Origin of the sequence: Pseudomonas sp. PsB (assembly GCF_043658375.1) — a bacterium.
Lineage (GTDB): Bacteria > Pseudomonadota > Gammaproteobacteria > Pseudomonadales > Pseudomonadaceae > Aquipseudomonas > Aquipseudomonas putida_Z.
On the sequence record NZ_JBIGLU010000006.1, the window covers coordinates 1 to 113,398 of the forward strand.

The following is a 113,398-nucleotide window of genomic DNA, read 5'->3' on the forward strand; positions in this document are numbered from 1 at the left end:
GCCCTCGCTGCCGTTGGCTTCTTAGAACGCCACCGTGGCACTGTGATGCCTCGGCGGGGGCGAGTCCATCGATTACAAGGGACCGCGTAGTGGTCAGGTACGCGACTCCACGCCCAGCTCATCCCACACCGACTCAGCCATGTGGAAGGTGGCATTGGCCGCCGGAATGCCGCAATAGATCGCGCTCTGCATCAGCACTTCCTTGATCTCGTCACGGGTCACGCCGTTGTTGGCCGCCGCGCGCAGGTGCAGCTTCAGCTCGTCGTTACGGTTCATGCCAATCAGCATGGCGATGGTGATCAGGCTACGGGTATGGCGCGGCAGGCCCGGGCGAGTCCAGATGTCACCCCAGGCGTGGCGGGTGATCATCTCCTGGAACTCGCCGTTGAAGTCGTTGAGCTTCTCCAGGCTGCGGTCCACGTGGGCATCGCCAAGCACTGCGCGGCGTACCTGCATGCCGGCGTCGTAACGTTGTTTCTCGTCCATGGCGGTATCCCTCAGTGAGCCAGCAGGAAGTCGAGCACGCGGCGGCTGAACGCCTCGCCGATCTCGACGTTGGACAGGTGCGCCGCCGGGAAGTCGACGTACTCGGCACCCGCGATACCGGCCTGCATGAAGCGGCCGTGCTCCGGAGTGGTCACCACGTCCTCGGTACCGGCAACGATCAGCGCCGGCACCTGGATGCGGCCCAACTGCTCGCGGTAGTCGGCATCGCGCACCGCGGCGCAGTTGCCGGCGTAGCCTTGCGGGCTGGTTTGCGCCAGCATCTGGCAGATACGCTGGGCTTGCGCTGGCTGGGCCTGGGCGAAGCCCGGGGTGAACCAGCGGGCGATGGAGGCATCGCGCAGGTCGACCATGGCCTGCTGGCCGCCCTTGAGCACGGTGTCGATACGGGTGTTCCACACCTCGTCGTTGGCGATCTTGGCGGCGGTATTGCACAGGGTCAGGCTGTGCAGGCGCTCGCCGGCATTGATGCCCAGCCACTGGCCGATCAGGCCACCCATCGACAGGCCGACGAAGTGCGCCTTGGCAATATCCAGCCCATCGAGCAGGGCCAGCACGTCACGGCCCAGCTGTTCGATGCTGTAAGGGCCTTCAGTGACCAGCGACCCACCGTGGCCACGGGTGTCGTAGCGCAGCACGCGCAAGTGCTGGCTCCACAGTGGAATCTGCGTGTCCCACATGCCCAGGTCGGTACCGAGCGAGTTGGACAGGACCAGCACCGGGGCGTTTTCCGGGCCATCGATCTGGTAATTCAAAACGCCATCGGCCAGTTGCAAGTGCGCCACAGCGGTCTCCTTCAGGCAGTGAAACGTTGATGTTCGGACACGGCGCGCGCCACCCAGACGCGGGCCTGGCCCAGGTAATGGGCAGGGTCGAGCAAGCGATCGAGTTCTTCGGCGGACAGTTCGGCGCTGACCTGCGGCTCTTCACCCAGCACGGTACGCAGGTGGCGCTGTTCGGCCACGGCGCGCTGGCAGCACTGCTCCAGCAGGTGGTGGGCGTGGTCGCGGCCCAGGCGCTGGGCAAGGACGATGCTCACCGCTTCGGCCAGCACCAGGCCCTGGGTCAGGTCGAGGTTACGGCGCATGCGCGCGGCATCCACTTCCATGCCCTCGGCAATCACCTGGGCCTGGCGCAGCGCACCAGATACCAGGCAGCAGATGTCCGGCAGGGTTTCCCATTCGGCATGCCACAGGCCGAGGCTGCGCTCATGCTCCTGGGGCATGGCGGCGAACAGCGTCGAAACCAGCCCCGGCACGCGGGTCGCGGCGCCGATCAGCACCGCGGCGCCCACAGGGTTGCGCTTGTGCGGCATGGTCGAAGACCCACCCTTGCCCGGCGCGGAAGGTTCGAACAGTTCCCCCGCCTCGGTCTGCATCAGCAGGCTGACATCACGGCCGAACTTGCCCAGGCTACCGGCGACCAGGCCCAGCACCGAGGCAAATTCCACCAGGCGGTCGCGCTGGGTGTGCCAGGGCTGCTCGGGCAGGGTCAGCTTGAGCTGCTCGGCCAGGGCTTCGGCCACCGGCATCGCCTTGCTGCCCAAAGCCGCCAGGCTGCCCGAGGCGCCGCCGAACTGCAGCACCAGCAAGCGTGGGCGCAGCTCCTGCAGGCGCTGGCGGTGACGGGTCAAGGCGCCCAGCACACCGGCCAGTTTCATGCCCAGGGTCACCGGGGTGGCATGCTGCAGCCAGGTGCGCCCCACCAGCGGCGTGTCGGCGTGCTGCAAGGCCTGGCGCGACAAGGTATCGGCCAGCTTGCCTAGGTCGGCTTCGATCAGGTCGAGGGCAGCGCGCAGCTGCAGGACCAGCCCGGTGTCCATCGCGTCCTGGCTGGTGGCGCCCAGGTGCACATAGCGCTCGGCTTCGGGCACGCCACTGGCAATCACCTTGCCCAACGCCTTCACCAGCGGGATCGCCGAGTTGCCAGCAGTGGCGATGGCATTGGCCAGCGCGCCAACGTCATAGCGCTCGGCGTGGCACGCCGCCTCGATGGCCGCTACCGCGCTATGCGGGACCAGCCCGGCAGCCGCCTCGGCCCGCGCCAGCGCCGCTTCGAAATCGAGCATGCCCTGCAGGCGGCCACGGTCGGAGAAGATCTCGCGCATGGCCGGTGCGGTGAAGTAGGCGTCGAACAGTTGGTTGGTCATGCCACGTCCTTAATCATCGTGGTGCAGGTACGCGGCCTGCTTCGGCAAGCGCAGGCTGAACAGGAAGGCAATCGCCATCATCGCTGTCACGTACCAGTAGAAAGTGTTTTCCATGCCCAAGGTCTTCAGGCCCAGGGCAACGTATTCGGCCGAACCGCCGAACGCCGCGTTGGCCACTGCATAGGCCAGGCCCACGCCCAGCGCACGCACCTGCGGCGGGAACATCTCGGCCTTCACCAGGCCGCTGATCGAGGTGTAGAAACTGACGATACACAACGCCAGGGTAATCAGCACGAAGGCCATGAACGGGCTGCTCACGGTTTTCAGCGCCATCAGCAGTGGCACGGTGAACAGCGTACCCAGGGCGCCGAACAGCATCATCGAATTACGCCGGCCGATGCGGTCGGAGAGCATGCCGAAGAACGGCTGCAGCACCATGAACAGGAACAGCGCGCCGGTCATCACGTAGCTGGCGTTTTTTGCGGTCATGCCGGCGGTGTTGACCAGGTACTTCTGCATGTAGGTGGTGAAGGTGTAGAAGATCAGCGAACCGCCCGCGGTATAGCCGAGCACGGTGATGAAAGCCGCCGCGTGGTTGCGGAACAGGCCCTTGATGGTGCCGGCGTCCTTGTCCTGGCGGGTTTCGGCGCTGCTGGTCTCATGCAGCGAGCGGCGCAGCATCAGCGAGATCAGCGCGGCAATGGCGCCGACCACGAACGGAATGCGCCAGCCCCAGGCGCGCAGTTCATCTTCAGTGAGCAGCTGCTGCAGAATCACCACCACCAGCACCGCCAGCAACTGGCCGCCGATCAGGGTCACGTACTGGAACGAGGCGAAGAAGCCGCGCTGGCCGCGCAGGGCCACTTCACTCATGTAGGTGGCAGTGGTGCCGTATTCGCCGCCTACCGACAGGCCCTGGATCAGCCGGGCCAGCAACAGCAGTGCCGGGGCCCAGGTGCCGATGCTGGCATAGGTGGGCAGGCAGGCGATCATCAGGGAGCCGAAGCACATCATCAGCACCGAGATCATCAGGGAATTCTTGCGACCATGGCGGTCAGCGAGGCGGCCGAAGATCCAGCCACCGATGGGGCGCATCAGAAAGCCCGCGGCGAACACGCCTGCCGTGTTCAACAACTGCACGGTGGGGTCGTCGGAGGGGAAGAAAGCCGGGGCAAAGTAGATCGCGCAGAAGGCATAGACGTAGAAGTCGAACCATTCCACCAGGTTGCCTGAAGAGGCACCAACGATAGCGAAGATGCGTTTGCTGCGTTCTTCGCCGGTGTAATAGGCTGAGGTCATGGTGAGTTTACTCCTGGAGGGTCGCAGGTAATTCTAGACACACCTGGTAACACACTCGTTCCGCTATCTGGCTGGCAATTAGCCTTGAGTCGCATGTGCCGGCCTCTTCGCGGGTAAACCCGCTCCCACAGGGGATGCGTGGTTCCCTGTGGGAGCGGGTTTACCCGCGAAGAGGCCGGTACAGGTCAAACCCGCTCGATGGCCAGCGCCAAACCTTGGCCTACGCCCACACACATGGTCGCCAGGCCTTTACGCCCACCGCTCTTCTCCAGCTGGTGAAGCGCAGTCAGCACCAGGCGCGCACCGCTCATGCCCAGCGGGTGGCCCAGGGCGATGGCACCGCCGTTGGGGTTCACCTGCGGTGCATCGTCGGCCACACCCAGCTCACGCAGCACCGCCAGACCTTGGCTGGCAAAGGCTTCGTTGAGCTCGATCACATCGAAATCATTCACCGCCACACCCAGGCGCTCGGTCAGCTTGCGCACTGCCGGCACCGGGCCAATGCCCATCACCCGCGGTGCAACACCGGCACTGGCCATGCCCAGTACCCGGGCACGTGGGGTCAGGCCGTGTTTCTTCACCGCCTCGGCCGAGGCCAGGATCAACGCCGCGGCACCGTCGTTCACGCCCGAGGCGTTGCCGGCGGTCACGGTCTTGTCCGGGCCGTTGACCGGCTTGAGCTTGGTCAGGGCTTCCAGTGTGGTTTCCGGGCGCAGGTGCTCGTCATGCTCGACGATGGTCTCGCCCTTCTTGTGCGCGATACGCACCGGCACGATTTCTTCGGCGAAGAAACCGGCGGCCTGGGCGGCAGCTGCCTTCTGCTGGCTGCGCAGGGCGAAGGCGTCCTGGTCAGCACGCGAAACCTGGTAATCGTCGGCCACGTTGTCGGCGGTTTCCGGCATGGAATCCACACCGTACTGGCTCTTCATCAGTGGGTTGATGAAACGCCAGCCGATGGTCGTGTCTTCGAGCTTCATGTTGCGCGAATAGCCGCTTTCGGCCTTGCCCATGACGAACGGGGCACGCGACATCGACTCGACGCCGCCGGCAATCGCCAGCTCCATTTCGCCGCTGGCAATGGCGCGGAAGGCAGTGCCGATGGCATCCATGCCCGACGCGCACAGGCGGTTCAGGGTAACGCCCGGGATGCTCTGCGGCAGGCCGGCCAGCAGCAGCGCCATGCGCGCCACGTTGCGGTTGTCTTCACCGGCCTGGTTGGCGCAACCGAAGAACACTTCGTCAACCTGATCCCACTGCACGCTCGGGTTGCGCTCGATCAGCGCCTTCAGCGGCACGGCGGCCAGGTCGTCGGCCCGCACGCCGGCCAGGGCGCCGCCGAAGCGGCCGATCGGGGTACGGATGGCGTCACAGATGAATACGTCGCGCATCAGGCTTCTCCTGCCACCTGGCCATGGGCCGCGGCGGTACGGGCTTCGAGGTCACGCAGGGCGGACAGCTCGACTTCGGTAGGTTCGGCAGTGGTCTGCACATCGTCGGCAAAGCGGATCGCCCAGCCAGTGGCGGCGATGATCTGCTCACGGGTCACACCCGGGTGGATCGCGGTGACGACGAATTCATGGGTGCCGGCTTCCGGCTCCATGATGCACAGGTCGGTGATGATGCCGACCGGGCCGTCGCCTGGCAGGCCAAGGCGTTTGCGCGAGTCGCCGCCTTCACCGTGGCCAACCGAGGTGATGAAGTCCAGCTTGTCGACGAAGGCACGCGGCGACTGCTTGAGGATGATCAGCACCTGCTTGGCGGAACCGGCGATTTCCGGTGCGCCACCGGCACCCGGCAGGCGGGTTTTCGGGGCGTGGTAGTCACCGACCACAGTCGTGTTGATGTTGCCGAAGCGGTCGACCTGGGCGGCGCCGAGGAAGCCGACGTCGATGCGCCCACCTTGCAGCCAGTAGCGGAAGATCTCGCCGGTCGGCACCACGGTGTCAGCGGTTTCGGCCAGCTCGCCGTCGCCGATCGACAGCGGCAGCACGCTTGGTTTGGCGCCGATCGGGCCGGATTCGTAGATCAGCACCACGTCTGGCGACGAGGTCAGGCGCGCCAGGTTGGCAGCCTTGGATGGCAGGCCGATGCCGACGAAGCACACAGCACCGTTGCGCAGGCGACGGGCTGCGGCGACGGTCATCATTTCGGAAGTGGAGTAGCTCATTGTGCGGCCTCCGCAGTGCTGGCCAGCTTGGCCTTGAATTCGTTGAAATCGGCAGTGCCACGGATGTAGGTGTCGATCCAGGCGGTGAACGATTCGCGGCTACGCGCGATCGGGTCCCAGGCCTGGTAGAAGCGGTTGTCACGCTCGTAGTAGCCGTGGGCATAGGACGGGTGCGCACCACCAGGTACCAGGCATACCGCGCTCAGCGCCCAGGTCGGCAGCACGCAGGCGTTCATCGGGGCCTGCAGGTCGTCGACGATTTCCTCGACGGTGACGATGCAGCGCTTGGCGGCCAGGGCGGCTTCCTTCTGCACACCGAGGATGCCCCACAGCAGCACGTTGCCTTTACGGTCGGCCTTTTGCGCGTGGATCACGGTCACGTCCGGGCGCACCGACGGCACGGCTGCCAGCACTTCTCCGGTGAACGGGCAGGTGACGCTCTTGATCAGTGGGTTGACCTTCGGCAGGTCGGAGCCGGCGTAGGCACGCAGCACGGCGAACGGCAGGCCAGAAGCACCGGCGACATAGGCGTTGGCCAGGTCGGCGTGGCTGTGTTCTTCGATTTCGATGGCGTGTGGCCACTGCTTCTCGACGGCATCACGCAGGCGGTGCAGCGAACCGACACCCGGGTTACCACCCCAGGAGAAGATCAGCTTGCTGGCGCAACCGGCGCCGATCAGCTGGTCGTAGATCAGGTCCGGAGTCATGCGCACCAGGGTCAGGTCGCGCTTGCCCTGACGGATGATCTCGTGGCCGGCGGCAGTCGGGATCAGGTGGGTGAAACCTTCGAGGGCGACGGTATCGCCATCCTGGATGAACTGCTTCACGGCTTCGTGAAGCGGGAGAATTGCAGCCATTTGGAGACTCCTGGTCAGGGTGCTTCGGTGAGCTCAGATTAAGGAGACTGGTGGGTGGCTTACAATCCGATAATCGACTATTTGTGCGATTATCGAACCATTTGTTGCCCTGCTACTCATCTTGATTCTGGGGCTGCTGCGCAGCCCTTTCGCGACACAAGGCCGCTCCTACAGGGGATCGCGTTTCCCTGTAGGAGCAGCCTTGTGCTGCGAAGGGCCGCAAACTTCAGGTTGCGTCAGCGTGGCTCACCAGCCCTTTCACGATCACACCCACGGTCGCCAGCCCCGCCGGCACCAGCAACGCCGTCAGCACCTGTTCGAAGTTCCAGCCCAGCCCCAGCAGCGTCGCGCCACTCCATGCCCCGAGAATCGCCCCGAAGCGGCCGATACCCAACATCCACGATACCCCTGTGGCGCGGCCCTGTGTCGGATAGAAGCGCGCCGCCAGCGAAGGCATCGCCGACTGGGCGCCGTTCACGCACATGCCGGCAACCAGCACCAGGGTGGCCAATACGGTGATGTTGCCCAGGCTCTGCCCCACGGCGTAGGCGAACACCCCGGCCAGCAGGTAGAAAATGCCGATCACCTTGTGCGGATTGAAGCGGTCCATGGCCCAGCCCACACCGACGGCACTCAGCACGCCACCGAACTGGAACAGCGCGCCGATGAAGGCAGCCTGCTCCATGCTCGCGCCGCTGTCGCGCATCAAGGTTGGCAGCCAGCTGGTCAGCAGATAAACGATCACCAGGCCCATGAAGTAGGTCAGCCACAACAGCATGGTGCCCATGCCGTAGGTACCGGAGAAGATCAGCGCGAACACGTTGCGCGCGGCCACCGCCTTCTGCTCCGGCACGCTGAAGCTGCCCGCCTCGGCTACCACCTGCGGCGCGATGGGCGACAAGGTCTGGCGCACCTTGTCGGTGCCCCGATTGCGCACCACCAGGAACCGCGCCGACTCCGGTAGCCATACCATCAGCACCAGCGCCAGCAGCAACGGCAGCACGCCACCGATCACCAGCAGGCTGTGCCAGCCGTAAGCCGGGATCATCTTGGCGGAAATGAAACCACCACCGGCCATGCCCAGGTTGAAGCCGCAGAACATGCTGGTCACCAGCAGCGACTTGAGGCGCTCGGGGGTGTATTCAGACAACAGCGTGGTGGCGTTGGGCATGCCTGCGCCAAGGCCCAGGCCGGTCAGGAAGCGCAACACCAGCAACTGGTCGACGTTGGTGGCATAGGCCGAGGCCAGGCTGAAGCCGCCAAATACCAGCACCGCCCCCACCAGCACGCCCTTGCGGCCAAACCGGTCCGCCAGCGGGCCGGAGCCGAGGGCACCGAAAACCATGCCGATCAATGCAGCACTCATGACCGGGCCGAGGCTGGCGCGGTCAATCCCCCACTCCTGTGACAGGGCCGGGGCGATGAAGCCCATGGCGGCGGTGTCCAGGCCATCGAGGAAGACGATCAGGAAGCACAGCAACACCACCCGCCATTGGTAGCGGGACAGCGGCTGCTGATTGATGAACGACTGGACGTCGAGGCTTTTGCCGACGTTGGTTTGCGCTTGGTTCATTGTTGTTATCCAGAATGAGGGGCACAGCCAGGCCACTGCACGCGATAAACCGGTACAGAGGACAATAGTTTGAGGGAATGCGGCCGGCGTCAGCCTGGATATAACGGTACTGCGCGCGGGTGCGGCCGCGACAGCGAGGGGACAGTATTCATGTAAGTGCCTCTTATTATGTTTTTCTTGTTCGGTCGGCACAGCCGACCGGTGCGAGAGACATTAATCAGCGGGCGGTGGTGGCGCAATTGACCGCGAACGACACTGTGCGTTTATCGCACAGGAAACGGTTTTGCCTGTTCTAAATTTGAACGGGGGCGCTGTACGTCCCAATCGCGACACAAGGCCGCTCCCACAGGTATCGCACAATATTTGATATATGCGAGGCCCTTGTGGGAGCGGCCTTGTGTCGCGATTGGGCCGCAAAGCGGCCCCCTGCAGGCTCAGCCAAACAACTGATGGCAAAGGTCCCGGCTGGCCGCCAGCAGGATCGGCAAGAACCGCTGCTCCAGTTCACTGCGCGTCACCCGCCCGACATGGGTACTCACATTCAACGCCGCCAACACCTGCCCCGAGGCGTCATACACCGGCACCGCAATCGAACGCAGCCCCTGCTCCAGCTCCTGGTCTACCACGCACCAGCCCTGGGCGCGCACCTGCTGGATACAGGCAAACAGCGACTCGGGGTCATGCAAGGTACGGCTGGTACGCGCCTTCAGGTCGGCACGTTCCAGGTATTCCCGCAGGCTGGTGTCGTCCATGGCCGCCAACAGAATACGCCCCATCGATGTGCAATAGGCCGGCAGGCGCCCGCCCACCGACAGGTCGACCGAAATCAGCCGCTCCACGGTGGCCGAACGGGCTATATAAAGAATGTCGTCACCTTCGAGCGTGGCCATGTTGGCCGCCTCGTGCAGCTGGTCGCTGATGCGGTCCAGGTAAGGCTGGGCGGAAATCGCCAGCGGCGTCGACGACAGGTACGCATGCCCCAGTGTCAGCACTTTGGGCAACAGCGAATAGGTGCGCCCGTCGGTGGTGGCGTAACCCAGCTTGATCAACGTGTGCAGGCAACGGCGTACCGCCGCACGGGGGATTTCGGTGCGGTGGCTGATCTGGGCGATGGTCAGGTGACGCTTGCGTTCCTGGAAAGCCTGGATCACAGCCAGGCCTCGCGCCAGGGAGGTCATGAAGTCCGGGTCGCCAGTAAAGGCCTGGATGCGCTTTGCCGGGGAAGCCACGATCGGCGGTGCCAGGGCTGCCGAGGCAGATCGCCCCTGCTCCGGGTTGCCCGACTCTGGATTGACGGAATCGTTGGCCAGGGTTTCGTCACTCATCGCACACCTCAAAAAAAACGCCCACTCGTGCGATTATCGAACAAACGGCCGATAATCGCAATTGACCGCTGACACTTTTACTTATACCTTTCTCATGCCACTTGTGGCTTCTTTGGAGAGACTGGTCAGGTACCCACCGTAGAAGTCCCCAGGCAACGGCCTCGCCTTTTGGCGAGGCCGTTTTTCATTACCCTCCCGGTCGACGGGCCCGCTGCTGCATTGCAACGAACTTTTGTCCGTCTTGCCTTTCAAACTTGTACGAAAGGCCCAAACTGTTGTCGGATGCATTGCGTTACTTGCGTCTGGTGATGTCAGGGTTGGGTAAATAACGATGTTCGGCGAAATATCGGTTGCTATAATCGATTGCGCGGGCCTCGACGATGCCGTGGCAATGGAACCTTCCGCTGTATCAAACCGTTGCGGCCAGCAAGGCATGTGCACGCTGCACAGCGCATAACAACACTCATCAAACTTAATTCAGGTACTACTGTGACGAAAGATGAACTGCGCGCGGAACTCGAGCGCCAGGCTGAACGTTACAAGGATGTTTACGGTGGCGAAGTCACCACTTACGCCGCACAACCGGATCCGGAACGCAAACCTTGGCGCAAGCGCGCAAGCGTGCGCGACCAGGCCTTCAGCCAGGAACTGGAACGTATGGAAAAGGAACTGCGCAGCGACACTCCCTGACCCCGGGACCACGCCAGCGCGTCGTCGCCCGGCCAGCCCGGGCGCGGTCGATCTTTACTGTCTGGCCGAAGGTGAAATGGAATTACACAAATTTCATACGGCCGTTTGAACAGAAGCGAAGCGGCTTTTTCTCCAGCTTTTTGCCGGTTTTCGCCAGGTTTTGCGCGTTTTAGCGGACATTTCCCTTCCTGCACGCCCCTCCGTGCACATCACGCTCCCGACAGGAAGATTGCCGTCGGTCTGTCGCGGATGCATCGATTGCCAAGGTTTTCTGGCATAATCCCGCCCCCCTAAGACCGCCAGACAACCTTCATGATCGAATTATTCAGCGGACTGGATGCCTGGGTGTTGGTGAGCCTGCTGCTCGCCTTGACCTTCGTGCTCGCCTTCGAGTTCATCAATGGCTTTCATGACACCGCCAACGCGGTAGCTACCGTCATCTATACCAAAGCCATGCCGCCGCACCTCGCCGTGTTCTTCTCCGGCGTGTTCAACTTCCTTGGCGTTCTGCTCGGCGGTGTCGGGGTGGCCTATGCCATCGTGCACCTGCTGCCGGTAGAGCTGCTGATCAATGTGAACACCGGACACGGCCTGGCCATGGTCTTCTCGCTGCTGGCTGCGGCCATCACCTGGAACCTGGGCACCTGGTACTTCGGTATCCCCGCCTCCAGCTCGCACACGCTGATCGGCTCCATCCTCGGCGTCGGCCTGGCCAACGCCCTGATCAACGACATCCCGCTGGGAGACGGCGTCAACTGGCAGAAGGCGATCGACATCGCCATGTCGCTGGTGGTCTCGCCGATGGCCGGCTTCGCCGTTGCCGCTCTGGTACTGATCGGCCTGAAGTGGTGGCGCCCGCTGTCGAAGATGCACAAGACCCCCGAGCAGCGCCGCAAGCTCGACGACAAGAAGCACCCGCCGTTCTGGAACCGCCTGGTACTGGTGGTTTCGGCCATGGGCGTAAGCTTCGTGCACGGCTCCAACGACGGCCAGAAAGGCATCGGCCTGATCATGCTGGTGCTGATCGGTATCGTTCCGGCCAAGTTCGTCCTCGACCTGAACAGCACCACCTATCAGATCGAGCGTACCCGCGACGCCACCCTGCACATGAGCCAGTTCTACCAGCGCAACGCCGCCACCCTGGGCGAGTTCCTGGCACTGGGCAAGGCCAAGGCCAGCGACCTGCCGGAGCAGTTCAGCTGCAACCCGCAGCAGACCGAGCCGACCATTGCCGCGCTGCAGTCCTCGCTGCAGGGCGTGACCGACTACCACAGCCTGAGTGCCGACAAGCGTGTCGAAGTGCGCCGCTACCTGCTGTGCCTGGACGACACGGCGAAGAAGGTCGGCAAGCTGCCAGGCCTGGAAGCCCGTGAAAAGGCCGACCTGGAAAAACTGCGCAAAGACCTGACTGCCACCACCGAGTACGCCCCGTTCTGGGTGATCGTGGCCGTCGCCCTGGCCCTGGGCCTGGGTACCATGGTCGGCTGGAAGCGTGTGGTACTGACCGTTGGCGAGAAGATCGGCAAGCAGGGCATGACCTATGCCCAGGGCATGTCGGCGCAGATCACCGCGGCTTGCGCCATCGGCATGGCCAACATCTTCGCCCTGCCGGTATCGACCACCCACGTGCTGTCGTCCGGTGTGGCCGGCACCATGGTCGCCAACAAGAGCGGCCTGCAAGGCGGCACCGTGAAGACCATCCTGCTGGCCTGGGTACTGACCCTGCCTGCGTCGATGGGTCTGGCGGCCGGCCTGTTCTGGCTGGCGTCCAAAGCCATTGGCTGAGTGATACGGTTCTGAAAGAGGCGGCCTTCGGGTCGCCTTTTTTCTGTACCGGCCTCTTCGCGGGTAAACCCGCTCCCACAGGTAATGCACAGCTCTTGATATCTGTGATGAACCTGTGGGAGCGGGTTTACCCGCGAAGGGGCCGGTACAGGCAAACTACCTTTTCTTGCCCCCCAGCAACGACCCCATCAACCCACGCACCAACTGCCGCCCCAACTGGTTGGCCGCCTGGCGCACCGCCGACTTGATGGCCTGCCCTGCCGCACTCTGCAAGAACTCACCGGCCTTGTCGGCAAAGCTTTCTTCATCTGCCTTGGGTTGCGGCGCGGGCTCCACCGGCTCACCCTTGCGCTGCGTCAGCATCTCATACGCCGACTCACGGTCCACCGGCTTGTCGTAACGCCCCGCCAGCGGCGAATCGGCAATCAGCGCACTGCGCTCAGCCGCACTCAACGGCCCGATACGCGACTGCGGCGGTGCAATCAGCACCCGTTGCACCATCGCAGGCGTGCCCTTCTCTTCCAACGTCCCCACCAGTGCCTCGCCAATGCCCAGTTCAGTCAGCACCGCCAGGGTGTCGAACGCCGGGTTGGGGCGGAAGCCATCAGCCACCGCCCGCAGCGACTTCTGCTCCTTGGCGGTAAACGCCCGCAAGCCATGCTGAATGCGCAAGCCCAACTGGGCCAGCACCGCATCCGGCAAATCCCCCGGCGACTGGGTAACGAAGTACACCCCCACACCCTTGGAACGAATCAGCCGCACCACCTGCTCCAGGCGATCCTGCAATGCCTTGGGCGTATCGTTGAACAACAAGTGTGCTTCATCGAAGAACAACGCCAGCACCGGCTTGTCGGCATCACCGCGCTCGGGCAGCTGCTCGAACAACTCGGCCAGCAGCCACAACAGGAAGGTCGCGTACACCTTGGGGGCATCGTGAACCAACCGGCTGGCGTCCAGCAGGTGGATACGCCCACGGCCATCCGGGTCTGGCCGCAGGAGGTCCTCGAGCTGCAGCCCCGGCTCACCGAACAACGCTTCGGCGCCCTGCTGCTCCAGGGTCGCCAACCGGCGCAACAGCGCCTGAGTGGAGGCCGTGGTCATCAGCGCGCTGTCTTCGCCCAGCAATTGCGGGTTGTCCTTCAGGTGCGCGAGCAGCGCCTTGAGGTCCTTGAGGTCGAGCAGCAGCAGGCCTTCACGGTCGGCCACCTTGAACGCCGCGTACAGCGCCGCCTGTTGGCTGTCGGTCAGTTCCAGCAGGTTGCCCAGCAGCAGCGGCCCCATTTCACTGAGGGTGGTGCGCAGCGGGTGGCCGGACTGCCCGGCAATGTCCCACAGGGTCACCGGGTAAGCCTGGGGCCTGTGCCCCAGCCAGGGCATGCCGGCGATGCGCTCGGCCACCTTGCCCTGCGGTGCACCAGCAGCGCCCAGGCCGCACAGGTCACCTTTGACATCGGCAGCGAACACCGCAACCCCCGCGTCACTGAACGCTTCCGCCAGATGCTGCAGGGTGACGGTCTTGCCAGTACCCGTCGCGCCCGCCACCAGGCCATGGCGGTTAGCCAGCCTCATCGCTTGCCCAACTGGCTGGCCATCCGGGCCAGCACCTACAACGATGGTCGAAATTTCCGACATCTCTTTAATCCTCTGCTCAAGCTTTACCGTAATTCGGCCGATACCTGTGGGTGATATTCGCCTTAATAGAGAGGAACAACCGAAAAGGGACTTTTTCGGGATGTTGCACTGCTTTGCGACTCCACGCGTGCAAACGCCTGATATGAAACCTTAGCGGAACCGATTACGCCATGAACAAAAGCCTTCGTTTCAGCCACAAGATTCTTTTGGCAGCGTCACTGATCGTGATACTCGCCTTCAGCCTTTTCACGCTCTACAACGATTACCTCCAGCGTAATGCGATCCGCGAGGACCTCGAAAACTATCTGGCTGAAATGGGCGCTTCCACTTCGACCAATATCCGCAACCTGTTCGAAGGCCGTATCAAGCTGGTGGAAAACCTGGCACAGAACATAGCCCAGGACCCGACCAACGCCGAAACCCTGATGGGCCAGAATGCGCTGGTTTCCAGCTTCCTCACCGTCTACCTGGGCAAGGTCGACGGTGGCTTCAGCGTGCGCCCTGATTCGAAAATGCCCGACGGCTACGACCCACGCACCCGCCCCTGGTACAAGGACGGCATGAATGCCGCCGGCGCGACCCTGACCGAGCCGTACATCGACATGACCACCAACAAGATGGTCATCGGCATCCTCAGCAAGGTTTCCGCCAGTGTCGGCGTGGTCGGTGGCGACCTGGCCCTGGACGGCCTGGTGCAGATCATCAACTCACTGAACTTCGGCGGCATGGGCTACGCCTTCCTGGTCAACGACCAGGGCAAGATCCTGGTGCACCCGGACAAAGACCTGGTGATGAAGTCGCTGTCGGACCTGTTCCCGCAGCACACGCCGAAACTGACCGGTGAGCTGACCGAAGTGCAGAGCGAAGGCCAGGCCCGCCTGCTGACCTTCACCCCGATCACCGGCCTGCCTTCGGCCAACTGGTACATCGGCCTGTCGGTGGACAAGGACAAGGCCTTCTCGATGCTCAGCACCTTCCGCACCTCGGCGGTGATCGCCACGCTGGTGGCGGTGGTGATCATCATCGGCCTGCTCGGCCTGCTGATCCGTGTGCTGATGCAGCCGCTGCACACCATGACCCGCGCCATGGAAGACATCGCCGAAGGTGAAGGCGACCTGACCAAGCGCCTGCGTATCCACAACCACGACGAATTCGGCATCCTGGGCAGCGCCTTCAACCGTTTCGTCGAGCGTATTCACAGCTCGATCCGCGAAGTGTCCTCGGCCACCGAGCAGGTCAACGAAGTAGCCCTGCGGGTCATCAGTGCCTCGAACTCGTCGATGACCAACTCCGACGAACAGTCCAACCGCACCAACAGCGTGGCCGCCGCCATCAACGAACTGGGTGCCGCCGCCCAGGAAATCGCCGGCAACGCCGCCCAGGCTTCGCAGCACGCCAGTTCGGCGCGGTTGCTGGCCGAAGAAGGGCAGCAGGTGGTGGAACGCAACATTGCGGCAATGAACCGCCTGTCCGACCTGATCGTCACTTCCAGCGCGCACATCGAGACGCTGAACAGCAAGACCGTCAACATCGGCCAGATCCTCGAGGTGATCACCAGCATTTCCCAGCAGACCAACCTGCTGGCGCTGAACGCGGCCATCGAAGCGGCCCGCGCCGGTGAAGCCGGGCGTGGTTTTGCGGTTGTCGCCGATGAAGTACGCAACCTGGCGCACCGCACCCAGGAGTCGGCGCAACAGGTGCAGACCATGATCGAAGAACTGCAGGTCGGCGCGCGCGAATCGGTCGAGACCATGGACCAGAGCCAGCGCCACAGCCAGGACAGCATGCAGATCGCCAACCAGGCCGGTGAGCGGCTGGACAGCGTTACCGTGCGCATCGGCGAGATCGACGGCATGAACCAGTCGGTGGCCACCGCCACCGAAGAGCAGACCGCCGTGGTCGAGGCGATCAACATGGACATCAACGAGATCAACATGCTCAACCAGGAAGGCGTGGAAAACCTGCAGGCCACCCTGCGCGCCTGCTCTGACCTGGAGCAGCAGGCCGGCCGCCTGAAGCACCTGGTGGGCAGCTTCCGTATCTGATCGCAAACCGCGTCGCCTGCTTCGCGGGTAAACCCGCTCCCACAGGATCTCCGCCGCTCTTGAATGCGTGGTGATCCCTGTGGGAGCGGGCAAGCCCGCGAAGAAGCCCACACCGATCCCCCGCCTTCCCCCGCCCCGCCCAACCCCGATCGAACAAACTATCCTTCTGATAGGTCAACCTTTAGGCGCGTCATCGCCGGCCCGTTAGCGCCGGATGACAGACCCGAAGACGATCCCGGAGGGATGCTGATCGTGCACATCGCCGACATCACCATGTTCTACGCCCCCGCCAGCGGCGGCGTACGTACCTATCTTGATGCCAAACACCACCGCCTCGACGCCATCCAGGGCGTCCGCCACAGCTTGCTGATACCCGGTGCCAGCGCCCAGCACGCCGATGGCATCTACCAGGTGCCCGCACCGCCGCTGCCGTTCGGCAATGGCTACCGCTTCCCGGTACGCCTGGCCCCCTGGTGCAATGTACTGCGCAGGCTCAAGCCCGATCTGATCGAAGTCGGCGACCCCTACCTGACCGCCTGGGCTGCGCTGGAAGCGCGGCGCAAGCTCGATGTGCCGGTGATCGGCTTCTACCATTCCGACCTGCCGCTGCTGGTCAGCAACCGCATGGGCAACTGGTTCACCCCCAATGTAGAGGCCTATGTCAGCAAGCTGTACGGCAATTTCGACCGGGTCCTGGCCCCCAGCCAGGTCATGGCCGACAAGTTGCGCCGCCTGGGGGTGCGCGATGTGCACGTGCAGCGCCTGGGCGTCGACCTGGCCACCTTCCACCCCAGCCAGCGCGACCCGCAGCTGCGTGCCGAACTGGGCATTGCCGACACCAGTCGCCTGCTGATCTACGCCGGCCGTGGCTCGCGGGAAAAGAACCTGCCGGTGCTGCTCGAGTGCATGCAGCACCTGGGCCACCCCTACCACTTGCTGCTGGTGGGTTCGAACATGCCGGCCAACGTGCCGCAGAACGTCAGTGTCATCGATCACTTCTGCCCGGCTCCGGAAGTCGCCCGGCTGATGGCCAGCGCCGACCTGCTGGTGCACGCCGGCGACCAGGAAACCTTCGGCCTGGTCATTCTCGAAGCGATGGCCAGCGCCACGCCGGTGGTGGCCGTGCGCGCCGGTGCTTTCGGCGAAATCGTCAACGAACAGTGCGGGCGCCTGTGCCGCCCCAACGATAGCCAGGCCATGGCGACCGCCGTGCAGGAGGCGTTCGAGGCCGGCGTGCGCAAGCTCGGGGCTCAGGCCCGTCGCCATGCCGAGCAGCAGTATTCGTGGGACCACGTGGTCGCCGGCCTGCTGCAGCACTACCAGGCCGTGCTTGGCCACCAGCCGCAGGTCCGTGCCCATGGCTGAGCCACTGCCGACTGCGCGCAGCCTGATGCTGGTGCTGCACGATGTCGCGCCCGAGACCTGGCCCGACTATCAACCCTTCGTCCAGGCCGTCGACGCCATCGGCGGCATCCCCATGACCTGGCTGGTGGTGCCGGACTTTCACCACCGCAACCCGCTGCAGCGCTCGCCCATCTTCTGCCGCTTGCTCGAACGGCGCCTGGCCCAGGGCGACGAGCTTGCCCTGCACGGCTTCTACCATGCCGACAACGGCCCGCCACCACGCACGCCCGGCGAATACTTCATGCGCCGCATCTATACCCACGAAGGCGAGTTCTACGCCCTGGACCAGCAGCAGGCCCTGCAACGCCTGGAGCACGGCCTGGCCCTGTTCGCCCAGCAGGGCTGGCCGGTGGCCGGCTTCGTCGCGCCTGCCTGGTTGATGAGCGAAGGCACCCGCCAGGCACTGCGCCGCCTGCCGCTGCGCTACACCAGCACGCCACAGCACTTGTACCATTTACCAGACTTCACCGCGATCAAGGCTCCGGGGCTGGTCTGGAGTGCCCGCAGCGCCTGGCGTCGCGGCCTGTCACGGGTGCTGTGCGACTGGCAATGCCGGCGCTGGCGTGACGCCCAGACCCTGCGCCTGGGCCTGCACCCGGTGGACATGCGCCATCGCGCGTCCCGCGACTATTGGCTGAACACCTTGCACACGCTACTGGCACAGGGCCGCGAGCCCCTGACCAAGTCCACCTGGCTCGACCGCCAGGCCAACGCATGAACCGCCTGGCCTGGCTGGCCCTGGCACTGCTCGGTGCCGTGCTGGTGCCGGCCCTGCTCGGTGGCAGCGAGCTGCTACCGAGGCTGCAGCGCTTCGCCCCCAGCCTGATGCTGACCCTGCTGGGCATGATCCTGCTGTGCTGGGTCATCAACGCCATCCGCTTGCGCCTGTTGCTCGGCCAGCAAGGAGCAAGGCTTGGGCGCCTGCGCAGCCTGGGTGTGGTGATGGCTACCGAGTTCGCCATCTGTACCACCCCCGGCGGCAGCGGCGGCCCCTTGACTCTGATGGCCCTGCTGGCACGCGACCGGATCGGCCCGGCGCGCAGCGGCGCGGTGTTTGCCATGGACCAGCTGAACGACCTGGTGTTCTTTTTCTGCGCGATGCTGGCGATTGCCGGCTATGCACTGTTCCACAGCCTGGGCCGCAGCCAGGAAAGCATGTTGCTGGGCAGCGCGTTGCTGCTGTGCACGGCACTGGCCGGGGTGATCGGCCTGCTGCGCTACCGGCGCACGGTGATGCGCGTGAACGGCAGGTTGCTGCGCCGCCTGGGCATGAGCCGCCAGCGCAAGCGGCGCTGGGCGCGCAAGCTGCTGCGCTTCATCGATGCACTGGCGCAGACCTGGCGCCTGCCCAAGCGCACGCTGACCCTGGTGTTCACCCTGACCTGCGCCCACTGGGGCCTGCGCTACAGCGTGTTGTATCTGGTATTGAGGGGGTTGGGGGTAGACCTGGCGTGGATCCCCAGCTTTTTGGTGCAGATGCTCTCGCTCAGTGCCGGCCAGTTCAGCCTGCTGCCTGGCGGTGCAGGTGCCGCCGAGCTGACCTCGGCCAGCTTGCTAACGCCACTGGTGGGCAGTTCGACCGCGGCTGCGGCGATCCTGATATGGCGGGCGGTCACTTACTACTTTTATCTGCTGGCGGGTGGGCCGGTGTTTGTGTGCCTGCTGGCGCGCCCGCTGCTGGAGCGTTGGCGGCGTCAGGCGGGTTGAGCTGCTGCCAAAGTTCGGCGGCGCCGGGGAAATCGGTGCCATCGGTGTCGGCCAGGGCTTCGGGGTCGTAGCGGGCCAGGCAGCCTTCACCGAGTGTGGGTGGGGGTGAGGCGGTGGGTTGGTTGCGCTGCTTGGCCATCGGCTTATCCCTCAGATTGCTGGGGGCGCTTCGCGCCCCTTTCGCGACACAAGGCCGCTCCTACAGGAGTTACGCGACGCAGTGCCGGTACGCGATCCCTTGTAGGAGCGGCCTTGTGTCGCGATGGGCTGCAAAGCAGCCCCAGAACCTCACAGGCAACCAGTCTGTATCAGTCAAACACCACAGTCTTGTTGCCATGCACCAGCACCCGGTCTTCCAGGTGATAACGCAGGCCACGGGCCAGCACCATCTTCTCCACATCACGGCCAAAACGGACCATGTCGTCGATGCTGTCGGCATGGCTGACACGCACCACGTCCTGCTCGATGATCGGGCCGGCGTCCAGTTCTTCGGTGACGTAGTGGCAGGTCGCGCCGATCAGCTTCACACCACGCAGGGCGGCCTGGTGATACGGCTTGGCGCCGACGAACGACGGCAGGAAGCTGTGGTGGATGTTGATCACCTTTTCAGCATAGTCCTGGCACAGTTGCGGCGGCAGGATCTGCATGTAGCGGGCCAGCACCACCACATCGGCGGCGTGCTCCTGCACCAGGCGCGACACTTCGGCAAAGGCCGGGGCCTTGTCCTTGGGGTCGACCGGTACATGGAAGAACGGAATACCGTGCCACTCGACCATGCTGCGCAGGTCGTTGTGGTTGGAGATCACGCAAGGGATCTCGCAGTCCAGTTCATCGGTGTGCCAGCGGTGCAGCAGGTCGGCCAGGCAGTGCGACTCGCGGCTGGCCATCAGCACCACGCGCTTTTTCTGCGCCGAGTCGGTAATGCGCCAGGTCATGGAGAACTCTTCGGCGATCGGCGCAAACGCCTCGCGGAAGGCTTCGATACCGAATGGCAGCGATTCGGCGCGGATTTCATGGCGCATGAAGAACCAACCGCTCTGCTCATCGGAGTGGTGGCTGGCTTCGTTGATCCAGCCATTGTACAAGGCCAGGAAATTACTGACTTTCGCCACGATGCCAACACGGTCGGGGCAGGCGATCACCAGACGATAGGTGCGCATGAATGAGACTCCAGAACTTCGCAAAGGCGCTCATTCTAGCGGCCCGCCAGCAAAAACGCAGTATTGATCGCAGCGGCCGTGGCCTGTGTTCCTGACGAAATGCCCTGCCAGCATTCTCTGACAGACATGACGAAATGCAGGGTTAATTGTAAATTTTTGTTCACATAGAAAACGGTTGTCACAGCTTAGTTAACAGTTAATTGCCCAACAATATGTTTACTTGCGAGTATTGCCTGTCTATTATTGCCCCACACATTTCTGAACACGCATTAAGGAACACTCCATGTCCCTGATCAACGAGTACCGCGCTACCGAAGAAGCCATCAAGGAACTTCAGGCCCGCCTGGCCAACCTGTCGCAGGATGACAAGCTGAAGAAAGAACTGGAGTTCGAAGGCAAACTGCGCACACTGATGGGCGAGTACTCCAAGTCGCTGCGCGACGTGATTGCCCTGCTCGACCCAGAGTCGAAACTGAGCAAGGCACCTCGTGGTGCGGTCAAGACTACCGCCACCAAGCGTGCGCGCAAGGTCAAGCAATACAAGAACCCGCACAACAATGAAGTGATCGAAACCAAAGGCGGCAACCACAAGACCCTGAAAGAATGGAAAGCCAAGTGGGGTGGCGATGTGGTTGAAAGCTGGGCGACCCTGCTGGACTGATTGTCCGCACACGCCTGCTGCTTATCGCAACAAGAACGCCGGCATATTGCCGGCGTTTTTGTTTGTCCGCGTTTTGTGTCAGCGCTCAGCCAATTGCAAACTGTGCCTGCAATTGCCGGGCATGTACCTGCCACGCGTCCAGCACACGCCGCCCCGCCTCGTCGGCGCCCTCCCAGGCCTGCTGCCGCGCCTGTTCGAAGTCGCCCAGCGTATTCGGCGCGCCCCAATGCGGGTCGCTCAGGCGCTGCTGGCAGAAGCTGAACCAGCGTTGCCGCTCTTCGCCGGTCAGGGTCTCGGGGAAGTTGCGCGCCCGATAGCGGAACAACAGTTCAGGCAGGCGCAAGTCATCGAACATCCACTGCCCAAGGCCCAACTGCGCCGGTTCCAGTGCACGAACTTGCTCACATAAGCGGCGGTCACGGTCCCCCAGAAAACCGTCATACAACTGTTGTTCCGGGTCTTCACTCGGGGTGAAGTCTTCCTTGCCGTAGATGTGTTCCAGCTTGTCTTGCCATTGCGCCTGTTGCTTGGCCAATTCTTCGCCGCGCAATTGTAACAACGTCAAGTCCAGGCCCAACCGTTGTTGATCAGCCGGGCGCAATACCGAAAGTGGCGCCAGTACCGGGCAGCGATTGATCTGCACCAGTTTGAGCGGCACGGGTAATTCGCCTTCGGCCAGTTCTTCATGGCGGGTATACAAACGCTGGCGTAGAACTTCAGCACTTTCCCGTAGTAACGGTAGGGTTTCCTGATGCAGGTCGCACACAATCAGTGCATTGCGATTACGCGGGTGCCAGGCCAGTGGCAATACGACACCAAGGTAATTGCGTGCCGCCGAGAAGCGCCCGGATATATGCACCAGTGGCTGCAACAAACGGATCTGCTCCATCACTTTATGCTTGCCGCGCAACTGGAACAGCCAGTCATACAACTTGGGTTGTTTCTGCCGGATCAGGCGGGCCAGGGCGATGGTTGCCCGCACGTCGGAAAGCGCTTCGTGGGCATGCCCATGGTCGATGCCATTGGCCTTGCTCAGCAGCTCCAGGCGCAGGCTGGTGCGCCCGTCCTGCTGCGGCCACTCGATGCCGTCCGGGCGCAATGCATAGGCCGTGCGTACGATGTCGATCAGGTCCCAGCGGCTGTTGCCACCCTGCCACTCTCGGGCATAAGGGTCAAAAAAGTTGCGGTACAGACTGTAGCGGGTCACTTCGTCGTCGAAGCGCAGGGTGTTGTAGCCGGCGCCACAGGTACCAGGGTGCGCCAGCTGCGCATGCACCCGGGTCATGAACTCGGCTTCGCACAGGCCCTGCTCGGCCAGCAGTTGCGGGGTGATGCCGGTCACCAGGCAGGCGGCCGGGTGCGGCAGGATATCGTCGGAGGGCCGGCAATAAAGGCTGATCGGCTCGTCGATTTCGTTGAGGTCGAAGTCGGTGCGCACGCCGGCCACCTGCAGTGGCCGGTCGCAGCGCGGGTTGATGCCGGTGGTTTCGTAGTCGTGCCAGAAAATGCTGGAGGTCACGGGGTCGTCCTGTATCGAGGTCGACCCGATTCTAGCGCGATTCTGGCGCGACTCCAGCGAGCCTGGGCCCGAGGCTCAGGCAGAGGCGTTGGCGGGGTGGAAACTGAAATAGTCGCGCAACGAGCGGACGAATTCGTCGTACTCGCGGGGCGCCTGCAGCAGCATGAAGCCCGAATCGTAGTGCCCGGGCGTCTGGTCTTCGCGGCACCACAGGCAGCTGGCGGTAAGGTTGACGAATTGATGCCCGCCACCAACCAGCGGCAGGCGTAATTGCAGATCGTAGTCGGGCCCGACCAGCACAGGTAGCTGGCTTATCAGCATCAGCCCGTCTTCGGAGGCGTTGCCCAGCTGGCCGATGGCCTGGCCGGTAATGCGGTTGAACACCTTGAGAACACAAGGCAGCTGATGGCGTTCGATGTGGCGCTTGTTGAACATGATCGCAAGTGCAGTCCGTATCCGATGCCAGGAATACGTGGAACTGGCGGTTGTTGTAACAGCTGAGTTACAGATTAGCGCAGCACGCGCGGCAAATCCCGTGAAATAAATCACACCTTGGTGTTAACGCCAAGGTGCGGCGGTCACCGGGTTTGCCACGGCGGCTTCGGCGCCGCGCAAATGGCCGAGTTTCTCCAGGGTCTGCAGGCGTGCCTGGGCGCGATAGGCGTATTCATTGCCCGGGTACTGCTGAATCAGGTACTGGTAGGTCTGCGCCGCATCCACGTACAAGGCCTGGCGCTCCAGGCACTGGCCGCGCAGCAGCGACACCTCGGGGTGGATGAACGGTCGCGCACGGCTGGTGCGGTCGACCTGCGACAGCTCGAGCATGACCCGTGCGCAATCGCCACGGTCGTAGGCGCGGTAGGCATTGTTCAGGTGGTGGTCCATGGACCAGCGGGTGCAGCCGACGGCGCTGGCCGCCAGGGCTAAAACGATCAGGGCTCGCATGGGGGTCTCCTTTGATGCCAGTGTATCGGCCTTTGCCGGCAAATCTTCACACCCTTTTGCAAGGATACCCTGCCCGTTCAAATGCCACCCTGCCTTGGTCGCAGGTAGTGCAACGGAACAATGACTACAGCGAGATTCAGGAGTAGCCTTTCGCTGCGCTTCACTATAGGAGTCTGTGCATGAGCATCCGCCGTACCAAAATCGTCGCCACCCTTGGCCCCGCCAGCAACTCGCCGGAAGTGATCGAACAGCTGATCCTCGCCGGCCTGGACGTGGCACGCCTGAACTTCTCCCACGGCACTCCGGACGAGCACAAGGCCCGCGCGCGCCTGATCCGTGACATCGCCGCCAAGAACGGCCGCCATGTTGCACTGCTGGGCGACCTGCAGGGTCCGAAGATCCGCATCGCCAAGTTCGCCAACAAGCGCATCGAATTGAAGATCGGTGACAAGTTCACCTTCTCCACCGCCCACCCGCTGACCGAAGGCAACCAGGACATCGTCGGTATCGACTACCCCGACCTGGTCAAGGACTGCGGCGTTGGTGACGAGTTGCTGCTCGACGATGGCCGCGTGGTGATGCGCGTCGAGACCGCCACCGCAGATGCCCTGCACTGCGTGGTGATCATCGGTGGCCCGCTGTCGGACCACAAAGGCATCAACCGTAAAGGTGGCGGCCTGACCGCACCGGCCCTGACCGAGAAAGACAAGGCCGACATCAAGCTGGCCGCGGAAATGGACCTGGACTACCTGGCCGTGTCCTTCCCGCGTGACGCCAGCGACATGGAATACGCACGCAAGCTGCGTGACGAAGCCGGCGGCAGCGCCTGGCTGGTGGCCAAGATCGAACGCGCCGAAGCGGTGGCCGACGACGAAACCCTCGACAAGCTGATCCTCGCTTCCGACGCCGTCATGGTCGCCCGTGGCGACCTGGGCGTGGAAATCGGCGACGCCGAGCTGATCGCCATCCAGAAGAAGATCATCCAGCACGCCCGCCGCAACAACAAGGCGGTGATCGTGGCGACCCAGATGATGGAGTCGATGATCCAGAACCCGATGCCGACCCGTGCCGAAGTGTCCGACGTGGCCAACGCCGTGCTGGACAACACCGACGCGGTGATGCTGTCGGCCGAGAGTGCCGCCGGTGCCTACCCGATCGAAGCCGTCCAGGCCATGGCCCGCATCTGCCTGGGTGCCGAAAAGCACCCGACCAGCCAGAAGTCCAGCCACCGCCTGCACACCACCTTCGAGCGCTGCGACGAGAGCATCGCCCTGGCGGCCATGTACACCGCCAACCACTTCCCGGGCGTGAAGGCGATCATCGCCCTGACCGAGAGTGGCTACACCCCGTTGATCATGTCGCGCCTGCGTTCGCACGTGCCGATCTTCGCCCTGTCGCCGCACCGCGCTACCCAGGCCCGTGCCAACATGTTCCGCGGCGTGTACCCGATCGCCTTCGACCCGGCCTCGCTGCCGGCCGACAAGGTGAGCCAGGCAGCGGTCGACGAACTGCTCAAGCGTGGCCTGGTGGAGCAAGGTGACTGGGTAATCCTGACCAAGGGTGACAGCTACCACACCATCGGTGGCACCAATGGCATGAAGATCCTGCATGTCGGTGATCCGCTGGTCGGTTGATCCTGCTTGAAAGGGGGCCGCTTTGCGGCCCTTCGCGACACAAGGCCGCTCCTACAAGGGATACGCATTCCCCTGTAGGAGCGGCCTTGTGTCGCGAAAGGAGGGCAAAGCCCTCCCCTGCTCACTCAGGCATGCTCGACAAACACATCGGCAAACACCTGCCCCCGCGGCACCCCGGCAATGAACAGCCGCCGGGCAAACCGCTCGACACTCCCTGGCGCCCCGCACACCAGCGCCACCGTCTGCCGCGATGACGGCCGCAACCCGGCCAACGCCTCATCCAGCTGCTCTGCCAGCACCAGCTCGACATTCACATCCGCCATCTCCCGCAACGGCTCGGCCAGATAATGCCCAACGCCCTCGCGCGCCACATGCATGACCCTGATTTCCCCTTGGTGCCCCTGCCGCAGAGCCTCGCGCAAGATGCCCCACAACGGCGCCAGCCCGGTCCCCGCCGCCAGCAACCACAGCGGCCGCTGCTGCCAGTCCGGGTCGTAATGCAATGCCCCACCCCTTAGCTCGCCCAGGCGCAACACATCACCCAGCTGCAAACCACGGGCCTTGTCACAAAAGGCGCCGGGGCGCTGGCAGTCGATATGAAACTCGAGGAAATCATCTTCGCCCGGCAGGCTGGCCAAGGAGTAAGGCCGCGCTACCGCGCCATTCCACAGCACCACATGCTGCCCCGCCTGGTAACGCATTGCCCGTTCGGGCCGCAGCCGCACGCGCAGCACATCGCCGAACCAGTCCAGGGCACAGACCTGCGCCGGCACGCCATCCTGCTGCGGGTCGAACAACGCCACGCGCAGGTCCTCGACTACCCGGCACTGGCAGGCCAGGCGCCAGCCCTGGGCGTGCTTGTCCTGCGCCAGGGCCTCGGGCATGGCATCCAGCGGTTGCCCGCCCAGGCAGTGCACCAGGCAGGCATGGCAACTGCCGGCGCGGCAACTGTAGGGCACATTCAGCCCGGCCTCGTTCAAGGCATCGAGCAGGTTGCTGCCGGTCGGCACCGCCCAGCGGCGCTCGCCCACGCAAAGTTCGGGCATGTTCTGGTTTCTCTTCCCGCTTTGGATTGTTGGGGGCGCTTTGCGCCCCTTTCGCGACGCAAGACCGCTCCCACAAAGGCACGGCGTACACCGGCCCATCATGTGGGAGCGGCCTTGTGTCGCGAAAGGGCTGCGCAGCAGCCCCAATCGATTTTACGGCCAGCCGCGCAACCCAGCAGCAAAAAGAATGCCTGCCACCTGCCGACCATGGTCCAGACCGGCCGCAGGTGTGCCCGGCACGGATGCGCGCTATACTGCCGCGCCTTTTTCCGTCGGCCTGACCTGCCGGCGCCTTGCAAGGCGCTTCGACACGCTGGTCGGCACCGTCGAGCGCCGTAATGAATGTTCCCGTCTTTAAGAGGAGCGCGCTGCATGACCGTGATCAAGCAAGACGACCTGATTCAGAGCGTCGCCGACGCCCTGCAATTCATCTCGTACTACCACCCCGTCGATTTCATCCAGGCCATGCACGAGGCCTATCTGCGTGAAGAGTCGCCTGCTGCGCGCGATTCCATCGCCCAGATCCTGATCAACTCGCGCATGTGCGCCACCGGCCACCGCCCGATCTGCCAGGACACCGGTATCGTCACCGTGTTCGTGCGCGTGGGCATGGACGTGCGCTGGGACGGCGCCACCCTGAGCGTCGACGACATGATCAACGAAGGTGTGCGTCGCGCCTACAACCTGCCTGAAAACGTCCTGCGCGCTTCGATCCTGGCCGACCCGGCCGGTGCCCGCAAGAACACCAAGGACAACACCCCGGCAGTGATCCACTACTCCATCGTCCCCGGCGACAAGGTCGAGGTCGATGTCGCAGCCAAGGGCGGCGGCTCGGAGAACAAGTCGAAGATGGCCATGCTCAACCCGTCCGACTCGATCGTCGACTGGGTACTGAAGACCGTCCCGACCATGGGCGCTGGCTGGTGCCCGCCTGGCATGCTCGGCATCGGCATCGGCGGTACCGCCGAGAAGGCCGCCGTGATGGCCAAGGAAGTGTTGATGGAGTCCATCGACATCCACGAACTGAAAGCCCGTGGCCCGCAGAACCGCCTGGAAGAAATCCGCCTGGAGCTGTTCGAGAAGGTCAACCAGCTGGGCATTGGCGCCCAGGGCCTGGGTGGCCTGACCACCGTGCTCGACGTCAAGATCATGGACTACCCGACTCACGCCGCTTCGCTGCCGGTGTGCATGATCCCCAACTGCGCCGCCACCCGCCACGCCCACTTCGTGCTCGATGGCTCCGGCCCGGCCGAGCTGGAAGCGCCGTCGCTGGACGCCTACCCGGAAATCGTCTGGGAAGCCGGCCCGAGCGCCCGTCGCGTCAACCTCGACGCCATCACCCCGGAAGAGGTCGCCAGCTGGAAGCCGGGCGAAACCATCCTGCTCAACGGCAAGATGCTGACCGGCCGCGATGCCGCGCACAAGCGCATGGTCGAAATGCTCAACCGTGGCGAAGAGCTGCCGGTGGACCTGAAAGGCCGCTTCATCTACTACGTTGGCCCGGTCGACCCGGTCGGTGACGAAGTGGTAGGCCCAGCCGGCCCGACCACCGCCACCCGCATGGACAAGTTCACCCGCCAGATCCTCGAGCAGACCGGTCTGCTGGGCATGATCGGCAAGTCCGAGCGCGGCCCTGCCGCCATCGAAGCGATCAAGGACAACAAGGCCGTGTACCTGATGGCCGTCGGCGGCGCTGCCTACCTGGTGGCCCAGGCCATCCGCAAGTCGAAGGTCCTGGCCTTCGCCGAGCTGGGCATGGAAGCGATCTACGAGTTCGAGGTCAAGGACATGCCGGTGACTGTCGCCGTGGACAGCAACGGTGAGTCGGTACACATCACTGGCCCTGCCCTGTGGCAGAGCAAGATTGCCCAGAGCCTGGCAGTCGAAGTGAAGTAAGCCTCATGTAACAGTGTCGCCTTCTTCGCGGGTAAACCCGCTCCCACAGGGACAGCGCAAGCCTGGGGCTACGCGCTACCTGTGGGAGCGGGTTCACCCGCGAAGAGGCCGCCCCTGTTCTACACAGTTCTTTCGAACTGCTCCGGCCAGTCCCTGCGGGTAAACACCTGCCCTTCCCGCCTCACCCGCCGTACTTCCTCAAGGTCCACCTCACAGACCAGCCACTGACTGGTTGCAGGGCTCGATTCTTCACTCAAGGCCACCACCCCATCCCCCGGCATCCCATGATCCGGCGGCACGAACAGCCCTGCCCGGCCGATATTCTCGTCCAGCGCCGGCGACCAGGGCGCCAGCCCGACCGTAGGGCTCTGCAACACCGCAATCTGGTTCTCCAGCGCCCGCGCCTGGGCACCGATACGCACCCGGTGGTAACCCGCCTCGGTGTCGGTACAGCTCGGCGCCAGGATCAGGTCGGCACCACCCTCGGCCAGACGCCGTGCCAGCATCGGGAATTCGTTGTCGTAGCAGATCAGGATGCCCAGGCGCCCCAGTTCGGTGTCGAACACCTGCAACCCCTGGCCTGCGGCTATATCCCATTGCTCCCGTTCGAAACGGGTCATCATCAGCTTGTCCTGATAACCCAGCACGCCCTTGGGGCCGAACAGCCAGGCACGGTTGCGGTAGCGCCCGTCGCTGTCCAGCACCGGCATACTGCCCGGTTGCAGGTAGATACCCCAACGCCTGGCAATACCTTCGCACAGCGCCTTCCAGGGCTCGATCAGCGGCTGGATGCCGGCGATGGAGGCCTTCAGGTCACCCCGCTGCTCGGCACTCAGCTGCCCGCTGAGCACCAGCCCGGCGTACTCCGGCAACAGCAGCAGGCGGGCCCCCGCCTCCACCGCTTCGGCACACAGGCCTTGCAGGTGGTCGGCGTAGGCCTCCCAGGTTTCATGCAGCTCGATGGCGTACTGGCAGGCCGCCAGACGGATCATATCGGCAGTTCCTTGAGCCAGAACGACATCAGCTTGTCGGAGCTTTCCTGCTCGTCCAGGTCGCGCCAGGCGTAGCTGGTGCGCAGCGACGGGTCGTGCAGGAAGCCGCGGTTACGCCAGAAGCCATGCAATGGCTTGTAGTCCGCTGGCCGCCGTGGATGCACGCCTGGCCGCTCGACCGCACAGAACGCGCAGTAGTCGAACTCGGCCAGCTTGTGTGCGTAGGACTCGCGCTCGATGAAAAAGCGCACCCCCAGGCCCTGGCCACGGTACTCGGGCAGTACCACCGATTCACCGAAGTAGTACACGCTGGCCGGGTCGCGCCCCTGGGCCAGGAACGGCTGCTGGAACTCGGGGGCGACATCCACCAGCGGCAGGCCGGTGGAGGCACCAACGACCTTGCCGTCGTCCAGTGCCAGCACCACCAGGCTGCGCCCGGAGCGGGCATAGGTGGCCAGGTAGTCGGCCTCGTACTCCGGGGTGCCGTCGTAAAGGTAGGGAAACTCGCGAAACACGGTAAGGCGCAGGCGAGCGAGGTCATCGATGTAAGGCGCGATAGCGGCGCCGTGCAACAGGCGTATTTCCATGCTTGGCGGTCGTTTTGTCGATGTGGATGACGCGCTCGGCTAAGCCGGGCTTGAGGGGAAACCCTATCATCCGGAGCAACGACCCGCCTTTTCCCTCCACGACAGGTATTGTTCCATGACCGCTACCGAACTGGTAAATGCTTACTACGCCGCCTTCAACGCTGGCGACATGCCGGCCTTTCTCGCCCTGCTCAGCGAGGATGTGATCCACGACATCAATCAGGGCGAGCGGCAGATGGGCAAGGCCCGGTTTGCAGCGTTCATGGACAAGATGAACCGCTGCTACCGCGAGCGCCTGGCCGATATCGTGGTGATGCAGAACGCCGACGGCAGCCGCGCGGCGGCGGAGTTCACCGTGCATGGGGAATATCTGGCCGATGACGAGGGGTTGCCGGCGGCCAACGGGCAGACCTATGTACTGCCGGCGGGGGCGTTCTTCTATATCCATTGCGGGAAGATTGCCCGGGTGACCAACTACTACAACCTCAATGACTGGGTTGAGCAGGTGGCCTGATTAGAGTGTATTGCCTGTACTGGCCTCTTCGCGGGCACGCCCGCTCCCACAGGGATCCCACACGACTTGAGAGCAGTGAGGTACATGTGGGAGCGGGCATGCCCGCGAAGAGGCCCTGTCAGGCAATACGGGTACCAAGCACCTTGAGGAATGCCGCCAGCCACGCCGGATGCGCCGGCCATGCCGGTGCCGTCACCAGGTTGCCGTCCACATGCGCCTGGTCCACCGCGATATCGATGAATGTCCCGCCCGCCAAGCGCACTTCCGGGGCGCACGCCGGGTACGCACTGCATTCTCGCCCTTCCAGCACGCCGGCCGCCGCCAGCAACTGGGCACCATGGCATACCGCCGCGATCGGCTTGCCGGCCTGGTTGAATGCGCGCACCAGCTCTAGGACCTTTTCATCCAGGCGCAGGTACTCCGGTGCACGTCCACCCGGGATCAGCAACGCGTCGTAACCCTCGGCACGCACCCGCACGAAATCGTAGTTAAGGGCAAAGTTGTGCCCCGGCTTTTCGCTGTAGGTCTGGTCGCCCTCGAAATCATGAATCGCGGTACGCACGGTCTGCCCCGCGACCTTTTCCGGGCATACCGCATGCACCGTGTGCCCGATCATGCTCAGCGCCTGGAACGGCACCATGACTTCGTAATCTTCGACGTAGTCGCCGACCAGCATGAGAATTTTCTTCGCCGTCATCGCACCACTCCTTCGATTGCCTTGAGACAGTCACTGCACGATAGCCGGTCTCAGTCGCGACGGTCGAGCAAGTTGACCACCAACCGGTCCAGCCAACCCCACAACCGCTGCTTGACCCGGCGCCACAGCGGCCGGGCATTCCAGTGGCCCAGGTCGACCACCTCGCTCAAGGCGAAATCACGCTCGAAACTGGCCTGCACGGCAGCCGTCAGCGGCGGGTCGAGAGCCTCGACATTGGCCTCGAGGTTGAAGCGCAGGTTCCAGTGATCGAAGTTGCATGAGCCGATACTGACCCAGTCGTCGATCAGCACCATCTTCAGGTGCAGGAAACACGGCTGGTACTCGTAGATGCGCACCCCGGCGCGCAGCAGACGCGGGTAATAGCGGTGCCCGGCGTAACGTACCGAGGGGTGATCGGTGCGCGGCCCGGTCAGCAGCAGCCGCACATCGACCCCCTTGCCGGCAGCCCGGCGCAGCGACCGGCGCACGCTCCAGGTCGGCAGGAAGTAAGGCGTGGCCAGCCAAACTCGCTGCTTGCCGCTGTTGATCGCCCGCACCAGCGAATGCAGGATGTCCTGGTGCTGGCGGGCGTCGGCATAGGCCACCCGGCCCATGCCCTGCCCCTGCGCAGGCACCTTGGGCAGGCGCGGCAGGCCAAAGCCCTCGGCGGGGCGCCAGGCAGTGCGACGGTTGTTGGCGTGCCACTGGCGGTCGAACAGCAACTGCCAGTCGCTTACCACCGGCCCCTGCATCTGCACCATCACCTCGTGCCATTCACTGGTCGCCTCGCCCGGTGTCCAGAACTCGTCGGTGACACCCGTGCCGCCCACCACTGCCCAGCGCTCGTCCACCAGCAGCAACTTGCGGTGATCGCGGTACAGGTTGCGCAGGCCACGCTTCCAGCGCAGGCGGTTGTACCAGCGCAAGTACACACCTGCGTCCAGCAGGCGCTGACGCAACTGGCTGTTGAAAGCCAACGAGCCATAGTCGTCGAACAGGCAGCGCACCCGCACGCCACGTCGGGCAGCCTGCTCCAGCGCTTCGACCACCGCATCCGCGCAGTCACCGGCCTCGACCAGGTACAACTCCAGGTCGACCTGGAACTCGGCGCGCATGATCGCCAGGAGCATGCGCGGAAAAAACTCGGGGCCGTCGATCAGCAGTTCGAACTGGTTGCCATCCCGCCAGGGAAAGACCGGCCCGGGCATGTCAGCGGGCGGTGAAGATCAGCACCGCGCTAACCGGCACCGACGGGTTGATGGACTTGAGCCCGGCGAGCTTGCGCAGGCGTTGCAGCCCCGGCAACAGGCCGAAATCCTCGGCGCGCAGCACCAGGGGCTCAAGGGTCACCACCTGGAAGCGTCGCTCGTCCAGGCGGGTGGCCAGCAGCAGGGCGTTGTAGCTGTGCGACTGGCCATGCAGGGTCACGGTCAATGGCAGGCGCAGTTCGATCTGGGCACCGTTGGCCAGATCGTTGATCGGCCGCAGGTCCAGTTGCGCCTGCACCTTGGCTTCGGCAAAGCGCTCGACCTCGAACAGGTCCTCGCGCATGCGTTCATCACGCAGCGGAATACCGCTGCTCACCGAGTCCATCTCGATGCTCAACCCGGCCACACCCTTGCGGTCGACCGTGCCATGCAGCACCAGGAAGCGGTGCACTTCGGCGGTGTTACCGTTCTTGCCGGTAATGAACGAAAGGCGCGAAGACTCGCCATCGAGGTGCCAGTTGGCATGGGCGGGCAGGCAAAAAGCCAGCAACAAGGCGGGCAGCAGGCGGGGCAGCTTGAACATGACAGATCTCGTGAAACCAGGCCGCCAACCTTACCCGCCCGCCTTCACGGCAGCAAGCGGCAGCCCTCGCGCGGGCCTTGCCAGGCGGCCTGGTTACGTCGGCCCAGGCCTTCGGCGGTGACCTGCCGCTGTTGGCTATCTTCCTCCAGCAGGCTCAGCGGCAGCCATTGCTTCACGTAGCCTTGGCAATACGCCGGCTCGAACCCCATGACGAAGCGGCACGAGCAATATTCCTTGGCCGAGTAGGCCGAAAGGATACCGGGGAAGTCCGCCAAGGCCTGGCGCTCGTGCCAGGCCCAGTACACCAGCCCCAGCAACACCACCAGCAGCACCCGCTTCATGCCCCCTCCCCGGCCAGCGCCGCGAGTATCCGCTTGAGCAGTTCGTCGTGCTGGTAGCTGCCGTCGCGGTCATCGGCGTAACGCACGATCACCAGCTTTTGCGCGGGCAGCACGTACAGCGCCTGGCCCCAGTGGCCAAGGGCGGCATAGGTGTCTGCGGGCGCACTCGGCCAAGGCCGTGCAGCGCCGGCCAGCGGCTGGTTGAGCCACCAGTGGCCACCGGGGTTGGCCTCGCCGGGCAGCGCTTGGGCCGCGGCAAACGGCGTGCGGTTGAAAGCCACCCAGGGCTTGGGCAGCAATTGCCGATCCTGCCAGCGCCCGTCGCGCTGCATCAGCAGGCCGATGCGCGCCAGGTCGCGAGCGCTGAGGTACAGGTAGGACGAACCCACGTAGGTACCCGCGCGGTCACGCTCCCATACCGCGCTGTCGATCCCCAACGGGGTGAACAGTGCATGCCAGGGGTAGTCGGCGTACTGACCGGCATCGAGCATGCCGCGCAACGCGGCGGCCAGCAGGTTGCTGTCGCCACTGGAATAGAGAAACCGCTGGCCCGGGCTGGCCACCGCTTCCCGCGCCGCCGTATAGGCCGCCATGTCCTCGCGGCCACGGGTATACAGCATGGCCACCACCGAGGACTTGAGCGGCGCGTATTCGTAGTCTTCCTGCCAGTCCAGGCCGCTGGCCCAATGCAGCAGATCGGCCATGCGCACGCCGGGATGGGCGTGCATGGCCGGGTAGAAGCGGGTGACCGGGTCCTGCAGCTGGAAGCGGCCTTCGCCCTGGGCTACGCCCAATAGCGTGGCGAGTATGCTCTTGCTGATCGACCAGGTCAGGTGGGCGGTGGCGGCGGTGCTGGGGGCGGCGTAGCGTTCGTGGAGGATGCGGCCGTCGCGGATGATCAGCAGGGCATCGGTGCGGATGCCGCTGCGTTCGGGGGTGGTGTGTGCGGGGAAGGCGTAGGCGTCGACGGCTTGCCAGTCGAGGGAGGTGTTGTCGATTGGCCAGTCGGGTTCAGGCCAGTCTTCGGCCCGGGCACAACCCGCAAGCAATATCAGGATGATCAACAGTACCTTCATCGTGATCGCCATTATTGGGGCCGCTGCGCAGCCCTATCGCGACACAAGGCCGCTCCTACAGTGGAACGCGTCAAGTTCAGGCTGACGCTGTACCTGTAGGAGCGGCCTTGTGTCGCGAAAGGGCCGCAAAGCGGCCCCAGGATTCATCGGATCACACAAACCTATCAGGCATTCATGACAATCCCGCAGCAGCCCAAGCCTTGTTCAGCCGCTTCTCCCGCGCCGCCGCCGCCAACGCCATCACCCCCTGGTCACGCTGCCAGATCTGCGCCCACTGCGCCGGCCCCGCCGCCAACGCAGCATCGATCTCCCCTCGCAGCGCCTGGAACTGTGCAAACAATCCCCCCAGCAACAAATGGCAGCCAACGCTATCGGCGCACTGCCGGCTACCTTCGGCACACCCGGCCAGCAGCCCAAGCAACTGCAGGCGCAGGGCCTGCGGCCAGGCGCACTCCTGCCCCACGCCATAAAGCCAGGCGGTCAACGCCGTAAGCACATACAAGTCCTCCAGCGAACGGAACGGCTTCACATAGGCATCCCAACCATCACCGGCCAGCAACTCGCACGCCGCCTGGTCCAGCACCAGTCGCCCATGGCCCACCTCCGGCATCAGCGGCAGGGTCGGCAGCGCTTCCAGCGTCACACCTGGCTCCCCGGGGTAGACCACCGCCAGGTTCAACTGCGGCGCCGCGCCCGTCGCCTCGCAGCGCGCCGCCACCAGCAGCCATTCCGCCTCCAGGCCGGCAGTGACGAAGTCCTTGCTACCGGTCAGCCGCAAGCCGTCCAGGCGCGTGCGCATGTCCGCCGGCCGCACGCTGCGCCGTTCGGTGGCGCACAGGGCGCCGAGGCTGGGTGGAGCACTGGGCCACAGCACGCGCAAGGCGGCCTGGTAGCCGACCAGGAAGGCCAGGCCCGGGGTGGCCATCGCGCGCCCGCCGAGCACCGCCAGTTCGAACGGGGCAACCGGGCCAAGGCGCTCGAGCAGCGCGGCATAGGTTTCGCCCAGGGTGCCCGCCAGCGCTTGGCGAAGCGGGTCGTTGAGTCGTTGCAACCAGGCCATCGGTCGGCTCCTTGCTGAAGGGCTTTCAGTTGAGGCTCAGGGGGTGTCACGCAAGCATCACCAAAGATTCACAGGGGTGACACCCCATCTACCTAGGCTGACTTTGCACAACAAAGCCGACCGGCCGCAACCCTTCATGGCTGGCTTATGGAGACTCGTAATGACTCGGATCGCTCACGCTGGCGACAACAGCACCGAACGCCGTCTGCAAGCCGAACGCCTGGTTGGCGCCGCGGCCCTGCAGGAAGCCCAGGCCCTGCGCTACAAAGTGTTCAGCGCCGAATTCAAGGCCAAGCTCAAAGGAGCCGAGCAAGGCCTGGACATGGACGACTACGACGTGCACTGCCGCCATATTGGCGTACGCGACCTGAGCACTGGCGAGCTGGTTGCCACCACCCGCCTGCTCGACCATCAGGCCGCCAGCAGCCTGGGCCGCTTCTATAGCGAAGAGGAATTCAGCCTGCACGGCCTGTTGCAGCTGCAGGGCCCGATCCTGGAGCTGGGCCGCACCTGCGTAGCCCCCGATTACCGCAACGGCGGCACCATCGCCGTGCTCTGGGGCGAACTGGCCGAAGTGCTCAACGAAGGCCGCTACAGCTACCTGATGGGCTGCGCCAGCATCCCCATGCAGGATGGCGGGGTGCAGGCCCACGCGGTAATGCAGCGCCTGCGTGACCGCTACCTGTGCACCGAGCACCTGCGCGCCGAGCCGAAGAACCCGTTGCCCAACCTGGCCCTGCCGAACAACGTCATCGCCGAAATGCCACCGCTGCTCAAGGCTTACATGCGCCTGGGCGCGAAGATCTGCGGCGAGCCGTGCTGGGACGAAGACTTCCAGGTGGCCGATGTATTCATCCTGCTCAAGCGCGACGAACTGTGCCCACGCTACGCCCGCCACTTCAAGGCAGCGGTCTGATGCCGAAGCTGCGGGTAATGGCCCGCCTGACTCGACTGCTGCTGGTACTGCTGCTGGGCATGCTGATGGCCAGCGTGATCGCCCTGGGCGAACGCCTGGGGTTCAAGGCGCCCATCGAGCGCCGCCAGCGCTGGACCTACCTGTTCATGAAGCGCCTGGTCGCGGCCCTGCCCTTCGATGTGCGGGTGGTCGGCGAGCTGCCGCAGCGGCCGATGCTGTGGGTCAGCAACCACGTGTCCTGGACCGATATCCCGCTGCTCGGCATGCTGCTGCCGCTGTCGTTCCTGTCCAAGGCCGAAGTGCGCCACTGGCCGGTGGCCGGCTGGCTGGCGGAAAAGGCCGGCACCCTGTTCATCCGCCGTGGCGGGGGCGACAGCCAGCGCCTGCGTGAACAGATCGCCGGGCAGCTGGGCCTTGCCCGGCCGCTGCTGATCTTCCCGGAAGGCACCACCACCAGCGGCCGTACCCTGCGCACCTTCCATGGTCGCCTGCTGGCAGGCGCCATCGACCGTGGCGTGGCGGTGCAGCCGGTCGCCATCCAGTACCTGCGCGATGGCCAGATCGACCCGATTGCACCGTTCATTGGTGACGATGACCTGGTGTCGCACCTGATGCGCCTGTTTGCCCTGCCGCGGGGCGAGGTATGCATTCACCTGCTGCAGCCGATCGGCAGCGTGGGCAAGGAGCGAGCGGTGTTGGCGTTGCAGGCGCAGCAGGCGATTCACCTGGCGTTGTTCGGGGTTGAAGAAGTTGAGCTGGCGCCACGGCGGCAGGCGCGGGCTGCCTGAGTTTTATGCACTGCCTGTTCTGGCCCCTTCGCGGGTGAACCCGCTCCCACAGGGACCGCACTCATCCTGAGTTCTGTGGTGTACCTATGGGAGCCACAGGGATGGTACTCATCCTGAGTTCTGTGGTGTACCTGTGGGAGCCACAGGGATGGCACTCATCCTGGGTTCTGTGGTGTACCTGTGGGAGCCACAGGGATGGCACTCATCCTGAGTTCTGTGGTGTACCTGTGGGAGCCACAGGGATGGTACTCATCCTGAGTTCTGTGGTGTACCTGTGGGAGCGGGTTTACCCGCGAAGAGGCCGGCAACGCCAACCCAGCACTAACTGTCAGACATCCGCCCCGCTGCAGCAAACGCCTGCAACTGTGGATAAAACTCCCTGAAGTCCGCCAGCAATGGCTCATACAGCCGCTCCAGCTCCCCCATCACCCCAACCATCCCCTCCGGCCGCGACAAGCGCCGGGCAATGCCGTTGAACACCTGCTCCAGCGTGGCAAAGTCGCCATACGCCCCCAGCCAGTCATCCGCCGCCATGAACGGCGCAATCCGCGCCAGCCGCCCCGGCAACTCGGGCTCCGCCAACAACACCCGATAAAAGTCCCCGGTGAACTGCGCCAGCGGCTGCTCGGCATAATCCCGCCAATGCCGGGCCAGGCAATGGTCGAAAAACACATCCAGAACAATCCCCGCAAAGCGCCGCCGCTCCCGCGGAAAGCGCGCCAGTGCCGCCAGCACCAACGGATGCTGGTCGGTATAGCTGTCGATATGCCGGTGCAGCCGGATGGCCGCCTCCAGCGCAGGCGGGAAGCGCCCTTCCAGCGAGCCTTTGACAAAGTCGCCATACAGGCTGCCAAGCAGTTGTTGCGGCGCCGGGCCGCCAAGGTGCAGGTGTGCGAGGTAGTTCATGAGCGCAGTCTAGCACCGCCGCCCCCTATATCGTTATAACGCGATATAGCGATTCGTGCTCAGCTCAAAACCTCTTCGTATTTGTATATCGGGAATCCACGATTTACATTTCGCCCTATCGCGATATACCGCTACAACGAGCCTCAACCCATGCCTCTCGATCTCGACGAAATCATAAAAGCGCTGGCCCACCCGGTCAGGCGAGAAATCCTCAGCTGGCTGAAGGACCCGGCAACGCAATTCCCCGACCAGTACCACAGCACCGAGAACGGTGTGTGTGCCGGGCAGATCGACCAACGCTGCGGCCTGTCGCAGTCGACCGTCTCCGCCCACCTGGCCACCCTGCAGCGCGCCGGGCTGATCAGCAGCCAGAAGATCGGCCAATGGCACTTCTTCAAACGCAACGAAGCCACTATCCAGGCGTTTCTCGAACAACTGCGCCAAGCACTCTGAACAGGCAGGTAACCGTCATGACCACGCTTTTCGATCCGATCACCCTGGGCGACCTGCAACTGCCCAACCGCATCATCATGGCCCCGCTCACCCGCTGCCGGGCCGACGAAGGCCGCGTGCCCAATGCGCTGATGGCCGAGTACTACGTGCAGCGCGCCAGCGCCGGGCTGATCCTCAGCGAGGCGACCTCGGTCAGCGCCATGGGCGTCGGCTACCCGGATACCCCTGGTATCTGGAACGACGAGCAGGTGCGTGGCTGGAACAATGTGACCAAGGCCGTGCATGCCGCTGGCGGGCGCATCTTCCTGCAACTGTGGCACGTTGGCCGCATCTCCCACCCCAGCTACCTGAACGGCGAGCTGCCGGTGGCCCCCAGCGCGATCCAGCCCAAGGGCCATGTAAGCCTGGTGCGCCCGCTCAGTGACTACCCCACCCCACGCGCGCTGGAAACCGAAGAAATCATCGACATCGTCGAGGCCTACCGCAGCGGTGCCGAGAATGCCAAGGCTGCCGGTTTCGATGGCGTGGAGATCCACGGTGCCAACGGCTACCTGCTCGACCAGTTCCTGCAGAGCAGCACCAACCAGCGCACCGACCGCTACGGCGGCTCGCTGGAAAACCGTGCGCGGCTGCTGCTGGAAGTGACCGATGCGGCCATCGAGGTGTGGGGCGCAAACCGCGTGGGCGTGCACCTGGCGCCGCGTGCCGATGCCCATGACATGGGCGATGCCGACCGTGCCGAAACCTTTACCTACGTGGCCCGTGAGCTGGGCAAGCGGGGTATTGCCTTCATCTGCTCACGGGAAAAGGAAGCCGATGACAGTATCGGCCCGCTGATCAAAGAGGCGTTCGGTGGCCCGTACATCGTCAATGAGCGGTTTGACAAGGCCAGTGCCAATGCAGCCCTGGCCAATGGCAAGGCCGACGCCGTGGCGTTTGGCGTGCCGTTCATCGCCAACCCTGACCTGCCGGCGCGGTTGGCGGCGGATGCGCCGTTGAACGAGGCGCGGCCGGAGACTTTCTATGGCAAGGGGCCGGTGGGGTACATCGATTATCCGCGGTTGTGATTCAGGGCCATTCGCGGGCACGCCCGCTCCCACAGGGTCAGCACAATCTTCAAGCTTGTCGCTGTACCTGTGGGAGCGGGCGTGCCCGCGAAGAAGGTTCAGGTGATCTCACGGCCGGGCATTGATCTGCTGCTGCAGGTTCTGGATCTGGCTCTGCAAGGTATTCAGGTTGCGGGTCGTCTGCGCCCGGAAGGCGTCGAATTCCTGCACCGAAGCACCACTGGACGCCGCCGCGGCCGGGCGGTTGTCGATCTGGCTCTTGAGCACCAGGATGTCCTGCTCCAGGTCCTGGATGGCCGCGCTCGGGTTACCCTGCTTCTTCAGCGCTGCCACCTCGTTGCCCAGGCTCTTGAGCTGCCCGTCCAGCTTGGCGCCATCAGCCTGCGCGGCCTTCAGCGCAGCAACCTGTTCGTTCAGGCCCTTGAACTGCGTATCCAGCTTGCCACCATCGACCTGCCCCGAGCGCAACGCGGCCAGCTCACCATTCACTGCCTTCAGTTGCGCCTGCAACTGGCTCTGCAGCTCGGTCACGGCCTTCTGCTGTTCACGGGTATCGGCCAGTACCTGCTCCAGGCGCTTGCCCAGGTCACCGGTCTGCCCGGCCACACCCTTCTGCAACTGGCGCAGCTGCAGCTTCAACGCCTCGCTGTTGGTAGTGGCGCCGGATTCGCTGGCCGCCACCTTGCCGCTGATCGCCTGCAGGCGCCCGGCAGCCTCTTCGCTGATGCGGGCGAAGCTTTCCTGGGTCGCCACCAGTTGCTGCTCCATCAGCGAGATCTGCTGGAAGCTCCACCAGCCAAGGCCCGCCAAGGCGATGAACGAGGCCCCGAGCAATGCCCATAGCGGCGCGGTGCTGGCACCGCGAGCGGCTTTCTGGCGGCTGCGCACCACGTGCGCCGGCATCAGTTCGTCATCGTCATGGGTGCCGGCCCTCAGGGTAGGCACATCATCGTAGTCATCGTGAGCATGGTTACGCATGGATACATTCAACCGCGGTAGTCGCAAAGAGGCACGAGTATAAACCGCCAGCGCGGCGCGTTGATGACCATTGTCAGCCGAGCGGCTTCACTGCCCCGGCGGCTGGTGCTTCCACCAGGCACAGAATTCATCCAGCGCCGTCCACAGGCTGACCTTGGGCTGGTAGTCCAGGTACTGCCGGGCGCGGCTGATATCCAGGGTGAAATCGCGGCTCATCACCTGCATCCCCAGGCGCGACAGGGTCGGTTGCGGGCGCCCCGGCCACAACATGCAGGCCGCCTCGTTCAGCGCGGCCAGGCTGTAGGCCAGGCCGTAGGAGCGGTACCGGGTAACCTGCGGCAACTGCATCTGGCGCATCACGTAGTTGACCACGTCCCACAGCGGCAGCGGCTGGCCGTTGCTGATGTTATAGGCCTGGCCCAGCGCCCGGTCGTCGGCGAACAGAGCACTGAGCAGCGCTTCGTTGAGGTTGTGCACGCTGGTGAAATCGACTTTGTTCAGGCCGTTGCCGATGATCGCCACACGCCCCTTGCGCTGCATCTGCATCAGCCGCGGGAAGATACTGGCATCGCCGGCGCCGGTGACGAAGCGCGGGCGCAGCGCCAGCACCTCGAGGCCGAACTCCTGGGCACCGAACACTTTCTGTTCGGCCATGTGCTTGGTCTGCCCGTAATGGTCATGGAAGCGGCGCGGCACCTGCTCTTCCCGGATGTCCAGGCGCGAGCGGCCATTGAAGTAGATCGACGGCGACGACAGGTGTACCAGGCGTCGTACGTGCTCCTTCAAGCAGCCCTCGACCACGTTTTCGGTGACCACCACATTGCCTTGATAGAAGTCCTGGTAGCGCCCCCAGTTGCCCACTGCGCCGGCGCAGTGCACCACCGCCTCGACGCCTTGGCACAGGCGGCGTGCCAGCTCGGCATCACCCAGGTCGCCGGGGATGAACTGGGCGCCGCGCTTGACCAGGTGCTCGACCCCTTCGGCTCGACGGCCGCTGACCCGCACGTCCAGGCCCTGCTCCAGGGCAAAGCGCGCAAAGCGCCCGCCAATGAAGCCACTCGCGCCGGTGACCAGAATTCGCATGTAAGACTCCGTCTTGCCAGATTTCAGATGCAACTGACGCCAGCCGTGGCTACAAGGGCACCAGCCATTGCCGTGCGGTGTGCCGCAGGTGGTCGGTCAGTTGCGCGAGCAGTTGCCCGCCATTGCGCCAATGATGCCAGTACAGCGGCACATCGATGGGGGTATCGCTGCAGATTTCCACCAACTGGCCGCTGGCCAGTTGCTCGCGAGCCTGCAGTTCCGGCACCAGGCCCCAGCCCAGGCCGGCTTCGGTCATGCGCAGGAAGCCTTCGGACGACGGGCACAAGTGGTGCAGGAAGCCATCCTCGATGCCCAGCGATGCCAGGTAGCGGTGTTGCAGGAAGTCGTCCGGGCCGTACACGATCGCCGGGGTACGGGCCAGGCGGCTGGCAGCGAAGCCCTGCGGAAAATGCCGCGCCATGAACCCGGGGCTGGCCAGCGCCCGGTAGCGCATGGCGCCCAGCGGCAGGCTGCGCGCGCCGGCGACCGGCCGCTCGCTGCCACACAGGCAGGCCGCCACTTCGCCCGCACGCATGCGTTTCAGGCCCACTTCCTGGTCTTCCACCACCAGGTCGGTCAGCACGTTCTGCTGTGCGCAGAAGTTGCCCACTGCGCCGGCCCACCAGGTAGCCAGGCTGTCGGCGTTGAGGGCGATGCGCAGGCGCTCCGGCATGCCCTCCTCGTCCAGCGCCGGCACCTGGCGCTGCAGGTCGCGTTCGAGCAGGCGCACCTGCTGCACATGGTTGAGCAACTGGCGGCCGACTTCGGTCGGGCTTGGCGGTGTGGCACGCACCAGCACCGGCTGGCCGACCCGCGCCTCGAGCAGCTTGATGCGCTGGGAGATGGCCGACTGCGACAAGCCCAGCACCTGCGCCGCGCGTTCGAAACCACCCTGCTCGATCACGGCGGCAAGGGCGGCCAGCAGCTTGTAGTCGAACATCGATTTTCCTAATGACGGATCAGCTCTATTTGTTTTTCTTATACAGCGTGGTTCATCACAATGACCAGCATCTTTTGGACTCTTTGGAGAGCACGCCATGTGGCAAAGCTATCTCAACGGCATGCTCGTGGCCTTCGGCCTGATCATGGCCATCGGTGCACAGAACGCCTTCGTCCTCGCCCAGAGCTTGCGCCGCGAGCATCATTTGCCGGTGGCGGCACTGTGCATCGTCTGTGACGCCATCCTGGTAGCAGCCGGTGTGTTCGGCCTGGCCACCGTGCTGGCGCACAACCCGACGTTGCTGGCGATCGCCCGCTGGGGCGGGGCGGTGTTCCTGATCTGGTACGGCGCCAAGGCTTTGCGCAGCGCCTGCTCCAGGCAGAGCCTGCAGCACCAGCAAGGCCAGGGTGCGCGCTCACGCCGCGCGGTACTGCTCAGCGCCCTGGCGGTGACCCTGCTGAACCCGCACGTATACCTCGACACGGTGCTGCTGATCGGCTCGCTGGGCGCCCAGCAGGCTGCGCCTGGCGCCTACGTGGCCGGCGCTGCCAGCGCCTCGCTGCTGTGGTTCTCGACCCTAGCGATCGGTGCCGCCTGGCTAGCACCTTGGCTGGCTCGGCCGGCGACCTGGCGCATGCTCGACCTGATGGTGGCGGTGATGATGTTCGCGGTGGCGGCGCAGTTGATCTTCAACTGACCTCGGCTCACCACAACATCTTTATCGCCTGTGAGATCGAGCGCCGCCCGCGCGGCGCTTCGCAGCACAAGGCTGCTCCTACATCTGTTTTGGGCCAGCAATGCCTGCACCAACGCGCGCGACCGCCTTGTTGGTCCGACACGATATCGAGGTGAACACTAAGGGGCCGAGCGCGCCTGCCTCAGGAATGACTGGCCTGAAACAGATGTAGGAGCAGCCTTGTGCTGCGAAGCGCCGCGCGGGCGGCGCTCGATCTCACAGGCGCTACAAGCGTTAAGCCGAACACCACCGGTCGGCACACCCCGACCGCTCTGGAACCTCTATTCCCTATCTTTGTTGCGTGGTTATGCGCCGGGCCCGGTGCTATGATCCAGCCCTTGCGTCGCAAAGAGTACAAACTCGCCGACGCTCATCGGGCCGCCCGTGATCGGCCTTGCGCAAACCGCAAACAGACCTGAATCAGGAGATCCACCATGGCTTTTGAATTGCCGCCGCTGCCGTACGCCCACGATGCCCTGCAGCCGCACATCTCCAAGGAAACCCTGGAGTATCACCACGACAAGCACCACAACACCTATGTCGTGAACCTGAACAACCTGGTCCCAGGCACCGAATTCGAAGGCAAGACCCTGGAAGAGATCGTCAAGAGCTCTTCGGGCGGCATCTTCAACAACGCCGCTCAAGTCTGGAACCACACCTTCTACTGGAACTGCCTGGCACCAAACGCCGGTGGCCAGCCGACCGGTGCCCTGGCTGACGCCATCAACGCCGCTTTCGGTTCCTTCGACAAGTTCAAGGAAGAGTTCACCAAGACTTCGGTTGGCACCTTCGGTTCCGGCTGGGGCTGGCTGGTGAAGAAGGCTGACGGTTCCCTGGCCCTGGCCAGCACCATCGGCGCCGGCTGCCCGCTGACCAGCGGCGACACCCCGCTGCTGACCTGCGACGTCTGGGAACACGCCTACTACATCGACTACCGCAACCTGCGTCCGAAGTACGTCGAGGCGTTCTGGAACCTGGTCAACTGGGCCTTCGTTGCCGAGCAGTTCGAAGGCAAGACCTTCAAGGCCTGAGTCATTCAGCCCTGAACGAAAAACCCGGCCCGGTGCCGGGTTTTTTTATGCCTGTACCGGCCTCTTCGCGGGCACGCCCGCTCCCACAGGGATAGCATCAGGTCCACAGGCGGCGCCCTACCTGTGGGAGCGGGCGTGCCCGCGAAGGGGTCACCACAGATTTCACCTTCAACCCACCAGCAAAGGCTTGCTCAGCCCGCATAGCACGCTAACATCAAACCTCTGGAAGATTGTTACAGCGCATTCAAGTTGCGGGGTCAGGCAACCGATACACTATTGATGGTCGGCCGATAGTGTATCGTCATCGTTGATGGCAAAATGATGCCATGCGCATGGATTAAGGAAACCCCATTGAAGCTGGAATTGCGGAACAGCTTGTCGGTCAAGTTGCTCAGGGTCGTGCTGCTGTCGGCGCTAGCGGTCGGTGTCGTGCTCAGCTGTGCGCAAATCGTCTACGACACCTACAAGACCCGCCAGGCCGTGAACAACGATGCCCAGCGCATCCTCGACATGTTCCGCGACCCCTCGACCCAGGCGGTATACAGCCTCGACCGCGAAATGGGCATGCAGGTGATGGAAGGCCTGTTCCAGGACGAATCGGTACGCATGGCCTCCATCGGCCACCCCAACGAAACCATGCTGGCGGAAAAGTCCCGCCCGCTGCAGGACATGTCCATGCGCTGGCTGACCGACCTGATCCTCGGCCAGGAACGTACCTACACCACGCAACTGGTCGGCCGCGGCCCCTACAGCGAATACTACGGCGACCTGAGCATCACCCTGGACACCTCGTCCTACGGCGAAGACTTCCTGATCAACGCCGTGATCATCTTCATCTCCGGTGTGCTGCGGGCCCTGGCCATGGGCCTGGTGCTGTACCTGGTCTACCACTGGCTGCTGACCAAACCGCTGTCGAAGATCATCGAGCACCTCACCCAGATCAACCCCGACCGCCCAAGCCAGCACCAGCTGCCGCTGCTCAAGGGCCACGAGAAGAACGAGCTGGGCCTGTGGGTAAATACCGCCAACCAGCTGCTGGCCTCGATCGAGCGCAACACCCATCTGCGCCACGAGGCGGAAAACAGCCTGCAACGCATGGCCCAGTACGACTTCCTCACCGGCCTGCCCAACCGCCAGCAGTTGCAGCAGCAACTGGACAAGATCCTCGTCGACGGCGGCCGCCTGCAACACCGCGTGGCGGTACTGTGCGTAGGCCTGGACGACTTCAAGGGCATCAACGAGCAGTTCAGCTACCAGGTCGGCGACCAGCTGCTGCTGGCCCTGGCCGACCGCCTGCGCGCCCACAGTGGCCGCCTGGGCGCCCTGGCACGCCTGGGTGGTGACCAGTTCGCCCTGGTGCAGGCCAATATCGAGCAGCCCTACGAGGCGGCCGAACTGGCGCAGAGTATCCTCGACGACCTGGAAGTGCCGTTCGACCTCGACCACCACCAGCAGATCCGCCTGCGCGCCACCATCGGCATCACCCTGTTCCCGGAAGACGGCGACAGCACCGAGAAGCTGCTGCAGAAAGCCGAACAGACCATGACCCTGGCCAAGGCCCGTTCGCGCAACCGCTACCAGTTCTACATCGCCAGCGTCGACAGCGAGATGCGCCGCCGTCGCGAGCTGGAAAAGGACCTGCGCGAAGCCCTGCCGCGCAACCAGCTGTACCTGGTTTACCAGCCACAGATCAGCTACCGCGACCACCGCGTGGTCGGTGTCGAGGCATTGCTGCGCTGGCAGCACCCGGAGCTGGGCATGGTGCCGCCAGACCAGTTCATCCCCCTGGCCGAACAGAACGGCAGCATCATCAGCATCGGTGAATGGGTGCTCGACCAGGCCTGCCGGCAATTGCGCGAATGGCACGACATGGGCTTCAGCGAGCTGCGCATGGCGGTCAACCTGTCCACCGTGCAGCTGCACCACAGCGAACTGCCGCGGGTGGTCAACAACCTGCTGCAGGCCTATCGCCTGCCGCCGCGCAGCCTGGAACTGGAAGTCACCGAGACCGGCCTGATGGAAGACATCAGCACCGCCGCCCAGCACCTGCTGAGCCTGCGCCGCTCCGGAGCATTGATTGCCATCGACGACTTCGGCACCGGCTACTCGTCGCTCAGCTACCTGAAATCGCTGCCGCTGGACAAGATCAAGATCGACAAGAGCTTCGTCCAGGACCTGCTGGACGACGATGACGACGCCACCATCGTTCGCGCCATCATCCAGCTGGGCAAGAGCCTGGGGATGCAGGTGATCGCCGAAGGCGTGGAAACCGCCGAACAGGAAACCTACATCGTCGCCCAGGGCTGCCACGAGGGCCAGGGCTACCACTACAGCAAGCCGCTGTCGGCCCGTGAGCTGACCAACTTCCTCAAGCAGGCACAGCGAAACCAGGTTTCGATGCTCTGAGCCGCCTGCCCGGTTACAGGCCGTGACCGGCATTTACACGAATTGCATGCCCGCCCCCTTTACAGCAAATGCAAATCTTTCGCATGATGTTGCGGTTTCGCGTGCCACGGCGCACGGTCCACCCCTTGGTCCAACCACACGACGCAGGAAAACCAATAATGATTCGAATGCCTCTGGCCTCCGCCAGTCTGCTGGCCATTGCCATCGCTCTCGCCGGTTGCGGTGAAGGCAAGGACGACAAGGCCGCCGCGCCGCAAGCCCAGGCACCTGCTGCCGCCAGCACCACCGCTGCGGCGCCCGGGGCTGTCGACGAAGCCGCCGGCAAAGCCGTGGTCAAACATTACGCCGAGCTGGTCTACGCCGTGTACAGCGACTCGCTGAGCACCGCCAAGACCCTGCAGACCGCAGTCGACGCGTTCCTGGCCAAGCCCAACGACGAAACCCTGAAGGCAGCCAAAGAAGCCTGGTTCGCCTCGCGCGTACCGTACCTGCAGAGCGAAGCCTTCCGCTTCGGCAACACCATCATCGACGACTGGGAAGGCCAGGTGAACGCCTGGCCGCTGGACGAAGGCCTGATCGACTACGTCGACAAGAGCTATGAGCACGCCCTGGGCAACCCGGCGGCCAACGCCAACATCATCGCCAACACCGAGATTCAGGTGGGCGAAGAGAAGATCGACGTCAAGGACATCACCCCCGAGAAGCTGGCCAGCCTGAACGAACTGGGCGGCTCCGAGGCCAACGTCGCCACCGGCTACCACGCCATCGAGTTCCTGCTCTGGGGCCAGGACCTGAACGGCACCGGCCCGGGCGCGGGCAACCGTCCGGCGTCGGACTACCTGGAAGGCAAGGGCGCCACCGGTGGCCACAACGACCGCCGCCGTGCCTACCTGAAAGCGGTCACCGACCTGCTGGTCAAGGACCTCGAAGAGATGGTCGGCAACTGGGCACCGAACGTCGCCGACAACTACCGCGCCAAGCTGGAAGCCGAGTCGGTCAACGACGGCCTGCGCAAGATGCTGTTCGGCATGGGCAGCCTGTCGCTGGGCGAACTGGCTGGCGAACGCATGAAGGTTTCGCTGGAAGCCAACTCGCCGGAAGACGAGCACGACTGCTTCAGCGACAACACCCACTACTCGCACTTCTACGACGCCAAGGGCATCCGCAACGTCTACCTGGGCGAGTACACCCGCCCGGACGGCAGCAAGGTGACCGGCCCGAGCCTGTCGTCGCTGGTGGCCAAGGTAGACCCGGCCGCCGACGCCACCCTCAAGGCCGACCTGGAAGCCACCGAAGCCAAGATCCAGGTGATCGTCGACCACGCCCTCAAGGGCGAGCACTACGACCAGCTGATCGCTGCCGACAACGCAGCCGGCAACCAGATCGTGCGTGACGCCATCGCCTCCCTGGTCAAGCAGACCGGTGCGATCGAGCAGGCCGCGGGCAAGCTGGGCATTGCCAACCTGAACCCGGATACCGCGGATCACGAGTTCTGATCCTGCTGTAGCGGTTCTGAAAGAGGCGGCCTTCGGGTCGCCTTTTTTGCTTCCGGCCCTATCGCCGGCAAGCCAGCTCCCACAGGTACCCCACAGGGCTCAAGGGCTGTGAAGTACCTGTGGGAGCTGGCTTGCCGGCGATAGGGCCCGACCAGGCAACCACAGACCATGGCCAACTGACACCGATTTCATCCAGCAATTGCAAATTGCTCTTATTCAAACTCCCTCACCCTGCTAAGCTTGCACGCCGGTTTTTCGCTCACGCCCAGGATTCTCGATGTCCTTGTCGCTGTCCCGACTCTCCCCCCTGCTGCTGGCCTTTGCCCTCGCCGCCTGTGACGACGCCCCGCGTTTCACCCAGGCCGAGCCCGGCGAAGCATTGTCGGGCGGCAAAGCCACCGTGCAGCGCACTGACCGCAATGCCTATTCCCTGCCCTCGGCCAACCTCTCGCCCGAGCGGCGCCTGGACTTCGCCGTAGGCAACAGCTTCTTCCGCAACCCCTGGGTGATCGCCCCGTCCACCACCACCGCCCGTGACGGCCTGGGCCCGCTGTTCAACACCAATGCCTGCCAGAACTGCCACGTGCGCGACGGCCGCGGCCACCCGCCAGAGCCGGGCGACAGCAACGCCGTATCGATGCTGGTACGCCTGTCGATCCCCGACCAGCCTTACTTGGCCAAGGTGGTCGAACGCCTCGGCGTGGTGCCGGAGCCGGTCTATGGCACCCAGCTGCAGGACATGGCCATCCCCGGCGTGACGCCGGAAGGCAAGGTGCGGGTGAGCTACACCAGCGAAACGGTGTCGTTCGAGGACGGCCACCAGGTCGAGCTGCGCAAGCCGGCCCTGCAGATCACCCAGCTCGGCTATGGCGTGATGCACCCCGACACGCGCTTTTCGGCGCGGGTGGCGCCGCCAATGATCGGCCTGGGCCTGCTCGAAGCCATCCCCGAAGCCGACCTGCTGGCCAACGAAGACCCGGATGACCACAACCGCGACGGCATTCGCGGCCGGGCCAACCGGGTGTGGGACGATGCCCTGGGCAAGACCGTGGTCGGCCGCTTCGGCTGGAAGGCCGGGCAGCCCAACGTCAACCAGCAGAACGTGCACGCCTTTGCCGGCGACATGGGCCTGACCACCACCCTGCAGCCCAACGACGACTGTACCCCGGCGCAGGCCGATTGCCTGGCCGCGCCCAACGGCGACGGTGCCAATGGCGAGAAGGAAGTCAGCGACAACATCCTGCGCCTGGTCACCTTCTACACCCGCAACCTGGCCGTGCCGGCCCGCCGCGACGTGGGCTCGCCGCAGGTGCTGGCAGGCAAGAACCTGTTCTACCAGGCCGGCTGCCAGGGCTGCCATACACCGCAGTTCACCACCGCCGCCAATGCCGCCGAGCCGGAGCTGGCCAACCAGCTGATCCGTCCCTACAGCGACCTGCTGCTGCATGACATGGGCCCGGGCCTGGCCGACGAGCGCACCGAATTTGCCGCCAACGGCCAGGACTGGCGCACCCCGCCACTGTGGGGCATCGGCCTGAGCGAAACGGTCAGTGGCCACAGCCAGTTCCTGCACGACGGCCGCGCCCGCAACCTGCTCGAAGCCGTGCTCTGGCACGGTGGCGAGGCCGAGGCGGCACGCAATTTCGTACTCACTTTCAATGCCGAGCAGCGTGCCGCGTTGCTGGCTTTCCTGAACTCACTTTAAAAAGCGCAAAGGAGCCGGGCATGTTCCGACCCAAACTGTTGTTCACCAGCCTCGCCGCACTCGCCCTCGGCGCCTGCTCGCCGCAGGACCCGCAAGCCGTGACCTCCGCTGCCATCGCCAAGCAGGTGATCCTGCCCACCTACAGCCGCTGGGTCGAAGCCGACCGCACGCTGGCCGCCAGCGCCCTGGCCTACTGCGAAGGCAAGGAAACCCTGGACAAGGCCCGTGCCGACTTCCTCAACGCGCAAAAGGCCTGGGCCGAGCTGCAACCGCTGCTGGTCGGCCCGCTGGCCGAAGGCAACCGCGCCTGGCAGGTACAGTTCTGGCCCGACAAGAAGAACCTGGTCGGCCGCCAGGTCGAGCAACTGGTCAACGCCGACCAACCGGTCGATGCCGCGGCCCTGGGCAAGGCCAGCGTGGTGGTACGTGGCCTGTCGGCCTACGAGTACATTCTGTTCGACAGCAAGCCGGACATCGCCACAGCCGAGCAGAAAGCCCGCTACTGCCCGTTGCTGGTGGCCATTGGTGAACACCAGAAGGCCCTGGCCGAAGAGATCCTCAAGGGCTGGAACAGCACCGACGGCATGCTCTCGCAGATGACCAAGTTCCCCAACCAGCGCTACGCCGACTCCCACGAGGCCATTGCCGACCTGCTGCGCGCCCAGGTCACCGCCCTGGACAGCCTGAAGAAAAAGCTCGGTGCGCCGATGGGCCGCCAGAGCAAGGGTATCCCGCAGCCACTGCAGGCCGAAGCCTGGCGCAGCCACAGCTCGCTCAAGAGCCTGGAGGCCAGCCTCAAGGCCGCCGAAGCGGTCTGGGTCGGGGTCGACAACCAAGGCCTGCGCGGCTTGCTGTCCAGCGATCAGAAAGCCCTGGCGGACAAGATCGATGCCGCCTACGCTGCCTCGCTCAAACTGCTGGCCGCCAACCAGAAGACCCTGGGCGAGCTGCTGGCCGACGACGCCGGCCAGCAAACCCTGAACCAGATCTACGACAGCCTCAACGCCGTCCACCGCCTGCACGAAGGCGAGCTGGCCAAGGCGTTGAACATCCAGCTGGGCTTCAATGCCAACGACGGTGACTGATCATGCTGCGACGCCAGGCCCTCAAACTCGGTAGCGTATTGCTCAGCGCCCTCACCCTGGGCGGCTGGAGCCTGTTCCGCAACAAAGGCAGCGAGCCCCTGCTGCTGTCGGCGCGTGACGACGGCGACGGCAAGCACTATGCGGTCGGGTTCCGCCTGGACGGCACCCAGGTGTTCAGCACCCAGGTCGCCCAACGTTGCCATGCCATCATCCATCACCCGGACCTGCCGATCGCCCTGTTCGTCGCCCGCCGTCCCGGCACCGAAAGCTACCTGGTCGACCTGCGCGACGGGCGCCTGCTGCAGACCGTCACCTCGCAGCCGAACCGGCACTTCTACGGCCACGCGGTCATCCACAAAGGTGGCGAATGGCTGTATGCCACCGAGAACGACACCACCGACCCGGGGCGTGGCGTACTCGGTGTGTACCGCTTCGAAGGCGAGCGCCTGGTGCACACCGGGGAGATTCCGACCCACGGCATCGGCCCGCACGAAGTGGCCTGGCTGCCGGACGGCGAAACGCTGATCGTGGCCAACGGCGGTATCCGCACCGAAGCCGAAAGCCGGGTGGAGATGAACCTCGACGCCATGGAACCGAGCCTGGTGCTGATGCAGCGCGACGGTACCCTGCTGAGCAAGGAAACCCTGGCCCAGCAGATGAACAGCGTGCGCCACCTGGCAGTAGGCAGCGATGGCACCATCGCCGCCTGCCAACAGTTCATGGGCGATGCCGATGAAACCGCAGAGCTGCTGGCGATCAAGCGCCCGGGCGAGCCGTTCAAGGCCTTCCCGGTGCCGGAGCGGCAGTTGCAGGCCATGGCCCAGTACACCGCCAGCGTGGCTATCCACAGCGAGCTGCGGCTGGTGGCGCTGACCGCGCCACGGGCCAACCGCCTGTTCGTCTGGGACCTGGACAGCGGCGCGGTGCGGCTGGATGCGCCAATGCCCGATTGCGCGGGGGTGGGCGCGGTACAGGACGGCTTTGTCGTCACCTCCGGGCAGGGCCGTTGCCGGTTCTATGATTGCCGCAAGGCCGAGCTGGTCGGGCAACCGATGAACCTGCCGTCGGGTTTCTGGGACAACCACCTGCATCTGGTCTGATTTTTCTGCTGCCTTCACCGGCCTCTTCGCGGGCACGCCCGCTCCCACAGGGGCCGCGCAACCCACTGACTGCGCGGTTCCTGTGGGAGCGGGCGTGCCCGCGAAGGGGCCGGCCCAGGCATTCCACTCCCCTTCCCCCCAAAAACAGTCAATACTTCCCCCATCCACACGTGGGCAGGATCGCCCGTTGTCGTGTCTAAGCGAATAACAACCGCATCCAAGGAACCGGACCTATGCTGCGCCGCCGCATGCTCATCATGTTGGCCGTGGTTCTGCTGATCGTGCTGGCCCTGGGGGGCTACAAAGCCTTTTCGATCTACCAGCAGATCCAGATGTTCACTGCCCCCAAGCCGCCCATCACCGTGGCGGCCGCCTTGGCCGAACAGCGCCCGTGGCAAGAGCGCCTGCCCGCCGTCGGCAGCCTCAAGGCGCTACAGGGCGTGGAGCTGAGCCTGGAGGTGGAGGGTATCGTCAAGGCCCTGCATTTCGACTCGGGCCAGCAGGTCAAGGCCGGGCAACTGTTGCTGCAACTCAACGACGACCAGGAAACCGCCCTGCTCGGCACCGCCCAGGCCGACCTGGGCCTGGCCAAGGTAGATTTCGGACGTGGCAGCCAGCTGGTCGGCGACTCGGCCATCTCCCGCGGCGAGTTCGACCGCCTCACCGCCCAGTACCGGCGCAACCAGGCGGTGGTCGACCAGCTCAAGGCATCGAAGACCAAGAAGAGCATCAGCGCCCCGTTCAGCGGCACCATCGGCATTCGCCAGGTGGACGTCGGCGACTACCTCGCCGCCGGCACGGTGATCGCCACCCTGCAGGACACATCCAGCCTCTACGTCGACTTCAACGTACCGGAACAGGCCCTCCCGCACCTCAGCCTGGGCCAGCAGGTGCTGGTGCAGGTGGCCGCCTACCCGGGCCAGACCTTCCCAGCCAGCCTCAGCGCCATCAACCCCAAGGTCGAGGAAACCACGCGCAACCTGCTGGTGCGCGCGACCATGGCCAACCCGGACGGCAAGCTGCTGCCGGGCATGTTCGCCAGCCTGCTGATCCTGCTACCCAACCCGCAGCCACAAGTGGTAGTGCCGGAAAGCGCCATCACCTACACCCTGTATGGCAACTCGGTATACGTCGCCACGCCGAAAAAGGACAAGGACGGCAAGCCGGAAAACGACGACAAGGGCCAGCCGCAGCTCACCGCCGAGCAGCGCACGGTGCAGACCGGCGAGCGCCGTGACGGCGTGGTGGTGGTCAGCAAGGGCCTGCAGGCCGGGGAACAGGTGGTCACCGCCGGCCAACTGAAGCTCACCCCCGGCGCCGCGATCCGCATCGGCCAGGACAAAGCCCTCAAGCCCGCACAGGGCGCGCCGGGCAAGGACTGACAGGAGGCTGGCATGGCGTTCACCGACCCGTTCATCCGCCGCCCGGTGCTGGCCAGCGTGGTCAGCCTGCTGATCCTGCTGCTGGGCTTCCAGGCCTGGAACAAGCTGCAGATCCGCCAGTACCCGCAAATGGAAAACGCCCTGATCACGGTGACCACCGCCTACCCCGGCGCCAACGCCGAGACCATCCAGGGCTATATCACCCAGCCGCTGCAGCAAAGCCTGGCCAGCGCCGAAGGCATCGACTACATGACCTCGGTGAGCCGGCAAAACTTCTCGATCATTTCCATCTACGCCCGCATCGGCGCCGACAGCGACCGGTTGTTCACCGAACTGCTGGCCAAGGCCAACGAAGTGCGCAACAAGCTGCCCCAGGACTCGGAAGACCCGGTACTGAGCAAGGAAGCCGCCGATGCCTCGGCGCTGATGTACATCAGTTTCTACAGCAAGGAGATGAGCAACCCGCAAATCACCGACTATCTGTCACGGGTGATCCAGCCCAAGCTGGCGACCCTGCCGGGCATGGCCGAAGCGGAAATCCTCGGCAACCAGGTGTTCGCCATGCGCATCTGGATCGACCCGGTGAAACTGGCAGGCTATGGCCTGTCGGCCACCGACGTGACCAATGCCGTGCGCCGCTACAACTTCCTTTCCGCGGCCGGCGAGGTGAAGGGTGAATACGTGGTCACCAGCATCAACGCCAGCACCGAGCTGAAGTCGGCCGAGGCGTTCGCCGCCCTGCCGGTCAAGACCAGTGGCGACAGCCGCGTGCTGCTGGGCGATGTGGCACGGGTCGAGATGGGGGCGGAAAACTACGACACGGTCAGCTCGTTCGACGGCACCCCATCGGTGTACATCGGCATCAAGGCCACACCGGCCGCCAACCCGCTGGACGTCATCAAGGAAGTGCGGCGCATCATGCCCGAGCTGGAAAGCCAGCTGCCCTCGGCACTGAAGGTATCGATCGCCTACGACGCCACGCTGTTCATCCAGGCCTCCATCGACGAAGTGATCAAGACCCTCGGCGAAGCGGTACTGATCGTCATCGTGGTGGTGTTCCTGTTCCTAGGTGCCCTGCGTTCGGTGCTGATCCCGGTGGTGACCATCCCGCTGTCGATGATCGGCGTGCTGTTCTTCATGCAGATGATGGGCTACTCGCTCAACCTGCTGACCCTGCTGGCCATGGTGCTGGCCATCGGCCTGGTGGTGGACGACGCGATTGTCGTGGTGGAGAACATCCACCGGCACATGGAAGAAGGCAAGTCACCGTTCGACGCCGCCCTCGAGGGCGCCCGCGAAATCGCCATGCCGGTGGTGTCGATGACCATCACCCTGGCGGCGGTGTATGCACCGATCGGCTTCCTTACCGGGCTCACCGGCGCGCTGTTCAAGGAGTTTGCCCTGACCCTGGCCGGTGCGGTGATCATCTCCGGCATCGTTGCCCTCACCCTGTCACCGATGATGTGCGCCCTGCTGCTGCGCCAGGAACAGAACCCCAGCGGCCTGGCCCACCGCCTGGACATGCTGTTCGAACGCCTGAAGGTGCGCTACCAGCGCCTGCTGCACACCACCCTCGACAGCCGGCCTGTCGTGCTGGTGTTTGCCGTGATCATCCTGTGCCTGATTCCGGTACTGCTGAAGTTCACCCAGAACGAACTGGCGCCCAACGAGGACCAGGGGGTGATCTTCATGATGAGCAGTTCGCCGCAGCCGGCCAACCTTGATTACCTCAACGCCTATACCGACGAATTCACCCCGCTGTTCAAGGCTTTCCCCGAGTACTACTCATCGTTCCAGATCAACGGTTTCAATGGCGTGCAGACCGGCATCGGCGGCTTCCTGCTCAAGCCCTGGAACGAGCGCGAGCGCACGCAGATGGAGTTGCTGCCGCTGGTGCAGAGCAAGCTCGAGGAAATCAGTGGCCTGCAGATCTTCGGCTTCAACCTGCCGTCGCTGCCCGGCACCGGCGAAGGCCTGCCATTCCAGTTCGTGATCAACAGCGCTGGCGACTACCCGGCACTGCTGGATGTGGCCCAGCGCATCAAGGCCCGCGCCCAGGAATCCGGCAAGTTCGCTTTCCTCGACATCGACCTGGCCTTCGACAAGCCCGAGGTGGTGGTGGATATCGACCGGGCCAAGGCGGCGCAGATGGGGGTGTCGATGGACACCTTGGGCAGCACCCTTGCGACCTTGCTGGGCGAGGCGGAAATCAACCGCTTCACCCTCGAAGGCCGCAGCTACAAGGTGATTGCCCAGGTCGAGCGGCCGTACCGCGACAACCCCGGCTGGCTGAACAACTACTACGTGAAGAACGACCAGGGCCAACTGCTGCCACTATCCACCCTCATCACCCTCACCGACCGCGCCCGCCCGCGCCAGCTCAACCAGTTCCAGCAGCTGAACTCGGCGATCATCCAGGGCGTGCCCATGGTCAGCCTGGGCGAGGCGCTGCAGACCGTGCAGGGCATCGCCCGCGAAGAGGCTCCGGAAGGCTTCGCCTTCGACTATGCCGGCGTGGCGCGCCAGTACGTGCAGGAAGGCAGCGCGCTGTGGGTGACCTTCGGCCTGGCGTTGGCGATCATCTTCCTGGTGCTGGCGGCGCAGTTCGAAAGCTTCCGCGACCCGCTGGTGATTCTGGTGACGGTGCCGTTGTCGATCTGTGGCGCGCTGCTGCCGCTGTTCCTGGGCGTATCGAGCATGAACATCTACACCCAGGTCGGGCTGGTGACGCTGATCGGGCTGATCAGCAAGCACGGCATCCTCATTGTCGAGTTTGCCAACCAGTTGCGTGAGGAGCGCGGCCTGAGCGTGCGCGAGGCGATCGAGGAAGCCGCGGCGATTCGCCTGCGGCCGGTGCTGATGACCACGGCGGCGATGGTGTTCGGCATGGTGCCGCTGATCCTGGCGACCGGGGCGGGGGCGGTAAGCCGCTTCGACATCGGTACGGTGATTGCCACCGGGATGTCGATCGGCACGCTGTTTACCCTGTTCGTGTTGCCTTGTATCTACACCCTGCTGGCGCACAAGGCGGTTGCCAGGGAAACATCGGTTGCCTGAACCGGCCTCTTCGCGGGCTCGCCCGCTCCCACAGGTGCGGCACCAGTTTCAGGACCGGTGCCATCCCTGTGGGAGCAAGCAAGCCCGCGAAGAGGCCGGCAAGGCAGATGCAAAAATGCCAAAGGCCCCGCAATCGCGAGGCCTCTGGCATTTCCATCTACACCGGGTTCAACCGAACGGCCGCAACCCCTGGCGCATGCCGAACAGGAACAGCAACAAGTCCTGGTCCGGCGCGGCCTCGGCCTGTTGCTGCGGTTTCACATCCCGCGGCAACGCGCACTGGTCGGCCAGCTCGGCCTTGCTGAACACTGTCGGCCTCGGCTCTTCCCACGCAGCCACCGCTGCGGTGGTCACCGCCAAGCCAGCTACCAGGAACAAAGCTCGAGCTATTTCTAGTTTCATTGCCCTAACCCTTTGACAGCGCTGCCAAACGCCATCTGGTAAAAGTAGAGCAGTGTTTGCCATTCCGCGTCATTGATCGACGAATGGCGGCGCAGCTGGCGCAGGTCATTGCCCGCCGCGCGCTGGCAGCTGATGCGCCGCCGGCATTTTTCCAGGTCCAGCAGGGCGACCTCGACCCGGGCCTGCTCGCCCTCGCCAATCACCTTGATGAACACGTGCTTGCCATACAGGCAGCCGTGCTGCCAGTGCCCCAGGTGCATGCGCGCCAGGTTGTCCGCCAGGTCCTTGAGCATGCGCTCATGCACCACCTGCGGGTAACGCTCGCGGGCACCTTCGGCATGCCAGGTGTCGAGTTCGACGAAGCCGTCGAGTGCTTCGCTAACCAGCAGCGCACGCCACTGCTGGTCGGCACCACGCTCGGCGCCACAGAAGACGATGCGCGGTACACGCACGCCCAGTTGCTCGAAGCTGTTCAACGCATCGAGTTCACGCAATACGGTCGGCCGGCCGAAAGGGTGCAGCAGGCTACGGTAGATATGCCCGACCTGGCGCTTGGCATACAGCAGCTTGCCATTGCCATCGTCGAGGCGTTGCACACCACTCTCGCCACCACGGCGCTGGTTAGGCTCCTCGACCCACTCGCCCTGCTGGCGCCAGTAAAAATCGAACCGCGACTCCCCTCTCTGGGCTACAGCCATCAAACACTACCCCTTACGCAATACATAGACCCGCCACATGGCATAGAACGGCAGGAAGTCGAGGCGTTCCTGGATTCTGAAGCCGGCGGCTCGGAATTCTTCTTCGACCGTGTCGGCCGGTAACACAAAACGGTTCTGGTAATTGTCCTGGTCGCCCTTTCTGGCGCTGCGACGCTGTTCCAGCTTTTTCCGGCGCCAGGCCTTGAAGTTGCCATCCACCCACAAGGACAGGATCACACTATCACGGCTAACCCGTTGAAATTCCGACAGAATGGTCTTTCTGTGCGCCGCTTCGCCAATGTGGTGGAACAAGCGCATGCAGAAAATGCTGTCCACCGAGTTGTCCGGCAAGTCGATGGCAAACGCCGAAGTCTGCAAAGGGCGTACCCGTGCAACCACCTCTGGCGCTTGCGCGGTACAGGCTGTCTCAATCATCGCTTCGGAGTTGTCGGCGCCGATGATCACCCGGTTGGGCTTTTCTGCCAGCAATGGCCAGAAGCGGCCGGCACCGCATGGCAGGTCGAGGACTAGCCCAGGCTCACCAGCCAATGCCAAGGCGCGACGCGCCAGTTGCTCATCACGCTTGTGGGAAAGGCGTCGCGCCAGGCCATCCTGGTGCTTGAGAAAGTACTCGCGCGCATGTTCTTTGTCGTACTTCTCGGAAAATTCAAGCTTGATGGGGCTACGCATTGGGCATCTCCTGACTCCATTCCGCCCACATTAGGTAAGCAAGCGTAGGAATCAGGTCATGCTGATGTGAAAAATATGTTGAGCGCCGCATGACCTGTTACAACAGATTACTCGACCAAAGCCTCCGGGTCGCCCTTGGCCGCGGTATTGCTCAGGTCCACCATGAAACGGCAGCCGTGCGGCAAGGTCGAGGTCAGGGTGACATGCCAGCCCTGGTCGTCGCAGATCCGCTGTACCAACGACAGGCCCAGGCCCAGGCCCTCGCCGCGCCGCTCATCGCCGCGCACGAACGGCCGGAACATCGCCTCGCGCTGCTCCTCCGGGATACCCACGCCGCTGTCCTCCACGCTGAAGCCGTTGGCTTCCAGGCTCAGGCGGATGTAGCCACTGTCGGTGTAGTGCGCGGCATTGCGCAGCAGGTTGCCCATCACCGACTGCAGGAAGGTGGCGTTGTACAGCACCGGGCTGGCACTGACGCGACCATCGAAATACAGGGCCAGGCCCTTCTGTTCGATGGTGTCGCGCCAGACCCCGACCAGTTCGTCCGCCACTTCCCGCAGGGTGGCCCGCGAAGCCACGGCGCCCTCGTCGCGCTGTGCCCGGGCCAACATCAGGAAGGTCTTGACCAGTTCGCGCATTTCTTCCGTGGCCCGCGCCACGCGCTCCACCTGGCTGCGCGAGCGGGCGTCCAGCGTCGGGTTTTCCATCAGCAGTTCGCACGAGGTGGCCAGCACCATCAAGGGCGTGCGCAGTTCATGGCTGACGTCGCTGGTGAACAACCGTTCGCGGGTCAGCGCATCGCGCAGGCGGCCCAGGGTATCGTCGAAGGCTACCGCCAGCTGGCCGACTTCGTCCGCGGCATAGTCCGGCGCCAGCGGCGGGGCCAGGCCCAGCAACTGGTCACGGTGGCGTACCTGGCGCGCCAGGCGGATCACCGGCGCCATCACTCGGCGCGCCACCAGCCAGCCGAGGATGACCGCCAGCACCAGGCTGAGCAGGAAGCCCACCACCACCACCGCGAACAGCACGCGCTCGCGCTCCTCGAAGTCGCTCTGGTCCTGCAGCAGCACATAGCGGCGGCCATCGACGATCTCGACCATGGCGTGGTACGACAGCTGATCGCGGAATACCTCGTGGAAGCCGCGGTCGAGGTGGCGCAGGTCCTTGGGCAGCTCGAAGTCGTCACGCCCGCCGCTGAAGTAGAACAGCTGGTCGGGACGTGGCCGGTGGCTCCAGTCGCTGACGCTGTCCATGCGCAGCAGGCGTTGCAGGTCACCGCCCAGCACCGAGGAAATCAGCCGCTCTTCGACCAGGTGCACGGTGCCGACGATGCCGAAGGCGAAGGCCCCGGCCACCAGCGCGCTCATCAGGGCAAAGGCGATGATGATGCGCTGGGCAAGGCTTTGCTTAAACTCCATCACGGCCCTCGGCGAGGCGATAGCCGACGCCATGGACGGTATGCAGCAGCGGTTTTTCAAACGGCTTGTCGATCACCTGGCGCAGCTGGTGCACGTGGCTGCGCAGGCTGTCGCTGTCAGGGCAGTCATCGCCCCACAGGGCTTCTTCCAGCACTTCGCGACGCAATACGTGCGGGCTCTTCTGCATCAGCACCGCCAGCAGCTTGAGGCCGACCGGGTTGAGCTTGAGCAAGCGGCCCTGGCGGGTGACTTCGAGGGTGTCGAGGTCATAGCTGAGGTCGGCCACCTGCAAGGTGCGGCGCCCGCCACCCTGGGCCCGGCGCAGCACCGCCTCTATGCGAGCGGCCAGCTCCGACAGGGCGAAGGGCTTGAGCAGGTAATCGTCGGCACCGGAGCGGAAGCCTTGCAGGCGATCGTCCAGTTGGTCGCGGGCGGTGAGCATGATCACCGGCGTATCGCGGCGGGCGTCTTCGCGCAGGCGCTTGCACAGGGTGTAGCCGTCGATGCCCGGCAACATGATGTCGAGCACGATCAGGTCGTAGTGCTCGGTGGCTGCCAGGTGCAGGCCGGACAGGCCATCCTGGGCGCAGTCGACGGTGTAGCCCTTCATGCCCAGGTAATCGGCCAGGTTGGCCAGGATATCGCGGTTGTCTTCAACCAAAAGAATGCGCATCGGTTTCTCCTGTGCGGCGCTTCTCGCTGTGGTGCGCGGCAGGCGCAGCTTAAGGCCTATGCCTGCAGGGTGCCAGCCCCAGGGAAAATTCAGCGCACTTGACGGTTTTTTCACTGATCCTTCACGGACACAGGATAGCGGGCGGCCGACAATGCCCGATCTTTTTCGCGCCCTGGAGCCGTCATGCAGCAACCAACCCGCCCTCGCCCGATCAATTTCTGGCTGTACCTTGGGCTACCCCTGGCGACCGCGCTTGGCCTGATCCTGCTGGAACTGACCTCGGTCGACATGGACATTGCCAACCTGTTCTTCGACCCTGCTGCCGGGCAATTCATCGGCCGCCACAGCTATTTGCTGGAGAACATCCTGCATGACCGGGTCAAACAGGGGGTGATCCTGCTGGGGGTGATGTCACTGGTGACCTTTGCTGCCAGCTTCTTCTGGAAGCGGCTGTTCGGCTGGCGCCGTGAGCTGGGCTGCCTGGTACTGGCACTGGGCCTGTCCACGGCGTTTGTCACACCGCTGAAGAAAGTGACCCAGGTGCAATGCCCGTGGAGCCTGACCCAGTTTGGCGGGAAGGAAACCTACAGCAAGCTGCTGGAACCGCGGCCGGCGACCGACAAACCCGGGCTGTGCTGGCCGGGCGGGCATGCCGCCACCGGGTTCTGCCTGTTCGGGCTGTTCTTCATGTTGCGTGATCGCAAACCGAGGCTGGCGCGGGTGGCGTTGACGGTGGCCTTCGTCGCCGGGTCGGTGCTGTCGCTGGGGCGGATGATGCAGGGGGCGCACTTCCTTTCGCACAACGTGTGGACGGCGGTGTTCTGCTGGTTGATCGGCTTGGGGTCGTATTACCTGGTTCTGTATCGTCGGGGAATGGCTGAGGTGCCTGCTGCCGAGCGTAGCGTCGCCTGACCCAGGGGCCGCTTTGCGGCCCTTTCGCAGCACAAGGCTGCTCCTACAAGAGTACGAGATCGTCTGTAGGAGCAGCCTTGTGCTGCGAAAGGGCCCTCACAAGGAAAACAAAAAAGCCCCGGTTCTCGCGAACCGGGGCTTTTCATGGTGCAGGGGGTAAGGCTGGCTTACATCATGCCGCCCATGCCACCCATGCCGCCCATGTCAGGCATGCCAGCAGCTGGCTTGTCTTCCGGCAGGTCGGCAACCATGGCTTCGGTGGTGATCATCAGACCGCCGATCGAAGCAGCAGCTTGCAGCGCCGAACGGGTGACCTTGGCTGGGTCCAGGATGCCCATCTCGATCATGTCGCCGTATTCGCCGGTAGCAGCGTTGTAACCGAAGTTACCCGAACCTTGCTTGACCTTGTCAGCGACAACGCTTGGCTCGTCGCCGGCGTTGGCAGTGATCTGGCGCAGCGGCGCTTCAACGGCGCGACGCAGCAGGGCGATACCAACGTTCTGGTCTTCGTTGTCGCCTTTGAGGTCGGCAATGGCAGCCAGGGAGCGAACCAGGGCCACACCACCGCCAGGCACCACGCCTTCTTCAACGGCTGCACGGGTAGCGTGCAGGGCGTCTTCAACGCGGGCTTTCTTCTCTTTCATTTCAACTTCGGTGCCGGCACCGACCTTGATCACGGCAACACCGCCAGCCAGCTTGGCCAGACGCTCTTGCAGCTTCTCACGGTCGTAGTCCGAGGAAGTCTCTTCGATCTGGGCACGGATCTGCTTGACGCGTGCTTCGATCTCGGTGTCGGCGCCAGCGCCGTCGATGATGGTGGTGTTTTCCTTGGACAGGATGACGCGCTTGGCGTTACCCAGGTGCTCCAGGGTAGCGGTTTCCAGGGACAGGCCGATTTCTTCGGAGATGACCTGGCCGCCAGTCAGGACGGCGATGTCCTGCAGCATGGCCTTGCGACGGTCGCCGAAGCCCGGAGCCTTGACCGCAGCAACCTTGACGATGCCGCGCATGTTGTTGACTACCAGGGTAGCCAGGGCTTCGCCTTCAACGTCTTCAGCAACGATCAGCAGTGGGCGGCCGGCCTTGGCAACGGCTTCCAGAACTGGCAGCAGCTCACGGATGTTGGAGATCTTCTTGTCGACCAGCAGCAGCAGCGGGCCTTCCAGCTCGGCAACCATGGTGTCCGGCTTGTTGACGAAGTACGGCGACAGGTAGCCACGGTCGAACTGCATGCCTTCCACGACCGACAGTTCGTTTTCCAGGCCCGAGCCTTCTTCAACGGTGATCACGCCTTCTTTACCGACTTTTTCCATGGCTTCGGCAATGATTTCACCGATGGAGTTGTCGGAGTTGGCGGAGATGGTACCTACCTGGGCGATGGCCTTGGAGTCGGCGCATGGCTTGGACAGGTTCTTCAGCTCGGCGACGACGGCAGCGGTGGCCTTGTCGATGCCGCGCTTCAGGTCCATCGGGTTCATGCCGGCAGCGACGGCTTTCAGGCCTTCGTTGACGATGGCCTGAGCCAGGACGGTAGCGGTGGTGGTGCCGTCACCGGCAGCGTCGTTGGCCTTGGAAGCAACTTCCTTGACCAGCTGGGCGCCCATGTTCTCGAAGGCGTCTTTCAGCTCGATTTCTTTGGCGACGGAAACGCCGTCCTTGGTGATGGTCGGCGCGCCGAAGCTCTTGGCCAGCACCACGTTACGGCCTTTCGGGCCCAGGGTCGCTTTTACCGCGTCAGCCAGAACGTTGACACCAACCAGCATTTTCTTACGAGCGGAGTCGCCGAATTTTACGTCTTTAGCAGCCATGATCGTTTAATCCTTGGAATTCTTTGGAGTAACGGGAAGTCGGGGAAATCAGCCTTCGATAACGGCGAGGATTTCGTTTTCGGCCATGACCAGCAGGTCTTCGCCATCGACTTTCACGGTGTTGCTGCCCGAGTAAGGGCCGAAAACCACTTTGTCACCCACTTTCACGGCCAGCGCGCGAACTTCGCCGTTGTCCAGGATGCGACCGGTGCCGACGGCGACGACTTCGCCGCGGTTTGGTTTTTCAGCGGCCGAACCCGGCAGGACGATACCGCCAGCGGTTTTCGATTCTTCTTCGCTGCGACGGATAACGACGCGGTCATGCAGAGGACGAAGCTTCATTGTCGATCTCTCCCAAATAGTGGTTTTCATCGGCCGGTGTCGACACCGGCGGTTTGATGCAGTCCGGCGTTGCCGGGGGTGATCCGCAATGGGCGAAGCACCTGTGTAATGTCTGGTGTCGCCACCAGAAACCTTGCGGTGACCACATACATGAGGCCGCCATATTCAATTACAAGGCTTGTTTCAGAAAATTTTTCATTAGCCTGAAAAGCTTGGGGCCGCTTCGCAGCCCTATCGCGACACAAGGCCGCTCCTACAGGGGTTCGCATACTCTGTAGGAGCGGCCTTGTGTCGCGATAGGGGCGCGAAGCGGCCCCCGGCTATTACTTGTCGCGGCGCTCGTACTCGCCTTCGATCACATTCGGCCGATGCCCGCCATCCTGCGGCCGGGCCTGGAACGGGTCGTCCTGGAAGGCGCGCTGGCGCATGGCCTGGGCCTCGGCACGCTCGCGCATCTTGCGCGCGGCCAGGTGGCGGGTGAATGGCAGCAGGCACAGCAGGCCCAGCACGTCGCTGATGAAACCTGGCAGCAACAGCAGGCCACCACCAACGGCCAGCATCATGCCCTGGAACATGTCCTCGGCGGGCAGTTCGCCACGCTGCAAGCTTTCACGGGCGCGCAGTGCGGTGGCCAACCCCGCCACGCGCATCACCAGCACACCCAGGGCGGAGCCGGCGATGATCAGCAGCAGCGCCGGGAAGAAACCGATGGCGGCACTGACCTTCACGAAGACGAACAGCTCCAGCACGGGAAACAGTAGAAACAACAGTAGAAAAGCACGCATCAAAGCATTCCTCGTCGGAAGAGACCCTTCCTGTAAGACCAACAAATGGATGCGGGCGCTCGGCTTTTCAACCCTCGACTTCCGTCGCAACCGGCCACTGGTCGGCGCGTGCCAGCAAAACCAGGGCTTCGCGGACTTGTGTCGGCGTGTTGCAAGTACTTGGGAAAGGCAACCAGTACACCGCCTGGCCGATACGCAGGTGCATGCCTTCGCTGTCTACCCCGACCATCTGCGCTGGCGCATGGTTTGGCAGCTCGGTCAGTTGCACATAGTGGGCGATGGCGTTGGCGTGGTCGTTGTTCATGTGTTCGACCATGCTTGCCTCGGCTTTACCGGCGAACGGGTTGGCCAGTGTTACCTGGTCAAGCCAGTGGATCGCGCCGAAGCCGCCGATGTAGCGGTGGCGCACCGGCTGCAGCACCCAGAAGTCGAAGTCGTGGGCCTTGTGATAGTTGGCCGCGTCCGGGAAATAGCGGTAGTAGCGCTCGGCGGCGGCCTCGATGGCGGCCTCCTCCACCAGCTTGTGCGCCTCGGCCATCACCGTCAGGCGTCCCACGGCCTGCACGTCCTCGGCTTCGCGTTCGCCCACCAGCAGCGAGCACTTGGGGTCTTTCTGCAGGTTGTGGGTGTGCTGGGCGATGCGGCTGATGAGGATCAGCGGGTTGCCCTGGGCGTCCAGGCAGTACGGCACGACCGAGCCGAACGGGTAGCCGGGCATCGACTTGGAATGGGTCGAGAGCACGCCGCGGTATTCCTTGAGCAGCAGCTCCCGGGCGGGGCGGATGGCATTGGTACTCACTTGGGGGCGGCTCCTGATATCGGGCTGGATGGGACAAGATAAGCATTATCAGATCCAGTGCCAATGGGGCTGCTTTGCAGCCCATCGCGACACAAGGCCGCTCCTACAAGGGATCGCGTACATCCTGTGTCGCGATAGGCCGCAAAGATTTACCAGGTAACGCCAAAGCCTGCGGTATAGCGGGTCTTGTCCAGGTCACTGTCACGCGTACCGGTGATGACGTCCTTCTCCGCCTTGAGGTTGAGCGAGGCCCACTCGGTGACCTTGTAGCGCAGGCCAATCTCGGCATCCAGCGCGTAGTCGGCCACGCCACCCAGCGGCTTGGCGAACTCGCCGTTGGTGAACAGCTGCACGTTCTTGCCAATCAGGTAGCGGGTGTAGTCCCACTTCACCGCCGCGGAATAGAAGTTGTCCTTGGCGCCATCCTGGTATTCGAAGTCGGTACGGTTGATCAGCGAACCCAGCGAGAATGCGCCCAGTTCGTCGTCCCAGAACTGGTAACCCGGGCCGGTACCCACGGTGCGCTGGCGGGCAAGGTCTTCGATGCGGTCGCGCTTGTACTCCACGCGCCCCTGCCAGAACCACTTCTCGGTGAGGAAGCGGTCCAAGGCGTACTCGGCACTCCAGTTGTCGGTGGTGGTGACGTCGTCCTTGGTCTCGCGGTTGTATTCGCCTTCGGCGTTGTGCCGCCAGCGGCCATGGCGGGCGCTGGTCTTGAAGCCGACGTCGTAGTCGTCGGTGTCGTTCTCGGCGCGCTTGTAGTCCAGCGCCACGTCGACGTTGCCCTTCCACACGAAGTCTTCGACCAGTGGCTTGGGCTTCATGATCTGCTCGATGCTGGCCAGTTCCACGGTCTTCGGCGCCTCGCCATTGGCCAAGGTCACCTTGCCGGGCTCGGCGGCCTTCAGCGACTTGGCGCGCTCACCGCTGTAGGCGTCCTGCTTGACCAGCATCTCCTGGTCGCTCTCCAGGGTCTGGACTTCTTTCCAGTCCAGGGCGATGGAACCGCCATAGGGGGTTTCCAGCAGCAGCTTGCCGCCATCGAAGACTTTGATCTTGCCGCTGAGCCGGTCACCGTTCTTCATCCACACGGTGTCGGCGAACACCGGGGAGGCGCACAGGGAAACAGCAAGCAGGCACAACAAGGATCTAGAATTCATAAGCGGGCTATGTTTTGCGGACTACGGGTTCGATTTGGCGAAAAAAGCCGGGCATTATCCAGATAACCACGACCAGAGCAAGGAAAGACCGGGAGCATGCCGTTGAGTTCAACTCTCATTTGCCAGACCGCCGGTCCGGTTTCATCTGCAGCCCAGAGGGGGCCTGATGTCTGACGGATATGAGCACGCCCTCGAGTCCGCCGAGGGCCGACGAACGGCGCTGTATTCGGTACTCGGCCAAGTGCCGGCCGGCAAGGTGGTCAGCTATGGCCAGTTGGCCGAGCTGGCGGGGCTTGGGCGGGCGGCACGCTGGGTCGGGCGTACCCTCGGGCAACTGCCCGCGGACACTCGCCTGCCCTGGCACCGGGTGCTTGGCGCAGGCGGCCGGCTGAGCCTGGCACTGGGTACCCCGTCCGGGGATGAACAACGGGCGCGACTGCGTGCGGAGGGTGTGAATGTAACCAACAATCGTGTGGATATGACGCGCCATGGCTGGCGCCCGATGGAGCACAGCGGTTAGAGTGCGCGCTTTGTTTTCGCAAACTTGAGGCAGATGTTGGCCCATGCCCCGTAAAACCTGGCGCGCTGCGCTTGCTGCCTATGCCAGCCCGTCAACCTTGGTACTTTTGCTGCTCGGCTTCGCTGCCGGTCTGCCTTACATGCTGGTGTTCTCCACCCTTTCGGTGTGGTTGCGCGAAGCCGGCGTGGCCCGCGAGACCATTGGTTACGCCAGCCTGATCGGCCTGGCCTACGCCTTCAAGTGGGTGTGGTCGCCGCTGCTCGACCAATGGCGCCTGCCGCTGCTCGGCAGCCTGGGGCGTCGGCGTTCGTGGCTGCTGCTGTCGCAGGCGCTGGTGGTGGTCGGGCTGGTCGGCATGAGCCTGTGCGATCCGCAGCAGCACCTGTCATGGCTGATCGCCCTGGCGGTGCTGGTGGCCTTCGCCTCCGCTACCCAGGACATCGCCGTCGATGCCTACCGCCTGGAAATCGCCGACGACCAGCGCCAGGCTGCGCTCGCTGCCAGCTACATGGCCGGCTACCGCGTGGCGGCCCTGCTGGCCACGGCTGGTGCACTGTTCTTCGCCGAGTGGTTCGGCTCCACCGGCTTCAGCTACCTGCACAAGGCCTGGGCCGGCACCTACGTCATGTTCGCGGTGATGATGCTGCCCGCCGTGTTCACCACCCTGATCATGCGCGAACCGCCCGTACCCATGCGTACCCAGCTGTCGGCAGCGCGCTATGGGCTGGTGCACCAGCTGGCCTCGGTGTTCGTGCTGATCATCCTGCTGGTTTCGGTACCGGCCAGCTTCACCCAGATGTTCAATACCGGCTGGTCCAGCGTCATCTCCGGTGATGCCACGCCACTGGACCTGCTGCTGGAAGACCGCGCCTTCCTGCGCCTGATCCTCTACGTGCTGCTGACCTGGGCGTGCCTGTCGAGCCTGGGCCGTCGCGGCCTGGCCCCGGTGCTGACCCCGGTCAACGACTTCATCGCCCGCTACCGCTGGCAGGCACTGCTGCTGCTCGGCCTGATCGCCACCTATCGCATGTCGGACACGGTGATGGGCGTGATGGCCAACGTGTTCTACATCGACATGGGCTTCACCAAGGACCAGATCGCCAGCGTCAGCAAGATCTTCGGCCTGATCATGACCCTGGTCGGCGCCGGGGTTGGTGGCCTGCTGATCGTGCGCTTCGGCATCATGCCGATCCTGTTCATCGGCGGTGTGGCCTCGGCGGGCACCAACATCCTGTTCCTGATGCTGGCCGACATGGGCCCGAACCTGCAGATGCTGGTGGTGACCATCTCGCTGGACAACTTCAGCTCCGGCATGGCCACCTCGGCCTTCGTCGCCTACCTGTCGAGCCTGACCAACCTGAAGTTCTCGGCTACCCAGTACGCGTTGCTCAGTTCGATCATGCTGCTGTTGCCAAGGCTGATCGGGGGTTATTCGGGGGTGATGGTGGAGAAGTTCGGTTACCACGACTTCTTCCTGATCACTGCCCTGCTGGGCGTGCCGACCTTGATCCTGATTGCCCTGCAGTGGCGCCAGGAGGCCGGGCCGGGCAAACCGGTGGCAGAGGAAGGTTCGGCGGCCGAGCGGCCCTGACAGATTTGTATTGCCTGTACTGGCCTCTTCGCGGGCTTGCCCGCTCCCACAGGTAAAGCACTGCCCTTGAAAGCTGTGCAGTCCCTGTGGGAGCGGGCAAGCCCGCGAAGAGGCCGGTACAGGTAATCAAAGATTATTGAGTGACAGCCCCTTCCCCAGGCCTTCCACCCACCACAAACCACAGCGGCCACAGCGCCAAGGCCCCCGCCACGCCTGCCGCCAGGGCAAAGTGCAGCAGGCTGGCCCCGGCGCCAATCATCGCCAGCACCGCCCCACCCAACCCCAGCAAGGCGATGGTGATCATCCCCAGCATGGCCGAGACCAGGCCCTTGCTCTGCTCGCTGGCGAACAGCGTCATGCGATACAGCACCGCGTTGGCCACGCCCAACCCCAGTGCGTACAGCGACATGCCCGCCACCACGCTGGTCACGCTCGGCCAGTACCAGGTCGCCAGCACCATCAGGCACAGGCCGGCCAGGTATGGCCACAACGCACCCCGCACCAGCGCCGGCAGCGGATAGCGGTCGGCGATGCGGTTGATGATCAGGTTGCCCAGGATCAGCCCGCCAAACACCGGCAACTGCCACAAGGCGTACTCCATGGTGCTCAGCCCCTCGTCGTGGATCAGCAGCACCGGCGACAGGCCGATCCAGCCAATCAGCGGCAGACCGACCAGGCCCAGAGCCGCGCTACCAGCGACAAAGCGGCGGTTGGCCAGCAACTGGCCGTAACCGGCCAGCAGCGGCAGCAGGTGGATGGGCGTGAATTCCAGGCGCGAGCCATCACGGCGTTCCACGCCAAGGGTTTCCGGCATCAGCCGGTGCAGCAGCAGCCAGGCCAGAACCGCGCCGATGGCAAAGGCCACGAACAGCCAGCGCCAGTCCAGCCACTGCAGCAGCAAGGTACCCACCAGCGGCCCGAGCAGTGGCGAGAGCAAGGCGATGTTGGCCAGCAGGGCCATCATGCGCACGGCGTCCGCTTCGCTGAAGGCTTCATTCAGGGCCGGGTAACTGACCGTGACCACAAAACCCAGGCCGATGCCCTGCAGCAGGCGCAGCAAGTTGAACAGGCCGATGTCGTGGACCCAGAAGGTGGCCAGGCAGGCCAGGCCGAAGAACCCGCAGCCGATCAGCAGCAACGGGCGCCGGCCATAACGGTCGGCCAGCGGGCCGATCAGCCATTGCAGCACCACGCCACCCAGCAGGTACAGGTTGAGGGCGTGGGGAATGTATTCGGGGCTGGCGTTCAGGTCGCCGACCACCACCGGCATGGCCGGCATGACTGCGTCGCTGGCCAGGTAGGTGAGCAGCTCGAACAGCGCCAGGGTCAGGCCGAACAGCAAGGCGCGCAGGGGGGTGATGTACAGCAGTGGTTTCATGATGGCGTATCGGGTGTGGCAGGTGGGGTCAGGCTATATGCCAGAAATGGCGGGGTATTGCTGTGAACAAGTGTAAAAAGCCGGGGCCGCTTCGCGCCCCATCGCGACACAAGGCCGCTCCTACAAGGGTTACGCGATTCCCTGTAGGAGCGGCCTTGTGTCGCGAAGGGGCGCGAAGCGGCCCCAACCGATGACAACGCGGTATTACTGCGCTGCAGTCTCCTGCACCACGCGAATCACCCGCTGCGGGAACGGAATGTCGATCCCTTCAGCCTTCAACCGGTCACGCGCATGCTCGTTGAGCATGAACATCACATCCCAGTAATCGGCAGTCTTGGTCCACAAGCGCAACGACACGGTGATCGAGCTGTCGCCCAGGGTCGCGACCACCGCCTGCGGCGCCGGGTCGGGCAGCACGCGCGGGTCCTGCGCCAGCTCCAGCAGCACGTTGCGGGCCTTCTGCAGGTCGGCCTCGTAGTCCACGCCCACATCGAACACCACCTTGCGCGTCGGCTGGCGGTTGGTGTTGGTGATGATGCCGTTGGACAGGCTGCCGTTGGGCATGATCACAGTCTTGTTGTCACCGGTGCGCAGCACGGTGTGGAAGATCTGGATGCTGTCGACGGTGCCGGCCACGCCTTGCGCCTCGATCCAGTCACCGATGCGGAACGGGCGGAACATCAGGATCAGCACACCGCCGGCGAAGTTCGCCAGGCTACCCTGCAAGGCCAGGCCGATGGCCAGGCCCGCGGCACCGATGGCGGCAACGAACGAGGTGGTCTCGATACCGATCATCGACGCCACGCTGACGAACAGCAGCACCTTCAGCACGATATTCGACAGGGTGCTGATGAAACCCTGCAGCGCCAGGTCGGCGTTGCGCAGGCCAACCAGCCTGCCCAGGCGGGCGCTGACCTTGTTGATGATCCACCAGCCGACCGCCAGGGTCAGCAGCGCCAGCAGCACACGGCTGCCGTATTCCATGATCAAGGGAATCCAGGTCTGGGATTGGCGGACCAGCTGATCGACTTCAGCGTTCAAATCCATATTCATCTCCTGATGCCGAGCGGCAAGTACACGGTAGAACAGGCCGCGCGCGATTGCGCAGCTCCGGCCCCCATGGACATCATTTCGCCATCGGGGTTCCGGGTGGTGCCCACATCAGTCGCGGAAGTTGTTGAACTGCAACGGCATGTCGAACTCCTTGGTACGCAGCAGGGCAATGGCTTCCTGCAGGTCGTCACGCTTTTTACCGGTAACGCGTACCTGTTCGCCCTGGATGGCGGCCTGCACTTTCAGCTTGGCATCCTTGATGGTGGCGACGATCTTCTTCGCCAGGTCCTTGTCGATGCCTTCGCGGAACTTGGCTTCCTGTTTCTTTTCCTTGCCCGAGGCGTACGGGTCCTTGGTTTCCAGGCACTTCACGTCGATCTTGCGCTTGACCAGCGCCAGGCGCAGGATTTCCAGCATCGCTTCGAGCTGGAACTCCTCCTCGGCGGTGAGCATCACGGTCTGCTCTTTGTCCTTGAACTCGAAGGTACCCTTGCCCTTGAGGTCGTAGCGGCGGTCCAGGTCCTTGATGGCGTTGTCGACCGCGTTCTGCACTTCGTGCTTGTCCAGTTCCGATACCACGTCGAACGAAGGCATGGTTGTTCTCCCAAAATAAAAGCGCGCTCAGGCTGAAGATGGAGCGCGCTGGGTTTGACGGTTAAAATGCGGGCTCATTATAACGGGTTGCGAAACGCATATGAGCAGCACCTGGCATATTCTCGGCGCCGGTAGCCTGGGCAGCCTGTGGGCTTGCCGCCTGGCGCGCGCAGGCAAGGCAGTACGCCTGATCCTGCGTGACGGGCAACGGCTGCAGGCCTACCAGCAGGCCGGCGGCCTTACCCTGGTCGAACAGGACCAGCCCCGCCACTACGCCATCCCCGCCGAAACCGCGCAGGCACACGGCCCGATCCATCGTCTGCTGGTGGCCTGCAAGGCCTACGACGCTGCCCCGGCCATTGCCGGCGTGGCAGCGCGCCTGGCCGAGGGCGCCGAAGTGGTGCTGCTGCAGAACGGCCTGGGCAGCCAGGACGAAGTCGCCGACCTGGTGCCCCACGCGCGCTGCATCTTCGCCTCCAGTACCGAAGGGGCGTTCCGCGAGGGTGACTGGCAGGTACGCTTTGCCGGCCACGGCTTCAACTGGCTGGGTGACCCACGCAACCCGACGATCCCGACCTGGTTCGATGACCTGCACGAGGCCGGCATCCCCGCCGAGTGGACGGTGGATATCCTCACCCGCCTGTGGCGCAAGCTGGCGCTCAATTGCGCCATCAACCCGCTGACCGTGCTGCACGACTGCCAGAACGGCGGGCTGCTGGGGCACCTGGGCGAAGTGGACGCCCTGTGCGTCGAGCTGGCCCAGCTGCTGCGCCACTGTGGCCAGCCAGAAGCGGCAAACGGGCTGGACGAAGAAGTACAGCGGGTGATCCTCGCCACCGCAGCCAACTACTCTTCCATGTACCAGGATGTACGCGCTGGCCGGCGCACCGAGGTGCACTACCTGCTTGGCCACGCCTGCCGCGTCGCTGGCCGTCATGGCCTGCAGCTGCCACAGCTGGAACACCTGCGGCAGCGCCTGGTCGATAATTTGCGCGTGCGTGGTTTGCCCTGCGACTGACGCGACCCTTTCAACCGGATATGGACATTGCCTAGCCCATGACCTTGCGCCAACGCCTGGAAAACCTCCCGGTCGGGCAGAAGCTGCTGGCGGCCCTGCTGGTGTTGCTGGTGACCATCCTGCTGGTGGCCAACCTCACCTTCATCAGCGCCGCCTACTGGATCACCCAGGAAAGCATGGCGCCACAGGCGCTGCACACCATCGGCCGGCTGGTGGCCAACCCGCAACTGGCGGCCCGCGCCGGCGACAGCCCGGACACCGCCAGCGCCCTGCTCAAGGAACTGGACAGCTACACGCCGCTGCGCGCCGCCGCCGTCTACGGTGGCGATGGCCGCATACTGGCGCAACTGCAGCACGGCGAGCCGCTGGCGTTGCCCAGGCGTTTTCGCGACATCGACGGCTGGCGCCTGATGGAGTTTCGCAGCACCCAGCTGATCCGCATGCCACGCGACGCCAACCCGCCCGCGCACCTGCTGCTGGTGGCCAGCAGCGAACTGCCCACGGCTTTCTACACCGGCACCCTCAGCGCCAGCCTGGGCATCCTGGTGTTCAGCATCCTGCTGTGGATCGTCATCGCCCGGCAGATCAAACGCCTGATCACCCAGCCGATCAACCAGCTCGAAGAGCTCAGCCGCCAGGTCACCCGCGAAGAAAGCTATGCCCTGCGTGCGCACCGCGGCAACGACGACGAAATCGGCAGCCTGGCCGAAGCGTTCAATACCATGCTTTCGCGCATCGAAGCCCGCGAACAGCAGCTCAAGCGCACCCGCGACGAGTTCCAGGAGGCCTATGACCAGGCCCAGGGGCTGGCCGAGGAAACCCGCCATACCAACCGCAAGCTGGAGCTGGAAGTCCAGGTGCGCAGCAAGATCGAGAAGAAACTCACCGGTTTCCAGAATTACCTCAACAGCATCATCGACTCGATGCCTTCGGCGCTGATCGCCCTCGACGAACAGCTCTATGTGACCCAATGGAATCACGAAGCCACGGTGCTTTCCGGCACGCCACTGGACGAAGCGCTGAACCAGCCGATCTTCATCGCCTTCGAACCGCTCAAACCGTTCCTGCCACAGCTGAAGGAAACCGTGGAAAAGCACCGGGTGGCGAAGATCGAGCGAGTCACCTGGCCCAAGGGCGACGACCTGCGCCACTACGCCCTGACCTTCTACCCGTTGACCGGTGGCGGCGGCCGTGGCGTGGTCATCCGTATCGACGACATCACCCAGCGCCTGTCGCTGGAGGAAATGATGGTGCAATCGGAGAAGATGCTTTCGGTCGGCGGCCTGGCCGCCGGCATGGCCCACGAGATCAACAACCCGCTAGGCGCGATCCTGCATAACGTGCAGAACATCCGCCGGCGCCTGTCACCCGAGCTGCCGCGCAACCAGGAGCAGGCCGAGGAACTGGGCATCGACCTGCCCACGGTCAACCGCTACCTGGAGAGCCGCGAAGTGCCGCTATTGCTCGACGGCATCCAGCAGGCCGGTGCCCGGGCGGCGAAGATCGTCACCCACATGCTCAGTTTCAGCCGCCGCAGCAACCGCCAGTTGGCGCCGTGCGACCTGCCGGCGCTGATCGATCAGGCGGTGGAGATTGCCGGCAACGACTTCGACCTGGCCATCGGCTTCGACTTCAAGGGCCAGGCCATCGTGCGCCAGTTCGACCCCGAACTGGGGCAGGTGCCGTGCACCGCCAACGAATTGGAGCAGGTGCTGCTGAATCTGCTGAAAAACGCCGCCCAGGCCATCCACCAGCGGCCGCAGCCGAGCGAGCCCGGGCGCATCACCCTGCGCACCCGCTTGAGCCCGCCATGGGCGGAAATCCAGGTCGAGGACAACGGCGTCGGCATGCCCGAGGGGGTGCGCAAACGCACCTTCGAGCCGTTCTTCACCACCAAGGAAATCGGCCAGGGCACCGGGCTGGGCCTGTCGGTCTCGTACTTCATCATCACCAACAACCACAAGGGGCAGATGGAAGTGCAATCCACGCCCGGCCAGGGTACCTGCTTCACCCTGCGCCTGCCCCTCGGCCAGCCGGCAGCGGTGGCGCCGGCCAAAACGGAGAAATGACATGGGCTACCGCCTGTCGAAGATCTACACCCGCACCGGCGACAAAGGCGAAACCGGCCTGGGCGACGGGCGTCGGGTGCCCAAGGACCACCCACGGATCGAAGCGATTGGCGAGGTGGACAGCCTGAACAGCCAACTGGGTTTGCTGCTGGCGGGGCTGGCCGAACAAGGGTTGGATGAAGTGAGCGCAGTATTGGCGCCGTGTCAGCACCGCCTGTTCGACTTGGGCGGTGAGCTGGCGATGCCCAGTTATCAGGCGTTGAACCTGGCGGAAGTGGAACGCCTGGAAGCAGCGATCGATGTGTGGAATGAAGAGCTGGGGCCGTTGAAGAACTTCATCTTGCCCAGTGGCTCGGCGCTGGTGGCACAGGCGCATGTGTGCCGGAGCCTGGCGCGCAGTGCGGAGCGGCGGTGCCAGCAGTTGAATGCGCTGGAGCCGTTGGCGGGGGTTGGGTTGGCGTATATCAACCGGCTTTCGGATCTGCTGTTTGTGGCGGCGCGGATCATTGGGCGGCGGCAGGGGGTGGCTGAGGTTTTGTGGCAGCCTGCTGAAAAGCCGCAGGGCTGATATTTTTGGGGCTGCTGCGCAGCCCATCGCGACACAAGGCCGCTCCTACTGGGGGTTCGCGATTCATTCAGGATTACGCGATTTCTTTGTAGGAGCGGCCTTGTGTCGCGATGGACCGCAAAGCGGCCCCAATTACAGGCGACTCAGATCTCAGGCCAGAACGCCCGGATCCCGGCCACACCCTGTGCCCCCGCTTCCCAGGCCTGCTCGCGCTCACCCGGCCCTACCCCACCCAGCAGGTAGACCGGCTTGTTGAACCCGGCAATCAACCGCTGTGCCTCGTCCCACCCCAGCGGCACCGCCTCAGGGTGTGTCAGGGTTGCCTGCACCGGCGACAAGGTGACGAAGTCCACGCCCATCTGCTCCGCCAGCGCCAGCTCTTCGGCACTGTGGCAGGACGCCGCCAGCCAGCGCTCCTTGGGGAACGGCCGGCCGTTGGCGGCATACTTGCGCAGTTGTGCAGCCGTCAGGTGCCAACCCGCGGCTGGGAAGTCACCCAGCCACTCCAGCGGCCCCTTGAGCATCAACTGCGCCTTGCCCGCGCACAGGCCGACCGCATCCACCGCCACATCGCGGTACTTGGGGTCGTACATGTCCGGGGCACGCAACTGGATCAGGCGAATGCCGCTGGCCACCGCCTTTTGGATGCCCTTGAGCATCTGCGGCACTTCCAGGCCATCGGGGGTGATCAGGTACTGGTCCGGCAGGCGCGCGGCCGCAACGATCGGCTTATTGGCCTCGGGGAATTCGTACTCGGGCAAATCACGTGGGGCAACCCATTCCAGCGGCTGGCCCTCGGCGCCATGCGGCTCGCCGGTGAACGCCTCGACTTCGCGCACGTCCAGCAGCACCTGCTTGTCCGGGTAGTCGTGGCTGACCTTGATCAGCGCGCGCGAACGGCTTACCTCGATGCCCAGCTCCTCGCGCAGCTCGCGGGCCAGCGCGGCCTCGACGCCCTCACCCTGTTCCACCTTGCCGCCCGGGAATTCCCACAGGCCGCCCTGGTGCTGGGTATCGGCACGCCGTGCGATCAGAATGCGGCCGTCAGTACCGCGAATGACAGCGGCTACTACATGAATCCGTTTCACCCTTCACGCTCCGCCAGGCCAGCCTGCTGCCAGGCCTGGAAGGCCGGCCACTGGTAAATGGTTTCGATATAGGCCGCCGCCTCCGCAGGCACTTCCACGCGGTAGGTGCGCAGGCGTACGGCCACCGGGGCGAAGAAGGCATCGGCCAGGCTCGGCTTGCCGAACAGGAATGGGCCGCTGTCCTTGGCCACCAGGCGGCATTCGGACCACAGAGCAACGATACGGTCGATATCGATTTGAACCTCCAGCGGCACGCTGTCCAGCGCCTGGTCGCGCGACAGGTCGAACGGCATGGCACCGCGCAGGGCGAAGAAGCCGCTGTGCATCTGCGCGCAGGCCGAACGGGCCTGGGCCCGGGCCGCGACGTCGGCAGGCCACAGCTGGGCGTCGGGGTGGCGTTCGTTGAGGTATTCGGCAATGGCCAGCGAGTCGGCGATCACACCGTGCTCGGTCTTGAGCAGCGGTACCTTGCCGGTAGCAGAGAAGGCGAGGATGCGCTGACGGGTGTCAGGCTGGTTGAGTTTGATCAGTGTTTCTTCGTAAGGCACACCAGCCAGCTCGAGGGCCAGGGCGCCACGCAGCGACCAGGAGGAATACAGCTTGTCGCCGATGATCAGGTGATAGCTCATGGTTCGGCTCCATCGTTTGGGAATTTTGGGGCTGCTCTGCAGCCCTTTCGCGACACAAGGCCGCTCCCACATGGGGCGGTGTACGCAGGTCCTTGTGGGAGCGGCCTTGTGTCGCGATGGGCCGCAACGCGGCCCCAATTACATCAGGTACGGTACTCGGCGTTGATCTTCACGTACTCGTGGGACAGGTCGGTGGTCCAGATGGTTTCGCTGCACTGGCCACGGCCCAGCTCGATGCGGATGGTGATCTCTTCCTGGGCCATTACCTTGGCGCCCTGGTCTTCGGTGTAGCTCGGGCTGCGGCCGCCTTTGCTGGCAATGCAAACGCTGTCCAGGTACACATCGATCAGGCTCACATCCAGCTCCGGTACGCCGGCACGGCCAACGGCGGCGAGGATACGGCCCCAGTTGGGGTCGGAAGCGAACAGCGCAGTCTTGATCAGCGGCGAGTGGGCCACGGCGTAGCCGACGTCCAGGCACTCCTGGTGGTTGCCACCGCCGTTGACCTGCACGGTAACGAACTTGGTGGCGCCTTCGCCGTCACGGACGATGGCCTGGGCCACTTCCATGCACACTTCGAACACCGCCTTCTTCAGCGCTTCGAACAATGCGCCGCTGGCTTCGGTGACTTCCGGCAGGTTGGCCTTGCCGGTGGCGATCAGCATGCAGCAGTCGTTGGTCGAGGTATCGCCATCGATGGTGATGCGGTTGAACGACTTGTTGGCGCCGTCCAGCATCAGGTCCTTGAGTACCGCTGGGGCAACCTTGGCGTCGGTGGCGATATAGCCGAGCATGGTAGCCATGTTCGGGCGAATCATGCCTGCACCCTTGCTGATGCCGGTGACGGTAACGGTCACGCCATCGTGCTGGAACTGGCGGCTGGCACCCTTGGGCAGGGTGTCGGTGGTCATGATGCCGGTGGCGGCTTCGGCCCAGTGGTTTTCCGACAGGTTGTCGAGGGCGGCCTGCAGCGCGCCTTCGATCTTCTCGACCGGCAGCGGCTCGCCGATTACGCCGGTGGAGAACGGCAGTACCGACTCGGCCGGTACGCCAGCCAGTTCGGCCAGCTTGGCGCAGGTGCGCTCGGCGGCGGCCAGGCCTGGCGCGCCGGTGCCGGCGTTGGCGTTACCGGTGTTGGTCAGCAGGTAGCGCACGGTGCCCTGCACACGCTGCTTGGACAGGATCACCGGCGCTGCGCAGAAGGCGTTGAGGGTGAACACGCCAGCCACGCTGGAGCCTTCGGCGCAGCGCATGACCACCACATCCTTGCGCCCCGGGCGCTTGATGCCGGCAGAAGCGATGCCGAGTTCAAAACCCGGAACCGGGTGCAGGGTGGGCAAAGGACCAAGACCAACAGCCATTAGAGCGCTCCTAGAAAATACGGTGAACAGGTGATGGAAAGCGGGGCCGCTTCGCGCCCCATTCGCGGCACAAGGCCGCTCCTACAAGGACATCGCAACCATTGGGGCTGGCGCGATCCCTGTAGGAGCGGCCTTGTGCCGCGAATGGGCCGCAAAGCGGCCCCGGATGTTTCAGGTTACAACAGCCTGGTCAGATCACTCGATCTGCCCGTGGCAATGCTTGAACTTCTTGCCCGAACCACACCAGCACGGCTCGTTGCGGCCCAGCTTCTGCTCGTTGCGCACCGGTGCCGAGGCGACGGCCACTTCGGCGCCCTCCTCGTTCAGTTGCTCGCTTTCCAGGCCCGGGGCAGCGGCATGCTGGAACTGCATGCGGCTGGCCAGTTCCTCGGCCTCGCGGCGCAGGCGGGCTTCCTCTTCGACCGGGTCTTCGCGGCGTACCTGAACGTGCGACAGCACACGGATGGTGTCGCGCTTGATCGACTCGAGCAGCTCCTGGAACAGGCTGAAGGATTCGCGCTTGTACTCCTGCTTCGGGTTCTTCTGCGCATAACCACGCAGGTGGATACCGTGACGCAGGTGGTCCATGGTCGACAGGTGGTCTTTCCACAGGTCATCCAGCACGCGCAGCAGGATCTGCTTCTCGAAGGTACGCAGGGCTTCGATACCGGCCTGGTCTTCCTTCTCGGTGTACGCGGTGGTGATTTCGTTCAGCAGCTTCTCGCGCAGGGTCTCTTCGTAGAGGTGATCGTCCTCGTCGAGCCACTGCTGGATCGGCAGCTTCATGGCGAAATCGCTGGCAAGCGAAGCTTCCAGACCGGCCACGTCCCACTGCTCTGGCAGCGACTGCGGCGGAATGTGCTGGCTGATGGTAGCGTCCAGTACTTCCTTGCGGAATTCGACGATGGTGTCGCCAATGTTCTCGGCGGCCAGCAGGCTGTTGCGCATGTGGTAGATCACCTTGCGCTGCTCGTTGGCCACGTCGTCGTATTCCAGCAACTGCTTGCGGATGTCGAAGTTGCGGCCTTCGACCTTGCGCTGGGCCTTCTCGATGGCGTTGGTGACCATGCGGTGCTCGATGGCCTCGCCGGACTGCATGCCCAGCGCCTTCATGAAGTTCTTCACCCGGTCAGAGGCGAAGATACGCATCAGGCTGTCTTCCAGCGACAGGTAGAAGCGGCTGGAGCCCGGGTCGCCCTGACGGCCGGAACGGCCACGCAGCTGGTTGTCGATACGGCGCGATTCGTGGCGCTCGGAAGCGATCACGTGCAGGCCACCCGTCTCGATCACCTGCTGGTGACGCTTCTGCCAGTCGGCCTTGATCTGGGCGATCTGCTCGGCGGTCGGGTTTTCCAGGGCAGCCACTTCGGCTTCCCAGTTACCGCCCAGCAGAATGTCGGTACCACGGCCGGCCATGTTGGTGGCGATGGTCAGGGCACCTGGCGCACCGGCTTGCGCGATGATCTCGGCTTCCTTCTCGTGGTACTTGGCGTTGAGCACCTTGTGGTCGATACCTTCCTTCTTCAGGAGGTTGGACATGTGCTCGGAGGTTTCGATGGTCGCAGTACCCACCAGCACCGGGCGGCCCTGCTTCATGCTTTCCTTGATGTCGGCGATGATCGCGGCGTATTTCTCGTCGGCGGTCAGGTACACCAGGTCGTTGAAGTCTTTACGCGCCAACGGCTTGTTCGGCGGAATGACCATCACGTTGAGCCCGTAGATCGACTGGAACTCGAACGCTTCGGTGTCCGCGGTACCGGTCATGCCGGACAGCTTGGTGTAAAGGCGGAAGTAGTTCTGGAAGGTGGTCGAAGCCAGGGTCTGGCTCTCGGCCTGGATGTTCAGGTTCTCTTTGGCTTCGATGGCCTGATGCAGGCCTTCGGACAGACGACGGCCCGGCATGGTACGGCCGGTGTGCTCGTCGATCAGCAGGACCTGGCCGTCCTGGACGATGTATTCGATGTTGCGGTGGAACAGCTTGTGCGCGCGCAGGCCGGCGTAGACGTGGGTCAGCAGGCTCAGGTTATGCGCCGAGTACAGGCTCTCGCCCTCGGCCAGCAGGCCGGACTGGGTGAGCATCTCTTCGATGAACTGGTGACCGGCTTCGTTCAGCTCGACCTGACGGCTCTTCTCGTCGATGGTGAAGTGGCCTTCCTGGGTGACCTGGCCTTCGACCTCTTCGATGTGCTGGGTAAGGCGCGGGATCAGACGGTTGATCTCGATGTACAGCTTGGAGCTGTCCTCGGCCTGACCGGAGATGATCAGCGGGGTACGCGCTTCGTCGATGAGGATGGAGTCGACTTCGTCGATCACGGCGAAGTTCAGTTCACGCTGGAACTTCTCGTCCTGGCTGAACGCCATGTTGTCGCGCAGGTAGTCGAAACCGAATTCGTTGTTGGTGCCGTAGGTGATGTCGGACGCGTAAGCGGCGCGCTTTTCTTCCGGCGGCTGGAAGGCCGAGACGATGCCGACCGACAGGCCGAGGAACTCGTACAGCGGGCGCATCCAGTTGGCGTCGCGGCGGGCCAGGTAGTCGTTGACGGTGACCACGTGCACGCCCTTACCGGACAATGCGTTGAGGTACACGGCCAGGGTACCGACCAAGGTCTTGCCTTCACCGGTACGCATTTCTGCGATCATGCCCTCGTGCAGGGTCATGCCACCGATCAGCTGCACGTCGAAGTGGCGCATGCCCATCACGCGCTTGCCGGCCTCACGGGCCACGGCGAAGGCTTCAGGCAGCAACTGGTCCAGTGTCTCGCCTTTGGCCAGGCGCTCCTTGAACTCTGCGGTCTTGCCCCGCAGTTGCTCGTCGGAGAGGGCCACCATCTTCTCTTCGAGAGCATTGACGATGTTCACCGTCTTGAGCATGCGTTTGACTTCACGCTCGTTCTTGCTTCCAAAAAGTTTCTTTAACAAAGGCGCAAACATATCGGCAGGATCTTCCACACGTAGGGATGGAGGGCGGCCCCATGAGTCGCCCGTGCAGCCCTGAGGCCGCATGCGAACGAGCATTCTACCCGGAAACGATGGTGAGGAAAGTGGTGGATTTCCACGATGCTTGTACAGCGTTTTGGCGGGGGCTTGTTTTAGATAGGGGCATTTTCCCTGAGTTCAAGGTTCGGGAAGATGAAACGTATCGAGAATGAGTCTTGTCCTTGGTTGCCTGCACGGGCCTCTTCGCGGGCTTGCCCGCTCCCACAGGATCACCACAGGTCTCAAGTGTTGCGAAATACCTGTGGGAGCGGGCAAGCCCGCGAAGAGGCCGGTGCAGGCTACAAGAGGTGTTAAACTGCCGATCTTGTAACCTCATGCACATACCCATGGCCTACAAACCCTCACCCGCCCAGCCGCCCTCGGCCCTGCTCCGCCAGGTCCGCCCGCTGCGCCTGCTGCTGAACCAGGCCGAACGCCTGGAGCACCTGCAGCGCCTGCTGGAAAGCCAGCTGCAACCAGCCGCCCGCGAGCACTGCCATGTGGCGTCGTGGCGCGATGGCACACTGTTGCTGGTGGTAACCGACGGCCACTGGGCAACCCGCCTGCGCTATCAGCAGAAACGCCTGATGTCGGCATTACAGGCCATGGAGGCGTTCGCCAATCTCAGGCGCATCCTGTACAAGGTCCAGCCCCCGCTGGTGCCAGCCAAGCGTGGTGGCCATGCTGCGGAACTGTCCAATAACGCAGCCGAGAGCCTGCGCGATACCGCCGAGGGCATCACTGACCCCAAGCTGCGCGCAGCACTGGAACGATTGGCCGCCCACGCCCAGGGCAAGCCATAAAAAAGGCCACCCGAAGGTGGCCTTAATGAACTAGAGAGTGTTCGAACTTACACGGCCGCAACAGGGCGCATGTACGAGATCGGTGCCGTGCTGGCATCTTCGAAGGTGACCACTTCCCAGGCATCGGTTTCGGCAATCAGCTTGCGCAACAGCTGGTTGTTCAGCGCGTGGCCGGACTTGTAGCCCTTGAACTCGCCGATCAGGCTGTTGCCCAGCAGATAAAGGTCGCCAATGGCGTCGAGGATCTTGTGCTTGACGAATTCGTCATCGGAACGAAGGCCGTCTTCGTTGAGCACACCGGTCTCGTCGACCACGATGGCGTTCTCGACACTGCCACCCAGCGCAAGGTTGTGCTTGCGCAGGTATTCGATGTCACGCATGAAACCGAAGGTACGGGCGCGGCTGACTTCCTTCACGAACGAGGTGCTGGAGAAGTCGACGACCGCACTCTGGGTCTGGCCCTTGAGGACCGGATGATCGAAGTCGATCTCGAAGCTCACCTTGAAACCGTCGAAAGGCAGGAAAGTGGCGCGCTTGTCGCCCTCTTCCACGGTCACCTCACGCAGGATGCGGATGAACTTCTTGGCTGCGTCCTGTTCTTCCAGGCCGGCAGACTGAATCAGAAATACAAAGGGTCCGGCGCTGCCATCCATGATCGGCACTTCCGAGGCGGAGAGCTCGACGTAGGCGTTATCGATGCCCAGGCCCGCCATGGCGGAGAGCAGGTGCTCGACCGTATCGACCTTGACGTCACCGTTGACCAGCGTCGTCGACATGGTTGTCTCGCCGACGTTGGCCGCGCGCGCCGGGATTTCGACCACAGGGTCGAGGTCGGCGCGGCGGAAGACGATGCCGGTGTCAACAGGTGCAGGCTTGAGGGTCAGGTAAACCTTCTCCCCGGAGTGCAGACCGACACCTGTGGCACGGATGGTATTCTTCAGGGTGCGTTGTTTAATCATGGCATTGGCCGCTTCAGCGCAAATTGCGAACAGGTATCAACAAAGGCTGGGGATGATAACAGACCCAACCTTTGATGAATACCAATCACCTTTATACCCCTGATAAATTCCATTAATCAGCCTGACGACGCAGGAATGCCGGGATATCGAGGTAGTCCAGGTCATCCTGAGGGTTCAGTTTAGCGGCTGCAGCAGCACCTGCATGGGCCTGGTTGCGCATTACGGTCGGGCGCTCCAGGTCACGGTAGTTGACCGCAGGCTGCTCCTGGCGAACCGGCGCCGGGTTGGAAGCCTCGTACACCTGCTGGGCAGTCTGCAGGGTGTTGTCGACTACCTTCACAGGCTTCTCGATGCGCGCGCCCAGGCCGGTGGCCACTACGGTCACGTGCAGCTCGTCACGCATGTCCGGGTCGATCACGGTGCCGACCTTGACCATGGCGTGGTCGGAGGCGAAGGCTTCGATGATGCTACCCACGTCGGAGTACTCGCCCAGCGACAGGTCAGGGCCTGCGGTGATGTTCACCAGGATGCCGCGGGCGCCCTGCAGGTTGACGTCTTCCAGCAGCGGGTTGCGGATCGCTGCCTCGGTGGCTTCACGCGCACGGTTCGGGCCGCTGGCGCAGCCAGTACCCATCATGGCCATGCCCATTTCACCCATCACGGTACGCACGTCGGCGAAGTCGACGTTGATCATGCCCGGGCGCTTGATGATATCGGAGATACCGCGCACGGCACCGGCCAGTACGTCGTCAGCCTTGGCGAAGGCGGACAGCAGGCTGGCATCCTTGCCCAGGATGGTCAGCAGCTTCTCGTTGGGGATGGTGATCAACGAGTCGACGCTTTCGGCCAGCATGCGGATGCCTTCATCGGCGATCTGCATGCGCTTGCGGCCTTCGAACGGGAACGGACGGGTCACCACGGCAACGGTGAGAATGCCCATTTCCTTGGCCACTTCGGCGATGATCGGCGCTGCACCGGTACCGGTACCGCCGCCCATGCCAGTGGTGATGAACACCATGTTGGTGCCCTGCAGCACTTCAGCGATGCGCTCACGGTCTTCCAGCGCGGCCTGGCGGCCGACTTCCGGATTGGCACCGGCACCCAGGCCCTTGGTCACGCCAGTGCCCAATTGCAGGATGGTGCGCGCGCCGATGTTCTTCAGCGCCTGGGCATCGGTGTTGGCGCAGATGAATTCCACGCCTTCGATGCTGCTCTTGACCATGTGGTTGACGGCGTTGCCGCCACCACCGCCAACACCGATCACTTTGATGACCGGGCTTTGCGGGACGTTGTCTACGAGCTCGAACATTTTCCCTCTCCTTACAGTTCTCTAGTTGTCGCGCCTACCACTACTGCTTTGAAACTTAGAAGTTGCCCTGGACCCAGCGCTTGAAGCGTTCAAGCACTGGAGCCTTCGGTTCATCGCCATAGCTGTTGCTGCTGCTGTTACCGGTCAGGGGCAGGTCTTCGGTCTGCTTCTGCAGGCCGTAGGTGAGCAAGCCCACGCCGGTGGAATAGATCGGGTTGCGAACCACGTCGCTGAGCCCCCGAACGCTGTGCGGCACGCCCAGGCGTACCGGCATGTGGAAGATTTCCTCGGCCAGTTCCACGGCGCCTTCCATCTTCGCGGTGCCGCCGGTGAGGACGATGCCGGCCGGCACCAGGTCCTCGTAGCCGCTGCGGCGCAGTTCGGCCTGGATCAGGGTGAAGAGCTCGTCGTAACGTGGCTCCACCACCTCGGCCAGGGCCTGACGCGACAGCTCGCGCGGTGGGCGATCACCCACGCTTGGCACCTTGATGGTCTCGCCGGCGCCAGCCAGTTTGGCCAGGGCGCAGGCGTAGCGGATCTTGATTTCTTCGGCGTACTGGGTCGGGGTACGCAGGGCCATGGCGATGTCGTTGGTCACCTGGTCGCCGGCAATCGGGATCACCGCGGTGTGACGGATCGCGCCCTCGGTGAAGATGGCGATGTCGGTGGTGCCACCACCGATGTCCACCAGGCACACGCCCAGCTCTTTTTCATCGTCGGTCAGCACCGAGTAGGCCGAGGCCAGCTGCTCGAGGATGATGTCGTCGATTTCCAGGCCGCAGCGGCGTACGCATTTTTCGATGTTCTGCGCCGCGTTGACCGCGCAGGTGACCACGTGGACCTTGGCTTCCAGACGTACGCCAGACATGCCCAGCGGCTCGCGCACGCCCTCCTGGTTGTCGATCACGTAGTCCTGCGGCAGGGTGTGCAGCACACGCTGGTCGGCCGGGATGGCAACGGCCTGGGCGGCGTCGAGTACGCGCTCCAGGTCGGCCAGGCTGACCTCGCGATCGCGGATGGCGACGATGCCGTGGGAGTTCAGGCTGCGGATGTGGTTGCCGGCCACGCCGACGAAGGCCGAGTGGATGCGGCAGCCGGCCATCAGCTGCGCTTCTTCCACCGCGCGCTGGATCGACTGCACGGTGGACTCGATGTTCACCACCACGCCTTTTTTCAGGCCGCGGGACGGATGGGTACCGATCCCGACGATTTCCAGGGTGCCGTCCTCGCCCACTTCACCCACCAGCGCCACCACCTTGGAGGTGCCGATGTCCAGCCCGACGATCATTTTGCCGCTATGCGCGTTTGCCATGGTCCTGCCTCTCTCTAATTCTTCGCAACGGCGGGTTGGGCCGTCGTCGGTGCAATCGGTTCCCGCCAACCAACGGCAAGTCCGTTGGAGTAACGCAGATCAATGCGGGCGATAGTGCTGATCTGGTCTTTGAGTGTCTTGTCGTAAATGGCAATGAAACGGCGCATCTTCTCCACCAGATGGTCGCGCCCCAGCAGCAGCTCGATGCCTGGCCCGGCGCTGCTCGCGCCCGTGGTCAGGAACCAGCTGCCTCGCTCGCGCAGCTCCAGGCGAGCGATGGAAAAGCCCAGGGGGCGCAGCATCTGGCTCAATACCTGATACTGCTGCATCACTTGTTGCTGAGCACGCTGCGGCCCGGCCAGCTGCGGCAGGTGCTCGTAGTTGGCCAGTTCGCGCGGGGTGAAGGCCTGGCCCTGGTTGTTGAGCAGGGCTTCGTCACCCCAGCGCGCCACCGGCAACTGTTCTTCCAGGCGGATCACCACCTCGTCGGGCCACACCCGGCGCACTTCGGCGTGGGCGATCCACGGCATCTGCTCGAGCTCTGCGCGCATCGCCGGCAGGTCGACACTGAAGAAGCTCGCTGCCACGTAGGGCGCGATACGCTGCTGCACCGACTGCTGGCTGATGTAGCTGAGGTCGCCCTGCACGTCGATCTTGGTGATTGGCCGGTCGGCGTACGGCATCAGGCGAATGGCGCCCTCGTAGGCGCCAAACCCGGCCGCCACAAGCAGCACCGGCCACAGCAGGCGCTTGAGACCACCCAGGCTTGGCCGCGGCAGGCGCGCCGATACGGGCTCGTCGGCCACCAGCCGGCTGGCACCACGCGGCACCGGCTTGCTACGGCCGGTAACGGGTTGCTGCTGACGTATCATCGCGCCTTGCATGGTTGTTAACCTCGCGTCGCCACGCTTTCGGCCAGGATCGCCAGCACCAGTTGCTGGAAGTCCAGGCCGGCCGCGCGGGCCGCCATGGGCACCAGGCTATGGTCGGTCATGCCGGGTGCGGTGTTGACTTCGAGCAGCCAGAACCGGCCCTGCTCGTCCTGCATCACGTCCAGCCGCCCCCAGCCTTCGATGCCGATGGCATCGCAGGCGCGCGCGGTCAGGTCGATCAGTTCTTGTTCCTTGACGCTGTCCAGGCCGCACGGAATGCGGTACTGGGTATCGTTGGCGATGTACTTGGCGTCGTAGTCGTAGAACACGTGCGGCGTACCCAGGGCGATCGGCGGCAGCACCTGGCCGCGCAATACCGCAACGGTGAACTCCGGCCCGTGGATCCACTGCTCCACCAGTACCTGGGAATCGTATCGGGCGGCATCCTGCCAGGCGGCGACCAGTTCCTGGGCGCTGTTCACCTTGGCCATGCCGATGCTGGAACCTTCATGGGCGGGTTTGACGATAAGCGGGAAGCCCAGTTCCGTACTGGCCTGCAAACAATCGCTTTCGCTCGCCAGCACCGCGTGGCGCGGGGTAGGAATACCCAGGCTCTGCCACACCTGCTTGGTGCGCAGCTTGTCCATGGCCAGTGCCGAGGCAAGGATGCCACTACCGGTGTAGGGGATGCCCAGGCACTCGAGCAGGCCTTGCATGCTGCCGTCTTCACCGCCACGGCCGTGGAGGATGATGAAAGCGCGGTCGATCTTCTCGCTTTGCAGGCGGTCGAGCAGGTCGTCACCCACGTCGATGGCGACCACGTCGACACCGGCGGTGGTCAGCGCGTCGATCACTGCGGCACCGGACTTGAGCGACACTTCGCGCTCGGCGCTCTTGCCGCCGTACAGCACCGCGACGCGGCCGAACGCCTTGACGTCCAGGGTCGAGTGCAGTTTGTCGTAGGCGCTGGTCATTTCGACTTCTCCTGCTTGGCGCCAGCGAACAGCGGGCTTTTCATCAATTGAGGGGCCAGGCCGCCGACATCACCGGCACCCTGGCAGATCAGGATGTCGCCAGCGCGCAGCAGTGGCTTGACCAGCGGCGCCAGGTCGACGCCACGCTCGATGTAGATCGGGTCCAGCTTGCCGCGCTGGCGGATGCTGTGGCACAGCTGGCGGCTGTCGGCGCCGGGGATCGGCTCTTCGCCGGCCGGGTAGACCTCCATCAGCAGCAGCACGTTGGCATCGCCCAGCACCTGGACGAAATCGTCGTACAGGTCGCGGGTACGGCTGTAGCGGTGCGGCTGGTAGACGATCACCAGGCGACGGCTTGGCCAACCGCCGCGCACGGCCTGGATCACCGCGGCCACTTCGGTCGGGTGGTGGCCGTAGTCGTCGACCAGCATCACGCTGCCGCCTTCGACCGGCAGTTCGCCGTACACCTGGAAGCGGCGGCCGACGCCCTGGAAGCCGGACAGGCCCTGGACGATGGCTTCGTCGGTGATGCCTTCGTCGGTGGCGATGGCGATGGTGGCCAAGGCGTTGAGCACGTTGTGGTTGCCGGGCATGTTCACCGACACCTCCAGCGGCTCGCGGTCACGGCGCAGCACGGTGAAGTGGGTCTGCATGCCCATCTGGCGCACGTTGATGGCGCGGATGTCGGCCTCGTCGCTGAAGCCATAGGTCACGGTCGGGCGCTTGACCTGTGGCAGGATCTCGCGCACTACCGGGTCGTCCAGGCACATCACGGCCAGGCCGTAGAACGGCAGGTTGTGCAGGAACTCGACGAAGGTTTTCTTCAGTTTGTTGAAGTCACCTTCGTAGGTCGCCATGTGGTCGGCGTCGATGTTGGTGACCACGGCTACCATCGGCTGCAGGTGCAGGAAGCTGGCATCGCTCTCGTCCGCTTCGGCAATCAGGTAGCGGCTGGTACCCAGCTGGGCATTGGTGCCGGCCGCGGTCAGGCGGCCACCGATGACGAAGGTCGGGTCCAGGCCGCCAGCGGCGAACACCGAGGCCAGCAGGCTGGTAGTGGTGGTCTTGCCGTGGGTGCCGGCAACGGCCACGCCATGGCGATAGCGCATCAGCTCGGCGAGCATCTCGGCACGCGGCACCACCGGAATGCGCCGCTCGAGGGCGGTTGCGACTTCCGGGTTGGCCGGGTTGATGGCGCTGGACACCACCAGCACATCGGCGGTGGCGGCGTTCTCGGCGCGGTGGCCGACGAAGATCTCGGCGCCGAACGATTCCAGGCGCTCGGTGACCGGGGAGGCCTTCAGGTCGGAACCGGACACTTCATAGCCCAGGTTCAGCAACACTTCGGCAATGCCGCACATGCCCACGCCGCCGATACCGACGAAGTGGATACGGCGGATACGGCCCATCTTCGGCTGAGGCATGGCTTTCTGGCTCTCAACCATGGGCCACCTCCAGGCAGATATCGACCACGGTGCTGGTTGCGGCAGGTTTGGCCAGGCGCCGTGCGGTGCCTGCCATGACGTTGAGTTTCTCGGGTTGCATCAGCACCTCGTTCAGGCGTTCAGCGAGCTGCGCTGCGCCAGTTGTCGCTTGTGGCATCAGGAAGGCAGCGCCTTCCCGGGCCAGATATTGGGCGTTGTGGGTCTGGTGGTCGTCGATCGCGTGGGGCAATGGCACCAGCATCGAAGGCAGGCCCGCTGCCGCCAGCTCGCTGACGGTCAGGGCGCCGGCCCGGCACACCACAATGTCGGCCCAGCCATAGGCTTGGGCCATGTCCTTGATGAAGGGCTCTACCTGAGCCTCGACGCCTGCCTCGTGATAACGCTCGGCGGTGATCGGCGCGTGTTGCTTGCCGGCCTGGTGGAATACCTCTGGCCGCAGCGCGGCGGGCACTTCGGACAGGGCCTTAGGCAACAATTTGTTCAATGGTTCCGCACCCAGGCTGCCGCCCATCACCAGCAGGCGCGCACGGCGCTCGGCCAAGGGCGCGCGCAGGGCGTCCATGAACAGTTCCGGGCGCACCGGGTTGCCGGTGGTGCGCAGTTTGTCGCTGGCGGCGAAGGTGGCCGGGAAGGCTTCGCACACACGTGCAGCCAGCGGCAGCAGCAGGCGGTTGGTGGTACCGGCGCGGGCGTTCTGCTCGTGGATCACCAGCGGTACGCCGCACAGGCGTGCGGCCACGCCGCCGGGGCCAGTCACATAGCCACCGAAGCCGACCACGCATACCGGCTTGAGCTCACGCACGATACGCCGCGCCTGCAGCACGGCCTTGACCAAGGTGAACGGTGCCTTGAGCAACGACAGCTTGCTCTTGCCGCGCAGGCCGCTGACCTGGATCAGGTGCAGCGGAAGGCCGGCCTGGGGCACCAGTTCGTTCTCGATGCCACGCGGGGTGCCCAGCCAGTGCACGCTGTAGCCGCGCGACTGGAATTCACGGGCGCAGGCCAGGGCCGGGAACACGTGGCCCCCGGTGCCGCCCGCCATGATCAGTACGTTCTTGCCGTCAGCGGCCATGATTGGTCTCCTCGGCAAAATCGCTTTCGCTGAATTCGTGCTCCTCACTGCCCAGGTGCGTGCGGCTTTCCCACTCGATACGCAGCAACAGGCCCACACAGGCACAGCAGATCACCAGCGAACTGCCCCCGTAGCTGAGGAACGGCAGGGTCAGGCCCTTGGTCGGCAGCAGGCCGACGTTCACACCGATGTTGATCAGGAACTGGCCGATCCACAGGAAGGCCAGGCCGAAGGCAACATAAGCGGCAAAGAACTGCTTGGCTTTTTCCGCCCACAGGCCGATATACAAGGCACGTACAGTCACGAATACGAACAGCGCGATAGTCAGCAGCGAGCCGACCACGCCGAGTTCTTCGGCCAGTACCGAGAACACGAAGTCGGTGTGCGCTTCAGGCAGGTAGAACTGCTTCTGCACGCTGTTGCCCAGGCCAACGCCCAACCACTCGCCACGGCCGAAGGCAATCAGCGCCTGGGTCAACTGGTAGCCCGAGCCGAACTGGTCGGACCACGGGTCGGTAAAGGTAATCAGGCGCGCCATCCGGTAAGGCTGCGCCTGTACCAGGACGAACACTGCGACCACCGCCAACACCACCATCAGGCTGAAGCGGAACAGCCCCACCCCGCCGAGGAACAGCATGGCCGCCGCCGCGCCCATCATCACCACGGTGGCACCGAAGTCCGGCTCCATCAGCAGCAGGGCAGCCATGGGCAGCAGCACGATGAACGGCTTGAAGAAGCCCATCCAGGTTTCGCGTACCTCGGTCTGCCGGCGCACCAGGTAGCCGGCCAGGTAGACGACCACGAACACCTTGGCAATTTCCGAAGGCTGCACGTTGAAGAAGCTGAAGCCGATCCAGCGCATGGAGCCGTTCACTTCGCGGCCGATACCCGGCACCAGCACCAGTACCAGCAGGCCGAAGGCACCCAGCAGCATCAGGAAGCCCATGCGCTGCCAGGTGGCGATCGGTACCAGCATGGTGGCGCCACAGGCGACCAGGCCGAGGAACACGTACACCAGGTGGCGGAACATGTGGTAAAGCGGGTTGCCCGACTGCACCGCAGCCACTTCCGAGGACGCCGAGGTGATCATCACCAGGCCCAGGCCCAGCAATGCCAGGCAGCCGGCGAGCATCGCGAAGTCCAGGTCGATGCCACGGCCGCTGATCAGCGGCGACGGATAGGGCTTGAGGATGCCGAAGATCATGCAAGGCCTCCCGCTGCCTGGGCGAACAGGCGCCCGCGTTCTTCGAAGTTCTTGAACATGTCGAGGCTGGCGCACGCCGGCGACAGCAGCACGGCATCACCCGCCTGGGCCAGTTCGGCGCATTGCTGCACGGCGTCGTCGAGGGTCTTGACGCGGACCAGTTGCACGCCATCGCCCAGGGCTTCGGCCAGGCGCTCGGCATCACGGCCAAGCAGTACCACGGCACGACAGAAGCGCTTGACCGGCTCGCGCAGCGCGGCGAAGTCGGCGCCCTTGCCATCGCCACCGGCGATCAGCACCAGCTTGCCTTCGATGTCGGCACCCAGGCCTTCGATGGCGGCCAGGGCAGCACCGACGTTGGTGGCCTTGGAATCGTCGTACCAGTTAACGCCATTGCGCTCGCGCACCCATTGGCAACGGTGGGCCAGGCCGCCGAACTCGCGCAGTGCCTCGAGCATCGGTTCGAACGGCAGGCCGGCAGCATGCCCCAGGGCCAGTGCCGCCAAGGCATTGCTCTGGTTGTGGGCGCCACGAATCTTCAGCTCACGCGCCGGCATCAGCGCCTGTAATTCGAACGCCAGGTATTTCTCGCCGTCCACTTCGCGCAGGCCGAAGGCCTTGAAGTCCGGCTGGTTGAGGCCGAAGGTCCAGCATGGGCGGCCTTCCACCGGCAGCGGCCGGCTCAGGGCGTCCTGGCGGTTGACCACGACCTGGCGGGCACCACGGAAGATCCGGTGCTTGGCCAGGTGATAGGCCGGCAGGCCGCTGTAGCGGTCCATGTGGTCTTCGCTGATGTTCAGCACGGTGGCCACTTCGGCGTTGAGCTGGTCGGTGGTTTCCAGCTGGAAGCTGGACAGTTCCAGCACGTACAGCTCGACGTCATCGGCCAGCAGGTCCAGCGCCGGGGTACCGAGGTTGCCGCCCACCGCCACGCGCTTGCCCGCCTTGGCGGCCATTTCGCCGACCAGGGTGGTGACGGTGCTCTTGGCGTTGGAGCCGCTGATGGCAATGATCGGGGCCTTGGCGTGGCGGGCGAACAGTTCGATGTCACCGGACAGCTTCACGCCACGCGCGGCCGCCTGCTGCAGGGCCGGGGTGGCCAGGGCCAGGCCGGGGCTGACGTACAGCTCGTTGGCGCGGCACAGGAAGTCCACGTCCAGTTCACCACAGCGCACTTCCACCTGCGGGTAATCACGGCGCAGGGTGTCCAGTTCCGGCGGTTGCTCGCGGGTGTCGGCGACCGCAAAGGCAATGCCCCGGCTCGCCAGGAAGCGAACCAGGGACATGCCGCTCTTGCCGAGGCCGACAACGATGCGGAATTGGTCGGAAGCGATCAGGGACACGCTCATCTACCTCAGTTTCAGGGTTGCAAGGCCGACCAGCACCAGGATCACGGTGATGATCCAGAAGCGGACGATCACCCGTGGCTCTGGCCAGCCCTTGAGTTCAAAGTGGTGGTGGATCGGCGCCATGCGGAACACGCGCTTGCCGGTCAGCTTGAAGGAGGCAACCTGGATCACCACCGACAGGGTTTCCATGACGAACACGCCGCCCATGATGAACAGCACGATTTCCTGGCGCACGATCACGGCGATGGTGCCCAGCGCGGCGCCCAGCGCCAGCGCGCCGACGTCACCCATGAACACCTGCGCCGGGTAGGTGTTGAACCACAGGAAGCCCAGGCCGGCACCGATCAGCGCGCCGCAGAACACGATCAGCTCGCCCGAGCCCGGCACATAGGGGATCAGCAGGTATTCGGCGAACTTCACGTTGCCCGACAGGTAGCAGAAGATGCCCAGGGCACCGCCGACCATCACCGTCGGCATGATCGCCAGGCCGTCGAGGCCGTCGGTGAGGTTGACCGCGTTGCTCGAACCGACAATGACGAAGTAGGTCAGCACGACGAAGCCGATGCCCAGCGGAATGGTGACATCCTTGATGAACGGCAGGATCAGCGTGGTTTCGACGCTGGTCGGCGCGGTCTTGTACAGGAAGATGGCTGCAGCCAGGCCGAACACCGACTGCCAGAAGTACTTCCAGCGGCTTGGCAGGCCACGCGAGTTCTTTTCGATCACCTTGCGGTAGTCGTCGACCCAGCCGATGGCACCGAATGCCAGGGTAACGATCAGCACCACCCACACGTAGCGGTTGGTCAGGTCGGCCCACAGCAGGGTGCTGACGGCGATGGCGGACAGGATCAGCGCCCCACCCATGGTCGGGGTGCCGGACTTGGACAGGTGCGATTGCGGGCCGTCGTTACGCACGGCCTGGCCGATCTGGCGGATTTGCAGGGTACGGATCATCCACGGCCCCAGCCACAGCGCCAGGGACAACGCGGTCAGCACACCCAGAATTCCGCGCAGGGACAGGTACTGGAAGACCGCGAAGCCTTTGTGGAACTGTTGCAGATACTCGGCCAACAGCAGCAGCATTAATGTTTCTCCCCGCTGGCACCGCACAATGCCGCCACGACGTTTTCCATCGCAGCGCTGCGCGAGCCCTTGATCAAGATAGTGGTGTCGCTGGCATTCTCGGCGCCAACCGCGTCGATCAGCTCAGCTTGAGTAGCGAAATGGCGACCATTGGCGCCGAACGCCTTGACCGCGTGTGTCATGTTGGAACCCACTGCGTACAGGGCGTCGACCTTGCCACGCGCGTAGTCACCCACCTGACGGTGGCCTTCTTCCGCCCATTGCCCCAGTTCGCCGATATCCCCAAGCACCAGAACGGTGCGCCCGGAAAAGCCGGCGAGTATATCAATGGCCGCGCACATGGAGGTGGGATTTGCGTTGTAACTGTCGTCGATCACCCGCACGCCGTTCGGCGCGATCTGCGCCACGGTACGGCCCTTGACCGGTTGCACCGCAGCCAGGCCGGCGGCGATGCCGCTCAGGCTCAGACCAACGGCATGGGCAGCGGCGGCGGCGGCCAGGGCGTTGCTGACGTTGTGCTCACCAAGCACATTGAGCTGCACGTCTACCACGTCACCAGCGCCGTGCAGCTTGAACGACGGGCAACCACGGGCATCGCGACCGATGTCCGTGGCATGGAAATCGGCCTTTGCATTGCTGCGGGCAAAGCTGAAGACCTTGTGCGCGCCGGCGCGTGCCTTCCAGATATCAAAGGCCTTGTCGTCCAGGTTGAGGATGGCGATGCCGCCCTCGCCCAGGCCTTCGAGGATCTCGCCCTTGGCTTCGACGATCTTTTCCGGGCCGCCGAACTCGCCAACGTGGGCGGTACCGGCGTTGTTGATGATGACCACCTGGGGCTGGGTCAGGCCGACGGTGTAGCGGATCTCGCCAATGCGCGAGGCGCCCAGTTCGATCACCGCGGCACTGTGCTCGGGAGCGATCTCCAGCAGGGTCAGCGGCGCGCCGAGGTCGTTGTTCAGGTTGCCGCGGGTGGCGTGCACCAGGCCACGGGTGCGCAGGATGCTGGCGAGCATCTCCTTGACCGTGGTCTTGCCGCTGGAACCGGTGATGGCCACCACCGGCTTGTCGAAGGCAGCACGGTTCAGCGCGCCAAGCTGGCCGAGGGCCAGGCGGCAATCGGCGACCAGCAGCTGCGGCAGGTCGACATCGGCTACTTCCCGCTCGACCAGGGCCGCGACAGCGCCTTTGGCCTTCACATCGGCCAGGTAGTCGTGGCCATCGAAGCGCGGGCCGGCCAGGGCGACGAACAGTTGCCCGGCGCCAACACTGCGGCTGTCGATGCTGACGCCGGTGAAGGTGGCGTCGGCACCGATTTGTTGACCACTCAGTGCTGTGGTCAGCTGGCTGAGTGACATCGGCTTAAGCATGTGGAGCCTCCCAGGCTGCAAGTGCCTTTTCGGCCTCGATCAAATCGGAGAAATCATGGCGCTCGCCATTGATCTCCTGGTAATCCTCGTGCCCCTTGCCGGCCAGCACGATCACATCGTTGGCAGCGGCAGTGGCGATCAGGTGTGCGATGGCTTCGCCACGGCCAGCGACGAACTCGACCTCGGCAGGCTTGGCGAAACCCGGGCGGATGTCGTCAAAGATGCGCAGCGGGTCTTCAGTACGCGGGTTGTCGTCGGTGACCAGCACGCGGTCGGCCAGGCGCTCGGCCACTTCGGCCATCAGCGGGCGCTTGCCGCGGTCACGGTCGCCGCCGCAGCCGAACAGGCACAGCAGCTTGCCGTGGGCGTGCGGGCGCAGGGCTTCGAGCACTTTTTCCAAGGCGTCCGGGGTGTGCGCGTAGTCGACCACCACCAGCGGCTTGTCGCCGCCGCCCAGGCGCTGCATGCGGCCGACCGGCCCCTGCAGCTGCGGGGTGACCTTGAGGATTTCATCCAGCGCATAGTCCAGCGCCAGCAGGGTCGCCACGGCGGCGAGCATGTTGCTCAGATTGAAGCGGCCCAGCAACTGGCTGCGCAGGGTACGTTCGCCCTGGGCGGTGACCAGGGTGGCGCGCACGCCATCGTCATTGAACACGGCTTCGCGGCAGAACAGCGAGGCCTCCGGGTTCTCCAGGCTGTAGCTGAGCAACCGGGTCTCGATATGGTCGACACTCGGGCGGCGGGCAAAATCGGCGGCCAGGCGACGACCGAAATCGTCATCCAGGTTGACCACCTGGCAGCGCAGGCTCGGCCAGGCGAACAGCTTGGCCTTGGCGGCCTCGTAGGCCTCCATGCTGCCGTGGTAGTCCAGGTGGTCGCGGGACAGGTTGGTCATGACCGCGATGTCGAATTCCAGCGCGGCGACCCGGCCCTGCTCCAGAGCATGGGAGGAAACCTCCATGGCCACGGCCTTGGCGCCACCTTTCTTGAGGTCGTTGAGGGTCGACTGCACGGCGATCGGGTCGGGCGTGGTCAGGCGGCCACTCTGCAGTTCACCATAGAAGCCGGTACCCAGGGTGCCGATCAGGCCGCAACGCTGACCAAGCACATCAAGCGCCTGGGCCACCAGCTGGGTGACGCTGGTCTTGCCGTTGGTACCGGTGACGCCCACCAGGTTCAGCTGGCGGCTCGGCTCGCCATAGAAGCGACCTGCGATATCCGAAAGCTGGGCGATCAGGCCCTTGACCGGGATGAGCGGCACGTCGGTGATCGGCAGGACGCTTGCGCCCTGCTCTTCATAGGCCACGGCAGCGGCGCCACGGGCCAGGGCATCGGCGATATGCTCGCGGCCATCGACCTTGGCGCCCGGCACAGCCAGGAACAGGTCGCCCGGGCGCACATTGCGGCTGTCCAGGGTCAGTTCACGGATCAGCGGGTCACGGCTGGCGTGAGCGAAAAGCTTGCTCAATGGCATTGTCATCATCCACGCCCTCCCTTGGCGGTTGCTGTTGCATTGACTTGCGACTGTTCGACGGGTGCTGGTGGCGGCAGGTTGTCTGGCGGCACGTTCATCAGGCGCAGGGTGCCGGACATGACCTTGCTGAACACCGGTGCCGAAACCAGGCCACCGAAGTAGCCGCCCTTGCCCGGTTCGTCGATGACCACGACGATGGCGTAGCGCGGGTCGCTCATCGGCCCGAAGCCGGCGAACAGCGAGCGGTAAGCGTTTTCGGTGTAGCCCTTGGACCCCACGGTGGCTTTACGCGCGGTACCGGACTTGCCGGCCACGTGGTAGAACGGCACTTGGGCGCGGAACACGCCGCGCGGTGCTTCGATCACCTGCTGCAGCATGCCCTGGACGGTTTCGGCGGTTTCCTTCGGAATGGCCTGCACGGCTTCTGGGGCCTTGTCGACCTTGAGGATCGACAGCGGCACCATCTTGCCGTCGTTGGCCAGCGCCGCGTAGGCATGCACCAGTTGCAGGGCGGTGACCGACACGCCATAGCCATAGGACAGGGTCGCGGTCTCTGCCTTGCGCCACTCGCGGTGGTTGGGCAGGTTGCCGACGCGCTCGCCGGGGAAGCCAAGGCCGGTGTACTGGCCCAGGCCGACCTGGGACATGACCCGGTAGATGGCCTCGCCGCCGATGTCGAAGGCGATCTTGCTCATGCCGACGTTACTGGAGTTGATCAGGATGCCGGTCAGGTCGAGGATCGGGCCTTCGCTCCTGGACACGTCCTTGATGGTGTAGCGGCCGATCTGCAGGCTGCCCGGGTACACCTCGACCTTGTCGGTCGGCTTCCAGCGGCCACTTTCCAGTGCCGCGCTCATGGAGATCGGCTTGACCGTGGAACCCGGCTCGAACACGTCGATGATCGCGCGGTTACGCATGGCGGCCGGGAACATGCTGCGGCGGTTGTTGGGGTTGTAGGTCGGCTGGTTGACCATGGCCAGGACCTCACCGGTCTTGACGTCCATGATCACCAGGCTGCCGGCCTTGGCGTCCTGTTCGGCAATGGCGTTGCGCAGCTCGCGGGTGGCCAGGTACTGCAGGCGCAGGTCTATCGACAACGCCAAGGTCTTCCCTGCCTTGGCGTTCTTGGTTACCTGGATGTCCTTGATCAGCCGGCCGCGCCGATCCTTGATCACCTGCCGCTTGCCGGGCACACCGGCCAGCCACTCGTCATAGGCCAGTTCCACCCCTTCGCGACCGTGGTCGTCGAGGTCGGTGAAGCCGACCATGTGCGCGGTGACATCACCGGCCGGGTAGAAGCGGCGGAATTCTTCCAGGCCGTATACACCCGGCACTTTCAGGTCGAGCACATGCTGGCCCTGCTCCGGGGTCAGGCCGCGGACCAGGTAGATGAACTCTTTGCTGGCCTGCTGGGTCAGGCGCTCGGTCAGCTGCTGCGGGTTCTGCCCCAGCGCTGCCGCCAGCTGTGGCCAGCGGTCCTTGGAGGCCTGCATTTCCTTGGGGTTGGCCCACAGGGTGGTGACCGGGGTACTGACCGCCAGCGGTTCGCCGTTACGGTCGGTGATCAGGCCGCGGTGCGCCGGGATAGGGATGTGACGCAGGCTGCGCGCATCGCCCTGGCCCTTGAGGAAGTCACGGTCGACCACCTGCAGGTCGATGATGCGCCAGCAGATGGCACCGACCATCAGCGCCAGCAAGCCGATCACCACGCGGAAACGCCACGGGTAGAGTGCGCCTTCGAGCTTCATCATGGCGCCACCATCCGTACTTCGTCAGCCGAAGGTACGCGCATCTTCAGTTGCTCGGAAGCCAGGTTTTCGATGCGGCTGGCGGCGGTCCAGGTGCTTTGTTCGAGGATCAGCCGGCCCCACTCGGCCTGGGCCTTGTCGCGCTCGTTCAACTCGCCGTACAGGGTATTGAGCAACTGACGGTTCCAGTGCGCGCTGTAGGACACGGCGATGGCCGAAATCAGCACGGCAACGAACAGCAGAAGCATCAGGAAGCTTCCGCCTGGCAAGGGTTTGGCAAACAGCCTGCTCACCGCAGTTTCTCCGCCACCCGCATCACGGCGCTGCGCGCCCGCGGGTTGGCCTTGAGCTCGGCTTCGGAGGCGAACTGGGCCTTGCCGATGAGCTTGATTTTCGGCTCGAAGGCCTTGTGCTGAACCGGCAGGTTGCGTGGCAGGTTGTCGGCCTCGCCCTTGACCAGCTTGCGCATGAACAGCTTGACGATACGGTCTTCCAGCGAGTGGAAACTGATGACTGCCAGGCGCCCGCCAACTTCCAGCGCTTCGAGCGCCGCCTCAAGACCGGTCTCAAGGTCGCCCAGTTCGTTGTTGACGTGAATGCGCAGGCCCTGGAAGGCACGGGTAGCCGGGTTCTTGCCCTTTTCCCAAGCCGGGTTGGCCACCTTGAGCACTTCCGCCAGGTCGGCGGTACGGGTGAACGGCTGCTTTTCGCGGCGCTCCACCACAGCACGCGCCATGCGCCCGGCAAAGCGCTCCTCGCCGTATTCCTTGAATACGCGGGCGATCTCTTCCACCGGCGCAGTGGCGATGAACTCGGCGGCGCTAATGCCCTGGTCCGGGTTCATGCGCATGTCCAGCGGGCCATCATTGAGGAAGCTGAAGCCACGCTCGGGGTCATCCAGCTGCGGCGAGGAAACGCCCAGGTCCAGCAATACGCCGCTGACCTTGCCATCCAGGCCGCGCTCGGCCACCTCCGCGCCCAGCTCGGCAAAGCTGCGCTGCACAATGACAAAGCGGCCGTCTTCGGCCGCCAGCGCTTGCCCCGTGGCAATCGCCTGTGGATCTTTGTCGAAACCCAGCAGCCGCCCTTGCGGCCCGAGCTTGCTGAGAATCAGCCGGCTGTGCCCGCCACGGCCGAAAGTGCCGTCCAGATAGCAACCGTCGGCGCGCAAGGCCAATGCCTCGACAGCTTCGTCGAGCAGGACGGTAATGTGGTTGAAGCCGCTATCTATGGTCACAGGATCAGGTCACGCAATTCGTCGGGCATGGCGCCCGGTTGTTGAATAGCTGCAAGGTCGGCTGCCGAAACCGCGTTCCAGGCATCTTCATCCCACAGCTGGAATTTGTTCAGTTGCCCCACCAGCATCGCCTTCTTGTCGAGCTTGGCGTACTCACGCAGACGGGGCGGTACCAGGAAACGCCCGCTTCCATCGAGCTCCAGGTCAACCGCATTACCGATCAGCAAACGCTGCAGGCGGCGGTTCTCCTCACGCAACGATGGCAAGGCACGCAACTTGGCTTCTATCTGTTCCCACTCATCGAGGGGATAAACACACAAGCAGGGGTCAACGGCGTCGATGGTCACGATCAGCTGACCATTGCAACGCGAATCGAGCTCGTCACGGTACCGGCTCGGCATGGCGAGACGGCCCTTGGCATCGAGGCTGACGGCGTTGGCTCCGCGGAACACGGCTGCGATTCCCCACAATGTTAGCTTTTTTGTGCCAGAAAACCCACTTCATCCCACTTTCTGCCACTTGCGCACACTATAGGAATCCGCCCGCAGCACCGTCAAGGCACGTTCGGAAGGAAAAGCCTTACAGGACCGAGATTTAGCGCAATAAAGGAATGCGGAAGGACTACCGAGGAGAAAAAAACACGAGAAAAATCAAATCCACGCAGGCGAATGGAGTTCGAAGTTAAAGTGATTTATTAAGAGTAAGATTTTTTCGGTATTACCAGAGGGCATCTGCTATCGAATAAAGCAGGGAGGGAAAGGTGGAGAGTCGATCTGTAAGCCGGGTTTTGTCGAGGACAGTCATTCCTCTACGACGGCCATCGCTGGACGCCTCTAGCAACCTACCCGGTTCCGACGCGGGCCACGCCTGATGGAACCCTATTTGGTCTTGCTCCGAGTGGGGTTTACCTAGCCACGAACTGTTGCCAGCCGTGCGGTGCGCTCTTACCGCACCTTTTCACCCTTACCGGCACCGAAGTGCTTAGGCGGTTATTTTCTGTGGCACTTTCCGTAGGCTCGCGCCTCCCAGGCGTTACCTGGCACTCTGCCCTATGGAGCCCGGACTTTCCTCCCCCTGCTGTTGCGGAACAAAAGCAGGCAGCGACTGTCCGATCGACTCTCCGCCGCCAAGATTAACGGCACGCGCGCCCGAGAACAAGCAATACCGACATCTATATCAATTTGCCACTACTCGGCTTTCTGCTTTTCCAGGGCCAGTTGGTACAGCAGGTTCTTGCGCACCCCGGTAATTTCTGCGGCCAGTGCCGCCGCCCGCTTGAGTGGCAACTCGGCCAGCAGCAGGTCGAGCACCCGCTGCGCCTCGGCACTGATCGCCTGCTCGCCCTCCGGCGCACTCCAGCCACCGACCAGCACCACGCACTCACCGCGCTGCTGGTTGCTGTCGCCGGCAACGAACGCGCGCAGCTCGGCCAGGGGCAGGCCCTTGAGGGTCTCGAAAGTCTTGGTCAGCTCGCGCGCCAAAAGCGCCGGGCGCTCGCCACCGAACACCGCCTCCATGTCCTCTAAGCATTCCAGGATACGGTGCGGGGCCTCATAGAAGATCAGCGTGCGCGGCTCTTCCTTTACCTGCTCCAGGCGTGCCCGGCGCCCCGCTGCCTTGGCCGGCAGGAAGCCTTCGAAGATGAAGCGGTCCGAAGGCAGGCCGGCCGCCGACAGCGCGGCGATCAGAGCGCAGGCGCCCGGCACCGGCACCACGTTCACACCCGCAGCCCGCGCCTGGCGCACCAGGTGGTACCCCGGATCGGAAATCAGCGGCGTGCCGGCATCGGAGACCAACGCCACATTCTCGCCCGCCAGCAGCTTGGTGAGAAAACGCCCGCCCTCGTCACGCTCGTTGTGCTCATGGCAGGCCGCCAGCGGCGTGTCGATGCCGAAGTGCTGCAGCAGGCGGATCGAATGACGGGTATCTTCCGCCGCGATCAGGGCCACGTCCGCCAGCACCTTCAGCGCCCGGGCGCTCATGTCGTCGAGGTTGCCGATGGGGGTTGCGACCACATACAGCGTCCCCACGGTGGATTTCGAAGCCCCTGCCACATCAGTCACTGCGCACACCTGTCGTTCGGATCAAAGGCGCCATTGTAGCCCGAGCGCCTGCAACAGGGCGCAAAGAACTTCGCCGACGACCGATGGCAGGCCTCCTATAGTGAAGGATCGACACGGCAACATCGCGCCCCGGCCAGCGCTTGGGTACAATTGCCGGCCACCTTGATCGAGTAACAGGACCTTTACATGATCGCTTGCCTGCGGCTGTTCACAGCCCTCTGCCTTGCTGCCTTGCTGGCAGCCTGCGCCAGCTCGCCCTCATCCAGCCTGGGCGAACTGCCACGCACCCCGGACGCCAGCATCGAGCAACTGCTCGAGAAGGCTGCTTCCAGCAAGTCCGCGGAAGACGCCGCCCTGCTGCGCCTGAGCGCAGCCGACCTGGCCTACAAGCAGAAGGATTTCCCACGCGCCGCACGCATCCTCGAGCAGGTGCCGCTGGACACGCTCAAGCCGGCGCAGCAAGTGTTCGCCAGCACCCTCGGTGCCGAGCTGGCCATGAGCCGCAACCAGCCCAAGGCCGCCCTGACCGCCCTGGCCCACCCGAGCCTGCAGCGCGTCGCCGAACTGCCGGAAGAACAGCAAGCGCGCACCTACAGCGTGCACGCGGCCGCCCTCGAAGCCGATGGCCAGGCCCTCGCCGCCGCGCAACAGCGCGTGCTGCTGACCCCGCTGCTCAGCGGCCAGGCCGCCAGCGCCAACAATGACGCCATCTGGGCACTGGTCGCCTCGCTACCGGCAGAGCAACTGCAGCAGCCTGGCAACGACCAGACCCTGGCCGGCTGGACCAGCCTGGCATTCGCGGTAAAAAGCGCCGGCACCCTGGAACAGCAGCAAGCGGCTATCGACGCCTGGGTCAAGCAGCACCCGGACCACCCGGCCGCCCAGCAACTGCCGCTGGCACTGACCAAGCTCAAGGAGCTGGCCAGCCAGCCGCTGACCAAGATTGCCCTGCTGCTGCCTCAGGAAGGCCCGCTGGCCGGTGTTGCCCGCGCCCTGCGTGACGGCTTCATGGCTGCGCACTTCCAGGCCCAGCAAGCCGGCCAGCAGGCGCCAGCCGTGCAGGTATTCGACAGCTCGCGCATCGGTTCGCTCGACGACTTCTATCGCCAGGCCCAGGCCGCAGGCGTACAGCTGGTCATCGGCCCACTGGAAAAACCGCTGGTGAAGCAACTGGCTGCCAAGCCACAACTGCCGATCACCACCCTGGCCCTGAACTACGCCGACGCCGGCCAGAAGGCGCCGCCGCAGCTGTTCCAGTTCGGCCTGGCTGCCGAAGACGAAGCCCGTGAAGTGGCCCGCCGCGCCCGCGCCGATGGCATGGTCCGCGCCGTGGCCCTGGTGCCGAGCGGCGAATGGGGCGACCGCGTGCTTGCCGCCTTCCGCCAGGACTGGGAAGGCAACGGTGGCACCCTGCTCGCCGCCGAGCGCATCGCCCAGCCGGTCGCACTGGCCCAGCAGATTGCCGACCTGTTCCAGCTGCGCCAGAGCGAAGGCCGCGCCAAGAGCCTACAGAGCACGGTAGGCGGCAGCATCGCCGCGCAGCCGTCGCGCCGCCAGGACATCGACTTCATCTTCCTCGCCTCGACCCCGCAACAGGCCCAGCAGATCAAGCCGACCCTGAACTTCCAGTACGCCGGTGACGTACCGGTCTACGCCACCTCGAACCTGTACAGCGCCAGTGGTGACGTCAACCAGTACAACGACATGAACGGCATCCGCTTCTGCGAAACCCCGTGGCTGCTCGATACCAGCAACAGCCTGCGCCAGCAGGTCGTGCAGCAGTGGCCGCAAGCTGCCGGCAGCCTGGGCCGCCTGTATGCCATGGGTGTCGACGCCTACAGCCTGGCGCCGCGCCTGGGCCAACTGAAAGCGCTGCCGGACAACCGCGTACTGGGCCTTTCGGGCAGCCTGAGCATGAACGCCAACCAGCGTGTCGAGCGCCAGCTGCCTTGGGCCGAGTTCGTCGGCGGCCAGGTCCAGCGCCTGCCTGACACCGCCCGCTGATGGCAGCAGCGTCGCCCACCAGCGCCGGGCAGGCAGCGGAAACCCAAGCCCTTGAATACCTTCAAGGGCAGGGCCTGCACCTGCTGGCGCGCAACTGGCGATGCAAAGGCGGTGAGCTTGATCTGGTCATGCTCGACGCCGATACAGTAGTATTCGTCGAAGTCCGCTACCGGTTGCACGCGGGCTTCGGTGGCGCCCTCGGCAGTATCGACGGGCGCAAGCAGAAACGGTTGGTGCTCGCCGCCAGCCTGTTCCTGCAGAAGGAGCCCCACTGGGGCAACCACCCCTGCCGCTTCGACGTAGTCGCCCTGCAGGGCAGCCACCATGCAGGCAGACCGCTTCAATGGCTGAAAAACGCCTTCGAATGCTGAACCCACTCCGATTTTTTTGCTCTATGTTTCGCGGGCTGGTCGTTGTTGCGCGTAGCAAAGGCCACCGCCCCACTTAAGGTCACCAGATGGACATGCAATCCCGAATTCGCCGGCTGTTCCAGGCCAGCATCGATACCAAGCAACAGGCAATGGACATCCTGGCACCGCACATCGAGCAGGCCAGCCTGGTCATGGTCAATGCACTGCTCAACGAGGGCAAGATGCTCGCCTGCGGCAACGGCGGCTCGGCCGGCGATGCCCAGCACTTTTCCTCGGAGCTGCTCAACCGCTTCGAGCGCGAACGCCCGAGCCTGCCGGCCATCGCGCTGACCACCGACAGCTCGACCCTGACCTCGATCGCCAACGACTACAGCTACAACGAAGTCTTTTCCAAGCAGATCCGCGCGCTGGGCCAGCCTGGTGACGTTCTGCTGGCGATCTCCACCAGCGGCAACTCGGCCAACGTGATCCAGGCGATCCAGGCCGCACATGACCGCGAAATGATTGTCGTAGCATTGACGGGTCGCGATGGCGGCGGCATGGCTTCGTTGCTGCTGCCCGAAGACGTGGAAATCCGCGTACCTTCGACGGTTACCGCGCGCATCCAGGAAGTCCACCTGCTGGCGATCCACTGCCTGTGTGATCTGATCGACAGCCAACTGTTCGGGAGTGAAGAATGACCCCTATGCGCCTCGGCCTTATGGCCCTGACCCTGTGCCTGAGCGTCACTGGTTGCAGCTCGGTACTGACCTCTACCCGCAATTCGCCGATCGAGGACGATCGCGGCACGCGCACCATCGGCAGCAAGATCGACGATTCGCTGATCGAAACCAAGGCCTCGGTCAACATCGCCAAGGCCAGCCCTGACCTGGATAAAGGTTCGCACATCGTTGTCAGCAGCTACAACGGCATCGTCCTGCTGGCCGGCCAGACCCCGCGCGCCGACCTCAAGAGCCTTGCCGAGCAGACTGCCAGCCAGGTACAGCGGGTCAAGAAAGTACACAACGAGCTGCAGGTGATGCAGCCCTCCTCCATCCTGGCGCGCAACAACGACGCCTGGCTGACCACCAAGATCAAGACCCAGATGCTGACCGACAATGCCGTGCCCAGCTCGCGCATCAAGGTGATTACCGAGAACGGCATCGTCTACCTGCTCGGCCTGGTGACCCAGCAGGAGGCCAACTCGGCCACTGCCGTGGTACAGGGCGTTTCGGGTGTGCAGAAGATCGTCAAACTGTTCGAGTACATCGACTGATTCACTGATTGCCTGCACCGGCCTCTTCGCGGGTAAACCCGCTCCCACAGGGATCTCACAGCTTTCGAGGCTTGTTGTGTTCCTGTGGGAGCGGGTTTACCCGCGAAAAGGCCAGCACAGGCGACAACACTGCCCCACCTTTCAGAAATCCAGGAAACACCGCATGAAAAAGCTTCTGCTGCCTGCCCTGCTGTTCGGCACTTTCGCCACCCTGGCCGGCTGCTCCACACCAAGCCTGATCACCCTCAACGATGGCCGTGAAATCCAGGCCGTCGACGTACCGGAATTCGACCGCGACGCCGGCTTCTACGAGTTCCAGCAACTCGACGGCAAGCGTACCCGCATCAACAAGGACCAGGTACGCACCATCAGCGACCTGTAAGCCAGGGCTGGTAAAGAAAAAGGCGATCCGGTTGGATCGCCTTTTTTGTTACTTGACCACTTTCAGGCTTGGCCGGCCAGTCGGGCGTGGCGGCTGGCCACCACCTTCTGGTGGGCCATTGTCATCCGGCTGTACATCATCATCTTCCGGCTCATCGTCATCCATCACGGGCGGCTCCAGCTCGAAGACCATACCCTGGCCATTTTCGCGGGCATAGATACCCAGGATGGCGCCAACCGGCACGTACAGCGAGTGAGCCACGCCACCGAAGCGGCCCTCGAAGCTGACCGCGTCGTTGTCCATGTGCAGGCTGCGCACGGCACTTGGCGAGATGTTCAACACGATCTGGCCATCACTGGCGAAACCTTGCGGCACCTGCACCGCCGGGAATTCGGCATTGACCAGCATATGGGGCGTGCAATCGTTGTCGACGATCCACTCGTACAGTGCTCGAACCAGATAGGGGCGACTGGAGTTCATCAACGGCTCCTTAAAGCTTGCGCATTTCACGTTCTACAGAGGACAGGCTCGCCTGGAAAGGCTCGCGGGCGAACTGCCGCTCCATGTAATCCAGCAGCGGCTTGGCTTGCCGCGGCAACTCGATACCCAACACCGGCAGACGCCAGAGGATGGGCAGTAGACAACAATCGACCAGGCTTTGCTCCTCACTCATGAAGCAGGCGTACTCGCCGAACAGCGGCGAGACCCCGGTCAGGCTCTCACGCAACGCCTTGCGCGCTTCGGCTCGGTCAGCCTCGCTGCTGCGCGGATCGAGCACGGTATCGGCCAGGGAGCACCAGTCGCGCTGGATGCGATGCATCAGCAAGCGACTGTTCCCCCGCGCAACCGGGTACACCGGCATCAGCGGCGGATGTGGATAACGCTCCTCGAGGTATTCCATCACCACGGACGATTCATACAGCGCCAGGTCACGGTCGACCAGGGTCGGCACGCTGCCGTAAGGGTTCACCTCGGCCAGCTTGGGCGGCAGGCGACTGGGGTCGACATCGATGACCTGCACGCTGATACCCTTCTCGGCCAGCACGAGGCGTACCCGATGAGAATAGTGATCAGCGGGGTCGGAATAGCAGGCTAACCTGTTGGTTGCGCCCATGTAGCGCCTCCTCGCACGGGATGCTTGTGAAACTGTAAATGAAAACGCGCCCGTGGTGACCTGGCAGATCTGCCAGGCCACCACGGGCGCGTTCAACAACCAGAAACTACTGCGTGATCAGTGCACGTCCTTCCAGTATTCACGCTTGAGCAAGTAGGCGAATACGAAGAAGAAAGCCAGGTACAGCAACACGTAGGTACCGATGCGCTGGCTTTCCAGTTTGACCGGGTTGGCCGAATAGGCCAGGAAGGTCACCAGGTTCTTGACCTTCTCGTCGAACTGCTCGGTCGTCAGGGTACCGGAATTCGGCGTAATGGTCAGCTGGTCGCAGGCTTCATGGGTGATCGGGGCGCCGGTCAACGGGTCGAATTGCTTCTTGCCATCGGTCACGGTCTGCACCTGTTTGCAGCCGACGTACTGGTTGCCCTGCAGGCCAACCAGCACGTTTGGCATGCCGACGTTCGGGAACACCTTGTTGTTCACCCCATAAGGCCGCGACGGGTCCTCATAGAAGCTGCGCAGGTAGGTGTACAGCCAGTCGGTGCCACGCACCCGCGCCACCAGGGTCAGGTCTGGCGGTGCGGCGCCGAACCAGGTCTTGGCGTCACTGGGCTTCATGCCGATCTGCATGTGGTCACCGATCTTGGCACCGGTGAACACCAGCTTCTCGAGCATCAGCTCGTGGGGGATGCCAAGGTCATCGGCCACCCGCTCGTAACGCTGGAACTTGGCACTGTGGCAACCCATGCAATAGTTGGCAAAGGTACGCGCACCGTCCTGCATGGCGGCCTTGTCGCTCAGGTCGATGTCGACCTTGTCCAGCTCCAGGCCAGTTTCGGCCGCGAAGGAAAAGGCAGGCATCACTGCCAGCAAAAATACTGCAATCAACTTTTTCATCAGCCAGTCACCCTTTCCGGAACCGGTTTGGTCTTCTCGAGCCTTGTGTAGAACGGCATCAGCAGGAAGTAGGCGAAGTACAACACCGTGCACACCTGCGACAGCAAGGTACGCCCAGGTGTCGGCGCCAGTACGCCCAGCACGCCGAGGATGACGAAGGCCACGCAGAACACCAGCAGGAAGAGCTTGCTGATCCAGCCCTTGTAGCGCATGGAGCGCACCGGGCTGCGGTCGAGCCAGGGCAGCACGAACAGCACGGCAATGGCCGCACCCATGGCGATGACGCCCATCAGTTTGTCAGGCACCGCACGCAGGATCGCGTAGAACGGCGTGAAGTACCACACAGGCGCAATGTGCTCGGGGGTCTTGAAGGCGTTCGCCTGCTCGAAGTTAGGTTTCTCCAGGAAGTAACCGCCCATTTCCGGGAAGAAGAACACCACGGCGCAGAACACGAACAGGAACACCACCACGCCGACAATGTCCTTGACGGTGTAGTACGGGTGGAACGGGATACCATCCAGCGGGATACCGTTCTCGTCCTTTTTCTTCTTGATGTCGACGCCATCGGGGTTGTTCGAACCCACTTCGTGAAGGGCGAGGATGTGCAGCACCACCAGGCCGAGAATCACGATCGGCAGGGCGACCACGTGCAGGGCGAAGAAGCGGTTCAGGGTGATACCCGAGATCAGGTAGTCACCGCGGATCCACTGGGTGAGGTCGCCACCGATCACCGGAATGGCACCGAACAGCGAGATGATCACCTGGGCACCCCAGTACGACATCTGGCCCCACGGCAGCAGGTAGCCCATGAAGGCTTCGGCCATCAGCGCCAGGTAGATCAGCATGCCGAACAGCCAAACCAGTTCACGCGGCTTCTGGTAGGAGCCGTAGAGCAGGCCGCGGAACATGTGCAGGTAGACCACGATGAAGAACGCCGATGCACCGGTGGAGTGCAGGTAGCGCAGGATCCAGCCGTATTCCACATCACGCATGATGTACTCGACAGAGGCGAACGCCTCTTCCGCCGAGGGCGTGAAGCTCATGGTCAGCCACACACCGGTGACGATCTGGTTGACCAGCACCAGCAGCGCCAGGGAGCCGAAGAAGTACAGGAAGTTGAAGTTCTTGGGCGCGTAATACTTGCTCAGGTGGTCTTCCCACATCTTGGTGGCGGGGAAGCGAGCATCAATCCAGTCCATGAACTTGCTCATCATGCGTTCTCCTGGTCAACGCCGATGACGACGATCTCGTCCGACTCGTAAGAGTGCGGTGGCACGGGCAGGTTGAGAGGTGCCGGCTGCGACTTGTAGACACGCCCGGCCAGGTCGTAGTGGGAGCCGTGGCACGGGCAGAAATAGCCACCGACCCATTTCGGGCCAAGGTCGGCGGGTGCGACTTCCGGACGGAAGGTGGGCGAGCAGCCCAGGTGTGTGCACAGGCCGACAAGGATGAGGATTTCCGGCTTGATCGAACGAACCTGCGGGTCGACGTAGGTGGGCTGTACCGAGGCCTTGGACTCGGGGTCAGCCAGGTCACCGACGACCTTTTTCAGGTTACCGAGGATCTCGTCCGTTCGCCGCACGATGAACACCGGCTGGCCACGCCACTCGGCCACCATCTGCTGCCCGGCCTCGACCTTGGCGATATTGACCTTCACCGGTGCACCCGCGGCTTTCGCCTTGGCACTGGGAAACCATGACCCCACGAACGGTACCGCAGCCCCCACTGCCCCCGCTGCCCCGACTACAGATGTCGCGGCTACGAGGAAGCGGCGCCGGCCTGCGTTGACGCCGTCATTGCTCATTCAGTCCTCTCCCATCAGCTTGCTTGGCCAGTTGGACCTGGCCTGTACTTAGGTAATGTCTGTGGCACTAAAAATTGGCCGCCATGGTAAGAAACAAATCCACACACTGACAAGGTGATTACCCGGGGAACGGGCTACAACCCTCGCTTTGCTTGATCTGCGTCTATGCGGCAAGTCGTCACCGACATGCTGACAGGTTAGTTCAAGACATAAAAAAAGCCCGGTTCCAAGGAACCGGGCTTTTTTCGACTGCCGAAGCGGTATTAACGCTTGGAGTACTGAGGACGCTTACGCGCTTTACGCAGACCCACTTTCTTACGCTCAACTTCACGAGCGTCGCGGGTGACGTAGCCAGCACGACGCAGAGCGCCACGCAGGGTTTCGTCGTATTCCATCAGAGCGCGGGTGATACCGTGACGGATCGCACCGGCTTGACCGCTGACACCACCACCGGAAACGGTGACGTAGATGTCGAACTTCTCGACGGTTTCGGTCAGCTCGAGCGGCTGACGAACAACCATGCGAGCGGTTTCGCGACCGAAGAACACGTCCAGAGAACGGTTGTTGATGGAAATGTTACCAGTACCCGGACGCAGGAATACGCGAGCGGTTGCGGTCTTGCGACGGCCAGTGCCGTAGTTTTGAGTCGCCGACATAATGAACTATCCCGTTAGATCTTCAGTTCTTGAGGCTGCTGAGCAGTGTGTGGGTGAGCAGCACCCGCGTACACTTTCAGCTTGCGGTACATGTCGCGACCCAGCGGGTTCTTCGGCAGCATGCCTTTGACCGCAGTTTCGATAACACGCTCAGGGGCCTTGGCGATCAACTTCTCGAAGTTGATTTCCTTGATACCGCCCGGGAAACCGGAGTGGGAGTAGTACATCTTGTCGGAAGACTTGGCACCAGTCACACGAACCTGCTCGGCGTTGATGACGACGATGTAGTCGCCGGTGTCAACGTGAGGGGTGTATTCTGGTTTGTGTTTGCCACGCAGACGGCTAGCGATTTCGGTAGCCAGACGACCCAGGGTCTGGCCAGCGGCGTCGACTACGAACCACTCGCGCTTTACTGTTTCCGGTTTAGCAGTAAAAGTTTTCATTCTCTAAAGCCTCAGAGGCCGCCCAGCGAAAAATAGACGGCGAATCTTACTGGATAGTGCACAGCTTGCCAAGGGCAAGCGCGCAGCCGAACGCTGACGCTTTTGGGGGCTCGGGTCAGGCACGCCAATGTTCGACGGGGTTCTTCCTGCGTGGTGGTGCATCACTTCCGCCACACGGAGAGGGGCCGAATTATCCAGATTGCGCGAAAAATTTCAACCTGCTTTGATGGGCTTCTTTGTCAAGGAGTGTCTACCCGATGGAATACCGCCAGCTCGGCCGTACCGACCTCAATGTCAGCGCCCTGTGCCTGGGCACCATGACCTGGGGCGAGCAGAACGTCCAGGCCGAGGCCTTCGAGCAGATTGCCCGGGCCAAGGCCGCCGGGGTCAACTTCATCGACACCGCCGAGATGTACCCGGTGCCGCCCCGCCCCGAAACCTACGCCGCCACCGAACGCATCATCGGCAACTGGTTCCGCGCCAATGGCGATCGCGACGACTGGGTGCTGGCCAGCAAGGTCGCCGGCCCCGGCAACGGCATCAGCCACATCCGCGACGGCCAGCTCAAGCACAACCGCCAGCACATCGTCGCCGCGCTGGACGAGAGCCTCAAGCGCCTGCAGACCGACCGCATCGACCTGTACCAGCTGCACTGGCCCGAGCGCAGCACCAACTTCTTCGGCAAGCTGGGCTACCAGCACCTGCCACAGGACCACTTCACCCCGCTTGAAGAAACCCTCGAAGTGCTCGACGAGCAGGTGCGCGCGGGCAAGATCCGCCACGTCGGCCTGTCCAACGAAACGCCGTGGGGCACCATGAAGTTCCTGCAACTGGCCGAAAGCCGCGGCTGGCCGCGAGCGGTGTCGATCCAGAACCCGTACAACCTGCTCAACCGCAGCTTCGAGGTGGGCCTGGCGGAAGTGGCCATCCGCGAGCAGTGCGGCCTGCTGGCCTATTCGCCGCTGGCGTTCGGCATGCTTTCCGGCAAATACGAGAACGGCGCACGCCCGGAAAACGCACGCCTGACCCTGTTCAGCCGCTTTGCCCGCTACTCCAACCCACAGACCGTGGCGGCCTGCAGCCGCTATGTGCAGCTGGCCCGCGAGCACGGCCTGGACCCGGCACAGATGGCCCTGGCATTCGTCACCCGGCAGCCGTTCGTGACCAGCAACATCATTGGCGCGACCAGCCTCGAGCAACTGGACAGCAACCTTGCCAGCCTCGAGCTGAGCCTGAGTGATGAACTGCTGGCGGCGATCGAGGCGATTCACCAGGAGCAACCGAACCCGGCGCCTTGAGCCGGACCCTGTGCTGTGTTCTTCGCGGGCAAGCCCGCGAAGAAACCAGCGCGGTGTAGCAGGCTAGACACAATCGCCAAAAAATAAGACGATCCAGCCGGTGATTGACCACTCTACCCTATAAGAACAATGACAATGATGTTTACCCAACCCTCCGCGTCGCTGCGGCGCGTCAGCATCCTGGCCATTGACAAGGTGTTCGCTTCGACCTTGATGCAGGCCAAGGATTTCTTCCACCTCGCCAGCTTGCGCTACAGCAAGCAGCTGGGCCTGGGCCTTCAGCCCATGTTCGAGATCCGCCTGGTAAGCCCGGACGGCCAGCCCGTGGACAGCTTCAGCAATGTGCAGCTGCCGGTCGAAGGCGGCCTGGACGACGCCGATGTGATCATCCTCCCGGCCTTCTGGGACGACTTCGACAACCTGCTGCAACGTTATCCACAGGTGCTGCCGTGGCTGCGTGAACAGCATGCCCGTGGCGCTGTGCTGTGCGCCGAGGCCAGTGGCGTGTTCTGGCTGGCCGAGTCCGGCCTGCTCGACGGCAAGGAAGCGACCACCTACTGGCGCTTCTTCAACAGCTTTGCCGAACGTTTCCCGAAGATCCGGCTGAACCAGGACAAGCACCTGACCGACGCCGACAACCTGTACTGCGCCGGCGGCACCACCTCGGCCTGTGACCTGTACATCTACCTGATCGAACGCTTCTGTGGCGCCAACGTGGCCCGCGCCGTGTCCCGCGACATCCTCTACGAAGTGCAGCGCAACTACACCCCCGGGCGCATGGGCTTTGGCGGGCAGAAGCTGCACCAGGACCTGATCATCCTGCAGATCCAGCACTGGCTGGAGGAACACTTCGCCGACAAGTTCCGCTTCGAGGACGTGGCCCGCAACCACGGCATGAGCATTCGCAATTTCATGCGCCGCTTCCAGGGCGCGACGGGTGACAAGCCGCTGCACTACCTGCAACGGCTACGGATCGAGACGGCCAAGGGGTTGCTGTCGAGTACGCGCAAGAGCATCAAGACCATCAGCTATGAGGTCGGATATGACGATGCCAGTTTCTTTGCGCGGCTGTTCCGTCAGCACACCGAGTTGTCGCCGAACCAGTATCGGCAGCAGTTCATGCAAGAAGCTTGAGGCCAATGGGGCTGCCTTGCAGCCCATCGCGACACAAGGCCGCTCCTACAGGGAATCGCGTAATCCTGTAGGAGCGGCCTTGTGTCGCGAAAGGGCCGCAAAGCGGCCCCGGATTCTCAGGGCTTGTGCGCCCGCGCCAGGAACTCGTGCGACTGCATCTCCAGCAAGCGGCTCAGGGTACGCTGGAACTCGAAGGCCAAGCGCCCACCGGTATACAGGTCCTTCAGCTCCACCTCGGCCGAGATGATCAGCTTGACGTTGCGGTCGTAGAACTCGTCCACCATGTTGATGAAGCGGCGGGCGATGTCGTCGGTGGTGACACCCATCTGCTCCACGTTGCTCAACAGCACGGCATGGAAGATCTTGCCCAGTTCGATGTAGTCGTTCTGGCTGCGGGGGCCGTCGCACAGGGCGCGGAAGTCGAACCAGGCCACGTCGTCACAGGTAAGCAGGGCATTGATCGGGCGATTCTCGATCATCAGCACGTCGTTCTCGACCGCCTGGGTGCATTCAGGGGTCAGCGCCTTGAAGCTGGCGCGCAGGCTCTGGTGCGCCGCCTCATCGAGCGGGTAGTGGTACAGCTCGGCCTGCTCCAGGTGACGCAGGCGGTAGTCGACCCCGCTGTCGACGTTCACCACCTCGGTGTACTGCTTGATCATGGCGATGGCGGGCAGGAAGCGCGCGCGCTGCAAGCCGTCCTTGTACAGGCCGTCCGGCACGATGTTGGAAGTAGCCACCAGCGATACGCCGTTTTTGAACAACTCTTCCATCAGGGTGCCGAGGATCATCGCGTCGGTAATGTCCGATACGAAGAACTCGTCGAAACAGATGACCTTGGCTTCTTCGCTGAAGCGCTTGGCAATGATGGTCAGCGGGTTCTTCTCGCCCTTGAGGGTTTTCATTTCCTCGTGCACACGCTTCATGAAGCGGTGGAAGTGCGTGCGCATCTTCTGCTTGAACGGCAGCGCCTCGAAGAAGGTATCGACCAGGTAGGTCTTGCCGCGCCCTACCCCACCCCAGAAGTACAGGCCCTTGACCGGGGTCTGCTCCTT

105 protein-coding genes, 1 other RNA gene and 2 pseudogenes (1 of these 108 cut by a window edge) are annotated in these 113,398 nt (G+C 63.8%); 38 read left to right on the forward strand and 70 right to left on the reverse strand.

The features are described from left to right. Positions 1–93: 93 nt before the first annotated feature. From pcaC to pcaR, 9 genes are all read right to left on the reverse strand, one after another. Positions 94–486, reverse strand: coding sequence for a 4-carboxymuconolactone decarboxylase (gene pcaC, locus ACGLHT_RS10280; protein ID WP_013974040.1), 393 nt, complete (start codon positions 484–486; stop codon positions 94–96). An 11-nt stretch (positions 487–497) separates the two neighbouring features. Continuing rightward, positions 498–1,289, reverse strand: coding sequence for a 3-oxoadipate enol-lactonase (pcaD, locus tag ACGLHT_RS10285; protein ID WP_015271650.1), 792 nt, complete (start codon positions 1,287–1,289; stop codon positions 498–500). A gap of 11 nt (positions 1,290–1,300) precedes the next feature. Continuing rightward, positions 1,301–2,653 carry a 3-carboxy-cis,cis-muconate cycloisomerase gene (locus ACGLHT_RS10290; RefSeq protein ID WP_025340490.1) on the reverse strand — a complete coding sequence of 451 codons (1,353 nt, stop codon included), beginning with the start codon at positions 2,651–2,653 and terminating at the stop codon, positions 1,301–1,303. 9 nt (positions 2,654–2,662) lie between these two features. Next, positions 2,663–3,952, reverse strand: coding sequence for an MFS family transporter (locus ACGLHT_RS10295; RefSeq protein ID WP_025340491.1), 1,290 nt, complete (start codon positions 3,950–3,952; stop codon positions 2,663–2,665). Positions 3,953–4,137: 185 nt separating this feature from the next. Further along, positions 4,138–5,343, reverse strand: coding sequence for a 3-oxoadipyl-CoA thiolase (pcaF, locus tag ACGLHT_RS10300; RefSeq protein WP_170978873.1), 1,206 nt, complete (start codon positions 5,341–5,343; stop codon positions 4,138–4,140). Next, a complete protein-coding gene (locus tag ACGLHT_RS10305; RefSeq protein WP_015271653.1) occupies positions 5,340–6,119 on the reverse strand; it encodes a CoA-transferase subunit beta in 780 nt (259 codons plus the stop codon). The genes pcaF and ACGLHT_RS10305 overlap by 4 nt, the downstream gene beginning before the upstream one ends. Continuing rightward, the gene (locus ACGLHT_RS10310) at positions 6,116–6,976 is read right to left on the reverse strand and encodes a CoA transferase subunit A (protein ID WP_015271654.1); all 861 of its coding nucleotides are present in this window, start codon (positions 6,974–6,976) and stop codon (positions 6,116–6,118) included. The genes ACGLHT_RS10305 and ACGLHT_RS10310 overlap by 4 nt, the downstream gene beginning before the upstream one ends. 226 nt (positions 6,977–7,202) lie before the next feature. Beyond that, positions 7,203–8,549, reverse strand: a complete 1,347-nt coding sequence (locus tag ACGLHT_RS10315) for an MFS transporter (protein ID WP_025340493.1) — start codon at positions 8,547–8,549, stop codon at positions 7,203–7,205. A 434-nt stretch (positions 8,550–8,983) separates the two neighbouring features. Then, on the reverse strand, positions 8,984–9,874 hold the full coding sequence (gene pcaR / locus ACGLHT_RS10320; protein ID WP_025340494.1) for a pca regulon transcriptional regulator PcaR: 891 nt from the start codon (positions 9,872–9,874) through the stop codon (positions 8,984–8,986). 489 nt (positions 9,875–10,363) lie between these two features. Between pcaR and ACGLHT_RS10325 the strand changes: the two genes are divergently transcribed. Together ACGLHT_RS10325 and ACGLHT_RS10330 are read left to right on the forward strand one after the other, a co-directional pair. Further along, a complete protein-coding gene (locus ACGLHT_RS10325; RefSeq protein ID WP_003259583.1) occupies positions 10,364–10,564 on the forward strand; it encodes a hypothetical protein in 201 nt (66 codons plus the stop codon). Between the two features lie 312 nt (positions 10,565–10,876). Beyond that, on the forward strand, positions 10,877–12,349 hold the full coding sequence (locus ACGLHT_RS10330) for an inorganic phosphate transporter (protein ID WP_025340495.1): 1,473 nt from the start codon (positions 10,877–10,879) through the stop codon (positions 12,347–12,349). Between the two features lie 156 nt (positions 12,350–12,505). Here the strand turns inward: ACGLHT_RS10330 and ACGLHT_RS10335 are convergent, their stop codons facing one another. Further along, complete coding sequence (locus ACGLHT_RS10335; RefSeq protein WP_025340496.1) at positions 12,506–13,981, reverse strand: helicase HerA-like domain-containing protein; 1,476 nt, start codon at positions 13,979–13,981, stop codon at positions 12,506–12,508. A gap of 170 nt (positions 13,982–14,151) precedes the next feature. Between ACGLHT_RS10335 and ACGLHT_RS10340 the strand changes: the two are divergent. The 5 genes and pseudogenes from ACGLHT_RS10340 to ACGLHT_RS10360 form a co-directional block, all read left to right on the forward strand. Next, a pseudogene (locus ACGLHT_RS10340) lies at positions 14,152–15,168 on the forward strand (cache domain-containing protein); the annotation flags it as partial. 261 nt (positions 15,169–15,429) lie between these two features. Then, positions 15,430–16,026 (forward strand): annotated as a pseudogene (locus ACGLHT_RS10345) (methyl-accepting chemotaxis protein); the annotation flags it as partial. Positions 16,027–16,269: 243 nt separating this feature from the next. After that, positions 16,270–17,391 carry a glycosyltransferase family 1 protein gene (locus ACGLHT_RS10350; RefSeq protein ID WP_196178600.1) on the forward strand — a complete coding sequence of 374 codons (1,122 nt, stop codon included), beginning with the start codon at positions 16,270–16,272 and terminating at the stop codon, positions 17,389–17,391. Beyond that, positions 17,384–18,148: a DUF2334 domain-containing protein gene (locus tag ACGLHT_RS10355; protein WP_274120380.1), complete on the forward strand. Its 765-nt coding sequence runs from the start codon at positions 17,384–17,386 to the stop codon at positions 18,146–18,148. The genes ACGLHT_RS10350 and ACGLHT_RS10355 overlap by 8 nt, the downstream gene beginning before the upstream one ends. After that, the gene (locus tag ACGLHT_RS10360; RefSeq protein WP_061551882.1) at positions 18,145–19,137 is read left to right on the forward strand and encodes a lysylphosphatidylglycerol synthase transmembrane domain-containing protein; all 993 of its coding nucleotides are present in this window, start codon (positions 18,145–18,147) and stop codon (positions 19,135–19,137) included. The genes ACGLHT_RS10355 and ACGLHT_RS10360 overlap by 4 nt, the downstream gene beginning before the upstream one ends. Positions 19,138–19,445: 308 nt before the next feature. Here ACGLHT_RS10360 and purU read toward each other — a convergent pair whose 3' ends face one another. After that, positions 19,446–20,297 (reverse strand): formyltetrahydrofolate deformylase, encoded by an 852-nt coding sequence (gene purU, locus ACGLHT_RS10365; RefSeq protein ID WP_023662871.1) that lies wholly within the window; start codon positions 20,295–20,297, stop codon positions 19,446–19,448. A 283-nt stretch (positions 20,298–20,580) separates the two neighbouring features. Between purU and mvaT the strand changes: the two genes are divergently transcribed. Beyond that, positions 20,581–20,958: a histone-like nucleoid-structuring protein MvaT gene (gene mvaT, locus ACGLHT_RS10370; protein ID WP_003259590.1), complete on the forward strand. Its 378-nt coding sequence runs from the start codon at positions 20,581–20,583 to the stop codon at positions 20,956–20,958. An 85-nt stretch (positions 20,959–21,043) separates the two neighbouring features. Here the strand turns inward: mvaT and sbcB are convergent, their stop codons facing one another. From sbcB to ACGLHT_RS10385, 3 genes are all read right to left on the reverse strand, one after another. Further along, positions 21,044–22,477: an exodeoxyribonuclease I gene (sbcB, locus tag ACGLHT_RS10375; RefSeq protein ID WP_274120379.1), complete on the reverse strand. Its 1,434-nt coding sequence runs from the start codon at positions 22,475–22,477 to the stop codon at positions 21,044–21,046. 75 nt (positions 22,478–22,552) lie between these two features. Then, complete coding sequence (locus tag ACGLHT_RS10380) at positions 22,553–22,912, reverse strand: PilZ domain-containing protein (protein ID WP_085614274.1); 360 nt, start codon at positions 22,910–22,912, stop codon at positions 22,553–22,555. A 123-nt stretch (positions 22,913–23,035) separates the two neighbouring features. After that, positions 23,036–23,422 (reverse strand): hypothetical protein, encoded by a 387-nt coding sequence (locus tag ACGLHT_RS10385; RefSeq protein ID WP_025340503.1) that lies wholly within the window; start codon positions 23,420–23,422, stop codon positions 23,036–23,038. Between the two features lie 179 nt (positions 23,423–23,601). On the opposite strand from ACGLHT_RS10385, the gene pyk reads away from it, so the two are divergent. Next, complete coding sequence (gene pyk, locus ACGLHT_RS10390) at positions 23,602–25,056, forward strand: pyruvate kinase (RefSeq protein WP_013974057.1); 1,455 nt, start codon at positions 23,602–23,604, stop codon at positions 25,054–25,056. Between the two features lie 125 nt (positions 25,057–25,181). On the opposite strand, the gene ACGLHT_RS10395 is transcribed toward pyk, so the two are convergent. Further along, positions 25,182–26,102, reverse strand: a complete 921-nt coding sequence (locus ACGLHT_RS10395) for an iron-sulfur-binding ferredoxin reductase (protein ID WP_085592068.1) — start codon at positions 26,100–26,102, stop codon at positions 25,182–25,184. A gap of 372 nt (positions 26,103–26,474) precedes the next feature. Between ACGLHT_RS10395 and ACGLHT_RS10400 the strand changes: the two genes are divergently transcribed. Beyond that, positions 26,475–27,998 (forward strand): fumarate hydratase, encoded by a 1,524-nt coding sequence (locus ACGLHT_RS10400; protein WP_025340505.1) that lies wholly within the window; start codon positions 26,475–26,477, stop codon positions 27,996–27,998. A 119-nt stretch (positions 27,999–28,117) separates the two neighbouring features. On the opposite strand, the gene ACGLHT_RS10405 is transcribed toward ACGLHT_RS10400, so the two are convergent. Together ACGLHT_RS10405 and ACGLHT_RS10410 are read right to left on the reverse strand one after the other, a co-directional pair. Then, entirely contained in the window at positions 28,118–28,990 is an 873-nt protein-coding gene (locus ACGLHT_RS10405; protein ID WP_274120378.1) for a carbon-nitrogen hydrolase family protein, read from the reverse strand. Next, on the reverse strand, positions 28,987–29,577 hold the full coding sequence (locus ACGLHT_RS10410) for a GNAT family N-acetyltransferase (RefSeq protein WP_013974061.1): 591 nt from the start codon (positions 29,575–29,577) through the stop codon (positions 28,987–28,989). Before ACGLHT_RS10410 ends, ACGLHT_RS10405 begins: the two co-directional genes overlap by 4 nt. Before the next feature lie 115 nt (positions 29,578–29,692). On the opposite strand from ACGLHT_RS10410, the gene ACGLHT_RS10415 reads away from it, so the two are divergent. Then, positions 29,693–30,091: a nuclear transport factor 2 family protein gene (locus ACGLHT_RS10415; protein WP_025340507.1), complete on the forward strand. Its 399-nt coding sequence runs from the start codon at positions 29,693–29,695 to the stop codon at positions 30,089–30,091. A gap of 118 nt (positions 30,092–30,209) precedes the next feature. Here the strand turns inward: ACGLHT_RS10415 and ACGLHT_RS10420 are convergent, their stop codons facing one another. The 6 genes from ACGLHT_RS10420 to ACGLHT_RS10445 form a co-directional block, all read right to left on the reverse strand. Next, positions 30,210–30,788: a DJ-1/PfpI family protein gene (locus tag ACGLHT_RS10420; protein WP_137162353.1), complete on the reverse strand. Its 579-nt coding sequence runs from the start codon at positions 30,786–30,788 to the stop codon at positions 30,210–30,212. Positions 30,789–30,838: 50 nt separating this feature from the next. Continuing rightward, on the reverse strand, positions 30,839–31,996 hold the full coding sequence (locus tag ACGLHT_RS10425; protein WP_085614279.1) for a phosphatidylserine/phosphatidylglycerophosphate/cardiolipin synthase family protein: 1,158 nt from the start codon (positions 31,994–31,996) through the stop codon (positions 30,839–30,841). A gap of 1 nt (position 31,997) precedes the next feature. Further along, a complete protein-coding gene (locus ACGLHT_RS10430; protein WP_025340510.1) occupies positions 31,998–32,579 on the reverse strand; it encodes a YceI family protein in 582 nt (193 codons plus the stop codon). Between the two features lie 44 nt (positions 32,580–32,623). Next, positions 32,624–32,920: a hypothetical protein gene (locus ACGLHT_RS10435; protein ID WP_025340511.1), complete on the reverse strand. Its 297-nt coding sequence runs from the start codon at positions 32,918–32,920 to the stop codon at positions 32,624–32,626. Continuing rightward, positions 32,917–33,996, reverse strand: a complete 1,080-nt coding sequence (locus ACGLHT_RS10440; RefSeq protein WP_274120377.1) for a serine hydrolase — start codon at positions 33,994–33,996, stop codon at positions 32,917–32,919. The genes ACGLHT_RS10435 and ACGLHT_RS10440 overlap by 4 nt, the downstream gene beginning before the upstream one ends. Before the next feature lie 172 nt (positions 33,997–34,168). After that, positions 34,169–35,056, reverse strand: a complete 888-nt coding sequence (locus tag ACGLHT_RS10445) for an acyl-CoA dehydrogenase (protein WP_274120376.1) — start codon at positions 35,054–35,056, stop codon at positions 34,169–34,171. Positions 35,057–35,216: 160 nt separating this feature from the next. Between ACGLHT_RS10445 and olsB the strand changes: the two genes are divergently transcribed. Together olsB and ACGLHT_RS10455 are read left to right on the forward strand one after the other, a co-directional pair. Further along, positions 35,217–35,972, forward strand: coding sequence for an L-ornithine N(alpha)-acyltransferase (gene olsB / locus ACGLHT_RS10450; protein WP_015271672.1), 756 nt, complete (start codon positions 35,217–35,219; stop codon positions 35,970–35,972). Continuing rightward, a complete protein-coding gene (locus ACGLHT_RS10455; RefSeq protein WP_274120375.1) occupies positions 35,972–36,760 on the forward strand; it encodes a lysophospholipid acyltransferase family protein in 789 nt (262 codons plus the stop codon). Before olsB ends, ACGLHT_RS10455 begins: the two co-directional genes overlap by 1 nt. A 321-nt stretch (positions 36,761–37,081) precedes the next feature. Here the strand turns inward: ACGLHT_RS10455 and ACGLHT_RS10460 are convergent, their stop codons facing one another. Beyond that, positions 37,082–37,666, reverse strand: coding sequence for an ACP phosphodiesterase (locus tag ACGLHT_RS10460; RefSeq protein ID WP_274120374.1), 585 nt, complete (start codon positions 37,664–37,666; stop codon positions 37,082–37,084). A 150-nt stretch (positions 37,667–37,816) separates the two neighbouring features. Here ACGLHT_RS10460 and ACGLHT_RS10465 point away from each other — a divergent pair, with 150 nt between their 5' ends. Further along, positions 37,817–38,119: a helix-turn-helix transcriptional regulator gene (locus tag ACGLHT_RS10465; protein WP_003258229.1), complete on the forward strand. Its 303-nt coding sequence runs from the start codon at positions 37,817–37,819 to the stop codon at positions 38,117–38,119. Between the two features lie 17 nt (positions 38,120–38,136). After that, entirely contained in the window at positions 38,137–39,186 is a 1,050-nt protein-coding gene (locus ACGLHT_RS10470; protein ID WP_013974072.1) for an alkene reductase, read from the forward strand. A gap of 108 nt (positions 39,187–39,294) precedes the next feature. On the opposite strand, the gene ACGLHT_RS10475 is transcribed toward ACGLHT_RS10470, so the two are convergent. From ACGLHT_RS10475 to ACGLHT_RS10485, 3 genes are all read right to left on the reverse strand, one after another. Then, complete coding sequence (locus tag ACGLHT_RS10475) at positions 39,295–40,164, reverse strand: hypothetical protein (protein ID WP_025340516.1); 870 nt, start codon at positions 40,162–40,164, stop codon at positions 39,295–39,297. Between the two features lie 87 nt (positions 40,165–40,251). Then, positions 40,252–41,247 (reverse strand): NAD(P)-dependent oxidoreductase, encoded by a 996-nt coding sequence (locus ACGLHT_RS10480; RefSeq protein ID WP_085614284.1) that lies wholly within the window; start codon positions 41,245–41,247, stop codon positions 40,252–40,254. 49 nt (positions 41,248–41,296) lie between these two features. Beyond that, on the reverse strand, positions 41,297–42,187 hold the full coding sequence (locus ACGLHT_RS10485; RefSeq protein WP_054573319.1) for a LysR family transcriptional regulator ArgP: 891 nt from the start codon (positions 42,185–42,187) through the stop codon (positions 41,297–41,299). A gap of 97 nt (positions 42,188–42,284) precedes the next feature. Between ACGLHT_RS10485 and ACGLHT_RS10490 the strand changes: the two genes are divergently transcribed. From ACGLHT_RS10490 to ACGLHT_RS10530, 9 genes are all read left to right on the forward strand, one after another. Further along, entirely contained in the window at positions 42,285–42,884 is a 600-nt protein-coding gene (locus ACGLHT_RS10490; protein ID WP_003258234.1) for a LysE/ArgO family amino acid transporter, read from the forward strand. A 473-nt stretch (positions 42,885–43,357) separates the two neighbouring features. Further along, a complete protein-coding gene (locus ACGLHT_RS10495) occupies positions 43,358–43,954 on the forward strand; it encodes a superoxide dismutase (protein ID WP_013974076.1) in 597 nt (198 codons plus the stop codon). Positions 43,955–44,305: 351 nt separating this feature from the next. After that, entirely contained in the window at positions 44,306–46,360 is a 2,055-nt protein-coding gene (locus ACGLHT_RS10500) for a bifunctional diguanylate cyclase/phosphodiesterase (RefSeq protein WP_025340519.1), read from the forward strand. A 158-nt stretch (positions 46,361–46,518) separates the two neighbouring features. Next, entirely contained in the window at positions 46,519–47,856 is a 1,338-nt protein-coding gene (locus tag ACGLHT_RS10505) for an imelysin family protein (protein ID WP_274120373.1), read from the forward strand. A gap of 277 nt (positions 47,857–48,133) precedes the next feature. Next, complete coding sequence (locus ACGLHT_RS10510) at positions 48,134–49,561, forward strand: di-heme oxidoredictase family protein (protein WP_274120372.1); 1,428 nt, start codon at positions 48,134–48,136, stop codon at positions 49,559–49,561. A gap of 20 nt (positions 49,562–49,581) precedes the next feature. Next, a complete protein-coding gene (locus ACGLHT_RS10515; protein WP_025340522.1) occupies positions 49,582–50,646 on the forward strand; it encodes an imelysin family protein in 1,065 nt (354 codons plus the stop codon). 2 nt (positions 50,647–50,648) lie between these two features. Continuing rightward, entirely contained in the window at positions 50,649–51,746 is a 1,098-nt protein-coding gene (locus ACGLHT_RS10520; protein WP_274078296.1) for a DUF1513 domain-containing protein, read from the forward strand. 233 nt (positions 51,747–51,979) lie between these two features. After that, complete coding sequence (locus ACGLHT_RS10525) at positions 51,980–53,128, forward strand: efflux RND transporter periplasmic adaptor subunit (RefSeq protein ID WP_075046245.1); 1,149 nt, start codon at positions 51,980–51,982, stop codon at positions 53,126–53,128. Between the two features lie 12 nt (positions 53,129–53,140). After that, the gene (locus tag ACGLHT_RS10530) at positions 53,141–56,185 is read left to right on the forward strand and encodes a multidrug efflux RND transporter permease subunit (RefSeq protein WP_085692169.1); all 3,045 of its coding nucleotides are present in this window, start codon (positions 53,141–53,143) and stop codon (positions 56,183–56,185) included. A 168-nt stretch (positions 56,186–56,353) separates the two neighbouring features. On the opposite strand, the gene ACGLHT_RS10535 is transcribed toward ACGLHT_RS10530, so the two are convergent. The 5 genes from ACGLHT_RS10535 to colR all read right to left on the reverse strand — a co-directional run bounded on the left by ACGLHT_RS10535 (position 56,354) and on the right by colR (position 60,066). Next, entirely contained in the window at positions 56,354–56,587 is a 234-nt protein-coding gene (locus tag ACGLHT_RS10535; RefSeq protein WP_085592097.1) for a hypothetical protein, read from the reverse strand. Next, positions 56,584–57,285 (reverse strand): lipopolysaccharide kinase InaA family protein, encoded by a 702-nt coding sequence (locus ACGLHT_RS10540; RefSeq protein ID WP_025340526.1) that lies wholly within the window; start codon positions 57,283–57,285, stop codon positions 56,584–56,586. The genes ACGLHT_RS10535 and ACGLHT_RS10540 overlap by 4 nt, the downstream gene beginning before the upstream one ends. A gap of 6 nt (positions 57,286–57,291) precedes the next feature. Beyond that, entirely contained in the window at positions 57,292–57,975 is a 684-nt protein-coding gene (locus ACGLHT_RS10545) for a class I SAM-dependent methyltransferase (protein ID WP_025340527.1), read from the reverse strand. A 107-nt stretch (positions 57,976–58,082) separates the two neighbouring features. After that, positions 58,083–59,393 carry a HAMP domain-containing sensor histidine kinase gene (locus ACGLHT_RS10550; protein ID WP_025340528.1) on the reverse strand — a complete coding sequence of 437 codons (1,311 nt, stop codon included), beginning with the start codon at positions 59,391–59,393 and terminating at the stop codon, positions 58,083–58,085. Continuing rightward, on the reverse strand, positions 59,383–60,066 hold the full coding sequence (gene colR / locus ACGLHT_RS10555) for a two-component system response regulator ColR (RefSeq protein ID WP_003255215.1): 684 nt from the start codon (positions 60,064–60,066) through the stop codon (positions 59,383–59,385). The genes ACGLHT_RS10550 and colR overlap by 11 nt, the downstream gene beginning before the upstream one ends. Positions 60,067–60,249: 183 nt before the next feature. Between colR and ACGLHT_RS10560 the strand changes: the two genes are divergently transcribed. Beyond that, on the forward strand, positions 60,250–60,978 hold the full coding sequence (locus ACGLHT_RS10560) for a phosphatase PAP2 family protein (RefSeq protein ID WP_013974090.1): 729 nt from the start codon (positions 60,250–60,252) through the stop codon (positions 60,976–60,978). Between the two features lie 167 nt (positions 60,979–61,145). Here ACGLHT_RS10560 and groL read toward each other — a convergent pair whose 3' ends face one another. From groL to ACGLHT_RS10585, 5 genes are all read right to left on the reverse strand, one after another. Then, positions 61,146–62,786: a chaperonin GroEL gene (gene groL / locus ACGLHT_RS10565; RefSeq protein ID WP_085592107.1), complete on the reverse strand. Its 1,641-nt coding sequence runs from the start codon at positions 62,784–62,786 to the stop codon at positions 61,146–61,148. 48 nt (positions 62,787–62,834) lie between these two features. Then, positions 62,835–63,128: a co-chaperone GroES gene (locus ACGLHT_RS10570; RefSeq protein ID WP_003260750.1), complete on the reverse strand. Its 294-nt coding sequence runs from the start codon at positions 63,126–63,128 to the stop codon at positions 62,835–62,837. Between the two features lie 323 nt (positions 63,129–63,451). Beyond that, a complete protein-coding gene (locus tag ACGLHT_RS10575) occupies positions 63,452–63,913 on the reverse strand; it encodes an FxsA family protein (RefSeq protein ID WP_025340530.1) in 462 nt (153 codons plus the stop codon). Positions 63,914–63,980: 67 nt separating this feature from the next. Beyond that, positions 63,981–64,712 (reverse strand): HugZ family protein, encoded by a 732-nt coding sequence (locus ACGLHT_RS10580; protein WP_274120371.1) that lies wholly within the window; start codon positions 64,710–64,712, stop codon positions 63,981–63,983. A gap of 149 nt (positions 64,713–64,861) precedes the next feature. Then, on the reverse strand, positions 64,862–65,872 hold the full coding sequence (locus ACGLHT_RS10585; RefSeq protein ID WP_075046250.1) for a DUF481 domain-containing protein: 1,011 nt from the start codon (positions 65,870–65,872) through the stop codon (positions 64,862–64,864). Between the two features lie 166 nt (positions 65,873–66,038). On the opposite strand from ACGLHT_RS10585, the gene ACGLHT_RS10590 reads away from it, so the two are divergent. Both ACGLHT_RS10590 and ACGLHT_RS10595 read left to right on the forward strand, forming a co-directional pair. Continuing rightward, complete coding sequence (locus tag ACGLHT_RS10590) at positions 66,039–66,392, forward strand: MGMT family protein (RefSeq protein ID WP_075046251.1); 354 nt, start codon at positions 66,039–66,041, stop codon at positions 66,390–66,392. A 43-nt stretch (positions 66,393–66,435) separates the two neighbouring features. Beyond that, the gene (locus ACGLHT_RS10595) at positions 66,436–67,983 is read left to right on the forward strand and encodes an AmpG family muropeptide MFS transporter (protein ID WP_025340534.1); all 1,548 of its coding nucleotides are present in this window, start codon (positions 66,436–66,438) and stop codon (positions 67,981–67,983) included. Between the two features lie 133 nt (positions 67,984–68,116). Here ACGLHT_RS10595 and ACGLHT_RS10600 read toward each other — a convergent pair whose 3' ends face one another. The 3 genes from ACGLHT_RS10600 to ACGLHT_RS10610 all read right to left on the reverse strand — a co-directional run bounded on the left by ACGLHT_RS10600 (position 68,117) and on the right by ACGLHT_RS10610 (position 71,008). Further along, a complete protein-coding gene (locus tag ACGLHT_RS10600; protein ID WP_274120370.1) occupies positions 68,117–69,361 on the reverse strand; it encodes an MFS transporter in 1,245 nt (414 codons plus the stop codon). A 204-nt stretch (positions 69,362–69,565) separates the two neighbouring features. Next, positions 69,566–70,408 (reverse strand): mechanosensitive ion channel family protein, encoded by an 843-nt coding sequence (locus ACGLHT_RS10605; protein ID WP_084785263.1) that lies wholly within the window; start codon positions 70,406–70,408, stop codon positions 69,566–69,568. A gap of 114 nt (positions 70,409–70,522) precedes the next feature. Then, positions 70,523–71,008 carry a YajQ family cyclic di-GMP-binding protein gene (locus ACGLHT_RS10610; RefSeq protein ID WP_013974099.1) on the reverse strand — a complete coding sequence of 162 codons (486 nt, stop codon included), beginning with the start codon at positions 71,006–71,008 and terminating at the stop codon, positions 70,523–70,525. 100 nt (positions 71,009–71,108) lie between these two features. Here ACGLHT_RS10610 and ACGLHT_RS10615 point away from each other — a divergent pair, with 100 nt between their 5' ends. The 3 genes from ACGLHT_RS10615 to ACGLHT_RS10625 are packed head-to-tail and all read left to right on the forward strand — an operon-like array spanning position 71,109 to position 74,663. Beyond that, complete coding sequence (locus ACGLHT_RS10615; protein WP_137162360.1) at positions 71,109–72,026, forward strand: putative 2-dehydropantoate 2-reductase; 918 nt, start codon at positions 71,109–71,111, stop codon at positions 72,024–72,026. A gap of 38 nt (positions 72,027–72,064) precedes the next feature. Continuing rightward, a complete protein-coding gene (locus ACGLHT_RS10620; protein ID WP_085592119.1) occupies positions 72,065–74,095 on the forward strand; it encodes an ATP-binding protein in 2,031 nt (676 codons plus the stop codon). A gap of 1 nt (position 74,096) precedes the next feature. Then, a complete protein-coding gene (locus tag ACGLHT_RS10625) occupies positions 74,097–74,663 on the forward strand; it encodes a cob(I)yrinic acid a,c-diamide adenosyltransferase (RefSeq protein WP_085614292.1) in 567 nt (188 codons plus the stop codon). Between the two features lie 143 nt (positions 74,664–74,806). Here the strand turns inward: ACGLHT_RS10625 and ACGLHT_RS10630 are convergent, their stop codons facing one another. The 4 genes from ACGLHT_RS10630 to secA all read right to left on the reverse strand — a co-directional run bounded on the left by ACGLHT_RS10630 (position 74,807) and on the right by secA (position 80,672). Continuing rightward, positions 74,807–75,751 (reverse strand): Nudix family hydrolase, encoded by a 945-nt coding sequence (locus ACGLHT_RS10630; protein ID WP_274120369.1) that lies wholly within the window; start codon positions 75,749–75,751, stop codon positions 74,807–74,809. Continuing rightward, positions 75,748–76,380 (reverse strand): glutathione S-transferase family protein, encoded by a 633-nt coding sequence (locus ACGLHT_RS10635; protein WP_075046257.1) that lies wholly within the window; start codon positions 76,378–76,380, stop codon positions 75,748–75,750. The genes ACGLHT_RS10630 and ACGLHT_RS10635 overlap by 4 nt, the downstream gene beginning before the upstream one ends. A 143-nt stretch (positions 76,381–76,523) precedes the next feature. Next, positions 76,524–77,741: a bifunctional glutamate N-acetyltransferase/amino-acid acetyltransferase ArgJ gene (gene argJ, locus ACGLHT_RS10640; protein WP_023662147.1), complete on the reverse strand. Its 1,218-nt coding sequence runs from the start codon at positions 77,739–77,741 to the stop codon at positions 76,524–76,526. A gap of 195 nt (positions 77,742–77,936) precedes the next feature. After that, a complete protein-coding gene (secA, locus tag ACGLHT_RS10645; protein ID WP_075046258.1) occupies positions 77,937–80,672 on the reverse strand; it encodes a preprotein translocase subunit SecA in 2,736 nt (911 codons plus the stop codon). Positions 80,673–81,064: 392 nt separating this feature from the next. Between secA and ACGLHT_RS10650 the strand changes: the two genes are divergently transcribed. Then, positions 81,065–81,520, forward strand: coding sequence for a DUF721 domain-containing protein (locus ACGLHT_RS10650; RefSeq protein ID WP_025340543.1), 456 nt, complete (start codon positions 81,065–81,067; stop codon positions 81,518–81,520). Positions 81,521–81,567: 47 nt separating this feature from the next. On the opposite strand, the gene lpxC is transcribed toward ACGLHT_RS10650, so the two are convergent. The 18 genes from lpxC to rsmI all read right to left on the reverse strand — a co-directional run bounded on the left by lpxC (position 81,568) and on the right by rsmI (position 100,988). Beyond that, entirely contained in the window at positions 81,568–82,479 is a 912-nt protein-coding gene (gene lpxC / locus ACGLHT_RS10655) for a UDP-3-O-acyl-N-acetylglucosamine deacetylase (protein WP_003260771.1), read from the reverse strand. 112 nt (positions 82,480–82,591) lie between these two features. Then, positions 82,592–83,788 carry a cell division protein FtsZ gene (gene ftsZ / locus ACGLHT_RS10660; RefSeq protein WP_003260772.1) on the reverse strand — a complete coding sequence of 399 codons (1,197 nt, stop codon included), beginning with the start codon at positions 83,786–83,788 and terminating at the stop codon, positions 82,592–82,594. 55 nt (positions 83,789–83,843) lie between these two features. After that, complete coding sequence (gene ftsA, locus ACGLHT_RS10665; RefSeq protein ID WP_051098537.1) at positions 83,844–85,100, reverse strand: cell division protein FtsA; 1,257 nt, start codon at positions 85,098–85,100, stop codon at positions 83,844–83,846. Between the two features lie 14 nt (positions 85,101–85,114). After that, positions 85,115–85,984 (reverse strand): cell division protein FtsQ/DivIB, encoded by an 870-nt coding sequence (locus tag ACGLHT_RS10670; RefSeq protein ID WP_025340544.1) that lies wholly within the window; start codon positions 85,982–85,984, stop codon positions 85,115–85,117. 5 nt (positions 85,985–85,989) lie between these two features. Beyond that, entirely contained in the window at positions 85,990–86,946 is a 957-nt protein-coding gene (locus ACGLHT_RS10675) for a D-alanine--D-alanine ligase (RefSeq protein WP_015271707.1), read from the reverse strand. After that, positions 86,943–88,391 (reverse strand): UDP-N-acetylmuramate--L-alanine ligase, encoded by a 1,449-nt coding sequence (murC, locus tag ACGLHT_RS10680; protein WP_013974110.1) that lies wholly within the window; start codon positions 88,389–88,391, stop codon positions 86,943–86,945. Before murC ends, ACGLHT_RS10675 begins: the two co-directional genes overlap by 4 nt. Continuing rightward, the gene (gene murG, locus ACGLHT_RS10685; RefSeq protein WP_274120368.1) at positions 88,384–89,463 is read right to left on the reverse strand and encodes an undecaprenyldiphospho-muramoylpentapeptide beta-N-acetylglucosaminyltransferase; all 1,080 of its coding nucleotides are present in this window, start codon (positions 89,461–89,463) and stop codon (positions 88,384–88,386) included. The genes murC and murG overlap by 8 nt, the downstream gene beginning before the upstream one ends. Further along, positions 89,453–90,667 (reverse strand): putative lipid II flippase FtsW, encoded by a 1,215-nt coding sequence (gene ftsW / locus ACGLHT_RS10690; RefSeq protein ID WP_075046263.1) that lies wholly within the window; start codon positions 90,665–90,667, stop codon positions 89,453–89,455. Before ftsW ends, murG begins: the two co-directional genes overlap by 11 nt. After that, positions 90,664–92,010: a UDP-N-acetylmuramoyl-L-alanine--D-glutamate ligase gene (gene murD, locus ACGLHT_RS10695; protein WP_274120367.1), complete on the reverse strand. Its 1,347-nt coding sequence runs from the start codon at positions 92,008–92,010 to the stop codon at positions 90,664–90,666. Before murD ends, ftsW begins: the two co-directional genes overlap by 4 nt. A 6-nt stretch (positions 92,011–92,016) precedes the next feature. Next, the gene (gene mraY / locus ACGLHT_RS10700) at positions 92,017–93,099 is read right to left on the reverse strand and encodes a phospho-N-acetylmuramoyl-pentapeptide-transferase (RefSeq protein WP_025340548.1); all 1,083 of its coding nucleotides are present in this window, start codon (positions 93,097–93,099) and stop codon (positions 92,017–92,019) included. Beyond that, positions 93,099–94,466 (reverse strand): UDP-N-acetylmuramoyl-tripeptide--D-alanyl-D-alanine ligase, encoded by a 1,368-nt coding sequence (gene murF / locus ACGLHT_RS10705; protein WP_075046265.1) that lies wholly within the window; start codon positions 94,464–94,466, stop codon positions 93,099–93,101. Before murF ends, mraY begins: the two co-directional genes overlap by 1 nt. Continuing rightward, the gene (locus ACGLHT_RS10710) at positions 94,459–95,949 is read right to left on the reverse strand and encodes a UDP-N-acetylmuramoyl-L-alanyl-D-glutamate--2,6-diaminopimelate ligase (protein ID WP_274120366.1); all 1,491 of its coding nucleotides are present in this window, start codon (positions 95,947–95,949) and stop codon (positions 94,459–94,461) included. Before ACGLHT_RS10710 ends, murF begins: the two co-directional genes overlap by 8 nt. Next, complete coding sequence (locus tag ACGLHT_RS10715; protein ID WP_274078349.1) at positions 95,946–97,688, reverse strand: penicillin-binding protein 2; 1,743 nt, start codon at positions 97,686–97,688, stop codon at positions 95,946–95,948. Before ACGLHT_RS10715 ends, ACGLHT_RS10710 begins: the two co-directional genes overlap by 4 nt. After that, positions 97,688–97,981, reverse strand: a complete 294-nt coding sequence (gene ftsL / locus ACGLHT_RS10720) for a cell division protein FtsL (RefSeq protein WP_025340552.1) — start codon at positions 97,979–97,981, stop codon at positions 97,688–97,690. The genes ACGLHT_RS10715 and ftsL overlap by 1 nt, the downstream gene beginning before the upstream one ends. Beyond that, the gene (gene rsmH / locus ACGLHT_RS10725; protein ID WP_025340553.1) at positions 97,978–98,925 is read right to left on the reverse strand and encodes a 16S rRNA (cytosine(1402)-N(4))-methyltransferase RsmH; all 948 of its coding nucleotides are present in this window, start codon (positions 98,923–98,925) and stop codon (positions 97,978–97,980) included. Before rsmH ends, ftsL begins: the two co-directional genes overlap by 4 nt. Beyond that, positions 98,922–99,377: a division/cell wall cluster transcriptional repressor MraZ gene (gene mraZ / locus ACGLHT_RS10730; RefSeq protein ID WP_004575120.1), complete on the reverse strand. Its 456-nt coding sequence runs from the start codon at positions 99,375–99,377 to the stop codon at positions 98,922–98,924. The genes rsmH and mraZ overlap by 4 nt, the downstream gene beginning before the upstream one ends. A 308-nt stretch (positions 99,378–99,685) precedes the next feature. Beyond that, positions 99,686–100,045, reverse strand: an RNA gene (gene rnpB, locus ACGLHT_RS10735) — RNase P RNA component class A. 67 nt (positions 100,046–100,112) lie between these two features. Further along, positions 100,113–100,988 carry a 16S rRNA (cytidine(1402)-2'-O)-methyltransferase gene (gene rsmI / locus ACGLHT_RS10740; protein WP_043935900.1) on the reverse strand — a complete coding sequence of 292 codons (876 nt, stop codon included), beginning with the start codon at positions 100,986–100,988 and terminating at the stop codon, positions 100,113–100,115. A gap of 186 nt (positions 100,989–101,174) precedes the next feature. On the opposite strand from rsmI, the gene ACGLHT_RS10745 reads away from it, so the two are divergent. The 5 genes from ACGLHT_RS10745 (at position 101,175) to ACGLHT_RS10765 (ending at position 105,000) form a co-directional block, all read left to right on the forward strand. Next, positions 101,175–102,992, forward strand: a complete 1,818-nt coding sequence (locus ACGLHT_RS10745) for a penicillin-binding protein activator (RefSeq protein ID WP_085592141.1) — start codon at positions 101,175–101,177, stop codon at positions 102,990–102,992. Further along, the gene (locus ACGLHT_RS10750) at positions 102,992–103,363 is read left to right on the forward strand and encodes a YraN family protein (protein ID WP_085664411.1); all 372 of its coding nucleotides are present in this window, start codon (positions 102,992–102,994) and stop codon (positions 103,361–103,363) included. Before ACGLHT_RS10745 ends, ACGLHT_RS10750 begins: the two co-directional genes overlap by 1 nt. An 86-nt stretch (positions 103,364–103,449) precedes the next feature. Then, positions 103,450–104,043, forward strand: a complete 594-nt coding sequence (locus tag ACGLHT_RS10755) for a phosphoheptose isomerase (protein ID WP_012274070.1) — start codon at positions 103,450–103,452, stop codon at positions 104,041–104,043. Continuing rightward, positions 104,040–104,618, forward strand: a complete 579-nt coding sequence (locus ACGLHT_RS10760; RefSeq protein ID WP_015271720.1) for a BON domain-containing protein — start codon at positions 104,040–104,042, stop codon at positions 104,616–104,618. The genes ACGLHT_RS10755 and ACGLHT_RS10760 overlap by 4 nt, the downstream gene beginning before the upstream one ends. Before the next feature lie 163 nt (positions 104,619–104,781). Next, positions 104,782–105,000, forward strand: coding sequence for a YgdI/YgdR family lipoprotein (locus ACGLHT_RS10765; protein ID WP_025340556.1), 219 nt, complete (start codon positions 104,782–104,784; stop codon positions 104,998–105,000). 48 nt (positions 105,001–105,048) lie between these two features. Here ACGLHT_RS10765 and ACGLHT_RS10770 read toward each other — a convergent pair whose 3' ends face one another. From ACGLHT_RS10770 to rplM, 7 genes are all read right to left on the reverse strand, one after another. Continuing rightward, complete coding sequence (locus ACGLHT_RS10770) at positions 105,049–105,480, reverse strand: ClpXP protease specificity-enhancing factor (RefSeq protein WP_084785265.1); 432 nt, start codon at positions 105,478–105,480, stop codon at positions 105,049–105,051. A gap of 10 nt (positions 105,481–105,490) precedes the next feature. Then, positions 105,491–106,114 (reverse strand): glutathione S-transferase N-terminal domain-containing protein, encoded by a 624-nt coding sequence (locus tag ACGLHT_RS10775; protein ID WP_137162367.1) that lies wholly within the window; start codon positions 106,112–106,114, stop codon positions 105,491–105,493. Positions 106,115–106,231: 117 nt separating this feature from the next. Beyond that, complete coding sequence (locus ACGLHT_RS10780; protein WP_137162368.1) at positions 106,232–107,011, reverse strand: cytochrome c1; 780 nt, start codon at positions 107,009–107,011, stop codon at positions 106,232–106,234. Then, positions 107,011–108,222, reverse strand: a complete 1,212-nt coding sequence (locus ACGLHT_RS10785) for a cytochrome bc complex cytochrome b subunit (RefSeq protein ID WP_025340560.1) — start codon at positions 108,220–108,222, stop codon at positions 107,011–107,013. The genes ACGLHT_RS10780 and ACGLHT_RS10785 overlap by 1 nt, the downstream gene beginning before the upstream one ends. Further along, positions 108,222–108,815 (reverse strand): ubiquinol-cytochrome c reductase iron-sulfur subunit, encoded by a 594-nt coding sequence (gene petA, locus ACGLHT_RS10790; RefSeq protein ID WP_015271723.1) that lies wholly within the window; start codon positions 108,813–108,815, stop codon positions 108,222–108,224. The genes ACGLHT_RS10785 and petA overlap by 1 nt, the downstream gene beginning before the upstream one ends. A gap of 263 nt (positions 108,816–109,078) precedes the next feature. Next, positions 109,079–109,471 carry a 30S ribosomal protein S9 gene (gene rpsI, locus ACGLHT_RS10795; protein ID WP_003260797.1) on the reverse strand — a complete coding sequence of 131 codons (393 nt, stop codon included), beginning with the start codon at positions 109,469–109,471 and terminating at the stop codon, positions 109,079–109,081. Between the two features lie 14 nt (positions 109,472–109,485). Beyond that, positions 109,486–109,914, reverse strand: a complete 429-nt coding sequence (gene rplM, locus ACGLHT_RS10800; protein WP_003260798.1) for a 50S ribosomal protein L13 — start codon at positions 109,912–109,914, stop codon at positions 109,486–109,488. 257 nt (positions 109,915–110,171) lie between these two features. Between rplM and ACGLHT_RS10805 the strand changes: the two genes are divergently transcribed. Next, positions 110,172–111,212, forward strand: coding sequence for an NADP(H)-dependent aldo-keto reductase (locus ACGLHT_RS10805; protein WP_023662822.1), 1,041 nt, complete (start codon positions 110,172–110,174; stop codon positions 111,210–111,212). A 213-nt stretch (positions 111,213–111,425) separates the two neighbouring features. Further along, positions 111,426–112,346 (forward strand): GlxA family transcriptional regulator, encoded by a 921-nt coding sequence (locus tag ACGLHT_RS10810; RefSeq protein WP_075047039.1) that lies wholly within the window; start codon positions 111,426–111,428, stop codon positions 112,344–112,346. A 116-nt stretch (positions 112,347–112,462) separates the two neighbouring features. Here ACGLHT_RS10810 and zapE read toward each other — a convergent pair whose 3' ends face one another. After that, positions 112,463–113,398 carry the 3' portion of a cell division protein ZapE gene (gene zapE, locus ACGLHT_RS10815; protein ID WP_025340562.1) on the reverse strand. It continues 159 nt past the right edge of the window, so the window shows 936 of its 1,095 coding nt (coding positions 160–1,095); the start codon falls outside the window, past its right edge — the gene reads right to left on this strand; the stop codon is at positions 112,463–112,465.

Bases quoted from the DNA above. Each gene is read 5' to 3' on its own strand.
- pcaC (WP_013974040.1), bottom strand. From the start codon at position 486: ATGGACGAGAAACAACGTTACGACGCCGGCATGCAGGTACGCCGCGCA.
- ACGLHT_RS10290 (WP_025340490.1), bottom strand. From the start codon at position 2,653: ATGACCAACCAACTGTTCGACGCCTACTTCACCGCACCGGCCATGCGC.
- ACGLHT_RS10295 (WP_025340491.1), bottom strand. From the start codon at position 3,952: ATGACCTCAGCCTATTACACCGGCGAAGAACGCAGCAAACGCATCTTC.
- ACGLHT_RS10305 (WP_015271653.1), bottom strand. From the start codon at position 6,119: ATGAGCTACTCCACTTCCGAAATGATGACCGTCGCCGCAGCCCGTCGC.
- ACGLHT_RS10310 (WP_015271654.1), bottom strand. From the start codon at position 6,976: ATGGCTGCAATTCTCCCGCTTCACGAAGCCGTGAAGCAGTTCATCCAG.
- ACGLHT_RS10315 (WP_025340493.1), bottom strand. From the start codon at position 8,549: ATGAACCAAGCGCAAACCAACGTCGGCAAAAGCCTCGACGTCCAGTCG.
- pcaR (WP_025340494.1), bottom strand. From the start codon at position 9,874: ATGAGTGACGAAACCCTGGCCAACGATTCCGTCAATCCAGAGTCGGGC.
- ACGLHT_RS10330 (WP_025340495.1), top strand. From the start codon at position 10,877: ATGATCGAATTATTCAGCGGACTGGATGCCTGGGTGTTGGTGAGCCTG.
- ACGLHT_RS10335 (WP_025340496.1), bottom strand. From the start codon at position 13,981: ATGTCGGAAATTTCGACCATCGTTGTAGGTGCTGGCCCGGATGGCCAG.
- ACGLHT_RS10350 (WP_196178600.1), top strand. From the start codon at position 16,270: ATGCTGATCGTGCACATCGCCGACATCACCATGTTCTACGCCCCCGCC.
- ACGLHT_RS10355 (WP_274120380.1), top strand. From the start codon at position 17,384: ATGGCTGAGCCACTGCCGACTGCGCGCAGCCTGATGCTGGTGCTGCAC.
- ACGLHT_RS10360 (WP_061551882.1), top strand. From the start codon at position 18,145: ATGAACCGCCTGGCCTGGCTGGCCCTGGCACTGCTCGGTGCCGTGCTG.
- purU (WP_023662871.1), bottom strand. From the start codon at position 20,297: ATGCGCACCTATCGTCTGGTGATCGCCTGCCCCGACCGTGTTGGCATC.
- mvaT (WP_003259590.1), top strand. From the start codon at position 20,581: ATGTCCCTGATCAACGAGTACCGCGCTACCGAAGAAGCCATCAAGGAA.
- ACGLHT_RS10380 (WP_085614274.1), bottom strand. From the start codon at position 22,912: ATGTTCAACAAGCGCCACATCGAACGCCATCAGCTGCCTTGTGTTCTC.
- ACGLHT_RS10385 (WP_025340503.1), bottom strand. From the start codon at position 23,422: ATGCGAGCCCTGATCGTTTTAGCCCTGGCGGCCAGCGCCGTCGGCTGC.
- pyk (WP_013974057.1), top strand. From the start codon at position 23,602: ATGAGCATCCGCCGTACCAAAATCGTCGCCACCCTTGGCCCCGCCAGC.
- ACGLHT_RS10395 (WP_085592068.1), bottom strand. From the start codon at position 26,102: ATGCCCGAACTTTGCGTGGGCGAGCGCCGCTGGGCGGTGCCGACCGGC.
- ACGLHT_RS10400 (WP_025340505.1), top strand. From the start codon at position 26,475: ATGACCGTGATCAAGCAAGACGACCTGATTCAGAGCGTCGCCGACGCC.
- ACGLHT_RS10405 (WP_274120378.1), bottom strand. From the start codon at position 28,990: ATGATCCGTCTGGCGGCCTGCCAGTACGCCATCGAGCTGCATGAAACC.
- ACGLHT_RS10410 (WP_013974061.1), bottom strand. From the start codon at position 29,577: ATGGAAATACGCCTGTTGCACGGCGCCGCTATCGCGCCTTACATCGAT.
- ACGLHT_RS10415 (WP_025340507.1), top strand. From the start codon at position 29,693: ATGACCGCTACCGAACTGGTAAATGCTTACTACGCCGCCTTCAACGCT.
- ACGLHT_RS10420 (WP_137162353.1), bottom strand. From the start codon at position 30,788: ATGACGGCGAAGAAAATTCTCATGCTGGTCGGCGACTACGTCGAAGAT.
- ACGLHT_RS10425 (WP_085614279.1), bottom strand. From the start codon at position 31,996: ATGCCCGGGCCGGTCTTTCCCTGGCGGGATGGCAACCAGTTCGAACTG.
- ACGLHT_RS10430 (WP_025340510.1), bottom strand. From the start codon at position 32,579: ATGTTCAAGCTGCCCCGCCTGCTGCCCGCCTTGTTGCTGGCTTTTTGC.
- ACGLHT_RS10435 (WP_025340511.1), bottom strand. From the start codon at position 32,920: ATGAAGCGGGTGCTGCTGGTGGTGTTGCTGGGGCTGGTGTACTGGGCC.
- ACGLHT_RS10440 (WP_274120377.1), bottom strand. From the start codon at position 33,996: ATGAAGGTACTGTTGATCATCCTGATATTGCTTGCGGGTTGTGCCCGG.
- ACGLHT_RS10445 (WP_274120376.1), bottom strand. From the start codon at position 35,056: ATGGCCTGGTTGCAACGACTCAACGACCCGCTTCGCCAAGCGCTGGCG.
- olsB (WP_015271672.1), top strand. From the start codon at position 35,217: ATGACTCGGATCGCTCACGCTGGCGACAACAGCACCGAACGCCGTCTG.
- ACGLHT_RS10455 (WP_274120375.1), top strand. From the start codon at position 35,972: ATGCCGAAGCTGCGGGTAATGGCCCGCCTGACTCGACTGCTGCTGGTA.
- ACGLHT_RS10460 (WP_274120374.1), bottom strand. From the start codon at position 37,666: ATGAACTACCTCGCACACCTGCACCTTGGCGGCCCGGCGCCGCAACAA.
- ACGLHT_RS10465 (WP_003258229.1), top strand. From the start codon at position 37,817: ATGCCTCTCGATCTCGACGAAATCATAAAAGCGCTGGCCCACCCGGTC.
- ACGLHT_RS10470 (WP_013974072.1), top strand. From the start codon at position 38,137: ATGACCACGCTTTTCGATCCGATCACCCTGGGCGACCTGCAACTGCCC.
- ACGLHT_RS10475 (WP_025340516.1), bottom strand. From the start codon at position 40,164: ATGCGTAACCATGCTCACGATGACTACGATGATGTGCCTACCCTGAGG.
- ACGLHT_RS10480 (WP_085614284.1), bottom strand. From the start codon at position 41,247: ATGCGAATTCTGGTCACCGGCGCGAGTGGCTTCATTGGCGGGCGCTTT.
- ACGLHT_RS10485 (WP_054573319.1), bottom strand. From the start codon at position 42,187: ATGTTCGACTACAAGCTGCTGGCCGCCCTTGCCGCCGTGATCGAGCAG.
- ACGLHT_RS10490 (WP_003258234.1), top strand. From the start codon at position 42,285: ATGTGGCAAAGCTATCTCAACGGCATGCTCGTGGCCTTCGGCCTGATC.
- ACGLHT_RS10495 (WP_013974076.1), top strand. From the start codon at position 43,358: ATGGCTTTTGAATTGCCGCCGCTGCCGTACGCCCACGATGCCCTGCAG.
- ACGLHT_RS10505 (WP_274120373.1), top strand. From the start codon at position 46,519: ATGATTCGAATGCCTCTGGCCTCCGCCAGTCTGCTGGCCATTGCCATC.
- ACGLHT_RS10510 (WP_274120372.1), top strand. From the start codon at position 48,134: ATGTCCTTGTCGCTGTCCCGACTCTCCCCCCTGCTGCTGGCCTTTGCC.
- ACGLHT_RS10515 (WP_025340522.1), top strand. From the start codon at position 49,582: ATGTTCCGACCCAAACTGTTGTTCACCAGCCTCGCCGCACTCGCCCTC.
- ACGLHT_RS10520 (WP_274078296.1), top strand. From the start codon at position 50,649: ATGCTGCGACGCCAGGCCCTCAAACTCGGTAGCGTATTGCTCAGCGCC.
- ACGLHT_RS10525 (WP_075046245.1), top strand. From the start codon at position 51,980: ATGCTGCGCCGCCGCATGCTCATCATGTTGGCCGTGGTTCTGCTGATC.
- ACGLHT_RS10530 (WP_085692169.1), top strand. From the start codon at position 53,141: ATGGCGTTCACCGACCCGTTCATCCGCCGCCCGGTGCTGGCCAGCGTG.
- ACGLHT_RS10535 (WP_085592097.1), bottom strand. From the start codon at position 56,587: ATGAAACTAGAAATAGCTCGAGCTTTGTTCCTGGTAGCTGGCTTGGCG.
- ACGLHT_RS10540 (WP_025340526.1), bottom strand. From the start codon at position 57,285: ATGGCTGTAGCCCAGAGAGGGGAGTCGCGGTTCGATTTTTACTGGCGC.
- ACGLHT_RS10545 (WP_025340527.1), bottom strand. From the start codon at position 57,975: ATGCGTAGCCCCATCAAGCTTGAATTTTCCGAGAAGTACGACAAAGAA.
- ACGLHT_RS10550 (WP_025340528.1), bottom strand. From the start codon at position 59,393: ATGGAGTTTAAGCAAAGCCTTGCCCAGCGCATCATCATCGCCTTTGCC.
- colR (WP_003255215.1), bottom strand. From the start codon at position 60,066: ATGCGCATTCTTTTGGTTGAAGACAACCGCGATATCCTGGCCAACCTG.
- ACGLHT_RS10560 (WP_013974090.1), top strand. From the start codon at position 60,250: ATGCAGCAACCAACCCGCCCTCGCCCGATCAATTTCTGGCTGTACCTT.
- groL (WP_085592107.1), bottom strand. From the start codon at position 62,786: ATGGCTGCTAAAGACGTAAAATTCGGCGACTCCGCTCGTAAGAAAATG.
- ACGLHT_RS10570 (WP_003260750.1), bottom strand. From the start codon at position 63,128: ATGAAGCTTCGTCCTCTGCATGACCGCGTCGTTATCCGTCGCAGCGAA.
- ACGLHT_RS10575 (WP_025340530.1), bottom strand. From the start codon at position 63,913: ATGCGTGCTTTTCTACTGTTGTTTCTACTGTTTCCCGTGCTGGAGCTG.
- ACGLHT_RS10585 (WP_075046250.1), bottom strand. From the start codon at position 65,872: ATGAATTCTAGATCCTTGTTGTGCCTGCTTGCTGTTTCCCTGTGCGCC.
- ACGLHT_RS10590 (WP_075046251.1), top strand. From the start codon at position 66,039: ATGTCTGACGGATATGAGCACGCCCTCGAGTCCGCCGAGGGCCGACGA.
- ACGLHT_RS10595 (WP_025340534.1), top strand. From the start codon at position 66,436: ATGCCCCGTAAAACCTGGCGCGCTGCGCTTGCTGCCTATGCCAGCCCG.
- ACGLHT_RS10600 (WP_274120370.1), bottom strand. From the start codon at position 69,361: ATGAAACCACTGCTGTACATCACCCCCCTGCGCGCCTTGCTGTTCGGC.
- ACGLHT_RS10605 (WP_084785263.1), bottom strand. From the start codon at position 70,408: ATGGATTTGAACGCTGAAGTCGATCAGCTGGTCCGCCAATCCCAGACC.
- ACGLHT_RS10610 (WP_013974099.1), bottom strand. From the start codon at position 71,008: ATGCCTTCGTTCGACGTGGTATCGGAACTGGACAAGCACGAAGTGCAG.
- ACGLHT_RS10615 (WP_137162360.1), top strand. From the start codon at position 71,109: ATGAGCAGCACCTGGCATATTCTCGGCGCCGGTAGCCTGGGCAGCCTG.
- ACGLHT_RS10620 (WP_085592119.1), top strand. From the start codon at position 72,065: ATGACCTTGCGCCAACGCCTGGAAAACCTCCCGGTCGGGCAGAAGCTG.
- ACGLHT_RS10625 (WP_085614292.1), top strand. From the start codon at position 74,097: ATGGGCTACCGCCTGTCGAAGATCTACACCCGCACCGGCGACAAAGGC.
- ACGLHT_RS10635 (WP_075046257.1), bottom strand. From the start codon at position 76,380: ATGAGCTATCACCTGATCATCGGCGACAAGCTGTATTCCTCCTGGTCG.
- argJ (WP_023662147.1), bottom strand. From the start codon at position 77,741: ATGGCTGTTGGTCTTGGTCCTTTGCCCACCCTGCACCCGGTTCCGGGT.
- secA (WP_075046258.1), bottom strand. From the start codon at position 80,672: ATGTTTGCGCCTTTGTTAAAGAAACTTTTTGGAAGCAAGAACGAGCGT.
- ACGLHT_RS10650 (WP_025340543.1), top strand. From the start codon at position 81,065: ATGGCCTACAAACCCTCACCCGCCCAGCCGCCCTCGGCCCTGCTCCGC.
- lpxC (WP_003260771.1), bottom strand. From the start codon at position 82,479: ATGATTAAACAACGCACCCTGAAGAATACCATCCGTGCCACAGGTGTC.
- ftsZ (WP_003260772.1), bottom strand. From the start codon at position 83,788: ATGTTCGAGCTCGTAGACAACGTCCCGCAAAGCCCGGTCATCAAAGTG.
- ftsA (WP_051098537.1), bottom strand. From the start codon at position 85,100: ATGGCAAACGCGCATAGCGGCAAAATGATCGTCGGGCTGGACATCGGC.
- ACGLHT_RS10670 (WP_025340544.1), bottom strand. From the start codon at position 85,984: ATGCAAGGCGCGATGATACGTCAGCAGCAACCCGTTACCGGCCGTAGC.
- ACGLHT_RS10675 (WP_015271707.1), bottom strand. From the start codon at position 86,946: ATGACCAGCGCCTACGACAAACTGCACTCGACCCTGGACGTCAAGGCG.
- murC (WP_013974110.1), bottom strand. From the start codon at position 88,391: ATGGTTGAGAGCCAGAAAGCCATGCCTCAGCCGAAGATGGGCCGTATC.
- murG (WP_274120368.1), bottom strand. From the start codon at position 89,463: ATGGCCGCTGACGGCAAGAACGTACTGATCATGGCGGGCGGCACCGGG.
- ftsW (WP_075046263.1), bottom strand. From the start codon at position 90,667: ATGATCTTCGGCATCCTCAAGCCCTATCCGTCGCCGCTGATCAGCGGC.
- mraY (WP_025340548.1), bottom strand. From the start codon at position 93,099: ATGCTGCTGCTGTTGGCCGAGTATCTGCAACAGTTCCACAAAGGCTTC.
- murF (WP_075046265.1), bottom strand. From the start codon at position 94,466: ATGCTTAAGCCGATGTCACTCAGCCAGCTGACCACAGCACTGAGTGGT.
- ACGLHT_RS10710 (WP_274120366.1), bottom strand. From the start codon at position 95,949: ATGATGACAATGCCATTGAGCAAGCTTTTCGCTCACGCCAGCCGTGAC.
- ACGLHT_RS10715 (WP_274078349.1), bottom strand. From the start codon at position 97,688: ATGAAGCTCGAAGGCGCACTCTACCCGTGGCGTTTCCGCGTGGTGATC.
- ACGLHT_RS10745 (WP_085592141.1), top strand. From the start codon at position 101,175: ATGATCGCTTGCCTGCGGCTGTTCACAGCCCTCTGCCTTGCTGCCTTG.
- ACGLHT_RS10750 (WP_085664411.1), top strand. From the start codon at position 102,992: ATGGCAGCAGCGTCGCCCACCAGCGCCGGGCAGGCAGCGGAAACCCAA.
- ACGLHT_RS10755 (WP_012274070.1), top strand. From the start codon at position 103,450: ATGGACATGCAATCCCGAATTCGCCGGCTGTTCCAGGCCAGCATCGAT.
- ACGLHT_RS10760 (WP_015271720.1), top strand. From the start codon at position 104,040: ATGACCCCTATGCGCCTCGGCCTTATGGCCCTGACCCTGTGCCTGAGC.
- ACGLHT_RS10765 (WP_025340556.1), top strand. From the start codon at position 104,782: ATGAAAAAGCTTCTGCTGCCTGCCCTGCTGTTCGGCACTTTCGCCACC.
- ACGLHT_RS10770 (WP_084785265.1), bottom strand. From the start codon at position 105,480: ATGAACTCCAGTCGCCCCTATCTGGTTCGAGCACTGTACGAGTGGATC.
- ACGLHT_RS10775 (WP_137162367.1), bottom strand. From the start codon at position 106,114: ATGGGCGCAACCAACAGGTTAGCCTGCTATTCCGACCCCGCTGATCAC.
- ACGLHT_RS10780 (WP_137162368.1), bottom strand. From the start codon at position 107,011: ATGAAAAAGTTGATTGCAGTATTTTTGCTGGCAGTGATGCCTGCCTTT.
- ACGLHT_RS10785 (WP_025340560.1), bottom strand. From the start codon at position 108,222: ATGAGCAAGTTCATGGACTGGATTGATGCTCGCTTCCCCGCCACCAAG.
- petA (WP_015271723.1), bottom strand. From the start codon at position 108,815: ATGAGCAATGACGGCGTCAACGCAGGCCGGCGCCGCTTCCTCGTAGCC.
- rpsI (WP_003260797.1), bottom strand. From the start codon at position 109,471: ATGTCGGCGACTCAAAACTACGGCACTGGCCGTCGCAAGACCGCAACC.
- rplM (WP_003260798.1), bottom strand. From the start codon at position 109,914: ATGAAAACTTTTACTGCTAAACCGGAAACAGTAAAGCGCGAGTGGTTC.
- ACGLHT_RS10805 (WP_023662822.1), top strand. From the start codon at position 110,172: ATGGAATACCGCCAGCTCGGCCGTACCGACCTCAATGTCAGCGCCCTG.
- ACGLHT_RS10810 (WP_075047039.1), top strand. From the start codon at position 111,426: ATGCAGGCCAAGGATTTCTTCCACCTCGCCAGCTTGCGCTACAGCAAG.